103 protein-coding genes, 1 tRNA gene and 2 pseudogenes (1 of these 106 running past the window's edge) are annotated in these 115,343 nt (G+C 55.6%); 66 read left to right on the top strand and 40 right to left on the bottom strand.

Features of this window, described 5'->3' with window-relative positions:
* A protein-coding gene (gene hrpB / locus MHM85_RS14645) for an ATP-dependent helicase HrpB (RefSeq protein WP_239286349.1) crosses the window boundary here: on the top strand, positions 1 to 67 show its 3' portion. Its footprint begins 2,378 nt before the window's first position; the window shows 67 of its 2,445 coding nt (coding positions 2,379-2,445); its start codon lies beyond the left edge, outside the window; its stop codon occupies positions 65 to 67.
* A 14-nt stretch (positions 68 to 81) separates the two neighbouring features.
* Here the strand turns inward: hrpB and MHM85_RS14640 are convergent, their stop codons facing one another.
* Entirely contained in the window at positions 82 to 306 is a 225-nt protein-coding gene (locus MHM85_RS14640; RefSeq protein ID WP_239286348.1) for a hypothetical protein, read from the bottom strand.
* A gap of 239 nt (positions 307 to 545) precedes the next feature.
* Here MHM85_RS14640 and MHM85_RS14635 point away from each other — a divergent pair, with 239 nt between their 5' ends.
* The 5 genes from MHM85_RS14635 to MHM85_RS14615 all read left to right on the top strand — a co-directional run bounded on the left by MHM85_RS14635 (position 546) and on the right by MHM85_RS14615 (position 5,140).
* Entirely contained in the window at positions 546 to 719 is a 174-nt protein-coding gene (locus tag MHM85_RS14635) for a DUF2970 domain-containing protein (RefSeq protein WP_219863625.1), read from the top strand.
* 125 nt (positions 720 to 844) lie between these two features.
* Complete coding sequence (gene coxB, locus MHM85_RS14630) at positions 845 to 1,960, top strand: cytochrome c oxidase subunit II (protein WP_139528538.1); 1,116 nt, start codon at positions 845 to 847, stop codon at positions 1,958 to 1,960.
* A gap of 54 nt (positions 1,961 to 2,014) precedes the next feature.
* A complete protein-coding gene (gene ctaD / locus MHM85_RS14625; RefSeq protein ID WP_218013995.1) occupies positions 2,015 to 3,664 on the top strand; it encodes a cytochrome c oxidase subunit I in 1,650 nt (549 codons plus the stop codon).
* 34 nt (positions 3,665 to 3,698) lie between these two features.
* Complete coding sequence (locus MHM85_RS14620; RefSeq protein ID WP_219863628.1) at positions 3,699 to 4,283, top strand: cytochrome c oxidase assembly protein; 585 nt, start codon at positions 3,699 to 3,701, stop codon at positions 4,281 to 4,283.
* Positions 4,280 to 5,140: a cytochrome c oxidase subunit 3 gene (locus tag MHM85_RS14615; protein ID WP_139528536.1), complete on the top strand. Its 861-nt coding sequence runs from the start codon at positions 4,280 to 4,282 to the stop codon at positions 5,138 to 5,140. Before MHM85_RS14620 ends, MHM85_RS14615 begins: the two co-directional genes overlap by 4 nt.
* A 4-nt stretch (positions 5,141 to 5,144) precedes the next feature.
* On the opposite strand, the gene MHM85_RS14610 is transcribed toward MHM85_RS14615, so the two are convergent.
* Entirely contained in the window at positions 5,145 to 5,336 is a 192-nt protein-coding gene (locus MHM85_RS14610; RefSeq protein WP_219863631.1) for a DUF2909 family protein, read from the bottom strand.
* On the opposite strand from MHM85_RS14610, the gene MHM85_RS14605 reads away from it, so the two are divergent.
* From MHM85_RS14605 to MHM85_RS14550, 12 genes are all read left to right on the top strand, one after another.
* Positions 5,335 to 6,042 carry an SURF1 family protein gene (locus MHM85_RS14605; RefSeq protein ID WP_219863633.1) on the top strand — a complete coding sequence of 236 codons (708 nt, stop codon included), beginning with the start codon at positions 5,335 to 5,337 and terminating at the stop codon, positions 6,040 to 6,042. The genes MHM85_RS14610 and MHM85_RS14605 overlap by 2 nt on opposite strands.
* 1 nt (position 6,043) lies before the next feature.
* Entirely contained in the window at positions 6,044 to 6,550 is a 507-nt protein-coding gene (locus MHM85_RS14600; protein WP_239286347.1) for a hypothetical protein, read from the top strand.
* Between the two features lie 36 nt (positions 6,551 to 6,586).
* Positions 6,587 to 7,639 carry a COX15/CtaA family protein gene (locus MHM85_RS14595; protein ID WP_219863635.1) on the top strand — a complete coding sequence of 351 codons (1,053 nt, stop codon included), beginning with the start codon at positions 6,587 to 6,589 and terminating at the stop codon, positions 7,637 to 7,639.
* Positions 7,640 to 7,748: 109 nt separating this feature from the next.
* Entirely contained in the window at positions 7,749 to 8,216 is a 468-nt protein-coding gene (locus MHM85_RS14590; protein ID WP_153844012.1) for a DUF2489 domain-containing protein, read from the top strand.
* A 245-nt stretch (positions 8,217 to 8,461) separates the two neighbouring features.
* Entirely contained in the window at positions 8,462 to 9,331 is an 870-nt protein-coding gene (locus tag MHM85_RS14585) for an OmpA family protein (protein ID WP_139528532.1), read from the top strand.
* Positions 9,332 to 9,544: 213 nt separating this feature from the next.
* Complete coding sequence (gene thrS / locus MHM85_RS14580) at positions 9,545 to 11,467, top strand: threonine--tRNA ligase (RefSeq protein WP_239286346.1); 1,923 nt, start codon at positions 9,545 to 9,547, stop codon at positions 11,465 to 11,467.
* Positions 11,468 to 11,479: 12 nt separating this feature from the next.
* Positions 11,480 to 12,019, top strand: a complete 540-nt coding sequence (gene infC / locus MHM85_RS14575; protein WP_139528530.1) for a translation initiation factor IF-3 — start codon at positions 11,480 to 11,482, stop codon at positions 12,017 to 12,019.
* A gap of 81 nt (positions 12,020 to 12,100) precedes the next feature.
* Complete coding sequence (rpmI, locus tag MHM85_RS14570) at positions 12,101 to 12,295, top strand: 50S ribosomal protein L35 (RefSeq protein WP_009724291.1); 195 nt, start codon at positions 12,101 to 12,103, stop codon at positions 12,293 to 12,295.
* Positions 12,296 to 12,352: 57 nt separating this feature from the next.
* Positions 12,353 to 12,706 carry a 50S ribosomal protein L20 gene (rplT, locus tag MHM85_RS14565; protein ID WP_239286344.1) on the top strand — a complete coding sequence of 118 codons (354 nt, stop codon included), beginning with the start codon at positions 12,353 to 12,355 and terminating at the stop codon, positions 12,704 to 12,706.
* Positions 12,707 to 12,862: 156 nt separating this feature from the next.
* Positions 12,863 to 13,882, top strand: coding sequence for a phenylalanine--tRNA ligase subunit alpha (gene pheS, locus MHM85_RS14560; RefSeq protein WP_219863637.1), 1,020 nt, complete (start codon positions 12,863 to 12,865; stop codon positions 13,880 to 13,882).
* Between the two features lie 27 nt (positions 13,883 to 13,909).
* Positions 13,910 to 16,291 carry a phenylalanine--tRNA ligase subunit beta gene (pheT, locus tag MHM85_RS14555; RefSeq protein WP_219863639.1) on the top strand — a complete coding sequence of 794 codons (2,382 nt, stop codon included), beginning with the start codon at positions 13,910 to 13,912 and terminating at the stop codon, positions 16,289 to 16,291.
* Between the two features lie 67 nt (positions 16,292 to 16,358).
* Positions 16,359 to 16,658: an integration host factor subunit alpha gene (locus tag MHM85_RS14550; protein ID WP_139528527.1), complete on the top strand. Its 300-nt coding sequence runs from the start codon at positions 16,359 to 16,361 to the stop codon at positions 16,656 to 16,658.
* Positions 16,659 to 16,766: 108 nt separating this feature from the next.
* Here MHM85_RS14550 and MHM85_RS14545 read toward each other — a convergent pair whose 3' ends face one another.
* Positions 16,767 to 16,973 carry a DUF2788 domain-containing protein gene (locus MHM85_RS14545; RefSeq protein WP_139528526.1) on the bottom strand — a complete coding sequence of 69 codons (207 nt, stop codon included), beginning with the start codon at positions 16,971 to 16,973 and terminating at the stop codon, positions 16,767 to 16,769.
* Positions 16,974 to 17,155: 182 nt separating this feature from the next.
* Between MHM85_RS14545 and MHM85_RS14540 the strand changes: the two genes are divergently transcribed.
* The 8 genes from MHM85_RS14540 to MHM85_RS14505 all read left to right on the top strand — a co-directional run bounded on the left by MHM85_RS14540 (position 17,156) and on the right by MHM85_RS14505 (position 26,549).
* Complete coding sequence (locus tag MHM85_RS14540) at positions 17,156 to 17,617, top strand: flavodoxin (RefSeq protein ID WP_153844015.1); 462 nt, start codon at positions 17,156 to 17,158, stop codon at positions 17,615 to 17,617.
* A gap of 2 nt (positions 17,618 to 17,619) precedes the next feature.
* Positions 17,620 to 17,991, top strand: coding sequence for a hypothetical protein (locus tag MHM85_RS14535; protein ID WP_153844016.1), 372 nt, complete (start codon positions 17,620 to 17,622; stop codon positions 17,989 to 17,991).
* 150 nt (positions 17,992 to 18,141) lie between these two features.
* Positions 18,142 to 19,491, top strand: coding sequence for a trigger factor (gene tig / locus MHM85_RS14530; protein WP_219863642.1), 1,350 nt, complete (start codon positions 18,142 to 18,144; stop codon positions 19,489 to 19,491).
* Positions 19,492 to 19,556: 65 nt separating this feature from the next.
* Entirely contained in the window at positions 19,557 to 20,174 is a 618-nt protein-coding gene (clpP, locus tag MHM85_RS14525) for an ATP-dependent Clp endopeptidase proteolytic subunit ClpP (protein ID WP_139528522.1), read from the top strand.
* Positions 20,175 to 20,248: 74 nt separating this feature from the next.
* Positions 20,249 to 21,529, top strand: coding sequence for an ATP-dependent Clp protease ATP-binding subunit ClpX (gene clpX, locus MHM85_RS14520; protein WP_139528521.1), 1,281 nt, complete (start codon positions 20,249 to 20,251; stop codon positions 21,527 to 21,529).
* Positions 21,530 to 21,728: 199 nt separating this feature from the next.
* The gene (gene lon, locus MHM85_RS14515; protein ID WP_139528520.1) at positions 21,729 to 24,155 is read left to right on the top strand and encodes an endopeptidase La; all 2,427 of its coding nucleotides are present in this window, start codon (positions 21,729 to 21,731) and stop codon (positions 24,153 to 24,155) included.
* 192 nt (positions 24,156 to 24,347) lie between these two features.
* On the top strand, positions 24,348 to 24,620 hold the full coding sequence (locus MHM85_RS14510) for an HU family DNA-binding protein (RefSeq protein ID WP_009724302.1): 273 nt from the start codon (positions 24,348 to 24,350) through the stop codon (positions 24,618 to 24,620).
* Positions 24,621 to 24,731: 111 nt separating this feature from the next.
* On the top strand, positions 24,732 to 26,549 hold the full coding sequence (locus tag MHM85_RS14505) for a SurA N-terminal domain-containing protein (RefSeq protein ID WP_239286342.1): 1,818 nt from the start codon (positions 24,732 to 24,734) through the stop codon (positions 26,547 to 26,549).
* A gap of 110 nt (positions 26,550 to 26,659) precedes the next feature.
* On the opposite strand, the gene MHM85_RS14500 is transcribed toward MHM85_RS14505, so the two are convergent.
* Positions 26,660 to 27,430, bottom strand: a complete 771-nt coding sequence (locus MHM85_RS14500; RefSeq protein WP_139528518.1) for a UDP-2,3-diacylglucosamine diphosphatase — start codon at positions 27,428 to 27,430, stop codon at positions 26,660 to 26,662.
* Positions 27,431 to 27,444: 14 nt separating this feature from the next.
* On the bottom strand, positions 27,445 to 27,945 hold the full coding sequence (locus MHM85_RS14495) for a peptidylprolyl isomerase (RefSeq protein WP_139528517.1): 501 nt from the start codon (positions 27,943 to 27,945) through the stop codon (positions 27,445 to 27,447).
* A gap of 156 nt (positions 27,946 to 28,101) precedes the next feature.
* Between MHM85_RS14495 and MHM85_RS14490 the strand changes: the two genes are divergently transcribed.
* The 10 genes from MHM85_RS14490 to MHM85_RS14445 all read left to right on the top strand — a co-directional run bounded on the left by MHM85_RS14490 (position 28,102) and on the right by MHM85_RS14445 (position 40,618).
* A complete protein-coding gene (locus tag MHM85_RS14490) occupies positions 28,102 to 29,781 on the top strand; it encodes a glutamine--tRNA ligase/YqeY domain fusion protein (RefSeq protein WP_139528516.1) in 1,680 nt (559 codons plus the stop codon).
* A gap of 11 nt (positions 29,782 to 29,792) precedes the next feature.
* On the top strand, positions 29,793 to 31,178 hold the full coding sequence (cysS, locus tag MHM85_RS14485; protein WP_153844020.1) for a cysteine--tRNA ligase: 1,386 nt from the start codon (positions 29,793 to 29,795) through the stop codon (positions 31,176 to 31,178).
* A gap of 105 nt (positions 31,179 to 31,283) precedes the next feature.
* Positions 31,284 to 32,207, top strand: a complete 924-nt coding sequence (locus MHM85_RS14480) for an ABC transporter substrate-binding protein (RefSeq protein ID WP_219863646.1) — start codon at positions 31,284 to 31,286, stop codon at positions 32,205 to 32,207.
* A 3-nt stretch (positions 32,208 to 32,210) separates the two neighbouring features.
* On the top strand, positions 32,211 to 33,410 hold the full coding sequence (locus MHM85_RS14475; protein WP_139528513.1) for an ABC transporter permease: 1,200 nt from the start codon (positions 32,211 to 32,213) through the stop codon (positions 33,408 to 33,410).
* The gene (locus MHM85_RS14470) at positions 33,407 to 34,372 is read left to right on the top strand and encodes an ABC transporter ATP-binding protein (RefSeq protein WP_139528512.1); all 966 of its coding nucleotides are present in this window, start codon (positions 33,407 to 33,409) and stop codon (positions 34,370 to 34,372) included. The genes MHM85_RS14475 and MHM85_RS14470 overlap by 4 nt, the downstream gene beginning before the upstream one ends.
* On the top strand, positions 34,362 to 35,138 hold the full coding sequence (locus MHM85_RS14465) for an ABC transporter permease (RefSeq protein ID WP_269202186.1): 777 nt from the start codon (positions 34,362 to 34,364) through the stop codon (positions 35,136 to 35,138). The genes MHM85_RS14470 and MHM85_RS14465 overlap by 11 nt, the downstream gene beginning before the upstream one ends.
* Positions 35,139 to 35,272: 134 nt before the next feature.
* Positions 35,273 to 36,475, top strand: coding sequence for a thiamine pyrophosphate-dependent dehydrogenase E1 component subunit alpha (locus tag MHM85_RS14460; RefSeq protein ID WP_139528510.1), 1,203 nt, complete (start codon positions 35,273 to 35,275; stop codon positions 36,473 to 36,475).
* A 1-nt stretch (position 36,476) separates the two neighbouring features.
* Positions 36,477 to 37,454: a transketolase C-terminal domain-containing protein gene (locus MHM85_RS14455; protein ID WP_139528509.1), complete on the top strand. Its 978-nt coding sequence runs from the start codon at positions 36,477 to 36,479 to the stop codon at positions 37,452 to 37,454.
* A 17-nt stretch (positions 37,455 to 37,471) separates the two neighbouring features.
* Positions 37,472 to 38,728 (top strand): 2-oxo acid dehydrogenase subunit E2, encoded by a 1,257-nt coding sequence (locus MHM85_RS14450; RefSeq protein ID WP_139528508.1) that lies wholly within the window; start codon positions 37,472 to 37,474, stop codon positions 38,726 to 38,728.
* 18 nt (positions 38,729 to 38,746) lie between these two features.
* Positions 38,747 to 40,618: a protein kinase gene (locus MHM85_RS14445; RefSeq protein WP_139528507.1), complete on the top strand. Its 1,872-nt coding sequence runs from the start codon at positions 38,747 to 38,749 to the stop codon at positions 40,616 to 40,618.
* An 11-nt stretch (positions 40,619 to 40,629) separates the two neighbouring features.
* On the opposite strand, the gene MHM85_RS14440 is transcribed toward MHM85_RS14445, so the two are convergent.
* From MHM85_RS14440 to MHM85_RS14410, 7 genes are all read right to left on the bottom strand, one after another.
* Entirely contained in the window at positions 40,630 to 41,226 is a 597-nt protein-coding gene (locus tag MHM85_RS14440) for an ABC-type transport auxiliary lipoprotein family protein (RefSeq protein ID WP_153844032.1), read from the bottom strand.
* Positions 41,227 to 41,228: 2 nt separating this feature from the next.
* A complete protein-coding gene (locus MHM85_RS14435; RefSeq protein WP_153844024.1) occupies positions 41,229 to 42,170 on the bottom strand; it encodes an MlaD family protein in 942 nt (313 codons plus the stop codon).
* Between the two features lie 5 nt (positions 42,171 to 42,175).
* Positions 42,176 to 43,000, bottom strand: coding sequence for an ATP-binding cassette domain-containing protein (locus tag MHM85_RS14430; RefSeq protein WP_219863648.1), 825 nt, complete (start codon positions 42,998 to 43,000; stop codon positions 42,176 to 42,178).
* The gene (locus MHM85_RS14425) at positions 42,997 to 44,100 is read right to left on the bottom strand and encodes an ABC transporter permease (protein WP_219863650.1); all 1,104 of its coding nucleotides are present in this window, start codon (positions 44,098 to 44,100) and stop codon (positions 42,997 to 42,999) included. The genes MHM85_RS14430 and MHM85_RS14425 overlap by 4 nt, the downstream gene beginning before the upstream one ends.
* 82 nt (positions 44,101 to 44,182) lie before the next feature.
* Positions 44,183 to 45,004 (bottom strand): IclR family transcriptional regulator, encoded by an 822-nt coding sequence (locus tag MHM85_RS14420; protein ID WP_219863653.1) that lies wholly within the window; start codon positions 45,002 to 45,004, stop codon positions 44,183 to 44,185.
* Positions 45,005 to 45,146: 142 nt separating this feature from the next.
* The gene (locus MHM85_RS14415; protein WP_239377746.1) at positions 45,147 to 46,355 is read right to left on the bottom strand and encodes a 3-oxoadipyl-CoA thiolase; all 1,209 of its coding nucleotides are present in this window, start codon (positions 46,353 to 46,355) and stop codon (positions 45,147 to 45,149) included.
* 45 nt (positions 46,356 to 46,400) lie between these two features.
* Positions 46,401 to 47,933: a 3-hydroxyacyl-CoA dehydrogenase gene (locus MHM85_RS14410; protein WP_219863657.1), complete on the bottom strand. Its 1,533-nt coding sequence runs from the start codon at positions 47,931 to 47,933 to the stop codon at positions 46,401 to 46,403.
* Between the two features lie 193 nt (positions 47,934 to 48,126).
* Here MHM85_RS14410 and MHM85_RS14405 point away from each other — a divergent pair, with 193 nt between their 5' ends.
* From MHM85_RS14405 to MHM85_RS14375, 7 genes are all read left to right on the top strand, one after another.
* Complete coding sequence (locus MHM85_RS14405) at positions 48,127 to 49,278, top strand: acyl-CoA dehydrogenase family protein (protein WP_153844029.1); 1,152 nt, start codon at positions 48,127 to 48,129, stop codon at positions 49,276 to 49,278.
* Entirely contained in the window at positions 49,278 to 50,879 is a 1,602-nt protein-coding gene (locus tag MHM85_RS14400) for a class I adenylate-forming enzyme family protein (RefSeq protein WP_219863659.1), read from the top strand. The genes MHM85_RS14405 and MHM85_RS14400 overlap by 1 nt, the downstream gene beginning before the upstream one ends.
* The gene (locus MHM85_RS14395) at positions 50,876 to 51,346 is read left to right on the top strand and encodes a PaaI family thioesterase (RefSeq protein WP_139528498.1); all 471 of its coding nucleotides are present in this window, start codon (positions 50,876 to 50,878) and stop codon (positions 51,344 to 51,346) included. Before MHM85_RS14400 ends, MHM85_RS14395 begins: the two co-directional genes overlap by 4 nt.
* Positions 51,343 to 52,728: a hypothetical protein gene (locus tag MHM85_RS14390; RefSeq protein ID WP_219863661.1), complete on the top strand. Its 1,386-nt coding sequence runs from the start codon at positions 51,343 to 51,345 to the stop codon at positions 52,726 to 52,728. The genes MHM85_RS14395 and MHM85_RS14390 overlap by 4 nt, the downstream gene beginning before the upstream one ends.
* A gap of 131 nt (positions 52,729 to 52,859) precedes the next feature.
* Complete coding sequence (locus MHM85_RS14385; protein WP_219863663.1) at positions 52,860 to 53,609, top strand: electron transfer flavoprotein subunit beta/FixA family protein; 750 nt, start codon at positions 52,860 to 52,862, stop codon at positions 53,607 to 53,609.
* 14 nt (positions 53,610 to 53,623) lie between these two features.
* Positions 53,624 to 54,550: an FAD-binding protein gene (locus tag MHM85_RS14380; protein WP_219863666.1), complete on the top strand. Its 927-nt coding sequence runs from the start codon at positions 53,624 to 53,626 to the stop codon at positions 54,548 to 54,550.
* A 246-nt stretch (positions 54,551 to 54,796) separates the two neighbouring features.
* The gene (locus tag MHM85_RS14375; RefSeq protein ID WP_153843295.1) at positions 54,797 to 55,756 is read left to right on the top strand and encodes a nitronate monooxygenase family protein; all 960 of its coding nucleotides are present in this window, start codon (positions 54,797 to 54,799) and stop codon (positions 55,754 to 55,756) included.
* Here the strand turns inward: MHM85_RS14375 and MHM85_RS14370 are convergent.
* From MHM85_RS14370 to sulP, 8 genes are all read right to left on the bottom strand, one after another.
* Complete coding sequence (locus tag MHM85_RS14370) at positions 55,738 to 56,517, bottom strand: enoyl-CoA hydratase/isomerase family protein (RefSeq protein ID WP_153843296.1); 780 nt, start codon at positions 56,515 to 56,517, stop codon at positions 55,738 to 55,740. The genes MHM85_RS14375 and MHM85_RS14370 overlap by 19 nt on opposite strands.
* 10 nt (positions 56,518 to 56,527) lie before the next feature.
* A complete protein-coding gene (locus tag MHM85_RS14365; protein ID WP_219863668.1) occupies positions 56,528 to 57,646 on the bottom strand; it encodes an acyl-CoA dehydrogenase in 1,119 nt (372 codons plus the stop codon).
* A gap of 9 nt (positions 57,647 to 57,655) precedes the next feature.
* A complete protein-coding gene (locus MHM85_RS14360) occupies positions 57,656 to 58,849 on the bottom strand; it encodes an acyl-CoA dehydrogenase family protein (protein ID WP_153843298.1) in 1,194 nt (397 codons plus the stop codon).
* On the bottom strand, positions 58,846 to 60,294 hold the full coding sequence (locus MHM85_RS14355; RefSeq protein ID WP_219863670.1) for an enoyl-CoA hydratase/isomerase family protein: 1,449 nt from the start codon (positions 60,292 to 60,294) through the stop codon (positions 58,846 to 58,848). The genes MHM85_RS14360 and MHM85_RS14355 overlap by 4 nt, the downstream gene beginning before the upstream one ends.
* Positions 60,295 to 60,482: 188 nt before the next feature.
* Positions 60,483 to 61,628, bottom strand: coding sequence for a TAXI family TRAP transporter solute-binding subunit (locus MHM85_RS14350; protein ID WP_153843300.1), 1,146 nt, complete (start codon positions 61,626 to 61,628; stop codon positions 60,483 to 60,485).
* A gap of 19 nt (positions 61,629 to 61,647) precedes the next feature.
* On the bottom strand, positions 61,648 to 63,654 hold the full coding sequence (locus MHM85_RS14345; RefSeq protein ID WP_219863672.1) for a TRAP transporter fused permease subunit: 2,007 nt from the start codon (positions 63,652 to 63,654) through the stop codon (positions 61,648 to 61,650).
* 49 nt (positions 63,655 to 63,703) lie between these two features.
* Complete coding sequence (locus MHM85_RS14340; protein WP_139527707.1) at positions 63,704 to 64,864, bottom strand: TAXI family TRAP transporter solute-binding subunit; 1,161 nt, start codon at positions 64,862 to 64,864, stop codon at positions 63,704 to 63,706.
* 220 nt (positions 64,865 to 65,084) lie between these two features.
* Positions 65,085 to 66,788 (bottom strand): sulfate permease, encoded by a 1,704-nt coding sequence (gene sulP, locus MHM85_RS14335; protein ID WP_239286340.1) that lies wholly within the window; start codon positions 66,786 to 66,788, stop codon positions 65,085 to 65,087.
* 235 nt (positions 66,789 to 67,023) lie between these two features.
* On the opposite strand from sulP, the gene MHM85_RS14330 reads away from it, so the two are divergent.
* Complete coding sequence (locus MHM85_RS14330) at positions 67,024 to 68,667, top strand: methyl-accepting chemotaxis protein (RefSeq protein ID WP_219863677.1); 1,644 nt, start codon at positions 67,024 to 67,026, stop codon at positions 68,665 to 68,667.
* Here MHM85_RS14330 and rarD read toward each other — a convergent pair.
* On the bottom strand, positions 68,641 to 69,546 hold the full coding sequence (gene rarD, locus MHM85_RS14325; protein ID WP_239286337.1) for an EamA family transporter RarD: 906 nt from the start codon (positions 69,544 to 69,546) through the stop codon (positions 68,641 to 68,643). The two genes, MHM85_RS14330 and rarD, sit on opposite strands and share 27 nt — an antisense overlap.
* A 72-nt stretch (positions 69,547 to 69,618) precedes the next feature.
* Between rarD and MHM85_RS14320 the strand changes: the two genes are divergently transcribed.
* Complete coding sequence (locus MHM85_RS14320) at positions 69,619 to 70,434, top strand: amidohydrolase (protein ID WP_219863679.1); 816 nt, start codon at positions 69,619 to 69,621, stop codon at positions 70,432 to 70,434.
* Positions 70,434 to 71,138: a pseudouridine synthase gene (locus MHM85_RS14315; protein ID WP_219863681.1), complete on the top strand. Its 705-nt coding sequence runs from the start codon at positions 70,434 to 70,436 to the stop codon at positions 71,136 to 71,138. The genes MHM85_RS14320 and MHM85_RS14315 overlap by 1 nt, the downstream gene beginning before the upstream one ends.
* 162 nt (positions 71,139 to 71,300) lie before the next feature.
* On the opposite strand, the gene MHM85_RS14310 is transcribed toward MHM85_RS14315, so the two are convergent.
* The 6 genes from MHM85_RS14310 to gloB all read right to left on the bottom strand — a co-directional run bounded on the left by MHM85_RS14310 (position 71,301) and on the right by gloB (position 79,116).
* Positions 71,301 to 72,893, bottom strand: coding sequence for a dipeptide ABC transporter ATP-binding protein (locus tag MHM85_RS14310; protein ID WP_219863684.1), 1,593 nt, complete (start codon positions 72,891 to 72,893; stop codon positions 71,301 to 71,303).
* Entirely contained in the window at positions 72,886 to 73,959 is a 1,074-nt protein-coding gene (locus MHM85_RS14305; protein ID WP_219863686.1) for an ABC transporter permease, read from the bottom strand. Before MHM85_RS14305 ends, MHM85_RS14310 begins: the two co-directional genes overlap by 8 nt.
* Position 73,960: 1 nt before the next feature.
* Positions 73,961 to 75,034 carry a microcin C ABC transporter permease YejB gene (locus MHM85_RS14300; protein ID WP_139527693.1) on the bottom strand — a complete coding sequence of 358 codons (1,074 nt, stop codon included), beginning with the start codon at positions 75,032 to 75,034 and terminating at the stop codon, positions 73,961 to 73,963.
* A 113-nt stretch (positions 75,035 to 75,147) separates the two neighbouring features.
* Positions 75,148 to 77,025, bottom strand: a complete 1,878-nt coding sequence (locus tag MHM85_RS14295) for an extracellular solute-binding protein (protein WP_219863688.1) — start codon at positions 77,023 to 77,025, stop codon at positions 75,148 to 75,150.
* Between the two features lie 69 nt (positions 77,026 to 77,094).
* Positions 77,095 to 78,318, bottom strand: coding sequence for a transglycosylase SLT domain-containing protein (locus tag MHM85_RS14290; RefSeq protein ID WP_139527689.1), 1,224 nt, complete (start codon positions 78,316 to 78,318; stop codon positions 77,095 to 77,097).
* A gap of 30 nt (positions 78,319 to 78,348) precedes the next feature.
* Positions 78,349 to 79,116 (bottom strand): hydroxyacylglutathione hydrolase, encoded by a 768-nt coding sequence (gene gloB, locus MHM85_RS14285; protein WP_139527686.1) that lies wholly within the window; start codon positions 79,114 to 79,116, stop codon positions 78,349 to 78,351.
* Between the two features lie 113 nt (positions 79,117 to 79,229).
* On the opposite strand from gloB, the gene MHM85_RS14280 reads away from it, so the two are divergent.
* Genes MHM85_RS14280 through nudC form a run of 4 tightly spaced genes read left to right on the top strand, consistent with a single transcriptional unit; the run spans position 79,230 to position 81,993 of the window.
* Positions 79,230 to 80,027: a methyltransferase domain-containing protein gene (locus MHM85_RS14280; protein WP_219863690.1), complete on the top strand. Its 798-nt coding sequence runs from the start codon at positions 79,230 to 79,232 to the stop codon at positions 80,025 to 80,027.
* Positions 80,020 to 80,505 carry a ribonuclease HI gene (gene rnhA / locus MHM85_RS14275; RefSeq protein WP_219863692.1) on the top strand — a complete coding sequence of 162 codons (486 nt, stop codon included), beginning with the start codon at positions 80,020 to 80,022 and terminating at the stop codon, positions 80,503 to 80,505. The genes MHM85_RS14280 and rnhA overlap by 8 nt, the downstream gene beginning before the upstream one ends.
* On the top strand, positions 80,487 to 81,224 hold the full coding sequence (dnaQ, locus tag MHM85_RS14270; protein WP_239286336.1) for a DNA polymerase III subunit epsilon: 738 nt from the start codon (positions 80,487 to 80,489) through the stop codon (positions 81,222 to 81,224). Before rnhA ends, dnaQ begins: the two co-directional genes overlap by 19 nt.
* Positions 81,217 to 81,993 (top strand): NAD(+) diphosphatase, encoded by a 777-nt coding sequence (nudC, locus tag MHM85_RS14265; protein WP_139527680.1) that lies wholly within the window; start codon positions 81,217 to 81,219, stop codon positions 81,991 to 81,993. Before dnaQ ends, nudC begins: the two co-directional genes overlap by 8 nt.
* A 7-nt stretch (positions 81,994 to 82,000) precedes the next feature.
* Here nudC and MHM85_RS14260 read toward each other — a convergent pair whose 3' ends face one another.
* On the bottom strand, positions 82,001 to 82,312 hold the full coding sequence (locus MHM85_RS14260; protein ID WP_139527677.1) for an SCP2 sterol-binding domain-containing protein: 312 nt from the start codon (positions 82,310 to 82,312) through the stop codon (positions 82,001 to 82,003).
* A 160-nt stretch (positions 82,313 to 82,472) separates the two neighbouring features.
* Here MHM85_RS14260 and sohB point away from each other — a divergent pair, with 160 nt between their 5' ends.
* Complete coding sequence (gene sohB / locus MHM85_RS14255) at positions 82,473 to 83,519, top strand: protease SohB (RefSeq protein WP_219863694.1); 1,047 nt, start codon at positions 82,473 to 82,475, stop codon at positions 83,517 to 83,519.
* A 26-nt stretch (positions 83,520 to 83,545) separates the two neighbouring features.
* Here the strand turns inward: sohB and MHM85_RS14250 are convergent, their stop codons facing one another.
* Positions 83,546 to 83,866 (bottom strand): metalloregulator ArsR/SmtB family transcription factor, encoded by a 321-nt coding sequence (locus MHM85_RS14250; protein WP_139527673.1) that lies wholly within the window; start codon positions 83,864 to 83,866, stop codon positions 83,546 to 83,548.
* 296 nt (positions 83,867 to 84,162) lie between these two features.
* On the opposite strand from MHM85_RS14250, the pseudogene MHM85_RS14245 reads away from it, so the two are divergent.
* From MHM85_RS14245 to MHM85_RS14235, 3 genes and pseudogenes are all read left to right on the top strand, one after another.
* A pseudogene (locus tag MHM85_RS14245) lies at positions 84,163 to 86,085 on the top strand (propionyl-CoA synthetase); the annotation flags it as partial.
* Positions 86,086 to 86,265: 180 nt separating this feature from the next.
* Complete coding sequence (locus tag MHM85_RS14240; protein WP_139527669.1) at positions 86,266 to 86,934, top strand: 7-cyano-7-deazaguanine/7-aminomethyl-7-deazaguanine transporter; 669 nt, start codon at positions 86,266 to 86,268, stop codon at positions 86,932 to 86,934.
* A gap of 16 nt (positions 86,935 to 86,950) precedes the next feature.
* Complete coding sequence (locus MHM85_RS14235) at positions 86,951 to 87,754, top strand: alpha/beta fold hydrolase (RefSeq protein ID WP_139527667.1); 804 nt, start codon at positions 86,951 to 86,953, stop codon at positions 87,752 to 87,754.
* Here the strand turns inward: MHM85_RS14235 and MHM85_RS14230 are convergent.
* Together MHM85_RS14230 and MHM85_RS14225 are read right to left on the bottom strand one after the other, a co-directional pair.
* Positions 87,735 to 89,120 (bottom strand): exonuclease domain-containing protein, encoded by a 1,386-nt coding sequence (locus tag MHM85_RS14230; protein ID WP_219863696.1) that lies wholly within the window; start codon positions 89,118 to 89,120, stop codon positions 87,735 to 87,737. The genes MHM85_RS14235 and MHM85_RS14230 overlap by 20 nt on opposite strands.
* 45 nt (positions 89,121 to 89,165) lie before the next feature.
* Positions 89,166 to 90,248: an ABC transporter substrate-binding protein gene (locus MHM85_RS14225; RefSeq protein ID WP_343218260.1), complete on the bottom strand. Its 1,083-nt coding sequence runs from the start codon at positions 90,246 to 90,248 to the stop codon at positions 89,166 to 89,168.
* A gap of 222 nt (positions 90,249 to 90,470) precedes the next feature.
* On the opposite strand from MHM85_RS14225, the gene MHM85_RS14220 reads away from it, so the two are divergent.
* The 4 genes from MHM85_RS14220 to MHM85_RS14205 all read left to right on the top strand — a co-directional run bounded on the left by MHM85_RS14220 (position 90,471) and on the right by MHM85_RS14205 (position 96,340).
* On the top strand, positions 90,471 to 92,177 hold the full coding sequence (locus MHM85_RS14220) for a potassium/proton antiporter (protein ID WP_239286335.1): 1,707 nt from the start codon (positions 90,471 to 90,473) through the stop codon (positions 92,175 to 92,177).
* Positions 92,178 to 92,235: 58 nt separating this feature from the next.
* Positions 92,236 to 92,326, top strand: a tRNA-Ser gene (locus tag MHM85_RS14215).
* A 431-nt stretch (positions 92,327 to 92,757) separates the two neighbouring features.
* Positions 92,758 to 94,560, top strand: a complete 1,803-nt coding sequence (locus MHM85_RS14210; protein ID WP_239286334.1) for an AAA family ATPase — start codon at positions 92,758 to 92,760, stop codon at positions 94,558 to 94,560.
* On the top strand, positions 94,535 to 96,340 hold the full coding sequence (locus tag MHM85_RS14205; RefSeq protein ID WP_239286333.1) for an ATP-dependent helicase: 1,806 nt from the start codon (positions 94,535 to 94,537) through the stop codon (positions 96,338 to 96,340). Before MHM85_RS14210 ends, MHM85_RS14205 begins: the two co-directional genes overlap by 26 nt.
* A 146-nt stretch (positions 96,341 to 96,486) precedes the next feature.
* Here the strand turns inward: MHM85_RS14205 and MHM85_RS14200 are convergent, their stop codons facing one another.
* Positions 96,487 to 99,462 carry an SEC-C metal-binding domain-containing protein gene (locus MHM85_RS14200; RefSeq protein ID WP_239286332.1) on the bottom strand — a complete coding sequence of 992 codons (2,976 nt, stop codon included), beginning with the start codon at positions 99,460 to 99,462 and terminating at the stop codon, positions 96,487 to 96,489.
* Positions 99,463 to 99,683: 221 nt separating this feature from the next.
* On the opposite strand from MHM85_RS14200, the gene MHM85_RS14195 reads away from it, so the two are divergent.
* On the top strand, positions 99,684 to 99,851 hold the full coding sequence (locus MHM85_RS14195; RefSeq protein WP_167520875.1) for a hypothetical protein: 168 nt from the start codon (positions 99,684 to 99,686) through the stop codon (positions 99,849 to 99,851).
* A gap of 183 nt (positions 99,852 to 100,034) precedes the next feature.
* On the opposite strand, the gene radC is transcribed toward MHM85_RS14195, so the two are convergent.
* The 6 genes from radC to MHM85_RS14165 form a co-directional block, all read right to left on the bottom strand.
* Complete coding sequence (radC, locus tag MHM85_RS14190; protein WP_239286331.1) at positions 100,035 to 100,532, bottom strand: DNA repair protein RadC; 498 nt, start codon at positions 100,530 to 100,532, stop codon at positions 100,035 to 100,037.
* An 89-nt stretch (positions 100,533 to 100,621) separates the two neighbouring features.
* Positions 100,622 to 101,233, bottom strand: coding sequence for a lambda exonuclease family protein (locus tag MHM85_RS14185; RefSeq protein WP_239286330.1), 612 nt, complete (start codon positions 101,231 to 101,233; stop codon positions 100,622 to 100,624).
* A 39-nt stretch (positions 101,234 to 101,272) separates the two neighbouring features.
* Entirely contained in the window at positions 101,273 to 102,022 is a 750-nt protein-coding gene (locus MHM85_RS14180; RefSeq protein ID WP_239286328.1) for an ERF family protein, read from the bottom strand.
* Positions 102,023 to 102,051: 29 nt separating this feature from the next.
* Entirely contained in the window at positions 102,052 to 102,222 is a 171-nt protein-coding gene (locus MHM85_RS14175; protein WP_239286326.1) for a hypothetical protein, read from the bottom strand.
* Positions 102,223 to 102,329: 107 nt separating this feature from the next.
* On the bottom strand, positions 102,330 to 103,298 hold the full coding sequence (locus MHM85_RS14170; protein ID WP_239286324.1) for a DUF932 domain-containing protein: 969 nt from the start codon (positions 103,296 to 103,298) through the stop codon (positions 102,330 to 102,332).
* A 98-nt stretch (positions 103,299 to 103,396) separates the two neighbouring features.
* Complete coding sequence (locus MHM85_RS14165) at positions 103,397 to 103,735, bottom strand: hypothetical protein (RefSeq protein ID WP_239286322.1); 339 nt, start codon at positions 103,733 to 103,735, stop codon at positions 103,397 to 103,399.
* A gap of 154 nt (positions 103,736 to 103,889) precedes the next feature.
* Between MHM85_RS14165 and umuD the strand changes: the two genes are divergently transcribed.
* From umuD to MHM85_RS14150, 3 genes and pseudogenes are all read left to right on the top strand, one after another.
* Positions 103,890 to 104,339: a translesion error-prone DNA polymerase V autoproteolytic subunit gene (gene umuD, locus MHM85_RS14160; protein ID WP_239286320.1), complete on the top strand. Its 450-nt coding sequence runs from the start codon at positions 103,890 to 103,892 to the stop codon at positions 104,337 to 104,339.
* Entirely contained in the window at positions 104,336 to 105,613 is a 1,278-nt protein-coding gene (locus MHM85_RS14155) for a Y-family DNA polymerase (protein ID WP_239286318.1), read from the top strand. The genes umuD and MHM85_RS14155 overlap by 4 nt, the downstream gene beginning before the upstream one ends.
* A gap of 479 nt (positions 105,614 to 106,092) precedes the next feature.
* Positions 106,093 to 107,036 (top strand): annotated as a pseudogene (locus MHM85_RS14150) (integrase core domain-containing protein).
* Between the two features lie 249 nt (positions 107,037 to 107,285).
* Here MHM85_RS14150 and MHM85_RS14145 read toward each other — a convergent pair.
* The gene (locus tag MHM85_RS14145) at positions 107,286 to 108,914 is read right to left on the bottom strand and encodes a hypothetical protein (protein ID WP_239286316.1); all 1,629 of its coding nucleotides are present in this window, start codon (positions 108,912 to 108,914) and stop codon (positions 107,286 to 107,288) included.
* Between the two features lie 729 nt (positions 108,915 to 109,643).
* On the opposite strand from MHM85_RS14145, the gene MHM85_RS14140 reads away from it, so the two are divergent.
* Positions 109,644 to 110,348 carry an inovirus-type Gp2 protein gene (locus MHM85_RS14140; protein ID WP_239286314.1) on the top strand — a complete coding sequence of 235 codons (705 nt, stop codon included), beginning with the start codon at positions 109,644 to 109,646 and terminating at the stop codon, positions 110,346 to 110,348.
* 123 nt (positions 110,349 to 110,471) lie between these two features.
* Here the strand turns inward: MHM85_RS14140 and MHM85_RS14135 are convergent, their stop codons facing one another.
* On the bottom strand, positions 110,472 to 111,410 hold the full coding sequence (locus MHM85_RS14135) for a hypothetical protein (RefSeq protein WP_239286312.1): 939 nt from the start codon (positions 111,408 to 111,410) through the stop codon (positions 110,472 to 110,474).
* Positions 111,411 to 111,499: 89 nt separating this feature from the next.
* Here MHM85_RS14135 and MHM85_RS14130 point away from each other — a divergent pair, with 89 nt between their 5' ends.
* The 3 genes from MHM85_RS14130 to MHM85_RS14120 all read left to right on the top strand — a co-directional run bounded on the left by MHM85_RS14130 (position 111,500) and on the right by MHM85_RS14120 (position 115,263).
* Entirely contained in the window at positions 111,500 to 111,781 is a 282-nt protein-coding gene (locus MHM85_RS14130) for an AlpA family transcriptional regulator (RefSeq protein ID WP_343218336.1), read from the top strand.
* A 177-nt stretch (positions 111,782 to 111,958) separates the two neighbouring features.
* On the top strand, positions 111,959 to 113,935 hold the full coding sequence (locus tag MHM85_RS14125) for a class I SAM-dependent DNA methyltransferase (RefSeq protein ID WP_239286310.1): 1,977 nt from the start codon (positions 111,959 to 111,961) through the stop codon (positions 113,933 to 113,935).
* The gene (locus MHM85_RS14120; protein ID WP_239286308.1) at positions 113,932 to 115,263 is read left to right on the top strand and encodes a hypothetical protein; all 1,332 of its coding nucleotides are present in this window, start codon (positions 113,932 to 113,934) and stop codon (positions 115,261 to 115,263) included. The genes MHM85_RS14125 and MHM85_RS14120 overlap by 4 nt, the downstream gene beginning before the upstream one ends.
* The last annotated feature ends 80 nt before the right edge of the window (positions 115,264 to 115,343 follow it).

Below are 115,343 nucleotides of genomic sequence, written 5' to 3'. Positions count from 1 at the left end.
ACACCCGTGGCCAGAAGATCCGCTAACGGCTCAAGCCACGGCGTCTACCAAACGACGGCACGAATGAGGGGCTAGGCAGATTCAGTCGTTATCGTCACTGTCTGCGTTAGGGAGTTCTCCCGGTTTACGATAGCGAACGCCGTCAGCACGAGGCTCTTCGTACTGGCGATTCTCATCTTCAGCGACGACGCCCAATACGGTTTCCTGAGAGCCGTCTGGCCATGTGTAAGTCGTGCATCCAGTGAGCAAGAGAGAGAAAAACATGACGATGCAGACGCGCTGTGCGACGCCACGATGCTTGGGCATAGAAGACTCCATTGACAGTCCATTGCGGTAGCGACAAATTTTCGACAAGTGTGAATGGACCCAGGTTTTGCCGCAAGCTTATTCATAGCAAAGTGCTGCTGTTATTACTGATCATGCGTGGCTGCTTGAATTTCGAGCCGCAGCAAGATGCTCAAAATTGCCTATCATCAACGGTAGGCGGGTGCTCTAACACAGCGGCCGAACGTAACGTGACATGCCTAAGCAATGAGGGAGTAGCTATGTGGTCAGTCATCAAGTCGGTGCTGGCAGCGCTGATCGGCGTTCAGAATGACCGTCAACGGCAGCACGATTTTTCGAATGGCAAGCCTGCTGCGTTCATTCTCACGGCGATCGTCGTCACGTTGTTGTTCGTTCTGGTGCTAGCGAGCATAGCAATGTTTGCCGCGGGGTGAATCGTTGAGAAACATCACGCTTGCAGTGCGTGACGAATGCCATTTGTTTTCTATACTCACAAGACATCACTTCATCCTGACCTAATAAACGGGATGGCGAGAACAACAATAAAAAGGAGGCTGCTATGCACCTACCGTGGCGATGGCTTCTCACCATGACCAGTGTCGCAAGTATCTCCCAGGCCCAGGCCAGCAGCTGGAACATGCCGGTCGGTGTCACCGATATTAGCCGCGATATTTTTGGCCTTCACATGACCATTTTTTGGGTGTGTGTGGTGATTGGCGTGATCGTTTTCGGTGTGATGTTTTACTCCTTGTTTCGCTATCGCCATGCCAAGGGCGCCAAAGCGGCAAGTTTTCATGAACATACCTCCGTAGAGGTGCTATGGACGGCCATCCCTATTTTGATATTGGTGGGTATGGCAGTGCCAGCAACGGCGACACTGAAGAACATGTATGATGCTTCCGAAGCCGACCTTGATATCATGATTACGGGTCAGCAGTGGCGCTGGCGCTACGAATATTTAGGTGAAGATATAGCGTTCACCTCCAACCTTAGTACCAGTCGCGAGCAAATCCGTGGAGAGGCCGAGCGAGACGAGCATTACCTGCTCGATGTAGACGAGCCTCTCGTGCTCCCTATCAATCGTAAAGTCCGCTTTTTGATGACATCCGATGATGTCATCCACTCCTGGTGGGTGCCGGCGCTGGCCGTCAAACAGGATACGATCCCAGGCTTTATCAACGAAAACTGGGTGCAGATCAACGAGCCTGGCATATACCGCGGCCAGTGTGCCGAGCTATGTGGGGTGAATCATGGCTTCATGCCCATCGTGGTTCATGCCATGGAGGAAGCGGAGTACGAGACGTGGCTCGAAGAGCGTAAAGCGGCAGCCGAGCAGGAAGCCATGGGTATCGATCGTGAATGGGCACTCGATGAGTTGATGGCACGTGGCGAAACCGTTTATCAATCGATATGTTCCTCTTGCCATCAAAGCGAAGGTCAAGGGGCGCCTCCTGCCTTCCCGGCGCTGGCGGGCAACGATCAGCTGATCGACGACCTGGACTGGCATTTAGACCGAGTCATTAACGGTGTGTCGGGGGCGGCCATGCCCGCTTTTCGAAGTACGCTCAATCCAGTAGAGATAGCCGCTGTCGTCACGTTCACGCGGAATGCTTGGGGAAATGATACGGGGGATGCTGTTCAGCCTGCGACAGTGGCCGAACGTATTGCGCAATAAGTGAAGCGTTAAACACCATCTTCCAATACAACGATAAAGTACGCGGAGAGACTCATGGCGCCGAAACTTCCTCCACACAACCCCCTGCAACACAGTTCAACAGCCGTCGCGGGTGGTCAGTCGCATGAAGGCCATGCGCATCATACTCCGCCGAAAGGCCTATTAAGGTGGCTGCTGACTACCAATCATAAAGAGATTGGGTCGCTTTATCTGATTTTCTCGCTGACGATGTTTTTCGTGGGTGGCATTTTTGCGCTGGTGGTGAGAGCCGAGCTGTTTCAACCGGGATTGCAGCTGGTCGAGCCTGAGTTTTTCAATCAAATGACCACCATGCACGGTTTGATCATGGTGTTTGCAGCCGTGATGCCCGCTTTTACCGGATTGGCCAACTGGATGATACCGCTACAAATTGGCGCGCCCGACATGGCGCTTCCACGGCTCAATAACTTCAGCTTTTGGCTCTTGCCCGTTGCCTTTGCGCTGCTGCTTTCCACGTTATTGATGCCAGGCGGTGGCCCTAATTTCGGTTGGACGTTTTATGCTCCCTTATCGACGACTTATGCGCCTGCGTCCACGACGTTTTTTATTCTAGCGCTGCATATCGCGGGGATTAGTTCGATTTTAGGTGCGATCAACATCATCGCGACGATTCTCAATATGCGAGCCCCTGGCATGCGCATGATGGACATGCCGCTGTTCGTTTGGACATGGCTGATAACCGCTTTTCTGCTAATTGCGGTGATGCCGGTGTTGGCAGGGGTCATTACCATGATGTTGATGGACATCAATTTCGGTACCAGTTTCTTCGATGCCGCGGGCGGAGGAGACCCCGTACTATTTCAACATTTGTTCTGGTTCTTCGGACACCCCGAAGTCTACATCATGATATTACCAGCGTTTGGTATCGTGTCGGCCATCATTCCAACGTTTGCGCGTAAACCACTGTTTGGGTATGCCTCGATGGTGTACGCCACCGCAGCCATCGCCCTGCTATCTTTTTTAGTATGGGCGCATCATATGTTCATCGTAGGTCTACCGCTGACCGCTGAGCTGTTTTTCATGTACTCCACGATGCTCATTGCCGTGCCTACTGGGGTCAAGGTGTTTAACTGGGTGACCACGTTGTTTCGTGGCTCGATCAGTTTTGAACCACCTATGCTGTTTGCGCTGGCATTCGTCGTCCTGTTCACCATTGGCGGTTTTTCAGGACTGATGCTGGCCATTGCGCCAGCGGATTTTCAGTACCACGACACCTATTTTGTGGTTGCCCATTTTCATTACGTCCTCGTGCCTGGCGCTATTTTTGCCATCATGGCAGGCGTTTATTACTGGTTGCCAAAATGGACGGGCCACTATCCCAATGAGCGGTTGGCGCAATGCCATTTCTGGTGCTCCATCATTGGCGTCAACCTGACGTTTTTCCCCATGCACTTTGCCGGTTTGGCCGGTATGCCCAGACGTATTCCCGATTACGCCTTGCAGTTTGCCGATTTCAACTTGCTATCGAGCATCGGAGCGTTTTTCTTTGGGGCCTCTCAGCTGCTGTTCGTCTTGGTTATCGTGCTGTGCGTTCGAGGAGGGCAAAAAGCACCCGCGAAAGCTTGGGAGGGCGCGGTGGATCTAGAATGGAGCGTGCCAAGTCCTGCTCCGCTGCATACATTTGAAACGCCACCTGTCTTTCACCGTGCTCAAACCCACGAATAAGCGGTGAGCGCTGCATTAGATTCAGGGGATCAACATGGGCATAGATCGAGCTCAAAGAGACGGAGTGAATAAGACGGTCATTCGCAGCGTTGCCGCCCTGCTTGGGATGTTCGCTTTTGCCTTTGCATTAGTGCCCCTTTACGACGTGTTCTGCAAAGTGACGGGATTGAATGGCAAGGTCGATACGACTGCTCAGGCCATTGTTCATGAGGAGGTCGATCAGACGCGTTTCGTCACGGTTCAATTCATTACCCGCGGCAGTGCAGGCTTACCCTGGCAAATGAGTGTCGCAACGCGGCAAATGCGCGTTCATCCCGGGCAAACGGCAGAGGTAGATTTTACTTTCACCAACAACAGTGCCATAGAAAGCTGGGGGCGGGCGGTGCCTAGTGTGTCTCCCTCCAGTGCCACGACGCATTTACGCAAGGTCAGCTGTTTCTGTTTTCAAGAGCAGCAGTTGCAGGGAGAGGAGCGACTCACGATTCCTCTGGTATTTCAGTTAGCGAAAGACTTACCCGAAGAGATCAATACGATCACGTTGGTATACACCCTTTATCCGGTACAGCGGACGCCGCTGCAAACGGCCTATAACAATCACTTGGCGGGGGATAACACATGAGCAGCGGCAGCTACTACGTTCCTGCTACCAGTCGGTGGCCCATTTTAGGTTCATTGGCCCTGGGTGCCTTGATGTTAGGGATCGGCATCCAATTGGTATACGACACGGGAGCGCCTCTGCTTGTCATTGGGTTAGTAGGGGTCGTCAGCGTCATGGGGCTATGGTTTCGGGATGTGATCCATGAGTCGATGGGCGGTCTCTACGATGCGCAAATGGACCGGTCATTTCGATGGGGCATGGGCTGGTTCATCTTCTCAGAAGTCATGTTTTTCGCCGCCTTTTTTGGCGCTTTGTTCTATATCAGAACGTTCACGTTGCCCTGGCTAGGGGGAGAAGGCGCCAAGGGTGTTTCGGCCTTGCTCTGGCCTGATTTCGTACCTCAATGGCCACTTCTCAACCCACCTGATACCTCCGTGTCAGGGCCTACCAGTGTGCTTAGTCCCTGGCAGCTTCCTCTAGTCAATACGCTGATACTCGTTACGTCCAGTATCACGCTGACCGTTGCGCATGAGGCGCTCAAGCTGGGTGAGCGACAAACGTGTCGTAATTGGTTAGCAGGGACAGTATTGCTAGGTCTCTGCTTCATCGTCATTCAAGGGGTCGAGTATTACGAGGCCTACCATCACTATGGGATTACCCTGGAGGCGGGGATTTTTGGCGCTACTTTCTTCATTTTGACCGGGTTTCATGGCCTTCACGTAATCATTGGTACGCTCATCTTGGCCAGCATGCTAATTAGGATCATCAAAGGGCATTTTGCTAATGACCACCACTTTGGCTTCGAAGCATCCTGCTGGTATTGGCACTTCGTCGATGTGGTGTGGGTTGGCCTCTTCATCTTTGTCTATGTGTTTTAGTGCGTTACCCAAGCTCGCCAGACAAAAAGCCAATAAGTAGCAGCACGATGAGTAGGCAGGTGAGAGCGATACGCCATTTTAACGATATGAGTAGACGCCTTGAGGTGCTGTCGTCTCGTAGCAAAAAGCCTGCTCCTGCGGCAAGACTGGCGACGATTCCAATAAACACGACGGCAATGAGTAGTTTTAACCACATGATCAAGCCCTCTCGTTATCCAGTGAGATTCTATGCCTGGTATTTGTTTTGGTCTGTCGTGGTGACGCTTGGCATTTTGTTGGGACTATGGCAGTGGGAGCGGGCCGATGACAAGCGCGATTTACTGGCCAGGAGGGCCGCGGCTCCGTCAATGATCGAGCCCGTCGATACACCATCAGACGGGGCGCAAGTATATCTTCGAGGCAGGTATCTGCCGCAACACACGCTCTATCTGGATAATCGTATGGCCTCTGGACGCTTAGGCGTGGCGGTGCTGACGCCGCTGAGAGACATGAATGGTCAACTGTGGTTGGTTCAACGTGGTTTTTTGGAGACGGGGTTTAGTAGAGACGCGCCTCATGTGTCGACTCCCGAAGGCGTCATCGACGTGTCGGGCGAGTGGCAGAAAGCGCAAGCACAAGGCCCCCTTTATGGGGCTAACCAGGAGGGCGTACGCCTTCAGCAGCTAAGTCTCGCGCCTTGGGAAGGGGCTTTGGGCGAATTCAGCCATCATGGCTGGCTGCATGCAGAGCAAGGGGACGGTGTGTTAACGCCATGGTGGGAGGCAAGCGTTATGCCAGCAAGCCGTCATGTTGGCTATGCTGTTCAGTGGTGGGCCTTGGCATTGACGGCTTTCGTCATCATGCTGTTTGGCGGACATCGCCTAGCGGCTGATCGTCGCGAGCATTATGAAAGAGGACGTTAATATGCAGTCTCACCGTCCAGTACGTTATCCCAGAATCAAGCTGCTATGTTTGTTCGTGATCTTTGCTGCGCCGATCGTCACTGCCTGGGGGATGTTAACGTGGCAAGTCGGTATTCCGCAGGCGCATACGGCTCATGGGCAAGTCATCCTAGATGTTCCCCCATTGCGACAGTGGCCGCTGGCGGTGAGTGCCCCCTCTTCAGAACGGTGGACCCTGGTATTTGACTGCAGTAGCCAATGCGAAGAAAAGCAGGACGCACTTTGGCGCCTACACCGTGCCTTAGGGCGTGAGGCGCCGCGACTGCAGCGGTTGAGGATTGGTGGGGAGGCCACTGCACTGCCAGGCGAGGTGGTGACAAAATGGCAACATTCTCCTTCTTGGGGGGGTGAAAACCGCGTGTGGTTGTTCGATCCGATGGGCAGGCCAGCGCTCTCTTTTAGTGACGAAACGGCTACGGCCGACATACTGGATGACATACGTCACCTGTTTAAAGTCAATCCAATATAGCCTTTGCTCGGCTAGTTTTAGCCGTAAGGAAGCTCGATGCATAGCTACTCACAGCGCCTTGACTGGCTTGTAAGGTTGACGTTAGTAGGTACGTTACTGACTACCTGTGTGATATTGGTAGGTGCGTGGACCCGTTTGGTCGACGCAGGATTAGGCTGCCCTGACTGGCCTGGTTGTTATGGCAAACTCATTGTTCCCGATAGTGATCATGCGGCGCTTCGACATCCTGATGCTCCTTTAGAGCCCTTCAAAGCCTGGGTAGAGATGGCTCACCGCTATGTAGCCAGTTTATTGGGCTTGATTGTGCTCACCATCGTGGCAATGGGGTGGTCACTGCGCAAACGTCCAGAATATCCATGGCGACTTAGCTTGGCGTTACTGATCGTTATTCTCGTTCAGGGCGCGTTTGGTGCGTTTACCGTTACTCTTAAGTTGTGGCCACAGGTTGTCACGCTGCATTTGCTCGGAGGATTGAGTGTTTTGATGCTGTTTTTCTGGCTGCATCTTCGGTTGCGCAGGGCGTGGCGCAACAAAGGTGGTGCAGCCAGGGCTGGCAATCTTCTCTGGTACGTAGCGGGAGCCGCGCTGGTGCTTCAGCTGGCGCTGGGAGGCTGGGTCACTAGTAACTATGCGGGTATTGCTTGCCAAGGGTTTCCGACCTGCAACACGCAGTGGTGGCCAGCCATGGACCTCAGTGAAGGGTTTCATCTAACGCAAACGGTGGGGCCTAGTTACTTGCACGGGCAGCTCCATGCCGATGCGCGCACGGCGATCCATATGGTTCATCGATTGGGCGCTCTTTTATTAGGAGGGCTATTGTTACTGCTTTGGTGGCGTTATCGGGGCCTACAGCCGGTGAGTAATGCCTTGGTGGGTGTGCTCATCGCTTATGGCCTCCAGGTAGGGCTGGGGATTGCGAATGTCTTGTTGTGGCTGCCTTTATGGCTGGCCTTACTACACACCGCTGGCGCCGTAGGACTTGCCTTGAGCCTTGGGTGGGCTTGGTGGTGTTGGCGATATCGTACCGGTGTTCAAGTGGTGACGTCTTCTTTGTCCCAGGCGGACAAGCTGCATTCACGTTTTAGCTAACCGCGACACTGCCCTTACGACGGCGTGCAAACGACGAATTGGGTTGGTCTACTGATGCTAATTGGGTGTACAATTCTCGTTAAGCTATTTTATACGTTTCAGGGGCTTTATGAGTTCAACGGTTGCACTTTTACTGTTCGTTGTCGCTGTGCTAATCATCGCCGGGTTGGTCGTCTACGCCCATAAATTGCGAAGCGAAGTGAAGCGCCGTGAAGCGTTTAGACTGGAAGAAGAGCGGCGTGCTCAGCAAAACAGCCTAGAAAATCTGGACTACGTGGTGAGCGCTCTCGTCCAAGAGCAAGTCGACATCACCGAGGGTTCCTGGCGCTGTAAAGTGCTGCTTGAAATCGTCGATCCAAGTCTTTCTGAACGACCTGAGTTTCAAGCGTTCGCCGAGGTTTATAACCGTACGCGTCATCTCAAGACGCACTCTGCGCGCAAACAGTTGACCCCACGGGAAAGAATGCAAGAGGACAAGGAAAGGCTAGCTGTGGAAGATGAGATGCGCCCTGCGGTGCTCGCAGCCGCCGCAGAGGTAATTAAATGGCGCGCTAAAGGCCCTTCCGCTCTTCATTAAAAATTTTTAATGCCATCGATGTGAGCTTTGCTATGCTGGTAAGGTCGGTATTGGCAAGAAGTTGATATCTCGGCATTGTTGCCTTCTAACGCTGAAACGTTAATGATAGGCACCACGTTCAGTTTCACGGGCAGGGAACCCCGTCCTGGATCAGAACAGCGAAAAATGGATGCTCTCGCCATAAGAAGCATTGGATAGATTTGGTCTCTAGACCATGTCAGCATTGGATCAAGAAGGAGTCTTGCATGAAAAAATCAACGACTGGCTTGCTAATCGGTTCTGCTTTAGTCGTCGGCCTGTCAGGTTGCGCTAGCTCAGCCTCTCAGTCTTCTGGCCAAGCAGGCGCCAACAGCGGCCAAAGCTGGTACCAGCACCCCGCGGTTTGTGGTTTGGCGGGCAGCATCATCGGCGGTAGCATTGGCTATGCCACCAGCAGCAGCTCAGATGAAGACGCGGGTGCCGCAACCGGTGCAGCGGCTGGCGCAGCTATCGGTGGTCTGCTGTGTGCAGATCGTACACCTGAGCCGGTAGCACCTCAGTGCCCGAGCTACGGCGAAGTGCCTGCGGGTGTTGCCGTTGATGCCGAAGGCTGCCCGCTGGATTCCGACGGTGACGGCGTGCCTGATTACCGCGACCAGTGCCCGGGCACCCCGGCTGGTGTAGCAGTCAATGCCAACGGCTGCCCGCTGGATTCTGATAACGACGGCGTGCCGGACTATCGCGACCAGTGCCCGGATACTCCGGCGGGTGTAGAAGTCAACGCGCTGGGTTGCCCGGATAGCGTGGTACTTCGCGAAGTTAACTTTGAGTTTGATTCCGCTCAGTTGACTGCAAATGCACAGAACGTCCTGAACGGCGTAGCTGAGCGTCTGGTCAACAACCCAGACGTTCGTGTGAGCATCGAAGGCCACACCGACTCTCGTGGTTCTGACCAGTACAACAAGGACCTGTCTCAGCGTCGTGCTGAGTCCGTTGCAACCTATCTGAACCAGCGCGGCGTAGAAGCTAACCGTATGCGTGCTGTGGGCTACGGTGAAGAGCGTCCTGTGGCAACCAACGATACCGAAGAGGGTCGTTTCCAGAACCGCCGTGTAGAACTGGACGAGTGGAACTAATCCACATGACATGCTCATGAAAAGGCTGCCTCGACCTGAGCGTCGATGACACCCTTTGACACAGAACGGGAGGCGTATGCCTCCCGTTTTATTTTACGGCGTCACAAAGTCTGATAGGCTTGGCGGCCCTAAAAGCCCCATGAAGACCCTAACCCATTGATAGCGAAATGTGATCCCTGGTATGGATCACCACTGCGCTCAAGGAATACCTGAATGCCCATAGTGACACTGCCTGACGGCAGCCAAAGAACGTTCGAAGCGCCCCTCTCTATCATGCAACTGGCAGAGTCCATTGGCCCTGGTTTGGCCAAGGCCTGTGTGGCGGGCAAAATAGATGGTGTGCTGGTAGATGCTGCCGATATCATCGAGCAGGATGCCGATGTTTCTATCATTACTGCCCGGGATGAAGAAGGTCTAGAGATTATCCGCCACTCCTGTGCTCACTTGATTGGGCACGCGGTTAAGCAGCTTTATCCCGATGCCAAAATGGCCATTGGTCCGGTCATTGATGATGGCTTTTACTACGATGTCGATTTTGGTAAATCGATAACGCCTGATGATATGGACGCTATCGAGAAGCGGATGCAGGCGCTGATCGACCATGAATATGACGTTATTCGTGAGTACGTCGATCGCGATCAAGCGATGACTACGTTCGAAAAACGTAATGAGACTTACAAGCAGGAGATCATTCGCGACATCCCTGAAGGCGCGGCGATTCGGCTGTACCATCATGAAGAGTACACGGACATGTGTCGTGGACCGCACGTGCCCAACACGCGTCATTTGAAGGCCTTCAAATTAACCAAGTTGGCCGGTGCGTACTGGCGCGGTGACTCCTCCAACCCCATGCTGACGCGTATCTATGGGACTGCGTGGGGGGATAAAAAACAGTTAAAGGCGTACCTTAAACGCCTGGAAGAGGCCGAAAAACGCGATCACCGCAAGCTGGCGCGGCGGCTCGATCTTTTCCACATGCAGGAAGAGGCGCCTGGGATGGTGTTCTGGCATCCCAAGGGCTGGGCGCTTTGGCAGCAGGTCGAGCAGTACATGCGCGGCGTTTACAAAGAGGGTGGCTATCAAGAGATTCGCTGTCCGCAAGTGATGGATGTGTCGCTGTGGAAAAAGTCAGGCCACTGGGACAACTATGCCGATGGGATGTTCTTTACCGAGTCGGAAAAGCGCGAATACGCGCTCAAGCCGATGAACTGCCCGGGGCACGTGCAGGTATTCAACTCAGGACTGCGTAGCTACCGTGAGCTACCAGTTCGCTTTGGTGAGTTTGGTGGCTGCCATCGTAACGAGCCTTCAGGCGCCTTGCACGGCATCATGCGCGTACGTGCTTTTACTCAAGACGACGGCCATGTCTTCTGTACCGAAGAGCAGGTCGAGCCGGAAGTAACGAGCTTTCATCGCCAAGCACTAAAGGTGTATCAAGACTTCGGTTTTGAAGATATCGCAATCAAAATCGCGCTGCGTCCGGAAAAGCGTATTGGTAGTGACGAAGTGTGGGATCGCGCTGAAGACGCCCTTCGCGGTGCGCTAAAAGCCTGCGGCGTTGATTGGCAGGAACTTCCCGGCGAAGGCGCGTTCTATGGCCCGAAGATCGAGTATCACATGAAGGATTGCTTGGGTCGCGAATGGCAGGTCGGCACCATGCAGGTGGACTTTATGATGCCCGAGCGCCTTGGCGCACAATATGTAACCGAAGAGGGCGAGCGCAAGGCGCCGGTCATGCTTCACCGGGCGATCGTCGGCTCCATGGAGCGCTTCATCGGCATCCTGATTGAACATTATGCAGGTGCTATGCCATTATGGTTGGCACCAGAGCAAGTGGTCATCATGAATATTACCGATTTACAGCGCGAATATGCGCTGAAATTGGAGAAACGCTTGCAAAAAAGCGGTCTTCGCGTCAAAGCAGACTTGAGGAACGAGAAGATCGGCTTTAAAATCCGTGAGCATACGTTACAGAAAATTCCCTATCTCCTTGTGGTCGGAGATAAGGAAGTCGAAGCTGACTCAGTGGCCGTGCGAACTCGCAGCGGCGAAAACCTCGGAACTTTGACCGTCGATGACTTCATCGAACGTATCAATGCCGAGCGAGCAGCCCTGGCGACATCGTCAATTGCCTAAGGAGACAGAGCAATCAAGCGAAGCAACCAGCGCGGGCGTCCACAAGATAAACGCCCACCAATGAACGAGCGAATTACCGAAGAAGAAGTACGTTTAATCGATGCCGAAGGCGAGCAGTTGGGCGTTGTGCCCACCACTGAGGCTCTTGAACGTGCGGAAGCTGCCGGTTTAGATCTCGTGCAAATTTCGAATGCCGATCCGATCGTTTGCAAGATCATGGATTATGGCAAATTCGTTTTTGAGACCAAAAAGCAAAAAGCGGCTCAAAAGAAGAAGCAAAAGCAAATCCAGGTCAAGGAAGTCAAATTCCGTCCTGGCACCGACGAAGGCGATTATCAGGTGAAGCTCAAAAACCTGACCCGTTTCTTGGAAGGTGGTGACAAGGGTAAGGTCACATTGCGCTTCCGCGGTCGTGAAATGGCGCACCAAGACATCGGTCGTAAGCTGATGGAACGGATTGCGTCAGACCTGGAAGAGATCGGAGCGGTGGAGTCTTTCCCGAAAATGGAAGGCCGCCAAATGATCATGATCCTTGCCCCGAAAAAGAAGTGATCCAACGGCGAAGTCAACGGGCTAGCGCTTAGGCGCTAGTCGGCCCTGGGTTTTCTAAAAAATATCGAGCGGAGTTTTCTCATGCCGAAAATCAAAAGCAACAGCGGCGCTGCCAAGCGCTTCAAAAAGACTGCGAATGGCTTCAAACACAAACAGTCTTTCCGTAGCCACATCTTGACCAAGAAGTCGACCAAGCGTAAGCGTCAGCTGCGTGGCATGAAGCAGATTCATGCTTCCGACAAAGCGTTGATTCAGCGCATGCTGCCGAACCTGTAAGGTCGAGTTTTCTTATCTGAGTGCCTCTAGCCTCAGTCATAAAGTCAGGAGTGTGTTATGACCCGTGTTAAGCGTGGCGTAGTTGCCCGTCGTCGCCATAAAAAAGTTCTGAAGCAGGCCAAAGGTTACTATGGTGCACGTTCGCGTGTTTTCCGTGTAGCCAAACAGGCTGTTATCAAAGCCGGCCAGTATGCGTACCGTGACCGCCGCAACCGCAAGCGCCAATTCCGCGCGCTGTGGATTCAGCGTATCAACGCTGGTGCGCGCATTAACGACATGTCTTACAGCCGCTTCGTTGGCGGTCTGAAGAAAGCCGGTATTGAAATCGACCGTAAAGTATTGGCCGACCTGGCAGTACACGAAAAAGCAGCTTTTGCTGCTATCGTGGAAAAAGCCAAGGCTGCCCAATAAGGCTATTTGCATTGGGTTAATGCCCGTGTGAAATGCCCAAGGTCATTTCAGTGTGACCCATGCAGGGGAAGAGCAGCCGCTCTTCCCCTGTTTTTTGTCACCTTCAACATGCCAGCCATCCTCGGGGATGGGACCGCTTAATTCGGAGTAAATTGGATGGATCATCTTCCTACTCTGGTGTCAGAGGCCCGCGATGCTATTCAAGCTGCGCAGAGCGTCTCAGTGCTAGATGAGTTGCGCGTACGTTACTTAGGTAAAAAAGGCGAAGTCACCGCCTTGCTAAAAGGCTTGGGCAAGCTGTCACCAGAAGAGCGCCCTGCGGCTGGCGAGCAAATCAACCAGGCCAAGCAAGCGTTGTCGAGTGAAATTGACGCTAAGCGTGAGCAGCTGGAGAGCGAGGCACTCAATGCTCGCCTAGTGGCTGAGCGCATCGACGTCACGTTGCCTGGGAGAGGGCAGGAGAGTGGTGGACTGCACCCAGTAACACGTACGTTGGAGCGTATCGAGGGGCTATTCACTCGCATTGGTTTTGATGTGGCCGTGGGGCCAGAAATCGAAGACGACTACCACAATTTCGAAGCGCTCAATATTCCGGCTCACCACCCGGCTAGGGGGATGGCGGATACCTTTTATTTCGACGCGACGCGTTTGCTACGCACCCACACGTCTCCCGTACAGGTTCGTACGATGAAGAGCAGTGAGCCGCCTATTCGCATCGTGTGTCCAGGTCGCGTGTATCGTAGCGATTCGGATTTGACGCATACGCCCATGTTTCACCAAGTCGAAGGACTATTGGTAGATGAGGGCATCAGTTTCGCTGACTTGAAAGGAACGATCGAAGACTTCTTGCAAGCATTCTTCGAGCGCGACGACCTTTCGGTTCGTTTCCGGCCTTCATACTTTCCATTCACTGAGCCCTCTGCCGAGGTGGATATTCAGTGCGTGATGTGTAGTGGTAACGGTTGTCGCGTTTGCTCTCATAGTGGCTGGTTAGAGGTGATGGGGTGCGGCATGGTGCATCCGGAGGTGTTTAGACACTCTGGTATCGACGCCGAGCGCTATACGGGCTTTGCCTTTGGGATGGGTGCCGAGCGTTTGGCCATGCTGCGCTATGGCGTCAATGATTTGCGCTTGTTTTTCGAAAACGATCTGCGCTTCCTTCGTCAATTCACCTAAAGACTGCTGCCAGCGACGGGAATCAACATGAAATTTTCAGAACAGTGGTTGCGTGATTGGGTAACTCCGCAGCTGGATACACAGGCCATCGCCGACCAGATCACCATGGCAGGCCTTGAAGTGGATGCCGTTGAGCCAGTGGCCGCTTCATTTAGCGGCGTTGTCGTGGCGGAAGTACTCACCAAAGAGAAGCACCCCGACGCCGATAAGCTCAATGTTTGTACGGTGAATGATGGGTCGGCAGCACCGGTGCAGGTCGTTTGTGGAGCGCCGAACGTCGATGTAGGTCAGAAAATTCCCTTCGCTCAGGTAGGAGGCGTGCTGCCGGGAGACTTCAAGATCAAAAAAGCCAAACTGCGAGGCGTTGAGTCTCGTGGCATGATCTGTTCGGCGTCCGAGCTAGGGCTTGAGGAGGAGACTTCTCCGGGTATCCTGGTATTGCCAGCGTCGGCGCCGGTAGGCACAAGCTTTCGTGACTACATGCAGCTCGATGATATGACGATCGAGGTGGATTTGACGCCAAATCGGGGCGACTGCCTGAGTATCAAAGGGCTAGCCAGGGAAGTGGGAGTGCTCAACCGCTTGCCGGTGAGCGGCCCAAGCATTGCGGCTGTGGCGCCAACGATCGATACAACGTTTCCTGTGAAGGTCGAGGCTCCTGGACAGTGTCCGCGCTATGTAGGGCGTGTGATCGAAGGCGTGGCTACGAATGCAGAAACGCCGCTATGGATGGTAGAGCGACTGCGTCGCAGCGGTGTACGCTCCATCGACCCTGTGGTGGATATCACCAACTACGTCATGCTGGAGCTTGGCCAGCCGTTGCACGCATTCGATCGCGATCATTTGCAGGGCAGTATTACCGTGCGTTTGGCCAAAGACGCAGAGCGCTTGACGCTGTTGGATGGCCAAGAAGTCACCCTACGCCCAGAAACGCTCGTCATTGCCGATGAGCGCGGCCCTCTGGCCATGGCTGGCATCATGGGGGGCGAAAACTCTGGGGTCAGCGAAAATACCCAGGCCATTTTTCTAGAGTCGGCGTTCTTCGCGCCACTTGCGATTGCCGGACAGGCGCGCTCTTACGGCCTGCATACCGATGCATCGCACCGTTTTGAGCGTGGCGTCGACCCTGAGCTTCCTCTCGTAGCGGTCGAGCGTGCTTCACAGCTTCTGTTGGAGATTTGTGGCGGTCAGGCAGGCCCGGTGGTGGAAACCGTTAGCGAAGAGCACTTGCCCGCGCCGCGCGCCATTACGCTGCGTGAAGCCCGTCTAGAAAGCGCGCTTTCCAAGCGGCTATCGGCGGACGATGTTACCGATATACTCCAGCGTCTTGGTCTTGATGTCGATAAGCATGCGGAGGGTTGGTCGGTGGTCGCGCCTAGCTGGCGGTTTGACGTTGCCATCGAGGAAGACCTCATCGAGGAAGTGGCGCGTATTCATGGCTACAACAATCTACCGGTGCGACGTCCAGCTGCTCGATTGGCACTGCGTTCTGCGAATGAATCGACATTGACACCATCGCAACTGCGTCACCAAATGGTTGCGCGTGGTTTTCAAGAAGCTGTCACTTACAGTTTCGTTGCTCCTGATCTACAGGCAGCGCTGTTACCGGACGCAGTGTCGCCGGTATTGGCCAATCCGATCTCGTCAGACCTCTCTGTGATGCGCGCCAGCCTATTTCCTGGGCTAGTCAGAGCACTGGAGCACAACCTGAATCGCCAGCAGACGCGAGTGCGCATTTTTGAGACGGGGTTGGTGTTCAATGGCTCTCTGGACCACCTAACCCAAGTCCCGATGATGGGGGCGCTGGTATGTGGTGGGCGAGAAGCTGAAGGCTGGGATGGTGCTAAAGCGCAGGTAGACTTCTACGATTTGAAGGGGGATCTGGAGAGTCTTTTGGCCATGGGGGGTGGCCTAGCAGCCTGGCGCTTCGAGCCTGGAGTGCATCCTTCGCTGCATCCCGGTCAAACGGCGCAGCTCTTCCATGAAGGGAAACCTGCTGGCTGGATTGGTACGCTTCATCCCCAGGTCCGTGCAACGTTAGGGCTCAAAGTGGATGCCGTGCTGTTCGAGGTCCGATTGGATGCGTTGAGCCAAGGTTCGATTCCCGCCTTCGAGCCGCTTTCGCGTTATCCGGAAGTTCGTCGCGATTTGGCCTTCTTGATCAAGGCAGAGACACCGGTACAAGCGTTGCTGGATTGTGCAAAAGCCAAGGCTGGTGATTACCTCAAAGACATAAAGCTATTTGATGTCTATGCTGGTAAAGGCGTGGCCGAGGGATATAAGAGCATTGCATTGGGCTTGACCTGGCAGCACGCTTCACGCACGCTAAATGATGAGGAAATCAATCAGTTGGTCGACTCGATCATTACAAACGTGCGAGCCGAATTAGATGCCGAACTTCGCGGCTAACTAAGCTATGCCATGACACGACGCTTATCACGTTCTTGGCAATGCGTATGCTACATGGAGGAGCCCTATGGGTGCGTTGACCAAAGCAGAGCTGGCTGAGCATTTACATACAGAGCTTGCGCTGTCAAAGCGAGAAGCAAAAGCGATGGTAGAGGCGTTCTTTGAAGAAATCCGCGCCTGTTTGCGCGAAAACGAACAGGTAAAACTGTCGGGCTTTGGCAACTTTGACCTACGTGATAAGCGTGAGCGGCCTGGGCGTAACCCGAAAACCGGTGAGGAAATTCCCATTTCCGCTCGGCGCGTGGTGACGTTTCGCCCAGGCCAGAAGCTCAAGCAGCAAGTGGAGCGCTATTCGAGCAGCCAATAGTTTCTTTTTTGCTGTTCGCTTACTCAAAAGGAGTGCCTAGGCACTCCTTTTAGTGTTTGGAGCTCGCTCTTTGATGCGAGCTCTACGGGCGACTAGCTTGGTAAGTGGCTAAATGCCTCGTCCTTCGATGAGCCAAGTGATGACGACTTTAATGACGTAACCGAGCATCCCCGCGCCCAGTACGATAAACAGCATGATCGTGCCAAATTTGCCTGCGTTCGACTTTTTGGCCAGGTCCCAAATGATAAAGCACATGAAAATGATCAGGCCGCCAATCATTATGGGCGTGATCCATGTCTCGAAGGCCTGCTGCATAAGCGCTCCTATTGGACGATTGATTGAGCCCATCGTGGGCGTGCGTCGTTTTTGCTGATCGTGGTAATATTTGAGCAAATTCATCAGGTATTTGTCGACTGACTTTACGAGCCAAGCGCTGATGAGCGAACGTTGAATGCGCAAGGGCACTCAGTACGACATCTTCGTCGAGGAGTAGAGCAATGCCGACGTTAACCATTGTAGTGGGTACCATGTATGGTGGTGCATTGGATGTGGCTGAACAGGTGAAGCCGCTATTCGAACAGGCAGGTTATACGGTCGAAATTTCAGAGCAGCCAACGGTGGAAGATGTAACCCAGGGTAGTGACTTGAGCTTGTTTTGCGTTTCGACCACAGGTAGCGGTGATTTTCCCGGTAATTTCGTACCCTTTGTACGCAGCTTGAAAGATCAAAGCCCCTCGCTAACAAAGTTACGTTACGGTCTCATCGCATTAGGCGATAGCTCTTACGGTGATACGTTTTGTGGCGCGGGAAGAGCGCTGGATGAGCTGCTACAGGATCTCGGCGCTCGCCGCCTAGGAGAGCGCCTTGAAATTGATGCCATGGAAACCTTTATGGCAGATGATGCGGCGCTGCCTTGGGTAGAAGAATGGATCGACGATCAACAGCTGAAGGTCGCCTGAACATGCAGCGATCAGCCTATTCCTCTGAGCGTGTCAGTGTGGCGATTGGCCTATGTGTGGTGATGCTTGCAGCGCTACCGCGTTATATGGCGGGTGGCCACGAGACGCGCCAAACGCTGCTGGTGATGGCTCTGGTTCTAGTGGCTGGAGCAGCTATTTTTCAGTGGAAGATGCTGTCTCAAAGCGCAAGGCAAACGCTTCCGGGGCTCATCAAGCGCTTGATCGTGATGTTGGTGGCAGGCGCTATAGTGATGGGCGCTTGGCACGCCATATTTACCGACTGGATCAGTTGGCAGGTATTTATCTCGCATGCGGCAACGTGCGGACTTTTACTGCACGCCGTATCGTTATGGTGGACAGCACGGGAAATGTGAGTTTTTGTTCTGCTAACCCCTTGTAATCGATGGTCACGCCCCCATCTTGCGAGCATGGCGCTTGCCACCATGCGTCAGGGTTCTTAAAATTGATCCCCTTGAATACATTTTACGCAATCAACACAACGCCTATCCGCTAGAGGACAATTCATGCAAGTTTCCGTCGAGACGACCTCCCAGATCGAACGCCGTATCACTATTCAAGTGCCGGCAGCAGACATCGACGAGGCCGTCAGCGCTCGCTTGAAAGACACCGCGAAAAACGTTCGCTTGAACGGTTTCCGCCAAGGCCGAGTGCCCATGGCCGTCGTGCGTCAGCGCTATGGCGACAGCGTGCGCAATGAAGTGGTGGGCGAAGTGATGCGTGAGCGCTACGTACGCGCCATCACTGAAGAAGGTCTCAATCCCGCTGGTTTTCCGCAGATTGAACCGAAGGTAAACCAAGCGGGTAAAGATCTTGAGTTCGTTGCCACCATGGAGGTCTACCCGCAGGTCGAGCTGGCGTCTATCGAAGGCACGGACGTAGAGCGTCCGGTGGTTTCTGTCAGCGAGGCCGATGTCGATGAAATGATCGATACGCTTCGCAAGCAAAATGCTGAGTGGGAAGAGGTCGATACGGCCGCAGCGGATGGCGACCAGGTTACCATCGACTTTCAAGGCTTCTTGGGTGACGAGCCGTTCGAGGGTGGCAGCGCTGAAGGTCATGCCTTGGTCATCGGTTCCAACAGCTTTATTCCGGGCTTCGAAGAGCAACTGATTGGTGCGAAAGCGGGCGAAGAGAAAACTATTTCTGTTACGTTCCCGGCAGATTACCAAGCCGAGCACCTTGCTGGTCAAGACGCGACTTTCAAAGTCACCGTTCACAAAGTGAGTACTCAAAAGCTGCCGGAAGTGGATACGGCGTTCATTGAGCGTTTTGGTGTCGAAGGTGGTGATGAAGCCAAATTTCGGGCTGAAATCAAGAAAAACATGACGCGTGAGGCTTCTCAGGCGGTCGATAACCGTGTCAAGCAACAGGTGCTGGATGCCCTCAAGAAGGCAAACGACATTCCCGTTCCCAGCGCGCTAGTTCAGCAAGAAACTGACGGTATGAAGCGTCAGGCCGCTCAGCAGTTCGGTTTGGGTGAGGATTTTGATGTTACCCAACTGCCGAACGAGTTGTTCGAGGAGCAAGCTAAAGGACGTGTTCAAGTCGGTCTGCTGTTGGCCGAAGTGATCAAAGCTCACGAGTTGGATGCTGACGACGCTGAAATCAAAGCCAAAGTCGAAGAGCTGGCAGAGCAGTACCAAGATCCCACCGAAGTGGTGGAGTACTACATGGGTAACGAGCAGCTGAAAACCCAAGTGAAATCTGCCATTCTTGAAGAGAAGGCGGTCGATAAACTGCTTGAGCAAACGAACGTCAAAGACGTGGAAATGTCTTACCAGCAAGCGCTGGCTGCTGCTCAGCAACAGGCTGAGCAAGATGAGAATGAAGAGGGCGAACAGGCAAGCGCCTGATCTCATCGCGTGGCGCACCCTGCTTGGGTGCGCTTTTCCCTTACCGGACGCAAGGAATCACCCGAATGAGTGAGTTTGATATTCAAAACGCCGGCGGTCTAGTGCCCATGGTGGTTGAGCAGAGCGCCAAAGGGGAAAGAGCCTACGATATCTATTCGCGTCTGCTGAAAGAGCGCGTGATTTTCCTGGTGGGCCCTGTAGAAGACTACATGGCCAACCTTGTCGTGGCGCAACTACTGTTTCTTGAGTCTGAAAATCCCGACAAAGACATTCACTTATATATCAACTCGCCCGGCGGCTCTGTGACGGCAGGGATGTCTATCTATGACACCATGCAGTTCATCAAGCCGGACGTTTCCACCGTGTGTATCGGTCAAGCCGCCAGCATGGGCGCGCTACTGCTTACCGCAGGTGCTGCAGGCAAGCGTTACTGCTTACCGAACTCACGTGTGATGATTCATCAGCCGCTGGGCGGTTACCAGGGGCAAGCATCGGATATTGAGATTCACACCCGTGAAATTCTTGGTATCCGGGAGAAGTTGAATCAAATCTTGGCCCACCATACTGGCCAAGACATTGATAAAGTGGCCCAAGATACCGACCGTGACAATTTCATGAGCGCCAATAAAGCCAAAGAGTATGGCTTGATTGACGCAGTGCTGGATAAGCGGCCTACATCCTGATAGCGTGATAGGATTCTGCTTTTCTAACGAGCTTTTAAGGCGGCGTCAGCCGCCGCAGTGACAGAGGTACGCGAATGGCCGACGGCAAAGGCAAGGACGAAGGTGGCAAACTGCTCTACTGCTCGTTTTGTGGCAAAAATCAAAACGAAGTACGTAAGCTGATTGCTGGCCCGTCCGTGTATATCTGCGATGAGTGTGTCGACTTGTGTAATGACATCATTCGCGAAGAAGTTCTCGAAGCCGATGCCGAGAGCGATGAGGAGCGTCTACCTACGCCCCGCGAAATACGTCATACGCTGGACGACTACGTCATCGGACAAGACCGCGCCAAAATGGTGCTGTCCGTAGCGGTGTATAACCACTACAAGCGTCTGAAGTCAGAAGTGCGTGAAGGCGATGTGGAGCTAGGTAAATCCAACATCCTCCTGATTGGTCCGACGGGAAGCGGTAAGACGCTGCTGGCCGAGACCATGGCGCGGCTACTGAATGTACCTTTTACCATTGCTGATGCAACGACGCTGACCGAAGCAGGGTATGTGGGTGAAGATGTCGAAAACATCATCCAGAAACTACTGCAAAAGTGCGACTACGATGTCGAGAAGGCCGAGCGCGGTATTGTTTATATCGATGAAATCGATAAGATTTCGCGTAAATCGGACAACCCTTCGATTACCCGTGATGTCTCGGGCGAAGGGGTGCAGCAGGCGCTGTTGAAACTGATCGAGGGCACTACGGCGTCCGTACCTCCTCAAGGCGGTCGCAAGCATCCCCAGCAGGAGTTCGTGCAGGTAAACACGGCCAATATCCTGTTTATCGTGGGCGGTGCGTTTGCCGGACTGGACAAGGTGATTCGTGATCGCGCTGAAAAAGGTGGCATTGGCTTCAATGCCAGCGTGAAAAGCAAAGAGTCTTCTCGTGGTGTAGGGGAGCTTCTTGCAGATGTCGAGCCTGAAGATCTCGTCAAGTTCGGTTTGATACCCGAGTTCGTCGGCCGTTTACCAGTGATCGCCACATTGACAGAACTCACCGAAGAGGCCTTGGTGCAAATCTTGACCGAGCCAAAGAATTCGTTGATCAAACAGTATGGCAAACTCTTCGAAATGGAAGACGTCACTCTGGAGTTCAGAGACGATGCCCTGAGAGCCGTGGCGGCAAAAGCCATGGAGAGAAAAACCGGCGCACGTGGACTTCGCTCCATTTTAGAGTCGGTTCTGCTCGATACGATGTATGAAATTCCATCCTTGGAAGGGGTGAGCAAAGTCGTCATCGATGGTTCCGTCATCGCTGGCGAAAGTGAACCGCTGTTGATCTACTCGCAGCAGCAAGAGACTCGTGTCGATGGTACCGACGGTTAATCATAAGGTGCCCGCCACGGCCTAGCTCTCCACCGCTTGTGCCAAACCAAGGGGTCGCCTAGGCGGCCCCTTGCTGTTAATACGCGACTTGAAATGGCTGACCAGCACGCAGTGAGCGTGTCCTGCCATGCCCTTTCCACTGTGTGGTACTTGACTAAGTACCCATCAAGTACTCATCCGAATTTGAGGAACGTCTGCGATGCAGCAGAACGCCGAACAGACACAATGTCTACCCCTGTTGCCGTTGCGGGATGTCGTCGTCTACCCGCAAATGGTTATTCCGCTTTTTGTTGGTCGTGAGAAATCCATACAGGCGCTGGAAGCCGCGATGGAAGCCGACAAGCGTGTACTGCTGGTGGCTCAACGCGAGGCCTCTCAAGACGACCCTGATAACGCGGACCTCTATGCGATGGGGACCGTTGCTGACATCATGCAACTGCTCAAGCTGCCCGATGGTACCGTCAAGGTATTGATCGAAGGCAGTTTCCGGGCGGATGTCATCGATATCGAGGAAAGCGAAGCGGGCTACACTCAGGCGTATTTGACGCCACGGGAAAGCGAACCACTCACTAACCGTGAGCAAGAGGCGCTCGTACGGGTACTGCTCAATCAGTTCGAACAGTACGTGAAGCTTTCCAAGAAAGTGCCTAACGAGGTGCTGAATTCGCTGTCCGGCATCGAAGACCCGAGTCGGCTGGTCGACACCATTTGTGCGCATTTGTCACTAAAAATTGGCGACAAGCAAGAGTTGCTCGAAATGGATCGCGTCCGGGATCGTATCGAGCACTTGATGGCGTTGATCGAGTCAGAAATCGATCTGCTTCAGGTCGAGAAGCGCATTCGCTCGCGTGTCAAAGAGCAGATGGAGAAGACTCAGCGAGAGTACTATCTCAACGAGCAGATGAAAGCCATCCAAAAAGAGATGGGTGAGCTGGATAACGTGCCCAATGAGGCAGAGAAGTACGAGCAAGCGATCAAAGCGTCCGGTATGCCCAAAGAGGCATCAGAAAAGGCAACGCAAGAGCTCAACAAGCTCAAAATGATGGCTTCCAACTCTGCCGAAGCAACCGTGGTGCGATCGTATCTGGACTGGCTTATTGCAGTGCCTTGGAAAAAGCGCACCCGGGTAAAACACGATCTGGTCAAAGCGCAAGAAGTGCTGGATGCGGATCACTACGGGTTGGAAGAGGTCAAGGCACGCATTCTTGAATATCTTGCCGTACAAAAACGCGTGCGCAAGTTGAAAGGCCCAGTGCTTTGTTTGGTTGGTCCGCCCGGGGTGGGTAAAACGTCGCTTGGTCAATCCATTGCTCGCGCGACTAACCGTAAGTATGTACGTCTTGCCTTGGGTGGCGTCCGTGATGAGTCGGAGATTCGCGGCCATCGTCGCACCTACATTGGATCGCTGCCAGGTAAGCTGATGCAACGTATGAGTCGAGCCGGTGTTAAAAACCCGCTTTTCCTCCTGGATGAGGTGGACAAGCTGGGCATGGATCATCGGGGCGATCCTGCATCGGCACTGCTAGAAGTGCTGGACCCAGAGCAGAACGGTAGCTTTAGCGACCATTACCTCGAGCTGGATTATGACCTTTCCGAGACGCTGTTCATTTGTACGGCGAACTCGATGAACATTCCCGGACCGCTGTTGGATCGTATGGAGATCATTCGTCTTCCGGGCTACACCGAAGATGAAAAACTTGCTATCGCCAAGCGCTATTTGTTGCCTAAGCAGCTTGAAGCGAACGGTCTGGAAACCCATGAGCTGGCACTGGGTGATGATGCTCTGCTGGAGCTCGTGCGCTACTACACACGCGAAGCCGGGGTGCGTGAACTCGAGCGCCAGATCGCGAAAGTGTGTCGTAAGGTACTGCGTGAGCGTCTAGAAGCAGAGCGTAAATCAACAGATAAAGCGGGCAGCAAGCTGCAGGCGCAGCAAATACTGACGGCCGAGCAGATCGAAACCTATGCCGGTGTGCGCCGCTACAGCTATGGATTGGCGGAACAGGAGGATCAGGTCGGTCGTGTCACGGGCTTGGCCTGGACCTCGGTGGGTGGCGAGCTGCTCAATATCGAATCGGTGGTTACGCCAGGTAAAGGGCGCATCCATAAAACCGGCTCTTTAGGGGATGTCATGAAAGAGTCGGTGAGCGCTGCCCAGACGGTGGTCAAGGCGCGAGCCGAGCGTTACGGGATCGATCCTCAGCGTTTCGAGAACGAAGACCTGCATATCCACGTGCCCGAGGGTGCCACGCCTAAAGACGGCCCTAGCGCGGGTATTGCCATGGTGACAGCCATTGTCTCCGCGTATACGCAGCGCCCGGTGCGTTGTGAGGTCGCTATGACGGGTGAGGTCAATCTGCGCGGCGAAGTACTGCCGATTGGGGGGCTAAAGGAGAAATTGCTGGCGGCTCGGCGGGGTGGTATAAAGACCGTCCTAATTCCTGAGGAAAATCGTCGAGATCTCAAGGAAGTACCGGAAAATATCAAAGATGCACTTGATATTCGTCCCGTACGGTGGATAGATGACGTGCTGGCGGTCGCGTTGACGGGTAACGTTGCCGAAGGTGCCACGTTGAAAGGCGCAGACACGTCGTTCAATACGAATGCTGCTGCAAGTACCCATTAAGCGTTAAAGCAACGCCTGCTTTAATTTTACTTAATAAATTTGCCCAATGCCTTGAGCGGCGGGCATTTCACGGTCAGGTCGCTTGACAGGTGTTTCAAGGCATTGCTATAAAACGCAGCTATGCTTTGAGGTTGATGCACTCGGTGACCGTACCGTTCAGAGCCATTTTTTGAAACAGTTAAGGGGTGAAGTGTGAATAAGTCCGAGCTGATTGAAGCTATTGCCGCGTCTGCAGATATTCCGAAAGCAGCGGCAACCCGCGCATTGGATGCCATGGTGGAGTCTGTCACCGATAGCCTCAAAAAAGGCGAGAGTGTTTCTCTGGTCGGTTTTGGTACATTTGCGATCAAAGAGCGTGCTGCGCGTACTGGCCGTAACCCGCAGACGGGTCAGCCCATCGAAATCAGCGCCGCCAAAGTACCTAGCTTTAAAGCCGGTAAAGCGCTGAAAGACGCCGTCAACTAATTGGGTCGCGTTGGCTGTAAATTAATGGGCGCATCGCATCCGCGATGCGCCCATGTTATTTTCTGGCCCGCTATTTCGGGCAATAGATGGCTTTGATGATCTGAGGCTAGCATGCTGCAAAGTATACGAGATGGCTCCAGAAGCTGGGGTGCCAAGATAATTATCGGTCTCATGGTGGCAGCCATGGCACTGTTTGGCGTGGAGTCGCTGTTTAGCGTGTTCGGCAGCGATCCCAACGAGGTCGCCAGCGTCAATGGTGAGCCCATTATGCGTCAAGAAGTCGAGCTGAACGTTCAACGTGCGTTGCGCTCTGGACAGGTGCCGCCAGAGCAAGAGCGCGCCTTGCGCAACGATATGCTCGATCAGCTGATTACCCAATCCTTACTGACCCAGTACGCGGAAGAGGGCGGTTTTTACGTCTCCGATGCTCAATTGGATCAAATGATCGTTAGCTTGCCCGAGTTCCATGATCAAGATGGACGATTCTCAGCAGACATTTTCCGTAACCGTCTCGCCGGTGCAGGTTACACGCCTCTCTCGTTTCGTGAAGAGCTACGAGTAGACATCAAGCGACAGCATTTACAGCAAGGGCTTGCCTTTAGCGATTTCACCCTGGCTAGTGAAGAAGAGCGTTTGGCTGACTTACAGCGGCAGCAGCGAGATTTTCGTTACGTCATGCTGAGCGCCGAAGACGCCAATATCGACGTCAACGTTACCAACGAGCAGATGCAGGCTTACTACGATGCCAATCAGTCGCGTTTCGAGCGTCCTGAGCAGGTGCGCGTAGAGTATGTGTTGATCGATCGCCAAGCTATGGCGGAGGACGTCGATGTCGACGAACAGGCGCTTCGCGACGCGTGGCGAGCGCAGAGCCAAAGCGCTGATCGTCGCGTATCGCACATTATGATCACTTTCGGTGACGAGCGTAGCCGTGAAGAAGCTCAGGCGCGGGCTAGCGAAGCGCTTGCGTCCCTCAACGAAGGCGAAAGCTTTGCTGATACGGCCGCGCGCTATTCCGATGACACGGCTAGTGCCGAAGATGGCGGTGATTTAGGTGTCATCAGTCGCGGTTTTTTTGGTGATGCTTTTGACGAGGCGGCGTTTTCCCTGGGTGTGGGCGAAACCTCTCAGCTGGTAGAAATGGATGGTGCTTTCCACATTCTCCGCGTGACCGAGCTGGCAGGCCCCACCTTCGAAGAGCAGCGTGATGCACTGGCTCAAGACGTGGCACTTCGGGAAGTGAATGACGCGTTCAACGAACGGGTTCAGCGCTTGATCGATGAGAGTTTTGCCGCGGATGACCTTCAAAGCGTCGCCGATGATCTCGGCCTGACACTCGAGCAAACGCAGTGGATTGCCCGTGATGAAGGGGAAGGCGTACTTTCCGAGCCTGGCGTGCTAGATGAAGCCTTCAGTGCAGACGTGCTGGAAGAGGGCTATAACAGCGAAGTCATCGAACTCGATAACGACCGTCGTTTGGTGCTACGGGTGGCCGAGCATCGTGACGCGACGGTTCTGCCTTTGGAAGACGTGCGCGATGAGGTCGAACAGGCCGTCGCAGCTCAGCAGCGTCAAGAGGCCCTTCAGGCTCAGGCGGGAGAGTTGATTGCTTCCTTGCGGAACGGTGAAAATGTCGAGCTGGAGTGGCTGGAAGCCCATGACGTGTCGCGTCAGTCGGATAGCGCACTGCCTCAATCGCTTGTGGGCGAAGTGTTCCGTATGCCGCGTCCCAGCGAGGGCGAAAGCGTTTATCGTGCGGTGACTATGCCGCAAGGTGTGGCTGTCGTTGCGCTAGATCGCGTTTTTGTAGGCGAAGTGGACGAGCAGATGACCGCGTTCGTTGCGCAAATGGCCGAGCAGCTTCGTGCCCAGTCGGTTATCCAGGGGTTGATCGACGATCTACGTAACGATGCGGAGATCGAGCGCTAAGTCCTTGAAATACCCCATTGGAATAAATGCAAGTGCCCGCGTGGGCGCTTGCAATGAGCCGAGAAAAAGCCGATCGAGTGATCGGCTTTTTTTGTCGCTCGTATCGCAAGTCAAGGCAGAGCGTCGAGCGAAAACTGACGCAGAACGGGTTCGGCATGACGCTCATTAGCAGGCTCTACCACCACATCCCAGCCGTGTTGGTTGTCCCAGTCGCCCAGTACGAAGCGCTTGGCAGGAACGTCTTCGACCGTGAGGTCGTGCACCTTGGGCCGATGGGTGTGCCCATGAATCATGGTCGTTACACCGTAACGTTCCATGAGTGCCACAACCTCATCTTGGGTGACGTCCATGATGTCGTCGGCTTTGCCCGCATTGGCATCACCCGACTGCATGCGCAGGCTTTTGGCAAGCTCCAACCGCTGCTCCAGGGGCAGCGAAAGAATTTGCTGCTGCCACTGTTCGCTGCGCGACTGAGCGCGAAAAGCCATATACGCCTCGTCTTTGGTGCAGAGGCTATCGCCGTGGAGAATGACGGCGGGAACGCCTTGCAGCTCTACTTGTTCGCTTTCCGGTAGCAGGGTGGCGCCACAGGCGTGAATAAAACGTTCACCCAGTAAAAAGTCTCGGTTGCCATGGATGAAATAGACGGCAGTGCCAGCTTCGCTGAGTGCGTGCAGTCGTCGAATGACGTCATGGGCCACGGTGCTCAGTGGGTGAGGGGTGTCCAGCAGGTCGTCACCCATCCAGGCATCGAAAAGATCTCCCAGGATGTAGAGCGCCTGTGCCCCACTGGCCGTCTGTTCTAAGTAGCGATAAAACCCCTGATTGATCTCAGGTGTCTCGTGACTTAGATGCATATCAGCGATTAGCAGCGTACGCATAAAGCTCCCAACGATTATTCCGCTTCCTTCACGTAGGCGCGTTCGATGATGACATCTTCCGCAGGCACATCGGCGTGCATGCCGCGACGTGTGGTGCTGACGCCTTTGATCGCGTTCACCACATCCATGCCTTCAACGACTTCTCCGAACACCGCATAGCCCCAGCCTTGCAAGCTTTTGCCACTATGGTTAAGGAAGCTGTTGTTACCGACATTGATGAAAAACTGTGCCGTAGCAGAGTGGGGGTCTTGGGTGCGCGCCATGGCCAGCGTGCCGATGGTGTTTTGCAAGCCGTTATCGGCTTCGTTCTCGATAGGGTCACGGGTCGGTTTTTGGTTGAAGTCCTGGTCGAAACCGCCACCTTGAATCATGAAGCCATCAATGACCCGGTGAAACAGCGTGCCGTCGTAAAAACCGTCGCGCACGTACTGCTCGAAATTGGCTGCCGTAACCGGGGCTTTTTCATGATTGAGCGCGATGGTGATGTCACCGTGGTTCGTCTGTAATACGATCATGGATAAATTCCTGTTCAATAAAAGCGTTCGCCTTGGCGCTGTGCATCGGCGTCACGTTATAATAGCGGTTTTGCTCGGCACCGCGAAGCGCTAACCCTGATTGCCTTTGCATCGTTTGCCCAGCACGCCATCCACCATGAGGTTATCAACACCACCATGACCAACGAGACCACCCCAGCGCCGAACTTCATTCGCAACCAAGTACGCGACGAGATAGCGGGCGGCCAGGTCACCAAAATCGTGACGCGCTTTCCCCCGGAGCCCAACGGCTTTTTGCATATCGGCCACGCCAAGTCGATCTGTTTGAATTTCGGGTTGGCAGAGCAGTTGGGTGGTGAGTGTCATCTGCGCTTTGACGACACCAACCCTGCCAAAGAAGAGCAGGCGTACATCGATGCCATCAAAGAGGACGTCAGCTGGCTGGGCTTCGAGTGGGCCGGACCGGTGCGCTTTGCCTCTGATTATTTCGATCAGCTCTACGCCTGGGCGCAGCATCTGATTCGTGAAGACAAAGCCTATGTGGATGACCTCTCCCCGGATGAGATTCGCGAGTATCGAGGCACGCTGACCGAGCCCGGCAAGCCTAGCCCCTACCGTGAGCGCAGCGCCGAAGAGAGCTTGGACCTTCTAGAACGGATGCGTAACGGTGAGTTTGGTGAAGGCGAAAAAGTGCTGCGCGCCAAAATCGATATGGCGTCGCCCAACATCAATTTGCGCGATCCGATCTTGTACCGCATTCGTCATGCGCATCATCACCAAACAGGTGACAAGTGGAAAATCTACCCCTCGTACGATTTTACCCACGGTCAGTCGGATGCCATCGAGGGTATTACTCACTCCATCTGTACGCTGGAGTTCGAAGACCACCGCCCGCTATACGAGTGGTTCTTGAACAATCTGCCGGTGCCCGCCAAGCCGCGCCAGATTGAATTTGCCAGACTGAACCTCGACTACACGCTGACCTCCAAACGTAAGCTGAAGCTGTTGGTGGATGAGCAGATCGTCGATGGTTGGGATGACCCGCGAATGCCGACCATTTCCGGTATGCGTCGCCGCGGCTATACGCCCGCTTCGATTCGTAAATTCTGTGAAATGATCGGCGTGACCCGTTCCGACGGTGGTTTGGTGGATATCGCCATGCTGACCCACGCCATTCGTTCGGACCTGGAAGATAACGCACCCCGCGCCATGTGCGTGCTCAAGCCGCTGAAAGTAGTGCTGACGAACGTGCCGGAAGATCACGAGGAAGTGTACGAGGTGCCGGGCCACCCAGCGCGTGACGATATGCCGATGCGCAAGGTGCCGTTTGGTCGTGAACTCTACATCGACCAAGACGACTTCATGGAAGACGCACCGAAAAAATTCTTCCGCTTAGCGCCCGGTAAAGAAGTCCGTCTGCGTAATAGCTATGTGATCCGTTGTGATGAGGTTATCAAAGATGACGCAGGCGAGATCGTCGAGCTGCGCTGCTCCGTCGATTTCGACACCCTGGGTAAAAACCCCGAAGGCCGCAAGGTGAAAGGGGTGATTCACTGGGTCAGCGCGGCCCACGGCGTGCCGATGGAAGTGCGCCTCTACGATAACCTGTTCATGGTCGAGCAGCCCGATCGTGACAAGGACGTCGACTTCCTCGAGCATTTGAACCCCGAGTCGCTGGTGGTATGCAACGCCATTGGCGAGCCAAGCCTGGCCAGCGCCGCGCCGGAAGATCGCTTCCAATTCGAGCGAGTCGGTTATTTCTGTGCTGATCGCCATGTCTCCACTAACGACCACCTGGTGTTCAACCGTACCGTTGGGTTGAAAGATAGCTGGGCGAAAATCAAACAGAAGGGCTAAGGAAACGTCATATGCATATTTACAATACGCTGACTCGCCGCAAAGACCCTTTTCGCCCGCTGGTGGCCGGCAAGGTCAGCATGTACGTTTGCGGTATGACGGTGTATGACTACTGTCACCTTGGCCACGCCCGGGTGATGGTGGCCTTTGACGTGATTACCCGCTACCTGCGCCATCGCGGTTATGACGTGACCTATGTCCGCAACATCACCGATATCGACGATAAAATCCTCAAGCGGGCCGAGGAGAACGGCGAGCCCATCGACGCGCTCACCGAGCGCATGATTGCCGCGATGCATGAGGACGAAGCTCGCCTCAACGTGCTGCCACCCAGTCAGGAGCCCCGGGCAACGGGGCACATCGACGATATCATCGCGATGATCGAAACGCTCATCGACAAAGGCTTTGCCTATGCCGCGGCCAATGGTGATGTCTACTACCGAGTGCGCAAGTTCACCGACTACGGCAAATTGAACAACCGTCAGTTGGATGACATGCGCTCGGGAGCGCGCGTGGATGTGGATGTACACAAAGAGGATCCGCTGGATTTCGTGCTTTGGAAAGCGGCCAAACCCGGTGAAGCCCACTGGCACTCTCCTTGGGGAGAGGGTCGCCCCGGCTGGCACATCGAGTGCTCTGCAATGTCGACCTGCTGCTTGGGTGATACCTTCGATATCCATGGCGGCGGGCCGGATTTGACCTTTCCTCATCATGAGAACGAGATCGCCCAATCGGAAGCAGCGACAGGGAAAACCTACGTCAATACCTGGATGCATGCCGGCGCCGTGCGTGTGAATCAGGAAAAGATGTCCAAGTCCTTGGGCAATTTCTTCACCATCCGTGACGTACTTGCCGAGCATGATCCGGAAGTCGTTCGCTATCTGTTGGTCGCCAGCCACTACCGCAGCGCCATCAACTACTCGTTGGATTCGCTGGTCGAAGCACGCAAGTCGCTGACGCGACTATATACGGCGTTGGAAGGCGTGGACGCTGACGAGCAGGCAGTCGCCAGCGAGGCGGCCGAGCGCTTTACCGCGGCCATGGACGACGACTTCAACACCCCTGTCGCTTTGGCCGCGCTGTTCGACTTGGCCCGCGATCTCAACCGCGCGAAAAGCGACCAGCCAGCGGAAGCGCCGCGCTTGGCAGGCGAATTAAAGCGCTTGGCCGGGGTGCTGGGGTTATTACAGCAAGTGCCGGAAACCTTCCTCAAAGGCGCTCAGCAGCAGGTAGCGCTTAGCGAGGAGGAGATCGAAGCCAAAATCGCCGAACGTCATGATGCAAAAACCAGTAAGGATTTTGCCCGCGCGGACGCCATTCGTGACGAGCTGGCAGCGCTCGGCATCGTTCTCAAGGACTCCCGGGAAGGGACGACCTGGGTCATCGAAGCGCCTTGATCGTGGTGATATGTCGGACGCCGTGAAAACGGCGTCTGACTTCAACGCAGTAGGCTCTTATACTGATCCGGTACGCCACAGACGCACACTGAAAAGGACGACCCCATGCGCTCATTGTTCACACCTTCGCTGGCTGCCTGTCTATCGACGGTAGCCTTCTCTGTAGTCACTCTTTCCACGGCCAGCGCCAACGACCCCGTCGTGGTGTCTTCGAAAATCGATACGGAAGGCTCGGTGCTGGGCGAGCTGATCATCCAAACGCTGGAGCGCCATGGCATTCCCACCGAAGATCGCCTGCAGTTAGGGGGCACCAGCGTCGTGCGTAGCGCGCTGCAAGCGGGAGAGATCGACCTTTACCCTGAGTACACGGGGAACGGCGCCTTCTTCTTCGACATGACCGATAGCCCCGTCTGGAACAGCGCCGACGACGCTTATCAAACCGTCAGCGAACGCGATGCCGAGCAGGGGTTGATTTGGCTACAGCCCGCCAGTGCCAACAACACTTGGGCCATGAGCATTCGCCAAGACGTGGCCGACGCCAATGATTTGACCACGCTGGATGATTTGGCTGCATATCTGGCCGATGGCGGAACGTTCAAATTTGCCGCCAGCGCTGAATTCGTCGAATCCGCCCAGGCGCTACCGGCTTTCCAGGACGCCTATGGTTTCGAGTTGAGCGATGATCAGCTGCTCGTCCTTTCGGGTGGCAACACGGCTGCTACGATGCGTGCGGCCGCGCAGCAAACCAGCGGTGTCAATGGCGCCATGACCTACGGTACCGACGGTGGTCTGAGCGCCCTGGGCCTCGTCGTGCTCGAAGACTCCAAAGGCGTACAGCCGGTGTATCAACCCGCTCCCGTGGTGCGTGAAGAAGTGCTTGACGCTTACCCTGACATGGAAGCGTTGCTGAATGAGGTGTTTGCCACGCTAGAACTCGTGACGCTGCAAGAGCTCAATGCGAATGTCGCGGTGAATGGTGTCTCGCCGGATCAAGTAGCGAGTGACTACCTCGACAGCCTGGATGACTGATGAATGTCGTTGATCGACGCCCTACCATCGCCATCCTTTAAACGACGCCCTTGGCAGCCTAATGTCGTACTGTGCTGTCTCAGCGGGAGCATGTTAGCCGCTGCATGGCTACTGAACGTGGTGAGTGTCGCCCCTAATCGTATCGTTTCCGGTACCGCCTTTGGCATGGTCGATGCCATTGGTTGGCCAGGGGCAGCCCTGGTGTCATTGCTCTCTCTCGCTATGGCGACGTTGGCATTGATGCCTAACGTCCGGCACTATCGAGCGGTGCTGGCCATCGTTACGCTAACCTTACTACTCATGCCGTTTGGTTTGATGGTGGCTGGCCACTGGTTGGTCGACCCTTCCTTACCTCAGGCGCGTCTTGGTATTGGTCCGGCCTACTGGACCGTACTGTTCGTTTTATTGCTCTGCTTGGTAGAGCTTCGTCTGCGTCTTGGGTTATCTCGATGGTGGACGGCGCTACTGTTATTCGGTGTAAGCGTTGTCTGGTGGGGCTGTGCCGCGCTCTGGCTGGATCGCCTTGCCCTGGTACAGGAGTTCCAAGCTCGGCAGGGGCAGTTTTATCAGGCACTGATGCAGCACATGGTGCTGGTGAGCACGGCTGTAGGCGTCAGCGTGGTGCTGGGGTCGCTGCTGGCCATGCTCATGCGTCGCTATGAGCGGCTACAAAAAGTAGCGTTTACGCTGCTGAATTTTTTACAAACCATCCCCAGCTTGGCGCTGTTTGGGCTTCTGCTAGCGCCCCTTGCCTGGCTGGCAGCGAATGTCCCAACGCTGGCGGCGCTAGGGGTGAGTGGCATTGGCAACGCGCCGGCGCTGATCGCGCTCATCGCCTACAGCCTGCTGCCAATGGTGCGCAATACCTACATCGCCCTCGAAGAAGTGAGCGAGGAGACATTGCAGGCCGCCAAAGCCATGGGAATGCGAACGACACAACGTTTTTGGCAAGTGCGGTTTCCGTTGGCACTTCCCGTGCTGTTGGAAGGCGTGCGTATTACCGCCGTTCAAGCCGTGGGACTTACCGCGGTAGCGGCATTGATTGGGGCGGGCGGCTTAGGCACATTTATTTTTCAAGGGCTGGGTCAGGCTGCCATGGATATGGTGCTGTTGGGTGCGTTACCCATTTTGATCTTGGCGCTCATGGTGGATGCAGGGCTTGGTGCGTTAGCGGACGCGCTGCGTCCCGGAGGACGGCAATGATCGAGCTTTCCCATGTTTCAAAGACGTTCGGCGACGCCACCGCGGTGGATGACATTACCCTGCGGGTTGCAAAAGGCAAGCTCTGTGCGTTGGTAGGTACTTCCGGCTGCGGTAAATCCACCACGCTGCGCATGATCAATCGACTCATCGATCACAGCAGTGGCGACATCATCTTGGATGGCCAGGCGATTGAGCAGTACGATCCAGTGAAGCTTCGCCGTCGCATTGGTTACGTGATTCAGAGCACCGGACTATTTCCTCACTGGAGCGTTGCACGCAACATTGGATTGGTGCCTCGGCTATTGAAGTGGTCGGCTACCGATACTACCGCTCGAGTCGAGGAGTTGATGGGGTTGCTAGGGCTGCCTGTGGAGGAGTTCGCCCATAAATATCCTCACCAACTCTCCGGCGGGCAGGCGCAACGGGTAGGTGTGGCTCGCGCGCTTGCCGGCGATCCCGATATCTTGCTCATGGATGAGCCCTTTGGGGCGCTAGACCCCATCACCCGGGAAAAGCTCCAGGAGGAGCTTGCCAAAATACAGTCTCGGCTGCACAAAACCATCGTGTTCGTGACCCACGATATGGATGAAGCACTGAGGTTGGCCGACCACCTTGTCGTCATGCGCGACGGTCGCATCGTTCAACAGGGCACGCCACTAGCGCTTTTACAGCATCCCCACGATCCGTTTGTCGAGTCGTTACTCGGCGGCCTGGAGCGGGGATTGAAGCAAGCAGCGCTCACACGGGTGAAAGACCACATGACATCGCTGGGGCCTACCTTGCCGGCGCAGTCGCGCATTCCCGCTGATTTTTCGCTGCGCCAAGCGCTCTCCATGATGTTGCGTGATCACTGTGATCGCTTGACGGTCGTCGATCAAAACGATGTGCCGATTGGTGAGCTGTCGCTTCGCCGTATCGTCAAAGAAGCACAGTGGGATAGGACGAGTCAGCGTGAATCGTAAGTCCGGTAACAACGATTTGTCGAATGTCGCTAACGTCCAGTGGCTTCTTCCACTGGCATGGGCTGCACTGTTGGCGGCGGGCATCATTGGTATGCCTCTGCTAGAGAGCTTGTTTCGTTGGATAGAGCCTGACGCTAGACAGGTCGTTTATGCTCGCGCGGCATTTTACGAGTTGCTCGGCCGTCATGTCCTGGTCGTTGGCGTGGCGGCGGTGGTGACGATCATCGCGGGCGTGGCGGCGGGGGTGGCCGTCACGCGTGAGAGAGGGCGTGATTTTTTGCCGCTGATCGGGCAACTGGCATCGCTGGGGCAGACGTTTCCACCGGTCGCCGTATTGGCGTTAGCCGTTCCGGTGCTCGGCTTTGGCACGCTGCCCATCATCGTTGCCCTCATGCTCTACGGACTGCTGCCCATCGTGCGTAATACCCTGGCGGGTATCAATGATGTCGACCCAACGATCAAACAGTCGGCCCTGGCCATGGGTATGACGCCCTGGCAAGTGTTGCGACAAGTCGAACTTCCGCTGGCGGCGCCGGTCATTTTGGCGGGCGTGCGCACCTCGGTGACGATCAATATCGCCACGGCTGCGCTGGGCGCGACAGTGGGTGCGAGTAACCTGGGCGACCCGATCATTGCGGGCATCGTCAACGGTAATGTGGCCTACGTACTGCAAGGTGCTCTTTTGATCGCGCTTCTGGCGCTCTGCGTCGATAGCGCTTTCAATGTCTATCAGCAGACGCTGCGTCAGCGTCTCTCTGCATCTTAAGTCGAATCCCTAAACCGCTTCCACTGAGTTACTGTCCCAGTGTTGCGTTGACCCGTGTCAGATAAATCCACTGGCACAAACGGTCATCACCGACAACACTGCCCTCAAAAGGGGTAAAAACAAGGACAATAATGATGACTCAGTACGTACACCAGCCGGCCTTCATGACCGGCGACGAGTTTGCCATCGAGACGTTCGCCCTGCTGAACCCCGATGGCGAGCTTTACGAAGGCGCTCGAGCACCCGAGATCACGCAAGAGCACGCCCGCCGACTGTATCAGGCCATGCTGGCCACCCGCATTCTCGATGAGCGCATGATGGCCGCTCAACGCCAAGGGCGTCTCAGCTTTTACATGCAGTGCACCGGCGAAGAGGCCGCGGTCGTCGGCGCGACGGCCGCACTGGACGATGCGGACATGATCATGGCCCAGTACCGTGAGCAGGGCGCCTTGATGTATCGCGGCTTCTCCATCGACGAGTTCATGAATCAGCTATTTGGCAACGAGCTCGATTACGGCAAAGGCCGACAAATGCCGATTCACTACGGCTCCCGTAAACTGCACTATATGACCATCTCATCGCCGCTGGCGACGCAGATTCCTCAAGCCACCGGGTATGCCTACGGTCAAAAGCTGGCGGGTGAAGGCCACTGCACGCTGACCTTCTTTGGCGAGGGTGCCGCATCCGAGGGAGATTTCCACGCTGCCCTCAACATGGCGTCGGTGCACCAAGTGCCGGTCATCTTCTTCTGCCGTAACAATGGTTACGCCATCTCGACGCCAGCCACCGAGCAGTTTGCTGCCGACGGTATTGCTCCCCGTGCGTTTGGCTACCACATGCACGTGATTCGTGTGGATGGCAACGATGCATTGGCGGTCTTCGAAGCGACGCGTCAGGCAAGACGCATTGCGGTAGAAAAAAATCAGCCGGTACTCATCGAGGCCATGTCATATCGCTTGGCGGCCCACTCCTCTTCGGATGACCCCTCGGGCTATCGTGCGAAAAGCGAAGAGGAGGCGTGGCGCGTCAAAGATCCCTTGCTGCGCATGCAGCGCTGGATGGCGAAGAAAGGGTGGTGGAGCGATGAAGAAGAGGCCAGCCAACAAGAGACCTTGCGACGTGAGGTGCTGGACACCATGAAGCGGGCCGAAAAGCGCCCGCCGCCGCCGCTCGAATCGCTGATCAGCGATGTCTATGCGGATGTTACGCCCGCGTTGCAGCGTCAACTGGATCAGCTCAAGCGGCATATTCGTCGTTATCCCGATGCTTACCCGCGTGGCGCTCAGTCGCTCGATCCTTCCCTCTCGTCAGCCGCCGATCATCAGGGGGATGCGTAAGATGACGACCATGAACATGCTTCAGGCGATCAACAATGCGCTCGATATCGCCATGGAAGAAGACGAAAAAGTGATCTGCTTCGGCGAAGACGTTGGGGTGTTCGGCGGGGTGTTTCGGGCCACCAGCCATTTACAGGAGAAGTACGGCAAATCGCGCTGTTTCAATACCCCGCTGGTAGAGCAAGGCATCATCGGTTTCGCCAACGGGCTGGCTGCGCAAGGATCGGTACCTGTCGCGGAGATTCAGTTTGCCGACTACATTTTCCCTGCCTTCGATCAAATCGTCAACGAAACCGCCAAGTTCCGCTACCGCTCCGGGGATCTCTTCAATGTAGGTGGCCTCACCATCCGAACGCCTTACGGTGGCGGTATTTCGGGGGGGCTTTATCACTCCCAATCACCCGAGGCCTACTTCACTCATACGCCCGGTCTGAAAGTTGTCGTGCCACGTAATCCCTATCAAGCCAAGGGACTGCTGCTCGCGGCCATCCGTGATCCTGACCCGGTGCTTTTTTTAGAGCCCAAGCGGCTCTACCGAGCGGCCGTGGGCGATGTGCCGGACGACGATTATCAGTTGCCCATCGGCGAAGCGGAGATCGTCAAAGAGGGCAGTGATCTTACCTTGGTCGGCTGGGGCGCACAGATGGAGGTAATCGGCAAAGCCGCCGAGCTAGCTGAAGAGCAGGGTATCTCTTGCGAGGTCATCGACCTGCGCTCGCTGTTGCCTTGGGATGTCGATACCGTGGCGGAATCCGTCTTCAAAACGGGCCGCATGATCGTCAGTCACGAAGCTCCTTTGACCGGTGGTTTTGCCGGAGAAGTCGCTGCGACGATACAGGAGCGCTGTTTTCTTTACTTGGAATCGCCGATTACTCGGGTCACCGGGTTGGATACCCCTTTCCCGCTGGTGCTGGAAAAAGAGTATCTGCCCGACCACCTGAAAATTTTTGAAGCGATCCGCGAAAGCGTGAACTTCTAGCGCTAGGGAGAACAGTCATGAGTGATTTTTTATTGCCGGACATCGGCGAAGGGATCGTCGAGTGTGAAGTGGTGGAGTGGCGCGTTGCCGAAGGCGACACCATCGAAGAGGACCAGCCCATCGTCGAGGTGATGACCGACAAGGCCCTGGTCGAAATTACGGCGCCCGAAGCAGGCACCGTCACCAAGCTTTATGTGCCCCAGGGGCAAATCGCCAAGGTCCACGCGCCCCTCTACGCGTACCAAACGGCAGGTTCATCTTCCAGCGAGCCTACGGCAGACGCCTCCACCGATCAGTCGACCGCTAACCCTCGAGAGTCCACGCCGCAACGTGACGACATCGAGCCGTCGACGCGCGCTCCCGCCGAGCCGAGTGCTTTAGCCCATAAAGTCCCCGCTAGCCCCGCCGTTAGGCGTTTAGTCAGGGAGCACGATCTGGTACTGGCGGACATCACCGGCAGTGGTAAAGAGGGGCGCGTGTTGAAAGAAGACGTGCTGGCCCACCTCAATGCGCCGTCGGTCGCTGATAACGAGGCATGCGTATCCCCACCGACATCATCGGGTTCGGCGCCCGCCAGGGTGGAGCCCCTGCGCGGCGTGCGCGCGGTGATGGCCAAGCGCATGGTCGAATCCGCCAGTTCCATTCCCCATTTTCATTACGGCGAAGAGATCGACGTCACCGAGCTGCTGGCGCTGCGCGAGCGTCTCAAGCCCCAGGTGGAGGCGCAGGGAGAGCGACTCACGCTGATGCCGTTCTTCATGAAGGCGATGGCGCTGGCTGTTGCAGAAACGCCGATCATCAATGCCCAGTTAAACGACGCTGCCGACGAGCTGAGCTACTACGACCACTGCAATATCGGTATGGCCGTGGATAGCAAGGCCGGCTTATTGGTGCCCAACGTGAAAGGCGTCGAGCGCTTGACCCTGTTCGAGATCGCCAAGGAGGTCGGCAGGCTGACCCAGGCTGCGCGAGACGGGCGAGTCGATCAGGCCGACCTGAAAGGCGGCACCATCAGCATTTCCAACATTGGTGCTTTGGGGGGTACCTACGCCGCGCCGATCATCAACGCCCCGGAAGCCGCCATCGTGGCGATTGGCAAAACCCAATGGCTGCCGCGTTTCGATGAGCATGGCGCCGTGCAGCGCCGGGCGATTTTGACGGTGACGTGGGCGGGAGATCACCGCTTTATCGATGGCGGCACCATTGCTCGCTTCTGCAACGCCTGGAAAGGATTCCTAGAAGCGCCGGAAAGCATGCTCCTTCACTTGGCATGACCGTGTAGGCATGTTGCGATGAGTCAGGCGCCGCTGCAGCAGTTTTACATACCCGAAGAGCAGTCGGTTTACCTACTGAGCCATCATGATGCGCGTAAGCTCAAGGACTGGGTAGCGCTGTGTCAGTCACAGTTGGCCCAGTTGGGATACGCCGATATCGAGTTGGTGGGAAAAGGCGCTTACGGTTTCGTCTTTGCAGGGTGCGCTTGGCATCAAGGGGCTAGGGCCGACTATGTGTTCAAGTTTTCACGCATTACGCTGCCCACCCATCTGCAAGAGCGCCTCGAGGAGGAGGCGTTCATGCTCGATCAAGTGTCACACCCGCGGATTCCAAAGCTCATTACCTATCAACGTGCCCGTGGTCAGTCGATTTTGGTCATGGAACGCGCGCCTGGCTGGAACCTAGAGCAAGTCTCACTCAAGCAGGGCAAGCTCTCGCCCCGCTTGATCATGCGTATCGCCGCGCAACTGGCGGATATTCTCAAGGCACTGCGTCGTGAGGCCGGGCCGCACGCCCGGCCAGTGGTGCATGGTGATATCAAACCCTCCAATCTCGTTTTCGATTCGGTCAGTGAATCCATCGCGTTGATCGACTGGGGCTCATCGGTGTTCGCACAATTGGATGCCTCGCTGCAGTTCGTGGGTGCCAATGTAATGGAACTAATGTCGGACAATCTCCAGCAAACCAATGCCCGACTGGGGGACGTGTATTTCATTGGTGAAGAGCAGCTCAATGGCGCGCTCTCATCGCCGCGCTTCGACGAGCAGGGGGTGGCGGGGACGCTCTATGCGCTCGCGTCGGCGCAATCATGTCGTTTTGGCCATCGCGCCATACCGGCAAGCTCGCTCGGACTTCCCATGGAGTTCGCTCGCACGCTGGATGGCATGCTCGATCCCAACCCTCAGGTGCGCTATCAGGCGGGTAATTACTTCATCCGAGAAATGCCGCGCATGGCTAAATTGGTCATGCTCGATCTGCCTGGTGTGCTGCAAACACCGCTGGTGCCGGTGTGGGGTAAAGGCCGTCACCACGTGGCTACCGCCGAGATAGACACCGTGGTTTATAGCTCTCGTAAAGCCTTCTTGCGAGAGGCCCATTCCGAGGAGACGCTCAACGATGTGAACGATGTCCAGCTTGACCGCTACTACAAGCAGTTCATGCAGGGCATGGGCGAGACCGAAAAAGCCTTTTTGGCCTCGGTGAGCCGATTGGGCAAATATCCGGTGGTGGGTGGTTTGGCCGTACGCTGGGAGCGCGAGGGCGTGTATATCGATTCGTCGCTCAATTTGCATGACCCAGCGCTCAAGCCCGCCTTCATCGAGGCGGTGAACAACATGGTTCACTTGGCACGCGCCATTCATCGCCAGGGGGTATTCAAAAGCTGTTTGTTCAATGCCCGCCAAACCCTGCACTTAGAGCGCGCAACCCCCGAGGAAGCGTTTCATTGTGATCCCGATACGGCGATTGCTTACGAGGTGAGCGCCGTACCCGAAATGGAGGATCGCACCCGTCAGCATAGCTATTTCGAGGATGGCCCGGACCCTGAGGAGCTGTTGGTGTTGCCGGATACCATCATGCGAACGCTCAAGCGGCTCAACGAGATCCATCACACAGGCATGATCATTTTCGAAGCGCTACCCAAGCATCTCAAGATCCACAGCTACTATCGGCTACTCGATCCCCGGCGGGAGCAGGAGTTTCGGGATTTGCTCAGTCGTATGCTCGCTGCCGTCAGTCAAATAGAGGGACTGGGCGTGTCGGGGTTCATGAAGATGCCGTACAAGGACACTCGTTTTTTTACCCATTTAGAGCGACAGCCGGAATACTTCTACCCCAAAGATCCAAAAGAGTATCTTAAGCGGTACTCGCACTCCTCACCGCCATACTAGAAACGGCCTTTTCATCTAGGTGCATTGGCCGCGAGCCAGCGTGCCAACTGCTCGGTCAAGCGGTCGGTGGCGCTGCCAAAGGCGTTGACCACGTCAGGTATTTCCGCGCTCTTGGCACGTTCGCGAATCGCGAAACTGGTAGAGGCCGTTGGTTGTTGATCTGCGCCGACTAATTGAACGTCTAACTGTAAATTGACGCTGGGCGGGCTCACGTCGTATTCGCTTTGGAAGTGACGGAGCTCGCTCAGTAGCAGCAGGTCATAAGGAAGCCGATCGCTGCTCACATCGGCGAATAGAGCGTGCTGTTGCAAGCCAGCAATGAGCTTGGCCTGCAGCAGTTGGGGGGCATCTTCATGCCATCGCGCGCCTTCATACACATTTACCACGTTGCCTTCGGGAAACACTACGATACGGTTGCTGCTTAGCAAGTGGCCCGCTTCTGGCGTTGCGATGCCAAGTCGACCCGGTAGGCGAGTGGCATCAGGGGTAGCCTGCGTTGCCATTGCAGGCAGTCGATACAGCGTCGATGGCGCCTTTTCGGGTAATACTGAGCAGGCCGAAAGAAGGGACAGCGCGCTCATCATGACGACGATGCGAAAAATAGGCATGTTCACGGGCGAAACTCCTCTACGTGGTCGCGGCCAAGGAAAAAGTCCGTTGGACTCTCTTCGAGCTCTCGCGTAATGCGATCAAGGGTGGCGAGTGTCGAGCGGAGCGCCGCGAGCGCTGGGGCGATGTCGCGAGTGCTTTGTAAGGTGCCTTCCACGGCCCCTGCGTTATCGTTTACCAATTGCTCTATCCGCTGAGCAGCACTAGCAACGTCGCGGCTGGCGTTCTCGGCACTGCGCATGACTTGTTGGCCCTCTTGGTTCAGCAGTCGATTCGCCTCCTGGCTAAGTGTCTCGATGCTCTCGAGCGTGGTGGTGGCTTGGCGTGACACATCGCCAAAAAGCGCCATGTTTTCATCCAAAGCAGCCTGCTGAGAGGCAATCATTTCCGTGATTTGGGCAATGTTGGTCAATATGTTGCCCGCCTGCTGTCGATTGTCGTCATTGAAGAGTTCGTTCACGCTCTGAAGGATCGCGTTGAGGTTCTCGATCATCTCCTCGCCCTCATCGAACAGCGTGGCAATGGGCGACGGGTCGGCTGGGATGAAGGGGGCCGTGTCGTTACTTTGCGATGATAAGCGTGGGCTAGCCGGCGTTCCGCCATATAGCTGCACCGACATGCTACCGGTAATGCTGGCAAACGCTAATTTTGCCCGTGTATCGACTTTGATGGGCGTGTCTTGATACACGCGAATCCGAGTAATCACTTGGCGGGGGTCGTCAGGGTTCAAGGACAGCTCGGTGACATCGCCGACTTCGATGCCGTTGTACTGTACCTTGCTGCCCTCCGAGAGGCCGCTGACGTTGCGTTCGAACAGAATACGGTAAGGTAGGTAATCCCGTTGGCCAGCGTCATAGCTCATCCATATCGCAAACAGCAGGGCGGCCGCAGCCGTTAACACGGTAAACAATCCAATCAATACATGGTGTGCGCGAGTTTCCATGTGCGTCACTCCTTAGACGATGGTGTGTCAGCAGCACGCTGTGCAGCGCGTCCACGCGGACCGTTAAAGTAATCTTGTACCCACTCGTCGTCCGTTTCGGCGACTCGCTCCAGCGTATCGGCGACCAAAACGCGCTTTTGTGACAGCACGGCAACGCGATCACAGGCTGCGTAGAGGGTATCCAGGTCGTGAGTGACCAAAAAAACGCTGAAGCCAAGTGCATCGCGAAGGGTCACGAGCAACTGGTCAAACGCAGCGGCACCAATGGGGTCGAGCCCGGCTGTCGGTTCATCGAGGAATAAAATGTCCGGGTCCAAGGCGAGCGCTCTGGCAAGGGCTGCACGTTTTATCATGCCCCCTGAGAGTGATGCTGGAAACTGCCGTGCCGCTTGCGGTGCCAAGCCCACTAAAGAAAGTTTGATGCGCGCCAGATATTCAGCCTCTTCCCGAGGCAGCCCAGCGTGCTCAATGAGCGGTAGCGCGACGTTCTCTTGCAGATTGAGCGAACTAAACAAGGCCCCGCGCTGGAAAAGCACCCCAAAGCGCCGTTCGATTTGGCTGCGCTGGGAGCCGCTTAGCGCATTCAACCGCTGGCCCAGCACCTCGACGGTGCCATCATTAGGATGCTTGAGCCCTACGATACTGCGTAGCAGGACCGATTTACCCGTGCCAGAACCGCCAACGACGCCGAGAATTTCTCGACGATAGAGGGTCAAATCTACTCCTTCGTGAACGACATTATCGCCAAATCGATTTACCAGCCCTTGCACACAAATGACGGCTTCCTTGCTTTGACATTTTTGCGATGTCGGAGAAGATCTGTCGTTCACCAGCCCATCTCCATGAAAAATAACGCCGCTAATGCATCGATGAGAATCACCATGAAGATGGCTTGCACCACACTGGACGTCGTGTGGGCACCCACCGATTGGGCGCTTCCGCTGACGTTGAATCCTTCCAGACAGCCAATGACCGCAATTACGAAGGCAAAGACCGGTGCTTTGCTCAATCCCACTAGGAAATGCGTTACCGACACATCTTTTTGCAGCGTTGCCATAAACTGGCTAGTAGAAATATCCAGCGACAGCGACGCCACTACCGCACCGCCCAAGAGGCCGCTTAGCATGCCGACAAACGCCAGGAGCGGCAGGCTAATCAACAGCGCCATCACCCGAGGAAGCACGAGCAGCTCGATAGGATCTAGCCCAAGTGTCTTCAGGGCATCGATCTCTTCATTGGATTTCATCGCACCGAGCTGGGCAGTAAAGGCGCTGGCGGTGCGACCTGCCAAAAGAATGGCGGCTAGCAGCACGCCGAACTCACGCAGAAAGGAGAACGCCACCAGGTCAATGGTATACACCGTTGCGCCGAAATCTTCCAACACGGTCGCCCCAAGAAAGGCCACCACGGCCCCCACCATGAAGGTAAGTAGCGCAACGATAGGCACTGCATTCAAACCACTTTGCTGAACATGAGCAACGGTGGCGGTCATACGCCAATGGCGGGGGCGAAACAGCAGCGAAGCAAACGTCGCCAAGACCAAGCCGATAAACGCCAATAGCTGCCGCTGTTGCGCTGTCATGGCCACCATTTGGCGGCCCACCGATGCCAACGCATCGGTGATCCGATGGGAATGAGTGCGCGTGCTCTCGACAGGAGCCTCCATGGCTTCGGCAATCCGAATCAGTAACATCTGCTGCGCGTGGGGTAGGTCGTTGGCAGCCTGTTTGGTTTTGTCGATCCCTAAGAGCTCGACGATCAGCGCCGCACCGGCAGTATCGAGTGCTTCGAAGCCAGGCAGTGATAGCGATGCCGAACCTAGTTCTTCGCGCCGCTTTAGAACGTGCTTTAGCTCGGTATAGTGGCGTAGCGTCCACTCGCCACCCAGTGTAACGACCTCACCCTGTTGAGTGATCCACTCGTTTGGCATCCCTGCTCCTCAGTGCGTTCACATGACAGTGAAGACCATGATGCAATCAAACGAGCGTTAGTGAAAGGAAAGACGACGTTTCTTAACGTGACGCACGATACTTGGGCGCCAGCTCCTGCTTGATTTTGGCAGCTACCTCTTTGAGTCGAGGTCCAAGGTTATGGACCAGTCGGTCATGATCCAACCGCAGGCTAGAGCCGCCGCAGTTGATGGCCATCACTTCGGCACCATCCTCTAAAATGAGCGGCATGGCAACGGCGCTGATATCCCGCTGCCAATCCTGCTCGGAGAGGCAAAAGCCGTACTCGGCATAATCGCGCAGACTCTGCTCGATACCAGCCTGCAGGCGGGGCCAATCGCTGCCGTGAAAGGCAGCCAGCTCTTGCATCACCTGCTGGCGGCGCTCACCCGATAACCCGCACAGCCAAGCGCGGCCAATCGCTGACGTGGCAATCGGTAGGCGTGAGCCAACATCTAGCCGAATGATCAGCGGCCCGTGGCCGTGACAGGTTTCCAGATACACCATGTCGCTGCGGTCGGCACCGCCCAGGCTGACATTACAATCGGTGGCGTCGGCAAAGTGCTGTAAGTGGGGACGGGCAATTTCGCGAATGCCCATATTGGCCAGAAAGCGGTAGCCCAATGCCAGCACACCCGGCCCAAGGCGGTACTTCTCCAAATGGCGGTTATGTTGCAGGTAGCCTAATTGGGTCAGCGTATAGGTCAACCGAGACACCGTGGGGCGGGGGATTTGGGTACGATTCGAGAGCTCTGCATTGCCCAGGTACTCCTCACCCGTCCCAAAGGCACGGAGTAGTTCTAGCCCACGCGCGAGCGCGGTGACAAAGTTGCGATCTTTTTCCGGTGATTGCGGCTCATCGGCAGCGGCGTCGGTGGGTTCCATCAAGCGTCTCGGCTAATCAATCATTGAGTGGTAAGTATCGCATACCTGCGCTGGGGCGTTGCAAAGCGTGAAAAGGAAGCTTAGTCAACGCTTGGCCTGCGACGCTGTTTGGCAGCGCCGCTATGTTGGGCGGCTATCGCGGTTAGCGGTCCACACGCTCGATGATGGTCGCAATGCCCTGGCCAACGCCAATGCACATGGTGACTAACGCATAGCGGCCGCCGGTGGCTTCTAGCTGGCGCAGGGCGGTGAGGGCCAAGCGCGCCCCAGAGGCACCCAGCGGATGGCCAATGGCAATCGCGCCGCCGTTGGCATTCAAGCGCGGGTCGTCGGTGGAGAGCCCCAACTGTTGAACGCAGCCCAACACCTGGACGGCAAAGGCTTCGTTGATTTCAATCACGTCCATCTGGTCAAGCGAAAGGCCAGCCCGAGCCAGCGCTTTTTGCGAAGCGGGTACCGGCCCCAAGCCCATGACGCGTGGGGCAACGCCCGCCACGGCGCTGGCAACGATACGCGCTCGCGGCGCAAGCCCAGCCCGCTCGCCTGCCGCACGCGTGCCTACGATCAGCGCGACAGCCCCATCGTTCAAACCAGAGGCGTTGCCTGCGGTCACGACACCGCCTTCGAATAGAGCACCGAGTTTGGCCAGTTTCTCTTCGGTGCTTTCAGCTCGCGGGTGTTCATCTTTATCTACCAACCGCGGCGGCTGTTTGCGCCCTTGGGGTACTTCGACGCCAAACATTTCGCCGTCATAGAAGCCGTTTGCCAGCGCCTGGGCATAGCGCGCCTGCGAACGGGCGGCAAAGGCATCGCTGGCTTCGCGGCCAATGTTCAGGTCGTGGGCGATGTTGTCGGCAGTTTCCGGCATGCTGTGGCTGCCGTACTCTTTGGCGATCCAGGGGTTAGGGAAGCGCGATCCGATCACGGTATCGAACATCGGTTGATTGCGCGCGTAGGGGGAGTCGGCCTTGCCCAGCACGTAAGGCGCGCGGGACATGGACTCCACGCCGCCAGCCAAAAATAGCTCGCCCTCGCCTAAGCGAGCGGCGCGGGCGGCATCCATCATGGCGGCTAGGCCGCTGCCGCACAGGCGGTTGACGGTTTGGCCTGCCCCCTCAATCGGCAGGCCCGCCAGCAGCGCCCCGTGACGCGCCACGTTACGGGAGTCTTCCCCCGCTTGGTTCGTACAGCCTGCCAACACTTCTTCATAGCTCTCTAAGGCAAACGGATTACGCGCTACCAGTGCTTTTAGCGTTAGCCCCAGTAGTTCATCCGGGCGAATGGGCGCCAGGCTGCCGCCATGGCGACCAAAAGGGGTGCGTAATCCGTCGTAAATATAGGCGTCTTGCATGGTTATTCTCCTGGTTCGGTAAGCCGTATTTGACACTGAGATGTGTCAGCCTCTTGGCCCGTCGGTCAGCGGCATACCCAGCGCGGCGCGGCGGCGCAGCCACGGGCTGGGGCGGTAGCGGGGGTCGCCGGTGGCCTCCAATAGGTTGTTCAAAATGGTCAGGATGCGCGAAGCGCCGTAGTGGTCGCCCATGTGCAGCGGTCCAAACGGGTAGCCCAAGCCAAGCTCCACCGCGCGATCGATGGTGGCGGGGGCTGCGACGCCTTGCTGAGCGATATCGGCGCCCACATTGACGATGCATGCCACCACCCGCTGCAGCACAAAGCCGGTGCTGTCTTGAAGCGTGCTGACCGGGGTGCCATCAGCATTTAATAGGCTGGCAGCGGCATCGATCAGATCGGGGCGGGTAATGGGGGAGGCCATCAGGCTGCGGCGTTTATCCAGCCCCGCCAGCATATCCACCGCGACGCACTGCTCGGCATTCAAGCCTTGGCGCAGCGCGCACTGAGTGGTGTCTTCGCCCAGCGGTGTCAGCAGGCACAGCGCCTCTGAAGAGGGCTGAGCCGCACTTTCTAGTGGCCAGCCCGCTGTGGTAACCAATTCGGCAAGCTGCGTGGCGCTACCCGGGTCGTCTTGGCTGATCCACACGGGGCAAGGTGGGGTCGACGCAATGGCGGGTTCTTCCGGCATCTGTTGCTGGCCATTCACGTAGCGATAAAAGCCTTCACCGGTTTTGCGTCCCAGCAAGCCTGCTGAGAGCCGCTGGCGGGTGAGGGGTGACGGGCGAAAGCGCGGCTCTTCGTAATATTGGTGGTACACCGACTCCATCACTGCATGGGAAACATCCAGGCCTGTCAGGTCCAGCAGGGTAAACGGCCCCATTCGAAAACCACCTTGATCCACCATGATGCGGTCGATGGTAGCGGGGTCGGCTACGCTCTCACTCAAAATGCGCAACGCTTCAGTACCGAAGGCGCGCCCGGCGTGATTGACCAGAAACCCGGGCGTGTCAGTGGCCTGGGCCGTGAAGTGGCCCATCGCAGTACCCAAGGCATCGACCCGCTGGGTGACATCGTAAGCGGTACGTAACCCCGGAATCACTTCGACGATTTTCATCAGCGGAACGGGATTGAAAAAGTGGAAGCCAATCACGCGCTCTGGGTGCTGGCAGGCCGCTGCAATGGCAGTAACGGAGAGTGAAGAGGTGTTGGTGGCCAGTACGGCATCCTGGCGAACGATGCTCTCTAAATCGTTAAACAGTCCCTGTTTGGCCTCCAGCTTCTCGATAATGGCTTCAACGACGATATCGCAGGGGGCGAGGGCCGCGAGGTCGCGTGCTTCGATCAATCGCTCCCCGTACTGCTCGGCTTGGGCTTGAGTAATACGCTGCTTGTCGGCGCTGCGCTGCCATAACCCATAAATAAAGGCAGTCGCTTCCGCCACCGCGCCGTCTTTGACATCGAATAGCATGACGTCGAGGCCTGCCTGCGCGGCGAGCTGGGCAATGCCTCTCCCCATGGCTCCCGTGCCGACGATACCAAGCGTTTTGAATGAATGGGCGACTGCGTCATAAGCCATAGGTCAACATCCTCGCTGCTAGTATTTTTATTCTGCATTGCAAAATAGCATTTCGTTTATTGACTGCCATCCTAGGCTATGCAAAAGTGCCTGACAAGAGAATGAACGCTAGTTTCGCCATGCAGAACTATGGCAGGCCTCACTGCCCGCGCGAACGCCAACCATAAAAATATCGTTGCCACCAGGAGCCGTTATGATCCGTGATCCCGAACTGTTGAATCAGTTGGTTGATACCATTGCCCGCTTCGTCCGGGAGCGTTTAATTCCCAATGAGGCGCGGCTGGCCGAAGAGGATGCAGTGCCCGCCGAAATTTTGTCGGAAATGAAGGAGATGGGGTTGTTTGGGCTATCCATTCCTGAAGAGTACGGCGGGTTAGGACTCACCATGGAAGAAGAGGCGTTGGTGGCCATGGAGATCGGCAAAACGTCTCCCGCGTTCCGCTCGGTATTCGGTACCAACAATGGCATCGGCGCTCAGGGGATTTTGATCGATGGCACTGACGAGCAGAAAGCCAAATACGTGCCGCGCTTGGCCACCGGCGAGATTCTCAGCTCGTTCTGCTTGACCGAACCGGACTCTGGCTCCGATGCGGCTAGCTTGCGCACCACCGCCGTGCGCGATGGCGACTACTACGTGTTGAATGGCACTAAGCGCTATATCACCAACGGCCCAGAAGCCGACCTGTTCACCGTGATGGCGCGTACCGACCCAGACAACAAAGGCGCGGGCGGTATCTCTGCTTTTATCGTCGAAGGCAGCACGCCGGGGCTGATCCGCGGCCCGGCGGATAACAAAATGGGCCAAAAGGGCGCACATACCTGCGACATCATCTTCGATAACTGTCGCGTACCGGCTGACAACATCATTGGCGGCAAAGAGGGACAAGGCTTTAAAACCGCCATGAAGGTGCTGGATCGTGGCCGCCTGCATATCTCTGCGGTGTGTGTGGGCGTGGCCGAGCGCTTGGTCGACGAGTCGCTGCGCTACACCATGGAGCGTAAGCAGTTCGGTGCGCCGCTGGCGGAGCATCAGCTGGTGCAGGCCATGCTGGCCGATAGCAAAACCGAAGCCTACGCAGGCAAAACCATGGTGATGGACGCCGCACGGCGCAAGGATGATGGCGAAAACGTCTCAACACTGGCCTCCTGCTGCAAGCTGTTCTGCGCCGAAATGGTCGGCCGCGTCGCGGATCGCGCCGTGCAGGTGCACGGCGGTGCGGGCTACATGTCAGAATACGCCGTCGAGCGCTTCTACCGGGACGTGCGTTTGTTCCGTATTTACGAAGGAACCACACAAATTCAGCAGCTGGTGATTGCCCGGAACATGGTGCGGGAGGCGTCCTAATGGCTCTGTCGGTCCCTTACCAAGCGCCAGACGAGATGATTTTTGGCCGTCAGGCCAGCGAGCTGTTAGCAGAACTCCCCGAGCGCTTGAGCACCCGCGTGCTGGAAAATGCGAAACGTTTAGCGGATCATCCCGCGCTGGTGGATGGCAGTATTCGCTGGAGCTACGCCGAACTGGGGCAAGAGGTCTACGCTGCCTGCGATTGGTTAGCCAATCTCGGCGTACGGCCCGGCGATCGTATCATGACGGTCAGTGAAAACTGTCGTGCCCTGGTGGTACTGCTGTTGGCCGCTAGTGAAATGGACGTTTGGGTCGCGATTGTCAATTCGCGACTCTCCGCTCAGGAAGTGGATTTGATCCAGGGCAACTGCCTACCGCGCCGGGTGTTTTACACCTGCGAAGCCTCTCAAGAGGCGAGCCAGCACTCCGAGCGCCATGCGGCCGATCGCTACCAGCATCCGCAGCTCGGCGGCCTAGCGATTTCACCGCTTTTCGAGAGCGAACCTGAGCCCGTTCACGCCAGTGGTGCCGAGCAGGTCGCCGCGATGATCTACACCTCAGGCACCACCGGCACACCGAAAGGCGTGATGCTCACCCATCGCGGCATTCTCTATATCGCTTCTATTTCTGGTGGCATGCGCCATCTGAGTGAAGGGCAGCGGGTGTACGGCGTGCTGCCCATGTCCCATGTGTTCGGCCTCTCATCGGTGTGTATGGGCTCGCTGTATAACGGCGCGTGCCTTTACACCGTGCCTCGCTTCGATGCGGCACAGCTGATGGCAACGCTCAAAGAGGAGCGCATTACCGTTCTTCAGGGCGTGCCCGCCATGTACGCTCGCGCCCTGGAGTATTTGAAGCGTGAGCAGCGTGCATTAGAAGCGCCCGCGCTTATCTATATGTCGGCAGGCGGCTCGCCGCTGGATAGCGATACCAAAACTCGCGTGGAAGCCGTCTTTGGGTTAACGCTTCATAATGGCTACGGCCTCACCGAAGCCAGCCCCACGATTAGCCAAACCCGCATCGATGATCGTCATCAGAGCAGCACCGTGGGCCGCGTGCTGCCGCTGTTGGAGTATCGGTTAGAGCCCTTAGGCAGCAGCGGCACGTCAGAAAAGGCAGGCGATGAGGTGGGCGAGCTATGGGTGCGTGGCCCCAATATTATGAAGGGCTACTTCCGCCAGCCGGACGCCACCCGCGCCACGTTAACGGAAGATGGCTGGCTCAATACCGGCGATATTGCCAAGCTGGATCACGATGATCAGCTCTATATCGTGGGTCGCAGTAAGGAGCTGATTATTCGCTCGGGTTTTAATATCTATCCGCCGGATGTGGAAGCGGTGATCAACGAGCACCCGGCGGTGACCTTAACCGCCGTGGTGGGGCGGCAGGTGGCAGGCAATGAGGAGGTGGTGGCGTTCGTACAGTGTGAGCCGGGCATCGACGTCGAGTTGGCAGAGCTCAAAGCCTTCATTGCCGAACGGCTGGCACCCTATAAGCGGCCTACCCAGATCGTCTTCATGGATGCGCTGCCTTCCACCGCCAGTGGTAAGATTCTCAAGGGTCGACTGCGCGACCTGGCCCAAGGGGAGAGCGCTTTATGAGCGGCGTAGACAGCAACGGTGGCTCAACCACACCCCAGGCGCTGATGGGCTATCACGAATTGCTGGGCATGCACGTCGTGGAGTGGGAAGAGGGGCGCGCGGTGGTGGAGCTCACCATCGAGCCCAAGCACCTGAACCGCAGCGGCAATGTACACGGCGGTGTGCTGGCCTCGATGCTGGATAGCGCCCTAAGCTTGGCGGGCCTGCACTGCGATGTGCCGGGGAATATTCGTCGCGGGATGACGCTATCACTAACGACCACCTTCGTGGGCCCTGCTCGGCAAGGCGTGTTGCGGGCGACGGGCACGCTGCGCGGCGGCGGGCAAAAAACCTTCATGACCAGCGGTGAGATCGTGGATGAACGGGGCAACCTTGTCGCTATGGGAGAAGGCTCTTTTCGTCGCCGTAGCGGCAGCGAATCCTCGCAAGGTACCCCCGACCCGCAGTTGAGGGAGCCTAGCGAGTGAGTCCAGCCCGTCTGCGGGTTTCCTGTTTGTTACTGGTAACGCTTGCCACGCTGATTCATTTGGTCGGTGGCAGCGTTGCGTGGCAAGCCGTAGGCGTTGTGGCGCTGCTGCTCTATTTGGCCACCCTAAAAGGTCAACTCACCCGTATGGCCAAGGGGCTGCTGTGTGCTGCCGGCGTTCTCACGCTGCTCGCGCTATGGCGCTCGCCAACCTCCGGCCAGCTGCTATTCGAGGCGAGTGGGCGTTTTGCCTTTTTTGCCACCTTCGTGGTGGCGCTCAGCATGCTGCGTTTACCTGCCTACCGCTCCCGCCTAGTGCGCCGCTGTGGGCAGAGCATGCTGTTGCAGCCCCCCAGCCGCCGTTATCCGATCCTATCGCTGGGCTCGGCGCTGTTCGGCATCATTCTGAACATTGGTGTGCTCAACCTGTTTGCCGCCATGATCGAAAAGAGCAATACCCTGAGCGCCGCCCAGGGCCGCACCTGGGTACAGCAGGCCCGCCAGCGACGTATGATGCTGGCGCTACTGCGTGGATTTTCGCTGGCACCACTGATCTCGCCCATGGGCATCGGGGTGGCTGTGGTGCTGTCCAGCCTTCCCCAGGTCACTTGGCCACAGTTGGCACCCTATATTCTAGGGGCCGCCGCACTGATTTTTATGGCGGGCTGGATGGTGGACTATGTCACCGGCCCGCATCCACCCGCCAATAAAACCTATGTCACTCCTTCGTTGCGCCCATTGGCGCAGTTTGGCTTTTTGCTAATCGGTATTGTCGCGCTGGTGTTTTCCATTGCGTGGCTGCTGGATGTACGACTACCCATTGCCGCGCTGCTTGGCGCGCCTAGCGGGGCGCTTTTATGGCTGGCTTGGCAGCGTCGCAGGCTAGGCTATGGTGGATTGCCTGCCGCCATAACGACGGTCCATCGTCAGCTCCCTTGGTTGCTGTCTCCCAGTGCCAATGAAATCGTGGTGCTGGGAGCGGCAGGCTATTTGGGGCATGTATGCGTAGGCTTGGTGGATACTCATCAACTGGCGCCGCTACTGGCAGTGCTTGGCCCGCTAGGCGCATTCAACGCGGTGTTGGCGATGCTGATGGTGGTGGGGCTCGCGCAAATAGGTGTCAATCCGATTGTCACGGTGACGTTGTTGGTTGGCCTGTTACCCACGCTGGGCATCGAGGGGCTGTCGCCTGCGCTGATCGGGGCATCGTTGATGGTGGGCTGGGCGCTGGCGCTGATGTCGTCGCCCATGACCGCGTCGATGCTAATTCTTTCGCGCTTTACCCGCGTGCCCGCCACCCGCATTGGCTACCGTTGGAATGGCCGCTTTTTGGTCACGGTGATCCCGCTGTTAGCGTTATGGTTTGGTTGGTCGCCATTCTAAGGCGGTAGGTAGCATGAAACGCTTGACCTTTAGCAGGCGTTTTTTTATTGTGATTTTATAAAGTGAAATATAGTTTTACTATGCGGAATATAAACTGAGAAGCTGATGGTTCAATCGCTGGAGCATGCCTTATGAAAATCCTCGTCGCGGTGAAACGCGTCATCGACTACAACGTCAAAATCCGCGTCAAAGCGGACCATTCCGATGTGGACCTTACCAACGTCAAAATGGCCATGAACCCCTTCTGCGAAATTGCCGTGGAAGAGGCGGTGCGCCTGAAAGAGAAGGGCGTGGCCACCGACGTCGTGGCCGTCACGGTCGGCCCCAAGGCCGCCCAAGAGCAGCTGCGCACCGCGCTGGCGCTAGGGGCCGACCGCGCCATCCACATTGAAACCGACGAGCGCGCCGAATCGCTGGCGGTGGCCAAGCTGCTGGCCAAGGTGGTGGACGACGAGCAGCCCGGTTTGGTGATTCTCGGTAAGCAAGCCATCGACACCGACAACAACCAGACCGGCCAGATGCTCGCCGCGCTGACCAACCTGCCGCAAGGCACGTTCGCGTCGGAAGTGGCCGTAGACGGCGACAAGGTCAACGTGACCCGTGAAATCGACGGCGGCTTGCAAACCGTTGCCCTCACGCTGCCCGCCATCGTCACCACCGACCTACGCCTCAACGAGCCGCGCTACGCCAAACTGCCGGACATCATGAAGGCCAAGAAAAAGCCGCTGGATGTCAAAACCCCCGCCGACTACGGCGTCGAGGTGGCCTCCAAGGTCACGCTGCTCAAAGTGGAATCCCCCGCCGAGCGCAAAGGCGGCATCAAAGTCGCCTCGGTGGACGAGCTGATCGACAAACTGAAAAACGAAGCCAAAGTGCTTTAAAAGGAGCTGATCTCATGAGCATTCTGGTACTTGCCGACCTGCATGAAGGTCAGTTAGCGGGCGCCACCGCCCACGTCGTCGCAGCGGCCCAAGCCATTGGGGGCGACATCGACGTGCTGGTGGCCGGTGAAGGCGTCCAGGCCGCCGCCGACGCGGCCGCCCAGCTCGACGGTGTGAGCAAAGTGCGCGTGGCGGACAACGCCGTGTACGCCCACCAGCTCGCCGAGCCCATGGGCGCGCTGCTGGTGGAGCTGGCGGGCGACTATACCCACGTACTGGCCAGCGCCTCCACCACGGGTAAGAACGTCCTGCCGCGCCTAGCGGCGCTGAAAGACGTCAGCCAGCTATCGGACGTGATTGGTGTCGACAGCGCTGATACCTTCCTGCGTCCGATCTACGCCGGTAACGCCATCGCGACGGTGAAAAGCGACGACGCGCTGAAAGTCATCACCGTGCGCACGACAGCGTTCGATGCGGTGGGCAGCGGCGGTAGCGCCACGGTAGAAGCGGTGGACGTGGTCGTCGACAACACCCAATCGCGCTTCGTCAAGCAAGAGCTGGCGCAGAGCGACCGCCCCGAACTCAGCGGCGCCAAGATCGTCATCTCCGGCGGCCGCGGCATGGGCAACGGCGAGAACTTCAAGCTGCTCGACGGCATTGCCGACAAGCTGGGGGCAGCCATTGGCGCTTCTCGTGCGGCGGTGGATGCCGGCTTCGTGCCCAACGACATGCAGGTCGGCCAGACCGGTAAGATCGTTGCGCCGGAGCTGTACATTGCGGTGGGTATTTCAGGCGCGATTCAACACTTGGCGGGCATGAAAGACTCCAAGGTGATCGTGGCGATCAACAAGGACGACGAAGCGCCGATCTTCCAGGTGGCCGATTACGGCCTGGTAGGGGATCTGTTCGAGATTCTGCCGGAGCTGGAAAGCAAGCTGTAAGTTTAGGAGGCTGTCCGGAATAGCCCTAGGCGGGGGCGCTGTCAACCCGTCCTTGGGCGCTACTTTCGCTTCTGACCGCCATGGATGGCGGGAATGCTGCTAACGTCAGGAACGTGTTACCTGCCCTGGCGAAAGACCCCCGCTATGGGCTGTTCCGGCCATGCCAACTATTTTGGCCATGCTTTAAAACCCCTTTTTTGGGGTTTTCACGCTGATGGGCTTCCAAACAATGATAATGAGCCACGTATGCTAACCCAACTGACTGCCTCCATGACGCTGCCGGTGATCGGCTCTCCCATGTTTATCGTTTCTGGCCCTGAGCTGGTGATTGCCCAGTGTCAGTCGGGCATCATTGGCGCGTTTCCTGCGCTGAACGCCAGGCCTGCGGAAGTGCTTCGGGAGTGGCTGCAGCAGATCACCGAGACGCTGGACGACTATAACGCTCAGCACCCGCAACAACCCGCCGCACCGTTTGCGGTGAACCAGATCGTGCACCCCACCAATGATCGCCTGGAGCACGATATAGCGCTATGCGCTGAGTTCAAGGTGCCTCTGATCATTACCAGCCTGCATGCGCCCAACCGAGTGGTCAAGCAAGTGCACGCTTATGGCGGCCTGGTGTTTCATGACGTGACCACGATCAGGCACGCCAAAAAAGCCATCGAGGCCGGGGTGGATGGGCTGATTTTGGTCTGCCATGGCGCAGGCGGCCATGCGGGGCGGCTCAACCCCTTCGCCTTTGTGGCGGAGGTTAGGCAGTTCTACGATGGCCCGCTGGTGCTGGCCGGGGCGATTACCAAAGGCGAGCAGATCGCCGCCGCTCAGGCGCTGGGCGTGGACATGGTGTATATGGGCACACGTTTCATTGCCACCCAGGAAGCCAATGCCCAACCGGCTTACAAGCAGATGGTACTGGAAGCCGCCGCGGGGGATATCGTCTACACCAATCTATTTACCGGCGTGCACGGTAACTACCTGCGCCAAAGCATCGAGCTGGCCGGGCTGGACCCAGAGGCACTGCCTGAGGGTGACAAAAACGCCATGCGCTATGGATCAGGCGGCAGCAGCAAAGCCAAAGCGTGGCGGGATATTTGGGGTGCCGGGCAAGGGGTGGGGGTTATTATCACACTGAACAGCGTGGCCGATGAGGTCGCCACGCTGCGAGCGGATTATCAGCAGGCACTAGATCACTTGCGGCGGCGTTGACGAAAGGCGGCCACGCGGGTGTGAAAATCCTCGGTGGCCTTACACGCATCCTGCAGCTCACCTTCGAGCGTGATGGTCTCGTCGAGCGTTAGATTCCCCGCTTGTCGCATGGCCCGCTTCGTTGCCCCCAGCGCTTGGGGGGATTGCGTCACCAACGCCTGTGCCAGCGCGCGGGCTTCGGCTAGCACCTGATCATCTTCCACCGCTCGGTTAGCCAGGCCCAGCGCCACGCAGCGCTCGGCATCTATTGGGGTAGCTAGCGCCGCCATCTCGAAGGCCTGGGCGTGGCCTAGTTTGCGCACTAAGTGCCAGCACGCACCGCCATCGGGAATCAAGCCAATATTGATAAAGGCCAGTTTCAGGTAAGCCGAGCGGCCCATGACTACCATGTCACTGGCCAACACGTAGGAAACACCAATCCCCGCAGCGGCACCGCTGACCGCCGCAATCACGGGTTTTTCCATCGTCATCATGCTGCGCAGTGCTGGAAGAAAAAGGGTGGCTAACCGTTCGCTGGCGGGCGCAGTAGTGGCCTTCTCGAATTCCGCTACATCGGCACCGGCACAAAAGGCGCTGCCTTCACCGCTGAGAATCACACAGCGCACCTTCGGGTCAGCTGCTACGTTGGCTAATCCCTCATTCAGCGCCAGGGCCGTAGGCTCGTTGAGGGCATTGCGCACCGCTGGGCGCGCAATGAATAGTTCGGCAATACCGCCTTCGGAGACGTTAACCCGCACTAAAGGCGTTGCTTCGCTGGTCATGCGCTGCTCCTTAAGCGGCGTCGAGCTGTTCGCTCACCGTCTCGAGGTGATAGTCGCTGTCGCCCAGGTAGTGATCGAACATCACCAGATGTTTGGCGTAGTGGGCCACGAAGCACTCGTCGGTCATGCCCATTCCACCATGCAGCTGGATGGCCTGTTCGGCGATAAAGCGCGCGGACTCGCCGCAGTACGCCTTGGCCGCGGCGATTTTATAGTCCCGCTCGTTAGCAGGCAGCGTGAGGCTGGTGGCGGCGAGAATCGCCATGGAGCGCGACTGCTCTAGGTGCAGGTGCATATCCACCATGCGATGCTGTAGGGACTGAAATGTGGCCAGCGGCAGGCCAAACTGCTTGCGCTCTTTCAAGTAGGCCAACGTTTGGTCGCAGGCGGTTTCCATGGCACCGATGGCCTGGGCACACAGCGCGGCGCGGCCTAGCGCCAGCACCGCTGCCAGCGTGTCACCTGCGTCTTCGCTTAGGCAGTTCTCTAGCGGCAGCGTCACGTTATTCAACGTCAGGTCACCGGCGCGCTGATCATCCATAGTGCGATAGCTGCGTACCGTGGTGCCTCGGGTATCGGTAGGCACGATGAACAGCCCGATCTTGCCGCTGGCCAGTTGGGCGGTCACCAGCGTCGCGGCGGCACTGTCTAGGTTGATGACCACGTCTTTACGCCCGTTAAGCTGCCACTGGCCCTCTTGCTGGCTCGCTTGGGTCGATATATCGAAGGCATCATAGCGGGCGTTTTGCTCTTGCCAAGCAAAAGCGAGCTGGTGTTCACCTTCCAACAGCGGAGCAAGCCAGCGCTCCTGCTGCGTGGGGTTGGCACATAGGGCGAGTAACTGACCGGGCATAATGAGGCCAAACAGGTAAGCTTCAGGAACCAAGCCGCGTCCTAGCGCCTGCATAATAATCATCAGATCGGTGCCGTCGCCGCCTAGCCCGCCCACGTCTTCGCTAAACGGCATGTGCAGCAGGCCCAGCTCGGCAAAGGTGCGCCACAGCGGGCTGGCGCCTTTGGCGGGCGCTTCCAGCATGGCACGGCGCTGCTCGGGGGTGACCTGGTCGGCCACCAAGCGTGTCAGTGTTTCTTCGAGCATTCGCTGCTCGTCGGTAAGTGCAAAATCCATGGTGACCCCCTACATTCTTAAAATGGTTTTAGCGACGATGCTTTTCTGAATTTCGTTAGCACCGCCATAAATCGATAGCTTGCGACGGTTAAAGTACTGGGCACTGGCGGCAGCACTTTGGGCGTCGTTGTCATCTAGCGACTCGTCGCCATGGAGAAACTCAGGGAAGAACGGCAGGGCGGCAGGGCCAAGTGCGCGGCGAGTAAGTTCGCTGATCTCCTGGCGCAGTTCCGAGCCGCGCACTTTCAACAGCGAGCTTTCCGCCCCAGGAACGCCGCCATCCCGTGCGGCGGCAATCACGCGCAGGTTAGTCACTTCCAGCGCCATCAGCTCAAGCTCGGCTTTCACCACCCGCTGGCGAAAGCTGGGTAGCGATAGAAGCGGTTTACCGCGATGCTGCACACGGGTGGCGAGCGACTTCAAATGACGCAGCGCCTGCTTGGCGTGACCAAGCCCGGCAATGCCGGTGCGCTCGTGGGTGAGCAAGAACTTGGCGCAGGTCCAGCCCTGACCCTCTTCACCGACGCGGTTTTCTAACGGCACGCGGACATTGTCGAGAAACACCTCGTTGACTTCGTGGGCGCCGTCGAGGGTGATAATGGGGCGCACGGTGATGCCGGGGCTCTGCATATCGATCAGCAAAAAGCTGATGCCCGCCTGTTTTTTGGCGTGGGGGTCGGTGCGTACCAGGCAGAACATCATGTTGGCGTGCTGGCCCAGGGTGGTCCAGGTTTTCTGGCCATTGACGATGTAGTGGTCGCCATCACGCACGGCGCGGGTGGATAAACCGGCCAGATCCGAGCCGGCGCCGGGTTCGGAGTAGCCCTGGCACCACCAATCCTGGTTATTAAGAATTCGCGGCAGGTAGTGCCGTTGCTGCTCGACGCTGCCGAATTTCATGATCACCGGCGCGACCATATTGACGCCAAAGGGTACCACGGTAGGGGCGTGGGCGGCCGCGCACTCCTCGTCGAAGATATGCCGCTGCACCGGGCCCCAGCCTGGGCCGCCATGTTCGACGGGCCAGTTGGCCGCAAGCCACCCTTGCTCGCTGAGAATGTTCTGCCAGCGGATATGGTCATCGGCGCGCAGATGGCGGCCTAAACGCACGCGCTCACGAATGTCGCTGGGCAGTGCATCGGCTAGAAATCGGCGGACTTTCTCGCGGAATGCCTGCTCTTCGGGGCTAAACGTCAGGTTCATGAGTGTGCATCCTCGGAAGGCGTCTTTTTGTGAGTCGATGAAGGGGATGGCAGTGTGGCTTGGCGGTGCGGCCCACCCAAATGGCGTGGGTAGCCCAACGCTTCCACCGCCAGCAGATCGATGTCGCTCTCGCGGTAGCAGGCCCCCTGCTGCGCCAGCGTCAGGCTCGCCTGCTCCATGGCGGACTGAGCATCGTTGTCGGGCGTTTGTCTTGCGGCGTGATAAAGCGTGCTCAGCACGCTGTGACACTGAGTCACCACCACGTTGGCTCGTAGCGCTTTGAGCGTTAAGGCCACCCGCTGCTGATCGGCTGCGTTGGCACCGTGATTGACCAGCTCATGGAAAGGGCCGCGTTCGGAAAGCACTAAGCTGATAGGCGATGTTGAGGCATTTGCGGTAAGTAACTGCAGCGCTACGGTGACCGCTTGAGAAGGGCAGGCACTGGCATCTTCGCCAGGGGCGAGCAGGCATAGTTCGGTGCTGGCGTCTGGTGTGTGGGTCAGCGTGAGCTCAGAGCGCTGGGCCGCTTTCAGGAGCGTGTCGAATAGCGGATGCTCACCGACGAGGGCGATATGCGCAAAGGGCTGAGCACTGTCGACGCCGGGCACCACATGGGGATTTCTGGCGGCAAAAAACAGGTGAATCAGCCCTGCGCGCTGCGGAGAATCCATGCAAGCCAGAAATAGCTCACGCTCGCGACGCAAACCCTCTTCCAGCGACGCGGCTTTGGTGCAGGCGTCAACGGCTTCCACGATGCGAAACGGTGAAAACAGCGCCGATGCATGGGTTTCGAGCTCTGTCTGCATGGCGGCAATGGCTTGGGGGTTGGCTTCTGGTGCCGATAACTGTCCGGTAATGCGCGCCTGCCGTTGTCCTGTGAGGATCGCTTGGGCCGCTGCCAAACCTGCCTCCAGCGGCGTTTGGACATCGCTGATGGCATCGATGATGCCGATATCCCAGGCTTCAGCGGCTTCCACAAACCGCCCGCTGGTGATGATTTCCAAGGCGTTTTCTACACCTACCAAACGGGGCAGCCGCTGGGTACCGCCCGCGCCAGGCAGCAAGCCCAGCTTCACTTCCGGTAAACCCACGCGGGTGCCAGCCAGCGCAACACGGTAGTGGCAGCCCAGTGCCACTTCCAAGCCGCCACCCAGCGCGGTGCCGTGTAACGATGCGACGAGCGGTTTGGGGCAGGCTTCTAATTGCGTAATGACATCCGGTAACAGCGGTGCTTGTGGCGGCTTTCCAAATTCTCGTATATCGGCCCCGGCAATAAAGGTGCGCCCCTCTGCCATCACCATCAGTGCTTTGGCCTGTTGGTCTGCGATGCCCTCTTTCAATGCGCTAAGCAATCCGCTTCGCACTGCTTGGCCCAAAGCGTTGACCGGCGGGTTCGCGATACTAATGACGCCGACCTGGCCGTGTCGCTGATAGTGAACACTCATAGAGGCTCCGTGTTTCGCTATGTGAAATATAAGATCGTTATTTGGAATTCAGTGATCATGGCGAAAGAGACCGTTGGAGTCAATAATTCAAAACATGATTCTGCATTGCGAAATAAAAAAGCTAAAGAAAAGGCCGCACTGAGGCGGCCGAACGTGTTGCACTGCTGGCGGATAGCGATGCAGCCTCATTAAAAAACGGGGTTTAATCCGGCGTCTTCAAGGGCCGTGCGGCGTGCTTCCATCCAGCCGTCAATGAACGCCGTTTCCTCTTCTGGCGCATTGGCTTGGTAGGTATCCCAGGTATCCATCAGAAGCTGCTGACGCGCCACCAGGGCGTTTTGGTGGGCGTCCATGTCATCGGTCCATACGCCGCTTTCTCGGTAATACTCGACCACGGCGTCGTGGAAAGGCACTACCCAGGTCATATTTTGGTTCTCCAGCGCATAGCCGCTGGCCCCCGGGGCGTTATCCTTGTAGTCGTCGAACGATTCCACCAGCGTGGTAATCAGGCCGGTGACGGTTTCTGGCGCTAAATCAGCGTTGCCCACCATGATCGGATAGGGATAGCTGGCGCTGGCAAGCGGCTGGTCAGCGTTAATACCTGCGCCTGAAGTGACGTCGTGGGGTTGGAAGTAGGGCGCCACCTCTAGCATCTGAGCCCAACCTGCTTCGTCTTCTGTGGGTAGCTCCGGCCACTGCAATCCACGCGGACTTGCCGCTAAGCGTTGGGCGGCAGGCGTCACCGTCGTAGTAATAGCGGCATCGGCACGACCGCTGATAATACCGTCGAAGGCGGCGTTGTAGCCGGGGAAATCGACACGTTCAACGTCATCCCAGGTCAGTCCGGCAAACGCCAGATAGGCCTCGGCGGCTTTGTTCAGCGCGTCGTCGCCACGAAGATAAGCTAATCGTTTACCTTCAAGATCGGCGATGGATGACATCGCTACGTCGCCTGCTACCGCCATGCCTAACCCAAAGCTGGCCATGGAGGTTGAAATCACGCGGATCGGCTGCGGGCCCCAGTCCGGCCCCGCGAACATCATCACGCCTTCGGAGCCGTAGTAGCTGGCAATGCCGCAGGCGCACAGATCCACACGACCGGTTTTCAGTGGGGTCATGCGCATGGTGTCGTTTTCACCGGGAATGACCCGGGACTGAGTGCCATGCTCCTCCTGAAGCAGCTGGCTGATCGCCATGATCTGCGCATGGCCGCTGGTGCCGGTGCCGTAAGCTGTCCAGTTCAAGGTGCTAGGCATGGCGCTAACGCTCCCTGCCGCCAGCAACCCCGCCGTTAAACTACCGAGTACAAGAGTGAGGGTTGTTTTTGTGCTCATAAGACTCCTCGGAGTGACATTAAGCGTTAGCAGTGAGCGAACGCTGGTGATGGCGTTGGCTTAGACGCGCAAGCGCAATGCCCGGTAGCAGCGCCGCTGCGGCCAAGCCGATTAATTCCCACTGGCTGAGGGGCACCATGCCACCACCGGGTAGTGCCAGTAGCAGGCCCGCTATGACTACGAGCGCGCGGATGACCATTTCTTGTAGGGCGCCGTAGCCCAGCCGACCCACGCCCATTAGGTAACCTTGCATGGCAGAGGCAAACAGAACGATGCCGATCACCGCTTGGATGAACACGGCAACGATCATTAGTGGTTCGCCCTGCATGATCAGCGCAGGGTTGAGTACGAATAGGAAAGGAATAAAGTAAATCACGCTGCCTAGACGCATGGCCTGCAGCCCGGTTTCCATCGGGCGGGCGCCTGCCACGGTGGCTGCTGCAAAGGCACCCAGCGCGACGGGAGGGGTAATAAAGCTGAGCATGCCCCAGTAGAGAATGAACATGTGAACCGCCATGGGATCCAGGCCGCCGCCCTGAATCAGTGCAGGAGCCAGCGCCACCGCCAGGAAGATGTAAGCCGCGGTGACGGTCATGCCAATGCCCAGCACGAAGCTGGTGACCGCGCCCATGATCAACAGCAGTGGCACGCTACCACCGGCGATATTGATGAAGTCGTTGGCAATGGTGCCCGACAAGCCGGTCATGGAGAGCGCACCGACCAACATGCCAACGCCCGCTAGAATGGCGATCAGTTCGGCAAACAGTTTGGCCGCGGATGACAATGTCTCCGTGACATCCTTCCAGCCCCAGCGGTTGTGCTTGGAGAGCTGATTGAGCACCAACAGCAGGGCGGTGGCGTAGAAGGGGGCCACGGCCTCGCGCTGCATGACCAGCAGCATCCATACCAGCAGGCCGAAAACGAAAATAAAGTACCAGCCCTCTTTTAGCGTTTGTTTGATCGAGGGTAGCTCAATGGCGGGTAGGCCTTTGATGTCGTTGCGCGCGGCATAGGCATCGATTTGAATGAACAGACCTAGAAAATAGAGAATGGACGGGATCACCGCCGCCAGGGCGACGGCGGCGTAAGGAATGTCCAGAAACATTGCCATCACGAACGCGGTGGCCCCCATGACAGGCGGCATCAACACGCCACCCGTCGAGGCGCAGGCTTCCACGCCGCCGGCAAACGAGCGGCTCATGCCAATCCGGCGCATGGCGGGAATTGAGAGCACCCCGGTGGTCAACACGTTACTGATCACACTGCCGCTCATGGAGCCCATCAAACCGCTGGAGAAAATCGATACCTTGGCCGGGCCACCGCGCACATGGCCAAGCAGTGCAAATGCCAGATTAATGAAAAACTTGCCGCCGCCGCTTTTTTGCAGCACCACGCCAAAGACCAGAAAGCCGATCACCAAGCCTGCGAAGGCCTGTAGCGGTACCCCCATGATGCTTTCGGTGCTCATGGTGTGGTACATCGCCGTTTCAGAGAGGCTGGAAGGGAACGCTTGGATAGGTCCAGGGACGATATCGGCGACCAACGGGTAAAGAGAAAACAGTCCAGCAATGATCGCAATGGGCAGGCCGCCCGCCCGTCGAGCGGCTTCGATGATCAGTAACCAGTAGGCATAGCTGAAATAAATGGCGATATCAGGAGCGGCAAACGCCCAGCCGCGCTCGAGAATAGGGACGGCGTTGTAAACAAAGTAGCCGCCTACGATCAGCGTTGCGGCGCTCAACAGGTAGTCATACCAGGGAATGGGTTGCTCCTGCTGGCTGCTGCGCATGGGCCATAGCAGAAACACCAGCGGCAGAAGCAGTGCCACCACTGCGTAGTAAAACTGCGTTTCTAGCCCGGTGACGAACGTGAGCCAGCCCCAGTTAAACAGGTAGTCCAGCGTCATCATCATGAGGAGCACGGTGACGGTGGCCGGTACCCAACGAAGGGCCAGGGGCAGCTCGCGAATTTGGCTGATCTTTTCTTTGACCTGCGCCGTGTTGGCAGGTGGTGTTTCAGTGCTCATAGGGCGTTCCATCCATCGGCAGGGGCGGCGAGCGCCGCCCCATGGCGAGTTACTCGAAGATCGGCTCGAATCCAGCCTCGGCGAGGGCTGAAGCGCGAGCGGCCATCCAATCGGTGGTAAACGTATCGGCATCGCTGGGGGCATCCTGCATGAACTGCTCCCAGGCCTGCATCAATACGTTTTGCCGCTCGACGAGCTGGTCTTGGTGGGCCTGCATCTCATCGGTCCACACGTCGATCTCTTTGTAGTACTCCACTACGGCGTCGTGGAAAGGAATCACCCACTGTAAATCCTGGTACTCGAGTGCGTAGCCCACCGCCCCCGGCGCGTTATCTTTATAGTCGTCGTAGTTCTCTTGCATCGCTTTGATCAAGCCGTAAGCGACGCTGTCATCGAGATCCTGGTTGGCGACCACAATCGGATACGGGTAGCTGGCGCTAGGCACCGGATTATCGGCGCTGATACCACCAGCCCCAGCGGTGACTTCATGGGGGCGGAAGTAGGGCGCGACGGCAGCCATGCGCTCCCAGCCTGCCTCATCGTTAGGATCCAGTACTGGCCAGCTGACGCCGCGTGGGCTACTGGCAAGCTGCTGAGCGGGCGGTGTCACGGTGGTGGTAAAAGAGGCGTCTACATCACCCGCAATAATGCCATCAAAGGAACGAGCGTAGCCCGGATAGTCTACGCGTTCGACGTCATCCCAGGTCAAGCCTCCAAAGGCGAGATACGCCTCAGTGCCTTTGTTGAGCGCGTCGTCACCACGAATGTAGGCAATGCGCTTGCCCGCTAGGTCGGCTGGGGTCTCGACACCGAGATCTCCTGCGACCGCCAACGATAGTCCAAACGATGCAGTAGAGGTCGTGATCACGCGCAGCGGCTGCGGGCCCCAGTCGCGGTCGGCAAACATCATGACCCCTTCCGCGCCATAGTAGCTGGCAATGCCGCAGGCACACAGATCAACACGACCCTGCTTGAGGGGCGTCATACGGGAGACATCGTTATCGCCGGGCAGAATGCGTACCGATGAGTCGTACTTATTCTGCAGCATGTTGCCGATGGCGACAGCTTGAGCGTAGCCGCTGGAGTTGGTGCCGTAAGCGGTCCAGGCCATGGTGCTGGGGAGGTCTACTTCGCTAGCGTGGCTGACCGCCACCCCTAACAGTGAGAGCGGAAGGGCGGCGATTAACAGGCGGTGAGCAAACGGATGCATTGAAATGCTCCTTTATTGTGGTTGTGACTGTTAGATGTGTTACGTTCGATTACATTTTGTTTTGCTATGCGGTATTTGGTTTTGCTTAGTGGTCGAGTGATAGTAGGTAAGGCCGGAGAGGCTGTCAACGCTGTTCTCATAGGCGACTACAAATAGTCTTTAGTGCAATGTAAAAAGCCAGGCGGTTGCCTGGCTTTTCAGAAAGTTATGAGGCTAAAAGCTAAGAAAATTCCCGCCATGCGGCGTAGGTGCTTAAGAACACTCGCCCGGTTAACGCTTCCAGAAAGTCGCTTTTTTTCAACTGGTCCATCACGGGTCCTTTTACCTCGGACAGGTGTAGTTTGACGTCGGAGTCCTTCAAGCGCGCATTGATGGCATCCAGGCTCTCTAAGGCAGAGGCATCGATCAAGTTGATCGCTGAACAGATCAGCACGACATGCTCGAGCTCTGGGCGGCTAGCCACCAAGTTGTAGACGGTATCTTCCAAATAGCGAGCATTGGCAAAGTAGAGGCTTTCATCGATGCGCAGTAGGGCTGCGTTGCTGACGGTTTCCACATCGTGCCGCTCCACGTTACGAAAATGCTCGGTATCGGGCACTCGGCCCACAAGCGCGCTATGAGGGCGGCTGGTGCGGTATAAAAAAAGTGCAATAGAGAGCGTCACCCCGCCAATGATCCCCGCTTCGATCCCTTCCACCAGCGTCAACAGAATAGTGACCGCCATGGCGGCAAAATCGCTGCGGGAGTAGCGCCAGGTTTGGCGCAGCATGGGCAAATCCACCAGCGTCAAAATAGAGACCGTGATAGTGGCTGCCAGAGTGGCGATGGGCAGATAGTAGAGCCAGCCAGTAAAAGCCATGGTCACTAGTGCAATACCGAGCGCGGCAAAGGCTCCGGCAGCCGGCGTTTGTGCCCCTGCATCGTAGTTGATGACAGTGCGCGATAGCCCGCCCGTGACGGGCATGCCGCTGGTGAATCCAGCCGCTAAGTTGGCGGCTCCCAATCCAATCAACTCTTGATTGGGAGAAATACGCTGGCGCCGCTTAGCGGCCAGCATTTGACCCATCGAGACCGATTCCACGAAGCCCACTAAACTGATCAACATGGCGGGGATGATGAGGGTCCGCCAGAGTGACACATCGCCCCAGGGAAAACTCAAGGCGGGCAGGCCACTGGGTATGGTGCCGACGACCGCCACGTCTTCGCGGTAAGCGAGCTGCCAATACCACGTGACCAGCGTGGTGACGATCACGGCGAATACCGGGCCAGCTTTGGTGATCAAATCGGCGAGCGTGACGGGCACGCCCAATGTCATCAGACTTCGTTTGCCGTAACGGCGCATCAGTACCAGAAACAGCAGCGTCCCTCCGCCAATGGCCATGGTAAAGGGGTTATAGGTGGAGAGGTTGGGAAGCAGCGTCATCAGGCGTTCTACCAAGGTAAAGCCGCTGCTGGAGATGCCCAGTAGGCTGCCTAGCTGGCTAACGGCAATCAATATGCCTGAAGCGGTCAAGAAGCCAGATATGACCGGGTGGCTCAAAAAGTTGCTAAAAAAGCCCATTTTCAGCGCACCCATGGCCATCAGCATAGCGCCTGATAGCAGTGATAGTACCAGGGCTGCTTGAACATACTCCGCTGACCCTGGTGCCGCCACAGATGAGAGGGCAGCGCCTGTCATGAGCGCTATGATCGCCACAGGCCCCACCGCCAGCGTGCGGCTAGTGCCCAAGAGGGTATAAAGCAACTGGGGCAGAATGCTCGCATATAGCCCCACGACCGCTGGCAGACCTGCCAGCAGTGCATACGCCAACGACTGAGGAATGACCATGACGGTCACGATCAAGCCTGCCAGAAGGTCTGCCCCGAGCAAACGCTGATGGTAATGAGGTAGCCAGTTGAAGATGGGCAAATAGCGTTTGAACATAAGCTCCTGAGCATCTGCTGAATAGGTACCGACAAAGTAACGTTAAAAGGACTGATAGTTTAGCGCGTTACGCGCTGAATGACGGCATTGGCCACGCTATCTCATCGTTATGTTGGCCTTCCCCCAAAGTGCTACTTATTTCATTAGCATAACCCGTTAAGCTCACTGAGAGAGCAGCCTCTCCCTATCGCATCGTTCAAAACTCAACAACGTCAATTAAAAAAGAGTGACTCATATGCGACTATTTCGTTGGCTTGTACCATTGCTACTGATCATTGTGGCGACGTTGCTAGTGTCGCTTTCCGGGCCATGGGCCTATGCGGCACTGGTATGCGCAACGCTAGCCGGCGTGACGGCGGTGGCCAGCGCCCTTTATGCGATTTATAACGCGGGTCACCAACCTTCGAGTCAGCGCGAACTACTGAAGCCGCTGCGTGATTACGGTTCCTTGCGGGCCATGTCGTACCGATTGATGAAACGGGCTAGCAGTACCGCCATCGCCTCGGCAGAAGTGTCTCACTATGCCGACCTAATGGCTCAGCGCTTGGGCAAACAGGAGGGTATGGCAAGCGAGGCATCCTCGAGCATGAGCGCGATCAACACCGCTATCGTGCAGGTGAGCGCCAGTGCGTCTCATGTGGCCGCATTGGCTGAGAGCGCACGGCAGGCGAGCCATCACAATCACGATGAGCTGACGGCGATCATTCACGACATGACTGAGGTGGCCGATCGCTCTAGCCAAGCGCTTGAGATGTTAACGGCGCTCAACGATAAAATCGAACGCGTTCGAAATGTGACCTCCATGATCGAAGATATCGCAGAGCAAACGCATCTTCTCTCACTGAATGCGTCTATTGAGGCGGCCCGCGCTGGTGAGCATGGGCGGGGGTTTGCCGTCGTCGCAGGAGAGGTGCGTAATCTGGCGATGAAAACGTCTACCGCTACGCAGAGCGTCGACGAGTTGGTTAAAGATATGCACCAAAGTGGCCATAGCGTGGTGGTCACGATGGGCGATTTGATGACCCGGGTACGCGAGCGTTCTCAAGGTATGCAGCGGGTGGGTAGCAGTTTAGCGACGATGACCGAAGAGTTCGATCAAGTTCAGCAAGAGATCACAAGCGTTGCAGAGGCAATGAGCAGCACCAGAGCGCACAGCCAAACCGTCGCCGACAGCCTGCGTCAATTGGAGAAGGATGTCGACGAAGGCAATCGCAACATGCATGAACTCGCCTTACAAGCGCGAGCGCTGATGGACGCTGCCGAAGGGGTCGACGGCGAGCTAGCGCAACAGCGGCTGCTAGGGCGGCATCAAACGGTCTTTCTAGCCGCTCGGCGCACTGCCGATCATATCGGAAAGCTGTTCGAGGCGGCTATTGCCCGAGGAGAGCTGTCCGAAGCCATGCTATTCCAGCCCGACTATGCACCCATAGACGGTACACGGCCACCGCTCTACCACACGGGATATGACCACTTCACTGATCAGCAACTGCCTACGCTCCAAGAGCCGCTACTCGGTGAATATAGCCTAAGCTATGCCATTGCCTGTGATCGAAATGGTTACGTACCCACCCATAACGCGGCGGTGAGTCGTGAGCCGACTGGCGACTATGAGCACGATCTCAAATACTGCCGCAGCAAGCGTATTTTTGACGACCCAACCGGGAGTCGCTGTGGTACGCACGAAAAGCCACTGTTACTGCAGACCTACAAACGCGATACGGGAGAGATCATGCATGACCTCTCCGTGCCTATTTATATCAACGGCAAACATTGGGGCGGTTTCCGGGTAGGGTATCAGCCCGAAAAAGAAACCGCCGAAGGTTTGAGCGATCAACAGGCAGTGCTGGCGAACTCAAGCCATCGCCTGGCGCGGGCGTGACTGCCAAGATGACCAAGAGTAGAGCGCCAAGCCCGTCCAGATCATCATGAACGTGGCGAGTTGAATCAGGCCTAGCGGCTCGCCGAATACCGTCAGCGCAATCAAAAACTGGATGCTGGGGTTGATGTACATCAGAAATCCCAGCGTTGCTAATCGTAGGCGGCGGGCCGCACCAGCAAACGCCATAAGAGGGAGGGCAGTCAAAACGCCACTTACGACGAGAAGCGCAGACATAGGGGCATCATGCAAAAAGTGCGACGCTCCCTGCCAGCTCATCCACGTGAGCGCGAGCAACGCTAAAGGAAACAGCAGCAGTGTTTCTACGAAAAGTCCCGATAATCCATCCAGCGGCACCTGCTTACGAAACAATCCATAGCTACCAAAGCTCAATGCTAGCAGTAAGCTAATCCACGGTAACTCGCCTAGCATGACGAACTGAATGGTAATCGCCAGGCTGGCAAGGCCCAAGGCCACTAGCTGTAATTTGGCCATCACTTCACGCAGCACTAGCATACCCAGTGCCACGTTCACCAAAGGGGTGAGAAAGTAGCCTAAACTGGCCTGAAGCACTTGTTGGGTTTCGACGGCATAAATGTAAATGCCCCAGTTAAAGGCAATGAGCAGCGCACAGGCCAGTACACGCCCTAGACGTCTGGGCTCGATCAGCGAAGCCATTACCGGCGGCCAGCGCCGCAGTATGCTGATCAATCCCACCAGAAATAGGCACGACCATAAAATTCGATGTATCAAAATCTCGAGAGCCGGGACCCCATCGAATAGAGCAAAAAAGAGCGGGAAGCACCCCCACATAGTGTAGGCCGTCAAGCCGAACATAACGCCCTTTACCGCCTCAGGGTCTCGCGTAGCGGATGGAAGCATAGCAGCCTCATTAAGTAAAAATGCTAATCTAGCACACTATCAACGAACACACCGACGCAAAGGAGACGTGGCATGAGCCAATTGAAAACTAGCTTGGTGCAGTGCGATTTACGTTGGGAAGACCCGCAAGCCAATCATGAACATTTAGAGGCGCTGCTCGGTGATTTGGATGGTAGAGATACGGATCTGATCGTGTTACCCGAGATGTTCGCCACAGGCTTTACCATGAACTCTCGTGAGATGGCGCAGCCCATGGCCGAGAGTCAGAGCGTGGCGTGGCTACAGAGCCAGGCGCAGGCGAGAAACTGTGTTCTGACGGGGAGTGTGGCCATTGTAGATGATGGCCAATTCTACAATCGCATGGTTTGGGCGACGCCTGACGGTGAATTGCACTACTACGATAAGCGTCACCTGTTCCGCATGGCTGGCGAGCACGAGCGCTACGGGATGGGGGCAACGCGCCATATCGTCGAACTCAAGGGGTTCAAGCTTCAATTGAGCGTATGCTACGACCTACGCTTTCCCGTTTGGATGCGCCAACAGCCAGCAGAGGATGAACATTTCGAGTATGATGCCATCCTGTGCGTCGCCAACTGGCCCGCTCCCCGTCGACATCCCTGGCGTACGCTGTTACAAGCACGCGCGGTAGAGAACCTCGCCTATGTGGTAGGGGTAAATCGTGTGGGTGAAGATGCCAAGGGGCTGGCCTATAGCGGCGACTCCATGCTGGTCGATTTTAAAGGCGAACCGCTGATCGACCAGCCCGCCCATACTCCGTTCATTGAAACGGGGGTGTTAGATAAAACGGAACTCGATGCTTTTCGTGACAAATTTCCTGCTTGGCAAGATGCCGATCGCTTTACGTTACTGCCAGGAGTCGGGCAATAATGCGGCTTGATCGTTTTTTAAGTGAAACCACACCGCTGACTCGCAGTTTGGCAAAACGTGCGCTTAAAAACGGAGAAGTGACCCTCAATGGCGAGCCTATCAAACAGGCGGCCACCCAGATCGATACCGGCAACGATGAGGTACTGCTCAACGGCGAACGGCTTACCTTGGTGGGCCTTCGTTACCTGATGATGCATAAACCCGCAGGCGTGGAGTGCACGGCGCGCCGGGGGCTCTATCCGCGGGTGATTGACATTATCGACGTGCCCAAGGTCGAACGATTACAGCCAGTCGGGCGTTTAGACGTGGACACCACCGGACTGTTACTGCTGACTGATGATGGCCAATGGTCTCATCGGGTGACTTCGCCACGCCATCGCTGTGCTAAAGTCTACGTGGCCGAGCTTGCCGACCCTATGGAAGACGAGACCGCCGAATGGGCAGTAGAGCAAGTCGCTCAGGGGATTCTTCTTGAGGATGAAGAAACACCGACGCACCCGGCCATCCTTCGATTCGTGACTCCCAAGAAAGCGGAGCTAACCATTACGGAAGGGCGTTACCACCAGGTAAAACGCATGTTCGCCGCTTTAGGCAATCATGTTACTGCGTTGCACCGCCACTCGGTAGGTGACGTAGTGCTGCCGGATGACCTTGCCCCATGCGAGTGGCGTGAGCTTACACCTGAAGAGATCGCTAGTTTCTAGCCAGTATTTCGCTGTTGAACGCTGCCCGCAGCATACTGCTGAAGGCAGCGTTTTAGTGCGTGCTTTTTTATACCGTTATCTTAATTGTTGACGCTTCTCAAAGCCAACGTCACCTTTTAAAAATGACAGACTAAACGGTTAACCAACGACAAAAGGGACGTATTAGTAGAGGTGTGCCGCTTCGATAAGGGCCTTGGTATAGGGGTGGCGAGGGGCGGCCAGGACCTCTAGGCAGTTCCCTTGTTCGATCACTTCGCCATCTTTTAGCACCATGATTCGGTGAGCCATGGCGCGCACCACGGCGAGATCATGGCTGATGAACAAATAGCTGAGCTGGCGGCGTGCTTGAAGGTCGCGTAGTAGCACCACGAGCTGCTTTTGCACGGTACGGTCGAGCGCAGAAGTGGGTTCGTCCAGCACAAGAAGCTCCGGCTCTAAAATGATCGCTCGAGCGACGGCAATGCGTTGTCGTTGGCCACCGGAAAACTCATGAGGGTAGCGGTCGGCGCAGCTCTTTGGCAAGCCGACCTCACTGAGAGTGCGGTGAACTCGCTCGGTCACTTCCATCTCACTCAGCGTTGGGAAGTGAAAGCGTAACCCTTCACTGATGATATCGAACACGGGCATACGGGGAGATAGGGCGCCATATGGGTCCTGAAACACCATTTGAAAACGGTAGCGCTGACGGCGTAACGCTTCCCCAGTGAACTGGCTCAGCGTCGTGTCGCCCAGCTTGACGTCGCCTTGGCTCGCTACCAAGCGCATGATGGCGGAGGCAAGGGTCGTCTTTCCAGATCCCGACTCGCCGACGATGCCTAGTGTTTCACCTGGTGTAAGGGTGAGGTCAGTGGCTTTTAGCGCTTCGAATGCGGGCGGCTGACGCTGGAATAGGCGTGTTTTAGGGCGCGCGAAACTGACCCGGAGTTGTCGAGTGGTCAGCAAAGAGTGAGTGTTCGAAGGTTCGGCTGGGCGGCCCTCAGGCTCAGCGGCAATCAACGTTTTAGTGTAATCGCTTTGCGGTCGGCGAAACACGTCCTCTACTCGACCGCTTTCCTGCAACTTGCCTTGGTACATGACGCAAACGCGATCGGCATGACGACGGACCAGATTCAGATCGTGGCTAATCAGCAATACGCCCATGTCGTGACGGTCACGTAGCTCTTTGAGTAGCGCGAGGATGTCCTGTTGCACGGTCACATCCAGCGCGGTCGTCGGTTCGTCTGCAATCAATAGTGCAGGGTCGTTAGCAATCGCCATGGCGATCATCACCCGCTGGCGCTGGCCACCGGAGAGCTGGTGGGGCCAAGCGTCCAGAAGTTCTTCTGGCCGAGGCAGCTTGACCTGCTCGAGAAGCGCTTTGGCTCTCTGCCGGGCCGCTTGGCCATTTAGGCCTTGGTGTAGTCGGAGGGTTTCGCCAATTTGCTTGCCGATGCGATGCAGAGGGTTGAGTGACGTCATCGGCTCCTGAAAAATGAACCCCACGCGGTTGCCGCGAATGCCGTTCCAGTCACGTTTGCTTAGCTGTGTTAGATCGGTGCCTTCTAGCCAACGTCGACCGCGCACTTCTGCATTGCTGGGCAATAGGTCAATGGCACCCAGCGCAGAGACCGACTTTCCTGACCCAGACTCGCCAACGATCGCGAGCGTTTCACCCGGGTTTACCGAAAGTGAAAGGTCATCTACAACGACCTTGCCATCAAAGGCCACCGTGAGTCCATCGAGTGTCAGCAGCGGTTGTGGGGTTGGCTCAGACATGAGTCGTTTCCTGGACAGTAGAGGGACGCTGCTTAACGTGGCGCGGGTCGAACGCATCGCGCAAGCCTTCCCCGATAAACACCAACAGAGACAGCATGATGGCTAGGGTCATGAAGGCGGTGATGCCAAGCCACGGCGCATGCAGATTGTTCTTGCCCTGTGCGGCGAGTTCCCCGAGCGACGGGGCCCCGGGTGGCAATCCAAAACCTAGAAAATCCAGTGCCGTTAGGGTCCCAATGGCGCCGGTAAAAATGAACGGAATGAACGTTAGGGTAGCGACCATTGCATTGGGCAGCACGTGGCGCCACATGATCAGGCGAGAGGGCAACCCCATGGCTTTTGCGGCGCGGACGTACTCCAGGTTGCGGGCGCGCAGAAATTCGGCGCGCACGATGTCGACCAGCCCCAGCCAGGAAAAGAGCAGCATGATACCTAGCAGCCACCAAAAGCCTGGCTGTACGAAGCTTGCCAGTATGATCAGCAAAAACAGCACCGGCAGTCCCGACCAGATTTCGGTGATCCGTTGACCGATCAAGTCGACTTTGCCACCAAAATAGCCCTGCACGCCGCCTGCGATAACACCGATCACCAGCGAGCCCGCCGTCAATACCAGCGCGAACGCCACAGAGAGCCTGAAGCCGTAAATAACGCGGGCCAAGACATCGCGGCCTTGGTCATCGGTGCCTAGCCAGTGGCGGCGGTCCGGCGGTGCAGGGGACGGGCGCGTCATCTGCATATCCAGCGTTTGGTAAGAGAACGGAATGAGGGGCCAGAGCGCCCAACCGTGGTTGCTAATCTGTTGCTGAATGAAGGGGTCTAGATAATCCGTGCGGGTCGGTAAAAAGCCACCAAACTCGGTTTCTGGATAATCGACCAATAGCGGCACGTACCACTGACCGTCGTACTGCATGACGATGGGTTTGTCGTTGGCGATGAGCTCGGCGAATAAGCTGATGATAAACAGAACGGCGAACAGCCACAGCGAAACCCGCGCGCGGCGATTATCGCGAAACGCGGCGAGTCGCCGAAGCGTGATGGGCGATAGGCGAGAGGTGATTGCGCACATATCAAGACTCCCTCGACGCGAAATCGATGCGCGGGTCGACCCACACGTAGGTAAGATCCGATACCAGTTTGAGCAGCAGGCCAATCACGGTATAGAGAAAGAGCGTGCCAAAGATGACCGGATAGTCGCGCTGCATGACGGCCTCGAAACCAAGCAGACCAAGGCCATCCAGTGAGAAAATCACTTCGATGAGCAGCGCACCGGTAAAGAAAATACCAATCATGGCTGATGGCAGCCCAGCGATGATGATCAGCATGGCGTTACGAAACACGTGCCCGTAGAGCACGCGTTGCTCATCGGCACCTTTGGCGCGTGCGGTGAGCACGTACTGCTTATGTATTTCATCCAAAAAGCTGTTTTTGGTCAGCATGGTCAGGGTGGCAAAACTGCCGATTGAGGCCGCGATAACGGGCAGCGTGATATGCCAGAAGTAGTCTTTTATCTTGCCCCATGCCGACAGGTCGTCAAAGTCTGGCGAGGTTAGCCCGCGTAGCGGAAACCAATCTAGATAGGTTCCCCCAGCAAACAGAACAATGAGTAGAATGGCGAATAGAAAGCCGGGAATGGCGTAGCCAACGATCACCAGCCCCGATGTCCAAACGTCGAAACGCGAGCCATGGCGTAGCGCTTTGCGAATGCCCAGAGGAATGGAAATCAGGTAGACCAGCAAGGTGGTCCATAGGCCGAGTGACACCGACACGGGGAGCCGCTCTATCATTAAATCGATCACCGGACGATCACGAAAGAAACTGGTGCCAAAATCAAAGGTTAGGTAGTCCGTCATCATGCTGATGAAGCGTTCATGGGCAGGTTTGTCGAAACCAAACTGCTGTTCGAGCTGCTCGATGAAGCGCGGGTCGATGCCCCGTGCGCCACGGGAATCATCATTGATCTGAACATCCGCACCGCCCATGTCCAAGCGTGTACTGGCCATGGCATTGGCACCTTCGAAGCGAGCCAGCATTTGATCGATCGGCCCGCCTGGCGCGGCTTGTACGATCATGAAGTTGAGCAGCATGATACCGAACAGCGTCGGAATCATTAGTAGCAGTCGGCGTAAGGTATAGCGAGCCACAGTGCACTCCATGAATGGACGACAACAAGGAGGGTTGTCGGCAAGCGTTATCGGCGCTGGTTATCAGCGATGGTTGGCAGCATTCGTTCAAACTCACCCCGGGGCAGGCTTGCCTATCGGCGGCGATTGCGTCGCTGAAGCGCCGCTTCACGTTCGGTATCTACCCACCAAGCATCGAGATCCATGGCGTAATCAGGAAAAGGTTCTGGGTAGCCAAACTTATCCCACACGGCGATGCGTGTCTCGCCAGAGTGGTAATGCGGAATCACATAAAAGCCCCAACGTAGCACACGGTCAAGGGCGCGGGTGGCCGTATCCAGTGATTCCCTGTCATCGGCTCGAATGATCTCTTCCACCAATGCGTCGACGGCTGGATGGGCCAGCGCCATACGGTTGCGGCTCTGTGGCGCTTCGGCGGCAGCGCTGGTCCAGTAATCGCGTTGTTCGTTCCCAGGGTTATTGGATTGAGGAAAGTGGCTAATGACCATGTCGTAGTCGTAATCCCGCACCCGGTTAAGGTACTGGTTAATATCGACAATGCGCATGGACGTCTGGATGCCTAGGCGTGCCATGTTGCGTAACATCGGTTGTACCACGCGCTCCAGCCCTGAATCATATAGGAGCACTTCGAGGGAGAGGGGGCGCTCCTGATCATCTACCAGTACCCCCTCCTCAACGCGGTAGCCTGCCTCACGAAGCAGGCTTAACGCCAACCGCAGCCGCTCGCGTAGTTCAACCGGGTGATCGATGGGTAAGGGCGCCGTAAACAGCCTGTCTGATCGATGTGACGCCAAAAGCTCATCACGGTATGGCTGTAGTAGCGCCAGTTCCTCATCGGAAGGCATGCCGACCGCCTCCATTTCGGAGTTTTGAAAGAAGCTCTCGGTTCGGGCGTAAGTGTTGTAAAAAATATTGGTATTGAGCCAGGGGAAGTCGAACGTCAGGCTCAAGGCTTCTCGTACACGTGGGTCCTGAAACTTTTCTTTACGCAGGTTGAAAACGAACGCCTGCATCATCGATGGGTTAACGTCGGGTACGGTAATCCTCTCGATTAGCCCGTCACGGTAAGCAGGAAAATCGTAGCCGATGGCCCAGGTGGCGGCACGCGCATCGATACGAAAATCAGTGAGGCCCGCTTTGAACGCTTCCCAGGCAATGTCCCGATCCCGGTAGTACTCGTAGATGACCCGATCGATGTTATAGCGCCCGATATTGACGGGCAGGTCTTTACCCCAATAGTTTTCGTCGCGCTGATAAACGATGCGACGCCCAGGGTCTACCTCACTAATACGGTATGGTCCTGAGCCAGGGTGAGCGGCAAGCGTCGGAGCGCTAAAATCACGAGGCTCCCAATAATGTCGGGGTAGGATGGGAAGCTGCGCCACGATCAGGGGCAGCTCTCGAGAGTCGGTGTCATTGAATTCAAAGCGAACCTGATGCTCGTTCAACGCGATGACTTGCTCGACGCCTGCGTAATAGCTGGCATAAAAAGGGTTGCCCTGTTCGCGAAGAAGGTCGAAAGAGAAAACGACGTCGTAAGCGGTTAGGGGCTCTCCATCCTGAAAGCGGGCTTGTTCGCGCAGGTCAAACTCGATCCAGCGACGCTCCGGATCCAAACGCACGCCTTCTGCTAACAGGCCGTAAAGGCTAAAAGGCTCGTTGGGGTTACTCGCCATCAATGTGTCATAGATTTGCGAGATGCCGGTGGCTGGCGTACCGCGAATGATGAAGGGATTGGTCGAGTCGAAGCTGCCGCCGACCGCAGTGTGAGTGATGGAGCCACCTTTGGGCGCTTGAGGGTTGACGTGGGGGAAGTAGGCGAAATCTTCGGGTAGCGCCGGGCTATCGTAAAGCGATAGCCCATGTACCGTCTCGACCGGGACGGTACTGGGCGCGCTGCCAAGCATCTCTTCCGAGGCCCATAACGAACAGCTCAGCAGCAGTGTGCTGATCAATAATCCCGTCTTTTTGAGCATGACGCTGCGTGCCATCGGTAAACTTCCTGTTGTAACCTTGCCTCAACGTTATAATGCCCGTGTATGACTGTGCTATCGGCTCTGCTACTGATCCGAGAGTGACAGTAGCTGCCCAGGCTGAAGGGCTTCGGGGCGCTCGATAGCATTCCAGCGGATTAAGTCTTGCTGATCAACGTTATATCGGGCAGCAATCGTTGACAGATTATCCCCTCGCTCGACGCGATGCACCTCTGGGGTAGCGGTCGAGGCCAGCGTCGTGTCGTTGGCTTGCGAAAGCTGAGCTAATACCTGCGTATCTACCTCTTCTGGCACCAGGAGCGTCTGCGCGCTACGTGGGTCGAGGCTGCCATTGAGCAGACCAGGGTTTAGCTCGGCTAGCGCTGATTGGCTGACATCCAATAGTTGGGATGCTTGTGCCAAGCTGACGGGCTGCTCCAGCTGCACTTTGGCAAAGGCAGGATCTGGATGGATGTCCGGCAGTTTGACGCCATACTTGTCAGGTTCGTTGATGATGGTGGCAATGGCTTTTAACTTGGGTACGTACTGCATGGTTTCATGGGGCAGTGATAGGTCCCAATATTTGCCAGCTAGCCCTTGACTCTGTGCTTGGCGCTGGGCACGGTTAACAGTGCCTGCGCCCGCATTATAAGCGGCTAGCGAGAGCATCAGATCTCCCTCGTACCACTCATCGGCCTGCATTTCCAGATAATCCAGCGCTGCTTCCGTCGAAGTGACCACATCCAATCGGCCGTCATAGTTGCCATTACGTACTAGCCCCAATGCGTCACCCGTACCGGGCATGAACTGCCATAAGCCGGCTGCACCGAGATGGCTTCGTGCGCTAGGGTCAAAGGAGCTCTCGACAAATGGAATCAGAGCGATTTCACCGGGTAAGCCGCGGTCGCTCACTTGTTGAGCAATCCAAGCGAGCCACGGTGTGGCACGTTCGGTAATGGCCGCGATGTTTTCCGGGCTAGAGCGATAGTACTCGATCCATTCATCGACTCTGGATTGAGCATCGGCGGGAAGGTTCTTATCCTGCCACTGGAAGCTCGAGCGTAGCGAGCTCCACGCATCCTGGGGCTCCAGTACCAGCGACTCCCAGAAGTGGTGATGCAGCGCAGTGGGCTGGAAGCGTGCGGTGCGTTCGTTCCCATTATTCGCCACGGCATCATTGACGGTGGTATAGGTCAGATTTGGATCGGTGGCAGATGCTTGTGAGCTGGCTGCAGCGGCCAAAAAAAGGCCCATTACTACGGTACTCCCAGCGCTTAACAATAAGCGCTGGCGAATCGTTCGATAGGTCATAGTCGAGTTCGTTTCTAGTCGATAGCGTTCTTAAAAACGGTTCTTCCACTCCCGAAGAGTGGTGAACGTAGCGAGATTGTCATCGTTAGACCCCTGGCATCCCGCCGCTTGGCGCACGCTGTCGGTGCCCACGCGCAAGTAGGGGTTGATCGTCAGCTCGCGTCCTATCGTGCTGGGTAACGTCGGCCGGTCCAATGCCCGTGCCTTCTCACACTCCTGCAGTGCGTATGTCACAGCATCATTGTCAGGGTCGGCAGCACGTGCAAACGTCAGGTTCGCTTGCGTATATTCATGCGCTGCAAAGACCAGTGTATCCTCGGGGAGTTCCGCTAAACGATTCAATGAGCTGAACATTTGCTCGGGTGTGCCTTCGAACAGGCGCCCGCAGCCTGCGCAAAACAGCGTATCGCCGCAGAAAAGCAAGGCGGGAATGCCGGGAGCGAAATAACTAATGTGGTCAAGAGTGTGTCCCGGTGTCGCCATGACATCGAACAGGCGACCCATGATGCGCACCTGATCACCGTCCCTCACGCGAACGTCGATTCCTTGGATGTCAGGGTTGTCGGGGCCAATGACGCGAGGAGAGTAGCGTTTGATGAGCGCATCCAAACCGCCAACGTGATCCTGGTGATGGTGAGTGATCAGTATGGTGTCTAGGGTGAGCGCCTCACGTTCGAGGATGTCAATGACAGGCGCTGCTTCACCGGGGTCCACCACGCAAACGCTTTGACTGGTATCTTGTCTTATGAGCCAAATATAGTTGTCGCTTAGGGCGGGTATCGGTGTCACGCTCATCATGGGCGAGATCCTTTGAATGCTAAAAATGCGTAAAGTCAAACCATGCGCTGTCGCGCGCAAAACTGATACAAATAGACGTTAAAAAGCCGTTACTGTGGAGGGAAGCGCCGTTTATGTCAAATTCGCCAAAAGCCGACAGCTTGGCGCAGCGCTTGACCTGCGCGCAGGCTTACTGGCAATCCGATGCAGGCCGAGCGCTTTGGGAAACCCAACGTGCCTGCCTGGGCCCTGTGGTAGAAGGCCGCAAAGGCGGCCACAGTCTCGAAATGGGCATGGGGCCAGCAATGATGGGTATGTCATTGATTACACACCCGATTCGCTGGGCTCCCAGCCGCGCCTTGGCAGAGAGCGATGCCTCGTTGGTGTGCCCGCCGGATCAATGGGCACTGCCTGACCGTTGCCTGGATACGGTGGTCATTCACCACTGGCTGGAACACCTTCATGAGGCTCACCATACCCTTCGGGAGGCGGCTCGCGTAACGGCGGATAATGGCGTTCTGGTTCTGTTTGGATTCAACCCGCTCGGTTTGAATGGCTTAACACAGCGCTGGCGCAAGCAACAAACGGCCTTTCCCTGGAACGGCCACAGGCGTTCGGCGAACCGTTTAAAGGATTGGTTGGCATTTGTCGACTTTGAGGTTGAGCGCGTAGACTACTGCTGTTTTCGTGGCCCACTCAGTACAGCTTGCGGTGTGCGCTGGGAGGCTTGGGGGAGGCGGCATAATTTGCCGCTGGGCGAAAGTTATATGATTCAAGCCCAACGACGCCAGCGTCATGCCCCCGTTCAGCGCGTCAAATTTGGTCTAAGTGCTCCGATCGCGCCCTCTTCGTTGGGCGCTACGCGGACGGGCGCTCCCTGGAGCCACTCGAAGAGCCAGCGTCGTTTAAAAAAGGATAGTGAACGTGAGTAAGCAAGCAGCCGAGGGGCTGCCCCAGGTAACGGTGTATACCGATGGGGCCTGTCGAGGAAATCCGGGCCCAGGCGGCTGGGGAGTCGTGTTGGAAAGCGGACCCCATCAAAAGACATTGAAAGGCTATGAGGCCGAGACCACCAACAACCGCATGGAGTTGACAGCAGCGATCATGGCACTGCGTGCTTTGAACAAGCCTTGCAGCGTTGCGTTATGGACAGACTCGCAATACGTCCGCCAGGGCATTACCCAGTGGATTCATAACTGGGTCAAACGCGGCTGGAAAACGGCGGCCAAGCAGCCTGTCAAAAATGCCGAACTGTGGAAAACGCTTCATGAAGAGACGCATCGCCATCGCGTAGTGTGGCACTGGGTGAAAGGGCACAGCGGCCATCCAGGCAACGAGCGTGCCGATGAGCTGGCCAACGAAGCCATCGATGAACATCAAAGGAGAGCGGCATGCGTCAAGTCATCCTAGATACGGAAACGACGGGTATCGATCCCAAAGATGGGCACCGTTTAGTGGAGATTGGTGCCGTCGAGATGGTCAATCGTCGTTTTACCGGACGGACTTACCATCAGTACATCAATCCCGAGCGCCATATCGACGCTGAGGTGGTCGCGGTCCACGGCATCGATGATGCTAAAGTAGCGAACGGGCCTGTATTTGCTGAGATCGCCGATGCGTTTTGGGCGTTCATCGAAGGGGCCGAGTTGGTCATTCACAATGCCCCCTTCGATGTTGGGTTCATCGATCACGAGCTTGGCATGCTCAACAAACGCCGTCGGGCACCCGCGCTCGGACCGGTGCGAGACCATTGCCGAATCCTCGATACGTTGGTCATGGCGCGTGAAATGCACCCGGGGCAACGTAATAATCTCGACGCATTGTGCAAACGTTATGATATCGACAATGGACACCGCGTACTTCACGGCGCTTTGCTAGACGCCGAAATACTGGCCGATGTGTATCTGGCTATGACCGGCGGCCAAACGGCGCTGACCTTGGATGCCGATAGCGGCAGTGACAAGCGTCAGCAGAATGAAGCGAACGAAGGTCTTTCGGTGCGTCGCTTATCACTGTCGCCTGGGCAACTGCGTGTCATTCGCCCCACCCAAGAGGAGCGGGCAGCTCATCAGGCCAAATGTGAGGCGCATCAGTTGCGCTGGCTAGACGGATCCGCTGCCGATGCTTAAGCGCCAAATCCCCCATCATGTCAAAGAGGGGCGTGTGATACGTGTCTCTCGCAGTTACATTGCGCCTGCGCCTATCAAGAGTGAGCTATCGCCGCTGCAGCCTCTCCAACCATGGACTGAGCAGATGCAGCCACTGTGCTATTGGTACGATGAACCGGTGGCACTGCTGGTGGAAACCCAACCCGGCGACGACTGGATAGAGGGGCGACAGTGGCTGGGACAGTTGCCCGAATCTTGGTTTAGCTTGCTGTCGACGGCACTACAAGTGGGTGCTTGGCTGGAGAATCACCGTTATTGCGGACGTTGCGGAGAAAGAGCCACCAAGCTCGAAGCCGAGTTTGCTATGCACTGTCACGCCTGTGGGCACCGTAACTATCCGCGCATTTCGCCCTGTATCATTACGCTGGTCACCAGCGGTGAGGCGATGCTGCTAGCGCGCAGTCCGCGCTTTCCTCCCGGGCGCTACTCCACGTTGGCCGGTTTTATCGAACCGGGAGAGTCTGCGGAGGAGGCCGTGCATCGAGAAATTTTCGAAGAGGTAGGGGTGCACGTGGATCGGTTACGATATCACCATAGTCAGGCGTGGCCCTTTCCGCACTCGCTCATGCTGGGTTTTTTTGCCGAGGCCACGACAAAGCGCATTCGGATCGATGGTGTAGAGATTAGCGATGCTGCATGGTTCTCGCCGCGGCAGCTTCCGTCGCTGCCGCCGCCTTACTCCATTTCTCGCGACTTGATTGAAACGCATTTAGCAAGGTGGCGCGAGTAGGACGTGTTTATTGGCTGGGGAACAGGCTGGTCAGCTTGGTGGCGAGCATGACGTTACCGGTGGCCTTCAATTTACCGGTCATGAACGCCGTCATGCCATTGATCTCACCGTTCATGATGCCCTTCAGCGTGTCCGTACTCATGCTCAGGCTGACCGACGGATCGTCGTGCTCGCCCTCATGCACGCCGAGCGTACCATCCTGGATATCCAAGTAGTGACTGCCCGCATCGGCGAAGTGAAACTGAAAGACTTCGTGCATCCCTTTGGCCGCCTCGGGGTTAAAGCGAGATTGCAACTTATCAAGTGTGGTGGATGACATAGGACCGTTCCTAAGTGTGAGTGGTGTCATTAACGTACCATGTTTGGATGAGATTATTTCAAACAATTGTTTTAATCAAGCCTGCGGTAACTAACGCCAAAAGCAGGCTTGATTGATAACAAAAAAGCAAACGTTTCAAACACAGCAGAGGAGAGTGACGATGGCTGAGTGGGTCGTGGAAATGGGCACATTCTTACTGCAAACCACGCTGATCATGGGGGCCGTCGCGCTATTGCTGATCATCGTTATGCGCAGCAAAGAGACTGGCGAACATGGCCTGAAGCTGCATGTCGAGTCGCTCAATGATCAGCGTCGGGCACGCCAGCGCCGTCTGCGTGTGACGACGACCGTCCAAGGGGCGCGTAAAAAGCTCATCAAAGCGTTTCGTCAGGAGGAGAAGGCCAGGCAAAAAGCAGCCAAACAAGGTCATAGTGGCAGTTCATCGCAACAAAACGTTTGGGTCTTGGACTTTCATGGCGATATCAAAGCGTCTCAGGCGGAACGGTTTGCCCAGGAAGTGTCTGCGGTGATCGACGTAGCCAGTGGCGATGATGAAGTCATCGTCAGGCTCGAATCAGCGGGCGGTCTGGTACATGCCTATGGCCTAGCAGCCGCCCAGCTCGATCGGCTCAGAGAAGCGGGTCTGACGACGACGGTGTGCATTGACAAAGTGGCTGCTAGTGGAGGCTATATGATGGCCTGCACGGCCAGTCACATCAAAGCCGCACCATTTGCAGTGATCGGCTCGATTGGTGTAGTGGCGCAAGTGCCGAATATCCACCGCTTGCTCAAACGTAACGATATCGATGTCGAGCTGCTGACTGCCGGTAAATACAAGCGTACGTTGACGGTTCTGGGAGAGAACACCGAAGAGGGGCGCGAGAAGTTCATCGATGATTTGGAAAACACGCACCGTTTGTTCAAAGAGTATGTCTCCCGACATCGTCCAGAGATGGATATCGACACGCTCGCGACAGGCGAAATTTGGTATGGCAGTGAAGCGTTGGAGCAAAAACTGGTGGATAGTATCGGTACCAGTGAGGCTTACCTAGTGGAGCGGATCGCCAACGCACAGGTGTACCGCGTCAAGCTAGAGCCGCCGAAAACACTTAGCCGTAAGGTGGGGTTGGCGGTGTCGGCGGGGGTAGAGCATGCCATTGTGAAGGCGCTAGGCGTGGTCGATGCCGCAGGGTGGCAGCGCCGCTAACATCGGTGGCTGGCGGCGATGGTGCGCTACGCCGCATAGTGTTGCGCCAGGGTGGCGATGATCGCCTTGGCGCTTTCACTGCTCAGAGAGTAGTAAATGGTTTGTGACTCCCTGCGGGTATTGACCAACTGGTCACGACGTAAGATGGCTAGATGCTGTGACAAGGCCGATTGGCTCAACGAGAGCTGCTGATTGATTTGTGTCACTGACAATTCTTTCTCAGCCAGTAGGCACAGAATCTGCAAGCGTTTTTCGTTGGCTAGTGCTTTAAGCAATTGCGTGCCCGCCTCGATGGCGTGACCATTATGTTCCAGAAGTCGTGTAGCGGCGCTCGTAGAAGCAGACATGAAAATCTCCTTGCCTACACTGTTATGACAGCGTTGTTATAGGTTATGTAGCCATCGTCGCGTCGCGAGGATTGGGTTATTTAATGATCAGTAATTTAGGGGTTTTTGTCCAAATATGGGTTTAACGCTCTATCAATGATAATAGGTCGTGCGTTGTCGACAATACTGGCGTTTGGATGCGTCTTTGGTCGCGTTTACACCCATAGTATGAGGGTGGGTTGGTGAATTACTTTATAAAGTGTCGACAATCCATCTTTGCTTTAAAGATGCTCTTTCATTGACACAATAATCACAAGGTCACCATGAGCCTCTACCAGCGTACCTACCAACACGCCATCGAACATCCAGACATGTTTTGGGCCGAGCAAGCCAAGCGAGTGCCCTGGTACACACCACCTAGCACCATTCTCCATTACGATGAGCAGCAGCATGCGCGCTGGTTTCACGATGGAGAGCTGAATATCTGCTACGCCGCCATCGACTACCATGTCGAGCAAGGTCGCGGCGATCAGCCTGCGCTTTACTGGGACTCCCCGGTCACCAACTCAAAACAAACGCTGAGTTACCAAGCGCTGCGCGATCGAGTGGCGCATGTTGCGGGCGGGCTCGCCAAGCTGGGCGTGAACAAAGGTGATCGCGTGATCATCTATATGCCCATGGTGCCCGAAGCGATGATTGCCATGTATGCCTGCGCCCGCTTGGGCGCGGTTCATTCGGTGGTATTTGGTGGTTTTGCCCCCCATGAGCTGGCGGTTCGTATCGAAGATGCCGAACCCAAAGTGGTCATCGCTGCCTCCTGCGGTGTCGAAGTCGATAAAGTGCTGCCCTACAAGCCGATCGTCGACAAAGCTATCTCTCTAAGCAGCTTCAAGCCCGATGCTTGTGTGATCTACCAGCGCGATGTGCACCGCGTCGAGCTGCAGCCTGGCGATGTGGATTGGCAGACGCTGGAGGCAGAAGCGCTTTATGTTGAGTGTGTCCCCGTCAAAGCCACCGACCCGCTTTACATACTGTATACCTCTGGCACCACTGGGAAGCCGAAAGGGGTGGTGCGTGACACCGGCGGTTACGCCGTCGCCTTGGCCTACTCCATGGAAGCCATCTATGGGTTGAATCCCGGCGACGTCATGTTCACCGCCTCCGATGTGGGGTGGGTGGTGGGGCACTCCTATATCGTCTATGCACCGCTACTGCGCGGCTGCACGACCATCGTCTACGAAGGCAAGCCCGTTAAGACCCCGGATTCAGGGGCGTTCTGGCGCTTGATTGATGAGTACAAAGTGAAAAGCTTCTTCACGGCGCCCACGGCGTTTCGAGCTATCAAAAAAGAAGACCCCGAAGCCAAGCAGTTAGAGCAGTACGATATCAGTAGCTTGCAGCACTTATACGTGGCAGGCGAGCGTCTAGACCCGCCTACGTTCCACTGGTTAGACGACCTGCTCGATGTGCCGGTGATCGACCACTGGTGGCAAACCGAGACCGGCTGGCCGATTGCTGCCAACCTGCCAGGCATCGAAGCGGCGCCCACCAAAGCGGGTTCTGCGACATACCCCGTGCCTGGGTTCGACGTGCAAATAGTAGATCGCGATGGCGAACAGGCACCCGCCATGCAGCAGGGCAGTGTCGTCATCAAGCAGCCGCTCCCCCCGGGGTGTCTGGTAGGCATTTGGCGAGACCCACAGCGCTTTCATAGCGCTTATATGGCGGCTTACCCAGGTTTTTATTTGACCGGTGACGGCGGCTACTTCGATGAAGAGGGCTATCTTTTTATCATGGGGCGTACGGATGACGTGATCAATGTCGCCGGACATCGTCTCTCTACCGGTGAAATGGAAGAAGTGGTGGGGGCGCATCCTGCCGTGGCTGAGTGCGCCGTAATCGGTATTCACGATGAGTTGAAAGGTCAGGTGCCGGTCGGGTTGGTGATCCCCAAAGATGGCTTTAATGGCGATGAGGCAACGCTTGAAGCCGAGCTCATCGAGCGGGTTCGCGATCACATAGGCCCCATTGCGTGTTTCAAGCAAGTGCTGGTGGTCAACCGGTTACCCAAAACTCGCTCTGGTAAGATATTGCGCAAACTGCTGCGTAATATCGCCGATGGTAAATCCTTCGGGATACCCTCTACCATCGATGATCCGACCAGCCTGGACGATGTGCATACCGCGATGCGCGAACGCAATGTGGGTGCCGCTGATCAGGCTACTCCCACCGATCACTAATGCTGTGCTGCACGCGCCACCGCCCTGTAAGAGCCTAGCTGCCGGGGCGGTGGGGCGGCTAGATACGTTCCACTGCCTTTCATTACTGCTGGTAACGCGTATAATGCGCGCCCCAGTAGCGCTTATGGCGCTTTTTTGAGGGTTCCCTAACCCCTCTCCATTAAAAAAAGGTCAATTCGCATGTTCGCTTTAACCGACGCTCAGCATCGCCGTTGCCTCATGGTGATGGTCGCTTTCCATATCACCATCATCGCCGCCAGTAACTACCTGGTGCAGCTACCCTTCACGCTATTTGGTTTTCACACTACCTGGGGCGCCTTTAGTTTCCCATTTATCTTTCTGGCGACTGATTTGACGGTTCGCCTGTTCGGTAAAGGACCTGCGCGTAGTATTATTTTGCGCGTGATGTTTCCCGCGCTGCTGGTCTCCTACGTCGTATCCGTGATTTTTCCGCGAGGCAGCTTCGCTGGCATCGAAGCGCTTGGCGAGTGGAATCTTTTCGTGGCCCGCATTGCAGTGGCAAGTTTTCTGGCATACGTGCTCGGCCAGCTGCTGGATGTGCAGGTGTTCGACCGCTTGCGCCAGTGGGCTTGGTGGGTCGCGCCCGTTTGTTCGACGATCCTGGGCAACCTAGCGGATACGTTTGCCTTCTTCGCCACCGCCTTCTATAACAGTCCTGATCCTTTCATGGCGCAGCACTGGGTAGAAATTGCTGCCGTCGATTACGCTATTAAGCTGAGCATTAGCCTACTGTTCTTCCTGCCGCTTTATGGGCTGCTGCTGGCGTGGCTCACGCGTCGCTTGGTGGTATGGACGGGACAACACGACGCCTCACCGCGAACCGCTTAACCGATAAGGACGTAGCATGACCGACCGTGCCCCCGTGGATCTTTACGTGATGGACCTGCCCGCCGAGGCCGATGAGACAAGCCAGCCGCTGGTAGTGATTCATGGCTTGCTCGGTAGCGCCGACAATTGGCGCTCTCACTTGAAAGTGTGGCAGCGAAAGCGTCGGGTGGTCGCGGTGGACCTACGAAACCACGGACGTTCTCCCCACGCCGAAGGCATGAGCTATCGGGCCATGAGCCAGGACGTGTTAGCCGCGCTGGATAAGTTGGGCATCGAGCAAGCCCACGTGTTAGGGCACTCCATGGGCGGCAAGGTGGCCATTACGCTGGCCCGCCAAGCCCCACAGCGCTGTCTCTCACTGATGGTGGCCGACATCGCCCCAGTGGCCTATCAGCACGGCCATGACGACGTCTTCGCCGCGCTTGAGCAGGTGCGCGAAGGTCAGCCTACCAATCGGCGTGAAGCGGATGCCTTGCTGGCGGAGCATGTCGATTCACGGCCCACACGACTCTTTCTCGCCACCAACCTGGTGCGAGACGAGCAGGGCGTGATGGGCGTGCGGGTGGGGCTAGACGAGATCAAGCGCGGCTACGAGGATATCATCGGCAAGCCCGATGGGAATGTCCCGTTCGAGGGGGCAACGTTAGTTCTGCGCGGCGCCGACTCTCACTACGTCAGTGACGACATGCTGCCCGCGCTGCGTGAGGTGCTGCCGCGAGCCCGGCTCGTCACCCTCAAAAACGCCGGGCACTGGCTACACGCCGACCAGCCCGAGGCGTTTCAGCAAGCCATCGATGCTTTCATAGCGGCGCAATCGTAAGGCCGTGCTGGTCGGGCGCGCTCAAAAAGCGGTTGAGGATGCGATAGGTATCCATGTCGAATTGTGGCGTGTCCTCCGTCAGCGCTTGAGCGCAGCGGTGGGTCGTGGCGCTCCCCAAGTAGCACCAATGGTCGACCACATGATACGCAATGGGGCCGCCTCGGCGGCTCTGCTCACGGATGACGATACGGCCTGGCCACGGCCATGCGCTCACCTGCAGTTTGGCCAGTGCTCGCTGCGCGCGCAGGCTATGCGCTTCCAGCGGTTCCTGCTGACAGCACGCGCCACGGCATTTGCCTAGCTGTTGCGCAAAGCAACGCCCTTTGCCTTTCTCCAGGCCCAATACGCGAGGGCAAAGGCCGTGCTCTTCGGCCACGCTGCGTAGCGCTTCTTTGGCCTCTTTGGCACTCCTAAATAGACCGAACAGCTTGCCCGGCTGAGGCTGGCTGATGGCCTTGCCGCTCACCAGTGTGGGGCAAAGGGCATCGCTCGGCCAGTACCACGCTTTCAGACTCCCTTGGCGGCGTAGCTGGCGGTTCATGATGGGCATCAACGTCTTGACGAGCTGCGCTTCGCGTAGCTGAGCGCTCATATCTCCCGCGGTTTCTTCCCACTCGATATGCTGGATCTGTTGAGCAAGACGCATTTCTTTATCGTCTTGATGGTCGCGCTGAAAATGACCCAGCACTCGACTGCGCAGATTGACACTTTTACCCACGTAGAGCGGCAAACGGTTATGCCCGTAAAAAAGATACACGCCGGGGGCACTAGGCAAATCGGCGAGCTGATCGCTGGAGAGCTGCGCTGGCAGACTGCGATGGCGCTGTTCGTCGGTAAGGGCCGCCTGAAAACGCTCCGTTTCACATTCGCGTCGCCAGGTTAGCCATAGCTCCCATAGCGCGTTGGCATCGTCTTCGGCGCGGTGCTGACGTGCCCGAGGAATATCGAAATGGGCCAGCAGGGCGGTCAAGTTATGCGTGGGCAGCGTCGGGTGTAAGCGTCTTGCAAGGCGCAGCGTGCATATCACCGAAGGTTGGTAGCGATGGCCAGCGCGTTTGAACTCGTTACGTAAGAAACTAGCGTCGAATCGCGCGTTATGCGCGACTAGGCAGGCACTGCCGAGCCATGCCAGCAGCTTCTCGGCGATGTCAGAAAACGTAGGGGCGTTGGCCAGCATGTCATCATAGATGCCGGTGAGCTGACTGATATGGGCGGGCACACTGGTCTGAGGATGAGTCAAGCAGACAAACCGGTCGACGACGTCACCGTCCACTACCTTCAGTGCCGCGATTTCGGTGATCCGGTCACGGGTGGCCCGAGTGCCGGTGGTTTCGATATCGATAAACACTAGTGGGGTATCGTGCATAGAGCTCCAGCGCGTTATGGATGTGGCAGGTAGCTAAAGCGTGGGTCAACGCGTCATGAGAAGGTGTGGATTCACCGCGAGGCGCGCTACAGGAAGCTCGTCAGAGATCGCACCAGCGTTTTGTAAATAGCGCTCGAACGCTGCATAGCGCCGCTCATCCAGCGCCGCCGGGCTTAGCGCGACGCGGCGAAGCAGATCATCCCATGTGGTTTGATGAATGGGATTATCCAGCACGGGGTGAGTCGTAACCAATAGCGACCACGCCTCGTCCGGGTGCTCGATCATCCAATTGCTGGCTTCTTCCACCGCCAACAGTACCCGCGACCACGTTGTGGCTCGACGAGCCACGGAATCGCTGTTAGCTACGAGAATGAGTCCGTCGTGGCGGGGGATATCTAGCTCGCTGTAGCGAACGGTGTGGGTGACGATGCCATCGGCCGCCAGTTGCGCGGGCAAGCTGTGGTAAAAACCATCCGCCACGGCATCGACTCTGCTCGAACGGAGGGCATCAGCGGCATCGAAATGCACGCTTTCGGGCGCAACGAAGTCATCCACTTGGCGCACCGAGCGTGGCAGTAGTCGCTCTACCAGCACGTCACGCCCTTCGCGGGTAGAAAAGCCGTAGTGCAGGTCGGCCAGGGTGTCCTCGACGTTGGCAGGTGCGGGCGCTTCGCCCGCCACGATCACGGCGTTGAGCGGTGTCTCGATCAACGTGGCGATACGGACGATGGGCGCCCCTTCATGGGCATGTAGATGCAGAAGCGGCTGGCGAGTCAGGGCTAAATCGACCTCGCCGGCTGACAAAAGCTTGATGGCAATGGATGGGTCAGCTGGGGTCGATAGGGCGATATCCAAGCCTTGGGCGGCGAACAGTCCGCGCTCTTTTGCCACGATAAGCGCCGCATGCTGTGGGCTCAAATACCAATCTAGCATCAGCGTAAGTTGTTTGAGCGGTGGCGGATCAAGGGGCGGGGGCGGTACCACTGCCATGCTGGGAGCTTCTTCGAGTGCCTCTATTGCCCGGTCGTCATCGGCAGGCCACAGCCCCTCGGGTAGTCTTACGGTGCTATCCAAAGAGAGCGGCGGCTCAGTGATCTCTGCTTCACGCTCTTCGTTTGCGTAAGTCACTGAAAATGAAAATAATAAAATAAGGACCCATGACAGAGCTATTAATGAACGTTCACGCCAAAAAGCGTTCAACATAACCTCAACTCCCGATGGTAGGACGGCGGAGTTTAGCTGTCAGGCAAAGCATCTGGCTAGTCCCTTGCATAAACCTAGCGAACACGCTCAGTAAATTCAGCAACGACATGCAATAATAGAACGGCATTAATGTAGAGATGGAGAGACATGGACGCAATTTATACGTTCTTCCTGGTGGGTGGTTCCCTAATGGCGCTCAGCATCCTCGCGAGTCGTCTCTCTTCCATGGTGGGCGTACCGATACTGCTGATTTTCTTGGGCCTAGGGATGTTGGCCGGAGAGGAAGGACTGCTAGGCGTCGAGTTCGATGACTATTCCATGGCCTTTACGATCGGCCATCTAGCGCTCGCCATGATTCTGCTCGACGGTGGGTTGCGCACGCGTCTTAAAACGTTCCGAGTCGGGTTTCGTCCTGCGCTCTCTCTGGCGACGTTCGGTGTCTTCATTACCAGCGCCATCGTTGGCGTCATCGCCATGTGGGTATTTGATCTCTCCTTGGTGCAAGGGCTGCTGGTAGGTGCCATCGTCGGATCTACCGATGCTGCGGCGGTCTTCTCCATGTTGAGCGGGCGGGGAGTGAACCTTAACGAACGGGTAGGGGCGACGCTGGAAATCGAATCGGGTACCAACGACCCGATGGCGATCTTTCTAACACTGATGCTGGTAGAGCTGCTGGTCGGTGACATCGGCGGTGTCGGCGAAACGTTGCTGTTCTTCATTTCTCAGTTTGGTATTGGGTTGGCAGTCGGCATTGGGGGCGGATGGCTTAGCGCCAAACTGCTCCGCTGGCTGGACTTGGCACCTGGTCTTTATGCCATGCTGGCGTTGGCACTTGGCTTTAGCGTGTTCGGGTTGACCAGCGTGCTGGGAGGCAGCGGCTTTTTAGCGATTTATCTAGCGGGCCTGATGATTGGTAATCAGCCAGGCCGCCACCTCAATTTCATCCTGCCCGTACACGATGGTTTGGCCTGGTTGAGCCAAATCGGCTTGTTCTTGGTGCTGGGATTGCTGGTGACGCCCAGCCAGCTTTGGGACGTGGCCCTGCCCGCTGGCTTCGTTGCGTTGGCGTTGATCTTCGTCGCTCGCCCGCTGGCCGTCTTGATTAGCATTAAACCCTTTTTCAAATTCCGTTGGCGCGAAACCCTCTTCATTGCCTGGGTCGGCCTGCGCGGAGCCGTTCCGATCGTGCTCGCCATTTTTCCAGTGATTGGCGGAGTCGAAAACGCGTCGCTCTACTTTAATGTCGCCTTTGCGGTGGTGCTGATGTCGCTGCTGATTCAAGGCGGCTCTCTCACCCTCATGGCCCGCTGGCTGAAAGTAGAAGTACCCGCGGGTACCACGCCCAACCGTCGCGGTCCACTGGGCATCCTCCCGGATAACGACTTTGAGATGTTCGTTTATGTCGTCGAAAACGAAGACCTTGAAGACGTTCCAATCCGATTGCTGCGCTTCCCCTCGGGTGCGCTGATTTCGGCGCTGTTCCGCAATCACGTCATGCTGCATCCCAAGGGCAGCACCCGGTTGAAACTTGGCGATGTAATCTGTGTGATTGGTCGTACGGAAGACCTGGTCGCGCTCAACCGACTGTTCAATGGCGATGCCAAGCTCAAACAAGAACGCGCCTTCTTTGGCACCTTTACCTTGGACGGCAACGCCCAAATGCAGGATATCGCCCAAGCCTATGGCTTGACACTGAGCCCCGGCGAGCAGGAGATGACGCTCGCAGAGTTCGTCTCTCTCAGAGTCGGCGGTCACCCTGTGGTCGGTGACGACGTAGATTGGCATGGTATCCACTGGGTCGTCAGCGAAATGGAGGTTGGCATGATTACCCGCGTCGGTTTAAGGCTCTACTAATTTATTCAAAAGGCGTTGACTTACAAGGAGAAGCTGTTAGTATACGCACCCATAAGCCGGAGGGATGGCAGAGCGGTTGAATGCACCGGTCTTGAAAACCGGCATAGGTTAATAGCCTATCCAGGGTTCGAATCCCTGTCCCTCCGCCAAGTATCACGAATAAGCCGCTGATTTCAGCGGCTTTTTTGTGTCTGTAATTTAACCAGCCCATACCCCAGCCCATACTTTGGTTTTGGCTCTCATTGGGCAAAACTGAACTGTTTTGGACGCTGACTCCCTTACTGCTGATTCTTTGTTACTTACCCTCGAACCATAATTCAGTAAAAGCTGCATGCGTGCACGCTCGTGAGAGGTGACACCCTCTTTTCATTAAGATACTGTCTTCTTAAGAATTATGAGAAAACTCGATTGTCCGATATCGACCCAAAGCGGACATGCCAGCAAAGACGGCAGGCACGTTCATCTGAGATTACGCAGTACGGGTCTAATACCTGCTGGTCGTCAAAGCTTCGAACTACGGCTATCGAACTGAAGCGATGGGTCATACCTATCTCGAACACTAGGAAAGATTGGGCGCGCAATGTATTTGTCACGAATAAAAATTGAAAACTTCAGGAATTTCTCGGATCTAGATGTCGCGCTTGACGGCAATATTGTTGTGGTCGGTGAAAACCGTGTCGGCAAAAGCAACCTTCTATATGCGATCCGCCTCATATTCGATCCCACACTCCCTGACAGCGCCCGCCAACTCGGACTAGAGGACTTCTGGGACGGGTTAGGAGAACCGGACGAAGATGACAAGATCGTTGTGGCCGTCGAAATCAAGGACTTCGACGACGACTTAGATATCCTGGCGGAAATGACGGATTTCCGCCTTGATGACGACCCGGAGACGGTACGCCTCACTTACGAGTTCCGGCCCAGAGGCGATCTGGAAGGCTCGCCGGCGTCAGAGGATGACTATGAGTTCGTCTGCTACGGGGGAGAGAGCGACACGAAGACGTTCGGGCACGCGCAGCGACGACGGATTACCATGGAGGTGCTTCCCGCGCTCAGAGACGCGGAGGGCGATCTTGCAACCTGGCGCCGGTCGCCGTTGCGGCCGCTAATCGAAAGCGCGTTCCGTGGCGTCGAGCGCAACGAGCTTGAGGAGATAAAGGACGCGGTTCAAGCAGCGACAGCCCGACTTGGCGATTTTGAGGCTGTGAAGGAGCTGGAGGAGAAGCTCGGCACGCGCTTCGCCGAGATGAGCGGCCCAAAACAGGACATCAAACCCCGGCTAGGGTTTGGCGCTACAGAGGCCACGCGGCTCTACCGCAACATAAGATTACTGATTGATGACGGTCAGAGAGCGATCAACGATGCCAGCCTTGGTTCTGCAAATATTGTTTTCCTCACCCTCAAGAGCCTCGAACTCCAACGCCAGATGAATGAGAACTTGCGGGATCACACACTCCTGGCGATCGAGGAGCCGGAAGCTCATTTGCACCCGCATTTGCAACGGTCTGTCTACCGGGATCTCTTCGAAGATATTGGTGGCGATGACGAGAGTGCCCCTCTCTCGATCCTGCTGACTACGCACTCGCCGCATATTGCCAGCGTTGCGCCGCTACGCTCTCTAGTGCTGCTTAAAGAGACAGCCAACGAAGGGGCTGTCGGGCATTCCACGGCAAGCATCTCCCTTTCTGAAACCGATGAAGAGGATCTTGCCCGCTACCTTGATGTCACAAGAGCGGAGATGATGTTCGCCCGCGGCATCATCCTGGTCGAAGGCGACGCCGAAAAATTCCTGCTGCCAGTGCTTGCTGAAACAATTGGTCATCCGCTTGATCACGCCGGCATTACGGTTTGCTCTGTCGCCGGCACGAACTTTAAGCCCTACGCGAAGTTTCTGTCCGCACTTGATATCCCCTTCTCGATTGTCACTGACTGGGATCCCGTTGAAGGTAAAAAGCCTCTTGCCATGAACCGTGCTTTGAAACTCATCGCGGCTATGGAGCATGAGAGGACCGGCGAGGTGCCCGTCGAGGTGGTGAATGAGCACAAAGAACTCGCTAAGAACGCGGATGATTTCAGCGACAGATGCGAGAACTTTGGCGTCTTCACAAACACGCATACCCTTGAAGTTGATCTTTTCATAGATGAGGACTTTACAGCCGAAATTATTGCGGTATTGAGGGAACAGAAATGGAGTCAGGAACGACGAAACTGGATCGACGGGTGGGAAGTTGATCGGGATACTCTGGATGTCGAGAACTATCTCAAGCTGATCGAATCCGTTGGCAAGGGTCGCTTTGCGCAGCGCCTTGCCTCCCGCATAGAGGGCATCGAACCGCCCGCCTATATAAAGCGCGCCATTGAGTTCGTTGCAGACCGTGTCTGAGCGAGCGCTTTATCTACAGGCAGCAGAATCACTGCGCCGTAATCCTGGCCAGTGGGCGGCCTACGATTCCCACGGCCATTGCGTTGTCCTTGCAGGACCGGGCAGCGGCAAGACAAAGACGCTGACGGTAAAGCTCGCGCGCCTCCTAGCTGAGGATGTCCAGGAACCGCGCGGCGTCGCGTGCATCACCTACAACAATGAGTGCGCGAGAGAACTTGAAAGCCGGTTGGCGGCCCTCGGTATCGAACCTGGAGGCCGTGTCTTCATCGGCACAGTCCATTCGTTCTCGCTGACTCAGATCGTATTGCCATACGCAAAGGTGGCGGGGCTCGGCCTTCCTGACGATTTCAGCGTCGCGACGCAAAGTGAGCGGGCCCGCGCGCTTGAACGCGCCTACAGAAGCGTCATCGACGGCCCTGATAACCCGCAGACGTGGGACTTCAGAATGGGTAATTACCGCCGAGCGATCCTGAACCGAAATAGTCCCCAGTGGCGTGAGCGCGACCCTGTATTGGCGGCCCTTGTTGAGGCCTTTGAGGACGAGTTGCGGGCCATGGGGCGCATCGATTTTGACGACATGCCCCTGCTGGCCTTGCGGGCGCTGCGCGCCAATGAGTGGCTTCAACGCGCGCTTCTTGCGAAGTATCCGGTTTTGGTCGTCGACGAGTATCAAGACTTGGGGCGTGCGTTGCACCGCATGGTTTTGGGGCTCTGCTTTAGTGCTGGGATGCGCCTGTTCGCCGTTGGTGACCCGGATCAGTCGATCTACGGGTTCAATGGGGCACGCCCGGACCTGCTTCAGCAACTTTCACGACGCGACGATGTTGAGACTGTCCACCTACGTTTGAACTATCGTTGCGGGTCCCGGATCGTGACCGGCTCGCGTTACGCTCTCGGCGAGGATCGCGACTATGAAGCTGCTGAAGGGGCGAATGAAGGAACGATACACTTCCATCCCCGAACAGGGAACCGCGACCAACAGGCAGACGACCTCTTTTCGTCGCTGCTTCCCGATATTAGGGAGCGCCTGCCCGATTTGCGGCTCGCGGATATCGCAATTCTTTACCCGTCGGCACCTATAGGCGATGCAGTGGCGAGCGCCGCGCAGAACTACGGTCTGCCGACGATAAGAACTGATAAGAATTCTCTTTACCCTCGCTCTAGTCGCCTGATGCGCTGGCTGGAACAATGTGCCGAGTGGTGTTGCGGAGGTTGGCGTACCGGCACGCCGCGGTTCAGGACCCTGATGAATGATGGGCAGCGCATTTTTTCAGAATCCTTGACTGCGGAAGGTGATGTCCTTTTATTTCAGCGGCGGCTGCTAAAGACGCTATGGGAACGACGGGACAGTACCGTTCTACTACATTGGTGGCTTAACGAAATACGACGGGAAGCGATCGCGGAACTGATCGAGGGGGGCTGCACGTTGCAGGACGAGGGTGAGACCCTCGGTGCTTTTATCGACCGTGCCGCTCCCGATGGCGATTGCGCAGAAATGACCTTGGGGCAGTTTGCAGGAAGGAGCGAGGGCAAGAACTGTATTAGCCTTTCAACTCTCCATAGTGCGAAGGGCCGTGAATTCGTGGTTGTTATCATGTTCGGTATGAACGATGGAACCATCCCATGGCATAACGAAAGTAACCAGCGTCTCGTCGAGTGGCGGCGACTATTCTATGTAGGTTTTACGCGCGCTAAACAGGAACTACATATGATGTACGCGGCGAATATGCCATCGCCATTTGTCAAGGAAGTCGAAGAGCGACTGAACGCTGATGGATAGTTTAGAGGCCAGGGTAGCTACGAGGGTCCGATCTAGTATCCGAGCATGGTACCTGAACGACCCATTGCAGACCTTCGCGTGGCAGCGGTTGGCCAGAGAGTGGCCGGTCAACTAAATTCAGTACCGTGCTCTGTCCCCAAATCCTGCTATGAAGACACGTCGCTATAGCTCGGACCAAACGCTCCGTGACACTTTTTAAATTTCAGCCCAGATCCACAAGGGCACCGTTCATTCCGAGCCACACCCCCCATCGTTTGCCTATCCATCACACGCCTGGCTTCGCTGATGATGCTGGCAATTAAAGCAGTTTGACCCTCGAACTCGAGCCTCTGGTCCTCCTCCAATCCCTCCAGATAAGGATCCAAGCGTCTAAGTTCGGTAATAGCCCCCCGGTGGTCACCGCACCAAGCCAAGATCACCGCATACTGACTCCTGACTTGAACCATTCGGGCCATAAGGCCTGCTTGGGCAACGACCGGCAGAATATGCTGCTCCATGACTTCTTTGGCACCCTCGAAATCCTTGATGTCCACAAACACATCCGCCAAATCTTGACCCACGCGGACAACTGACTCGTAGCCCTCAACCATTTGAAAGAATTTCATGGCGTGGATTCGTTGAAAGGGCGCAGGCAGCCCCTGATCCTCGCGGGCCTTGGCATACACCTCTAGAGCATCGGCAAGATGCTTGATGTGCTCATGGACGTCAGGTGGTCGCTTGACTACCTTCCAGAGGACATCTGGATTCTTGCCCATGACTTCCTGAGGTGTCAGCCCCAGAATTTCAAAGTATTCATCAGCTACTTTCTTGCACAGTGCTTCAGCTTGCTTGTGGCGCTTCAACTTCCACAGAGCGATCGCGTGGTTGTAATCAAATACACGTTGGTGATCAGCGTCAGGGATTTTGGGCGTGGCGTACGCTACTGCCTGCCGCACTTCGTCCTCACGGCCTTGGTCTGAGGCAAACAGTATTTTTCTCATCGCCCATGTGACCTGCTCACGAAACTCAAATCCGTGCTCATTGAGAAGCTGCTCCATTGCGAGCAAGGAATTAGCCACTTCAGCGAAGCGCCCTTCGCGCATGTAGGAAAACACAAGCCCATCAAGCGCCCAGAAAGCCTGGTGGGGATTCAGATCACCAGCCTCAAGCGCGCGCTTCAAGCTTGAGGTGATATCCACGGATATCCCCATCTCGTAGAACAGTTCCTCGCCTGCCAGCCCAATGAGGGTCATCACGTCGTTGAGCCTGATGAATACCCGGGTAAGAAGTGAAAATCGCGAGGTGTTACGGTTTTTCTCCAGGCTCTCGATCAGCAGCTCCTTCAACGTCACCAGTGCAGTACTGATCACGGGCTCACCCATGAGCTCCAAGTGACGTAGGCCTAGAGCACGGACGGCATCATGGACTTTGAGTGTTTTGGCACCAAAAACTTCAACTGTCCCTGTGGCTTGGATCTTCTTGATGGCTGCAGCTGCGCCGCCCTGTGACAGTTTGAGCGTGGCCGATAGCAGACGAACCACTTCTTCATGCGTGAGCCCTGTATCAGCAAGGCTGACGATAGCTAGGGCGTTTTGGGTAACTTGGTCATAACCATCGTAAACACGAGCCAGGATGACCTCTTGAGCCGTTTCCACTACGTTCGATTGCTGGCCGAGATCGGCGCAGAGCGCCTCGATGTCTCCGCCGTATTCCGACATGGCAACCGTAATGGCGCTGTCGACGTATAGGGGGAGCCCGCCTGAGTAAATCCGAAGCTGTTCGAATGTCTGAGCACTACCGAACGCGCCTGCACCACTAGCCACCCGAGCCACGGTATCGAGATCCCACCCGAGCAGTGTCTCGCGTCGCAACGTCATGACCGCCTCGAGCTCCCGGACATTCTCATGAGGCTGACATAGAAGAATGAAACAGATGTGGCGAGTCGCGTTCAGGAGATCTCGCAGATTCGCGACGGGAATGCGATGGGCATTGTCGACAACCACCACTAATGGAGCCTCAGCTTGCTCCATAAATCGATCGAACGCCCGAATTACCTCGTAGCCGCTAGCACCGGGCAAGAGAATTTTTCGGATACCTTCCGGGTCTCGCTTGGAATACTTCGAAGCAAGCTCCCGCACGATGGAGCTTGCAATAGCGGGCCCAGGTAGGTCACCCACATCGTAGTAGGCACATGGTTCAGGGCTATGCAGTGCAGCATGAGCAGCCCATGTAGTTTTCCCTGCGCCAGACAATCCACAAATGATGCGAACCCGCTCTTCCGAAGCGAGTTTAGGCTCGTTCTGTTGCGGCCTATATGAGGCTGGCGGTGTGGGAAAGTCTTGCAACTGCACAATCAATTGCTCAAAAAGGCCCGGCAACTCTGAAGTGCGGAACACGTGCCTAGAATTGCCATTACCGGCAGCGGACGCCAGCATCACCAATCCCGCCATTTTCCAGGTCAGAGCGGAAGGTGACAGGAGTGAAAAATTCAGCTTCTCAGCTTGTGCCACACACCACTGGGCCGCCTCTTCTACAGTCGCCCACGCAGGCGGAAGGCAACCTGGGCGCGAAGCTTTTGACTCAGGATGGAGGTAGATCAAGTCCGAAGCAGTCTTGTTCTCGTCTACCTCAGTCTGAAGCGTTTCCCCGAGCGGCTGATTAGCAACAATAATGAACTGAGGCTTTCCAGCACGCCGCCCTGGTCCATGCTCCTGCCGGATCAGCTCGAAGCGCCCCAATGCGCCTGCAGTGTCGCCCGGCATAAGGGGGCGGGAGCGGGTCTTAACCTGAACGTAGATCCGACCGGAATCAGTGCTGAGCTCTACGTCTTCATCCCGCTCGACCAGCACCTCGTTCACCCCAGAGGACTGAGCTAAGAACAGACAGCCCACAGCGTAAAGATGCTGATAGAGAAACCCCTTGTGTACAGATTCGATCCGTTTAAGTTGCGCGGGATCTAGCACAGCATCTGGATGTTTGTGGTCATTTGATTGCATGGGTGTCCATTCCAGGATTCGGCAGAAAATCTTAGTAGGCCTAGTATCGCTACAATAATAGCGCAGTGTCCCAGCCTTCTTAGCGACTTTGAACGTCTGCTCCTGGCCGATAGTGGCCAAGCCAACTTTGGTGATGCAGAGTTGCATATCCGAGAATCATGGCACTGAATGCATCTGGTGCCAGGGGGAGAATTGCTTAGCCTGTGCTGTTTAGGTGTGTTGTTATTATCTGTATCAACCTGATGGTCGAGAGGAAATTGAACTGACGCCTGATAGCGCCATCGAAGGAAATATCAGATAAAGGTCGGCTTTTGCTGACAAGCTATTACTACCCGTTCTTGCAGGATGGGGTCTTCGCGGAGAACTTTATGGATTATGAACATGCAATTGTGAAATTCGAAGACGGGATTGGCACCCTGTTCTGCAACGGCTGCGGCATTATCATCGCTGAGGGTACCCAGCATGAGGATAGAGAACACTACTGTACCATGTGCATGAGCGGCAATTGCAAAGCAAAATTCAAGGACGGAAACTGATATTCCCAGCCCGCCACGCTCCGCGTTTTAGGGAAGGGGGCATGGAATAGATGTTGTGAACATCATTAATCTGAAAACTCTTTAACATCCGCTCTTGGCTGTTTGCTGAAGTAACGAAAAAATAAAGTCAGTTTGACGGATGGAGCTGCCATGATGGCAGCTTCATTTTATATCAGCATCCACTTACAAACACCCCATCTCAGCAAACGACTTACACCCATCACTACCCACCACCACATGATCAATCACCCGAATATCCATCAGTCCAAGCGCTTCCTTCAGTCGCTCGGTAATACGTCGATCCGCATCACTAGGCTCAGGATCGCCACTAGGGTGGTTATGAACGAGGATCACAGCGGCAGCGTTGTAAGCGAGCGCTGCTTTCAGCACTTCCCGTGGATACACGCTGGCTGAATCAATAGTGCCGCGAAACAGCTCTTCAAAGCGGATGACGCGGTGCTGGCTGTCGAGGAACAGCACGCTGAACACCTCATACTCATAGTCCTGAAGCAACAGCTGCAGATGCTCAAACGCTTGCGAAGGCTGAGTAATCTTGCGGCCTTTGGCGAGCTTGCGGCGTGCGAAGCGCTTGGCCATGGTGATGATGTCAGTTTCCGTGACCGGTGACGTGACTAAGTAGGTGCCTGCCACTTCACCGGCTTTGAGTTTGCTATGGGGCATGATGACCTCCAAAAAATAAAGATGCCGGGGTGGTGGCCCCGGCATCTATGTCGTTAATAGTGGATGTGTATTGTGGTTCAGCGGGCAAGTCACGCCGCCATCACTTGGCTGATGCGTCGCTCCATTTCCTCATGAAAGGCATCAACCCGCTCGGCAATCGTGCGGATCAGAGCCTCGTCTCGGTAAGCGCGTTTCACAAACAGCGGCATTCCGGGCCAGTAGCTCACAAAGTCGATCCATTCTCGTTCGCTGACCCAGAGCCCTCCTTGGCATTGGGGCATGTGCTCGTCGGGAATTTCCCCGCTGAGCAGCACCTCAATTTGGAACTTGGGCAGCTTGGTCTTAATCTCCAGCAATCCGTTTTTGCCAATCAGACTATCCGGTGAGTAGCCCACGTTGTGATTGAGGATCAGGCCCACTTCTCTAGGCTTCGGTGCGCCGGTCATATCGCGATACAGCGAGCGGGCGACGCTCTCTAGTTCCTGCCCCCGCTTGGTGTGGGCATTGCCTTGAAACGGCTCGGCTAACTCGCCGGTCATACGCTCGCCGATCAACTGGTGCATGTAGGTAATGGCTCCGGTACCCAACCCACCAGGCCCTTTACCATTCACCAGCAATGCCTTGAGTTCTGACATGGTGACGCGCCCAAGACGCGCCGCCAGCCACTCGGGCGAGCCTTGTGGCATGGTGAGTATCTGCATACACGCCTCCTGTAGGCGATGAGTGGTCGGTCTGAGCCGCTATTTCACGACTCGCTTGGTGAGGGATGCGCGGAGCTTGTCGAAGTCCGCCTGAGGCACCTGAACCGCAGCACCGTATTTGCCGCTGAACCACTCTTGGGTAGTAGCTGGGCATTGGCTGATCAAACGCTGAATCTGCCCCGCCTGGAAGGCCGTGACCCTCTTCACGGCTGCACGTGTGCTGGTCTGACCGTTATCGTCTTGCCCGCGTGTGGTGATGTTAAGCAATGCGCACAGTACGTAGCGCTTGCCGTAGCTGGTGGACGAACCAAATGCCTGAACGGCATTCTTGTTACCGCTCATATCCGCAGGCAATAGCATGCTGGTCTCTTCCCGATGGCCGTCCTTGTGCATCAGCACGCCCGTTACTTGGATACCGCGTTCCTGGGTCTGAATACGAAAGCTCACTGCGAAGCCGTGTTTTTGCAGGATGGGCCGCACGGTATCGACAATGTCTTCCAGCGTGGCATAGCAACCGTTGTTGGTTTGGCCACGCTCTTCAATGCTGGGCAACTCGGTCTGCATCGCTGCCATGGCCGCGCTGTAGGCCATCATGGCCTGACGGTCCATCACCCGTTCCTGCATTTGCAACAGGCGCTCCATCTTGTCGATATCGACGTCAGGGTTAAGCGCCGCGCGCTCGATCACCTGGATAATGGCGGTACTTTCAGTGGTTGATGAAGAAGAAGTAGGCGGCACCGCCTGGAGAGACGATGCCTCTTGAGTGACCATCTGTGTCTTGTTCGCCATGACGGCTCTCCTTAAAAACGGTATGGGAGTTAAATATCGGTGGGCAGATCATCGGGAGATACCGGCACAAGCCGAAGCTCCGCGCGGTAAAACTGGCCTTTCGCCATGACATAGGTAGTTGCCTGGGTTTGGTCTTGGGTCAGAAGGCGTTCTGTGAGCTGGGTAAGAGCTAAGTCGAGGTCGTGGTGTAGCAGTGCCATATAGGCCTCCAAACAAAAAAACGCCCAGCCGGTTAAGAGCTGGGCGTCTATGGGGTGACGTTAGTGAGGTAGATCAGCAAGTAACGTGGTGGCGACGCCGTTAAGAGTTAGCTGACCAAGGCCAGCGCCGCGTTGAGCGCTTCCTGCTTCAGCTGTGCGCCTTGTCCGAACCAGGCAGAGTCCATGCGGGTATCGTTACTGCGTGCGCGTTTTTCATGATCGACGTATTCGGTCACGGCATTGAGCAAGCCCCAGGCCGTGTTCTTTGCGGTCACCAAGTGAGCGCCACGCCCTTCGCCTTGGTAGAGCTTCTGTACCTTGTTGAGCGCTCGGTAGTTGGGCAGTTTGGAAGGATCGTCTAACGGCGTCTCCACGCCGCACATCACCGCTTGGAAGTAGTGTTGCGCTTCACGGTGATCAATTTTCCGCTCGGCTAAGGCTTTCATGCGGTACATGAAGTCATTCCATTGCGACACCGAGATACCCAGCTGGCGTTTGACAGCGCGGGGATCAAACTCTGAACGGTGGGGCACCTTCACCGCTTGCGACGTGCCATCGACGGCAATTTGCAGCGTGTTGTTGCACACCACCCGCACCGTGGTGGGCGTGGCCATGGTGGCGAGAGAGCCATCGCAGGAAGTGGCCAACAGCAGGTAGTCATTGACCTCATCCTGACCTTTTAGCGACGTGCTTAAGCCGCTGCGGGCCAACGCCCAGAACTTACGTCCGCCTTTGAGCACGCCAGCGGTTTCTAGCTCATACCCGGCGTACTCGGTCAGGTCACGGTAAAACTCCAAAATCTCTTCGGGCTGCACCACCTTATAGCGCTGTGACACCACCGACAGCGGTGCTTTGGTATCTGAGCGGTAGAGCACTTTTTGCTCAGGGAAGGAGTGAATGCTGCCCAGGTGGCTAGCCCCTTCGGCAATAAAGCGTACCGGTGCTTCTTCAATATGCCAGTTCATACCGGCCTGTTGCTGCCAAACTTCCAGCGGTTGATGACGAGACAGCTGTTGCCCCAAACCATGCCAAGGGGTATCGCCAACGTAGGCCATGTGTTCAACGAGATGTGCCATGAGTCATTCTCCAGACATAAAAAAAGCGCCGATCAGATGCCAGCGCGAGAAAGTGAATAAGCGGATCATTCGCCCCACACAGGGCGAATAACGATGGATTAAGCGTTAGGTGCTAAAGGCGGGTAGGCGTCGCGGTAGGTGCAGCCGCACGAAAAGCATAACCACGGTGTCCCGCTGCCAACTGGCAGCCACTGCTCAAACAGCGAGGTGGCCATGCGTGAGCCGGTTTGACCTCCGGCCACGGCACCCATCATGGCGGCAGGCAGTTTTGCTAATGGAAAGCGAGTCACAGTTAGCGGCAGTGGGCCGGGGATGGCTGTCGCTCGCCATGCGCCAATAGCACCGCCGATCAATGTGCTGCCTACCACGCTCACGCGTTGGGCAGTCTCCAGGTTCAGCGTGCGTGTTGATGCACAGTGTTTACAGGGTGGGGGCATATTGAAGCTCCTATGCAGCGGAAAAGGTTCCAGTGGGGTGGATGCATAGGAGTGATATAGGTCTGAAATTGGTTGGGATACGCCGATGAGGTATTGCGTTAATTGAGCACTTTACAGATACTGTTTTTATATACAGCTATCAATGGAGGTGCCCATGACGTTATCAGTGACATTACTGGGACAAGCAGACGCTTTGACGACGTCGCAGTCCTTACCGCTCTATACCTGTGCCGTTCGCGCAGGCTTTCCTTCGCCCGCAGATGACCACTTGGATACCGATCTTGATCTACACCGTTATGTGGTGAAACGGCCTGCAGCAACGTATTTCGTACGTTCTGAAGGAGACTCCATGATTGGTGACGGGATTCACCATGGGGATTTGCTGGTGGTGGATCGCAGCCTCGAAGCCTTACCAGGGCGCATTATCGTCATTTGTGTTGATGGTGAGCTCACAGTAAAGCGCCTTGAGCGAGTAGGGCAGCGGACTTATCTCCGGGCAAGTAATCCTGCTTACCCTCCCATTCCCCTAGATGCTCGTGAGTCGCATGTCTGGGGCGTAGTGACTCATGTGCTTCACAGCTTTCCAGGGGCAACGCTGCAATGATGGCCCTGATCGACTGCAACAATTTCTATGTCTCTTGCGAACGGGTCTTCAACCCATCACTGGAAGGTCGTCCTGTAGGGGTACTATCTAATAATGATGGTTGCGTCGTCGCGCGCTCTAACGAATTAAAAGCGCTGGGTGTTGAAATGGGGGCTGCCATGCATCTGTTAACACCCGAAGTGCGCCGCCAAACTGTCCTGCTATCCAGCAACTATGCGTTGTATGGTGATATGTCCCAACGAGTAACCGAGGTGCTGGGCGAGTTTTCACCCCATGTAGAGGTGTACTCCATCGACGAAAGCTTTGTTGGGTTTCAGGGGTTTGAGGTAGATACCTTGGAACATCGAGGCCAAGCGTTGCGGGATACCGTGAAGCAGTGGACAGGTATTCCCGTCTCAGTGGGGTTTGCACCGACACGGGTGTTAGCCAAGGTCGCCAATCATGCCGCTAAAAAACACCCTGCATATAGAGACCAAGGCGTATGCACGTTGCTTACAGAAAGTGCGTCTACTAAAGCGTTGTTGAATCAGTTGCCAGTCACCGACCTATGGGGCGTTGCACGCCGCACCGGTGAGCGATTACGCGTCATGGGCATTGAAACTGCCTGGGATCTGCGAGAGGCAGATCCGAAACATATCCGTCGGCACTTTAGTGTGGTGCAGGAGCGCATTGTCTGGGAGTTGCGGGGGCAGCCCTCCATTCAGCTAGATGACATGAGCCAGCCTAAACAACAGATCATGGTGTCTCGTTCGTTTGGGCGGCTTACCGACGATCCCCATCAGTTAAGGGAGGCGCTACGGCATCATGCTGCCAGGGCGGGCGAAAAGCTTCGCAAGCAGCAAAGCGTTACCAGCGCCGTCATGGTGTTTATCCGCACCAACTCGTTTCGCACGGATTTACCTCAATATCGTCAACGTGTGGTCATTTCTCTGGAACGGCCGACTGATGATAGTCGTGAGATCATCGCCGCTGCGGTGCAGGGTTTGCGTCGTCTCTGGCGAAAAGGATACGCCTACCACAAAGTGGGTCTCATGCTGCTTGATCTATCGCCTAAAGCTAATCGACAGCTCACCCTCACTGACACCCCTCAGACCGACGAAGAAACCAAACGTAGCGAACGATTGATGGCGACGATGGACAAGCTCAACCGTGAGCTGGGCAAGGGGACGGTACAGCTGGGCCTGCCCCGAAAAGGAAACGCCTGGTCGTTGCGTAGTGAGCGTCGTACACCAAGGTATACGACGCAGTGGAATGAATTACTGCAGGTCAGATAAGTTAATCAAGCCAATGAAGCTAGGGCTCACTGGCCACGACGTCACGACGTTGAAAACTTAAATCTATACAAAAGTGACGGTTACGCATGAAATAAACGGGTATGTCGACTGCGGACGTCGTCACATCATTCAAACCGGAGCGAAGTAGCGTCATATCGTTGAGTGCGTGAGTGGCTTTACTTTTTGCCTCTTCGTCGATACTTGTGTGTGATCTTGCTGCCCCAGCGTTCTAATAGGCTACGAATCTGGTCATTGATGGTGATAAAACTGTTCCCGTTCCGAACACCACATGCGCTTGCAGGAGCTACATAAAATCGTCATTCCGTTCGTTCTCTCCTTGCGTCGTTGGGCTAGAAAGCTGGGAGCTACGAACCTAGTTGTAGGATCCCGGATGATCAAATCGCCTATAGAAGTTATCCTCTGCTAGCCGCCAGGGAGCTTCTTCAGCAATTCATCCGGGAACATCCGGGAAGAGGTTCATGAACATCAAGCTGCATAAACAAGCGACGACGACACCGAAGATCCGTGCCGAAATCCAAGCAACGCCTTCCAGTATCACGGATAGCGAACTGGCCGACAGTATGGTGTCGCTACTGCGACCATCCGGCGATGGCGTTACCGAGACGATGTCTATGACCGACCGCATACCCGTCACAACCTCCTGGCCACGCCCACAGCTGAGCAGGAGGAGGTGCTGATCACGGCTCGTGAGTTCCTGAGCCCAGGCTTGTCGCGCTCTGCCTTGCATCGCATGCTCAAGCGGCGTGAGGTGCCGACGTTGGCAGAACTGGCGCGGCAGGATGCCGGTGGCGACGAGAAGCCACGGCACAAGCCCTTCAAGGACTATGAGCCGGGCCTACGTGCATATCGACATTAAGCACCTGACTCAGATGCCCGGCGAGGAGCAGAAGCGCTACTTGTACGTTGCTATCGACCGTGCGACACGCTGGGTCTACCTGGAGGTTCGAGGCAGCCAGTCCGCGAAGGATGCTCGGGCGTTTATGAATCAGGTGGAGACAAAGGCGCTCTTCAAGATTCAGATGGTGCTGACCTACAACCGCAAGTCGTTCACGGATCGCTTCACGCGGGCAGGTGAGCGCAAGCCCGGCGGGCGCCATTCCTTCGATCAGGAGTGCCTGGCCCATGGCATCGATCACCGGCTGATCAAGCCAGGAAGGCCGCAGACGAATGGCATGGTGGAGCGCTTCAACGGCCGTATCAGCGACGTGCTGGCGACCCGGCGTATACTTCAGGCGAAGATCTGGAGCAGACGCTCAAGCGATACTGCTGGCTGTACAATCATCATATCCCGCAGAAAGCGCTGCACCACCAATCGCCGATCACGGTGATGAAGGAGTGGCAGCTCAAGCGACCTGAATTATTTACCAAACGAGTGGTTAATCATCGGGGACCCAACAGTTAGTAGCTATCTGATAAGTTACTACAACCAGATGCGCCCTCACTCGTTTAACGATGGCCTGCCTCTCGTGGTGGCTGAGGAAAACCTTAAATTACTGTCCGGTATTAGTTGACCACTACAGGGGTCTTATCGCCTTAACTAGGGGTATCCCCGCTTGCTCAAGCATCAGGGTAAAGTCTATGCCTCAACCCGCAAAGAGTAAGCCCCAGCGCTTGGCGAAGTTTATCCATTTGCCTATAGGGCAGGCGAGTATTATAACAAATCTTGAATAGCATCCAGGTTGTCTAGGATGCTTGTAGGTTTAGGGCCGATTACCCAATGCCTATAAGAGCCACGTTTTCCGTTACTGTAACAAGTAATTCTCTGCGCTTCTAACAGGGGAGCAATGCGCTTCAATGTAGAACCTAGGCCACGTGGCTCACGAGGCCATTTGCTCTCATTGGCCCATATAGGCTGATGTTCTGCCAAAGTGGCAAACCAAGCTTTTACAGGTTTTTCGGTAGGTTCCTTAATGTCATTTTTGCTAATGTAATCAATGATTGCTTGGGCAACCGGCTCTTCCTCTGTAATTTCACAAAGCCTTTCTTTCCGATACGCATCGTACTGAAACCAAAAAAGAGTATCGCTTTTGGTCAGTGCTATAGAAACAATAACGCCAATTTGACAGAAATCCCGCCATTTAGCAGGTATTTCACGTTCAATTCTTATCTTTCCTGCCTGTGCATGCGCCTTGCCAAGTAGTGTAAGCAATGCATTGAATATGGGGGTTTGGAGCCTTTCTGTCATTATTTGCTGCTTAGGTATTGAAAAAGATGGACTAACTTGTTGAGTATGAGAATTAGGTGGCATTTCCAAACTCAATGTCACGTCAGACAAAGCATCATATGTGATGAGGGGGTCAGAACTGCTTAAAATGCAGGTGCGTGAAACCATTAGGGTGGAAGTGCTCTCATGGCAGCCTACTGGTTTCCAATTAAGAGGTGTTTTACGTAGGTATTCAAATAACCGGCGCTGTACCACACGGCTAAGGCGGTCTTCGATGTCCTCTAAACTGATAACATGGTGTCGCCAAGCATATTCATCAACTTCCTTGATGGTTTTAGGGATGTCACGAATGGCTGTTTCTTTATGAACTGGATCGACTAAGTTTTTAATGAGTTGCTGTAATTTTGATACGTCGCTGTTGCGTTCTCCGGTTATCTCTAATGCTAGCTGTTGTTTATCGGGCATTAGGCACAGTGTTAGATAGGTATAGATCAAAAGTTCTCTATCCTTTGGCAAAGTCATATAGGACTTGATTTTTTTCAAGTCATTGATGTTTCCCTGCATGCATGGTGCATGGAAAGACCGGCTATTGCTTGGGTGCCAATATGGACAGAGGTTCTGTGGCTGAGTCATGATTTCCTGTCCAGTAGGAAACATCATTACCGTGCCATTTAGTTCAATATAGCGCTCAAGGTTTTGACCTAACCAGGTGCGTCCGTGACCGATAAGCTGCGGACTGGCTGGTTCATTGAGAATTACATCCAATGCATCCAGTATGCTTCGTTCAGTGACATCACGCTGACTGTAATCTGCCACGATTTTCTTGATGAGTGGTGCAACTATCTCTGTTTCTGGTATCAAAACAGGCCCACCATCAATGGGCATCAGGAAATGAGCTCCATCAGGAGTCACTACATGCCGATAGTGTGCACTAATAATCCACCTGACTAGGTTTACCTTAGATACTCTGGCTGTTCTACCACTGCTGGATTGAAGTTGTGGAGACACATTTGAAGGGATATTGGAGCCAGTAATGGTAGGGTTTTGGTAGCCGTTTGATAGCTCTTGTCTAGTGCCGTAGACGAAGGGGGATGGATAGGTAATTTGATTACTCATGCGTTACTCCCAAAACTCGATTTAATGAATGCCAAAATATCAATCGGTGTGTTGCTGTTTTTCTATGCCTAAGCTTAACAGTCGTTTGAGGAGTTTGGTTTGATGTTTTTTCATGAAAATTTAAAAGGGTGTTGGACTGTATAAGACATTAATGAACCTTTTTATTTATTAATGTACGTTCAATGAGCATTAAAATTATTCATGTTGAAATTTTGTGAAGAAATTTAGTTGATTGAATTGACGTGGTGTATTAGCTTAAGGGGCTGAGTGAGAGTGGATAGATAATACTGATTGCCTTGATTATTTGAGTTAAATAATAATTAGCAATCTTTGTAAAATTATCAGTATTAAATGGATTTATTTTATATTTTAAAATGGATTTTTATGCTTAGTAAATCCATCGAAAAGCCTGGTAGTGGTCGGGTTTATGGGGTAAGTGATGAGTAGGTTAAGGGCTGGTTTAATGACGGTAATATTATTATACCTTTGTAAAGAGTGGTTATATTGACTATGGAAGGAGGTATTAAAGCCGACGACCTTATGCCTGATCGATAGAGGTATATCCAAGCTATTAGCTTATTTAATATTTATGCCTTAAAGAAATTATTGTTATCAGAGGGGCGATTAGTGACGGGCTCAGACTAAATATTTAATCATCACACCCCTCTGCAAACATAAATATGTCTATCTAGACATACATAATCCTGTGGATAAGGAAGGGAATTCATTATGAATACCGTTATATACAACGTTGGTCAAAAGTTGCGTAAACGTCATCCCGAGAATCCCGCTCTGAAGCTATGGTGGGAAAACTATTACCATGGCATGTGGGTGCAAACACAGAAAGGGCCGCTGATAGAAAATTACCTAGCGAAATTATTGGATGTGATGAGAAATGCCCGCCAGGACTGCAATCGTATTTTGGCAATTCGTATTGATCTTCGTTTTCCAATTAGTATGAATTCTAGCGCAGTAGGGCAGAATAACTCTACTTTGAGCGAATTTCAGATTTTTTTAAGGCGTGAGCTAGACAGAGCCAACACAAAGTATCCGCATAAATTGCGGGTTGTGTGGTGTTGTGAACAAAATACAAGTATCAATCCACATTACCACCTCTTACTATTGTTAAATGGTGATGCATACAACAGTATCGGTTTTGTTGGTAAGTCTCTATGTGGTCGGTATGTATATAATAATATTTTTCATCGCATCGTCAGGTCATGGGCGCTGGCGATCAATCAGCCTCATGAATGTATGGAAGGGCTTGTGCAATTACCACGAAAACCTATAACCAACGAGATGGCTGTATGGTTTTTTCAACGGGAAGATCAAATGACTTTTGGACAGGTGTTTGGAGCGGCTAGTTATTTATGTAAGGCATATTCTAAAAACTTAGGAAATGGTGTGCATTGCTTTGACGGGTCCAGAGGTTGATTATTCTAAGCCCATTGTAAGTTTTTTATACTTTATAAGACTGCCTGTTTTTCAAGGCTTGGGTATTTAAATTTTAATATCTGTCATAGAGCTCTCTTAATTTAAGAGAGCTTGTCAAAGTGCTTAAATATCTTTATGTATCTCAATTTTTGCTGAAAAGGGTATCTGCCTGATTTTGTATGGTTTTTTTAGTTCTTCTTTAGCATTTTTATTGTAGAGGCTTCTTAAGCTGTCTTCTTTGAAGATAGTTTTTTCTAAATTTTCAGCTAATTTTAATTCATCTTTAGTGGTTTTAATGCCATATTCAATCATCAGCGGATGTATCGAGATGGCAATATCCAAAGCAGCAGACTGTAAATCTTTCCAACCTCCAATAGGACGTTTTTTTACCAAAGCCCACTTTGTTAGCGCTCTTAGTAATGCGTCTTTTTCTTCTTTTATTTCTGTGTTGGCTTTTGCAGCTTTTTTAGAGCGAGTCTCAACTGAATTATCACGATAGTCTTTTAGCATCCTCCAGGCAGTGGCATGTTGATGCGCATAGGTAGCAGCTTTTCCTATAGTAGAGTGCGCGTTTAACAGCATACGGTGTCGCCGAACACCCTCATGAATATTTTTCCGTACTTGAGGAATTATGTGTTGGTTGAAGTGTGATACTAATGCTATTTGTCGAAGTGCTATTTTTAAGTGGTTGTCAATGTTTTCTTGAAGCTTTTTTTTGTCTGTAGTCTGTACAAGCCTTATTGATACTTTCCAGTCGTCAAATGGGTCTGGTTTTCCTGCCACCACCTGAGTTAGAGCTTCATGCCATTGCTTTTCATGATCAATAGCATCCATTTCATCTACAGGTTGCTCATGAAGAAGCTCTGTACCTAATTCAGTGCAAATGATATCTAGCTCTGACAAAAGCTCATTCAAGGCTTTAGAATCATTAACTATTTGAAGATACTGCTGTTCTTCAATTTCAATCATACTCATCTCACATCCTTCCTTGATCGCTAGTTTTTTTAAAAAGTCAATACCGCAACCTAAATTCGTTCTGAGTTTAGGTCTTACTGTATCCACATAATGCTCCCAGCGCGAACATAGCAGCGGTCAACGTCTGGTGAAGTCATCAGATGATACCCGTTCATTTGTTGTGATGAGGATGCGCAATGTATAACCAAATCAATGGCTTGAAAAGCTTTAACACTGACTCGCAACTTTCCGCATGTGGCGAGGTAAGGTACCAGCACAAGTCTATGCTCAGGCTGCCAGAGGTCATTAGGCGCACTGGGCTATCCAGATCAACCATTTACAATAAATTAGATAAGAACTCTCCCAATTACGACCCTTCATTCCCCAGGCAGGCCAAACTTGGGGGGAGGGCAGTAGCATGGGACGAAGAGGAGCTTGACTGCTGGATTCGAACCCAGCTGAGTGCGCGGCATCATTAAGTTGTGTCGGATCGTACTGGCGCGGCTAGGCAAATTATACGGTGATGTGTAGCCGCACCGTCGAACGCTCGATAAATACACTCTTTGTCTAAGCGACGATGCCATAAGATACTCAGCTGCGAACCTAGGTGTGTATGATAGTGCCCATCAATTTTTACTGAACATGGGGAAGCATCCGTGAACACGGAAAGTCACTCACAGCTTGCTGCTTTTATCTGGTCGGTCGCTGACCTTCTGCGCGGCGATTTCAAGCAGTCCCAGTATGGCCGCATCATTCTGCCGTTTACCCTGCTGCGCCGCCTAGAATGCGTATTAGAGCCTACCAAGGCCGAGGTGCTGAAAGCCGCTAAGGATCACCAGAATATGCCCGAGGCGGTGCGTGAGAAGCTGTTGCTACGCGCAGCCAACCAGCCGTTTTTCAATGCGTCACCCTTTAGCCTGATTAGCCTGTCTGACACCCAGACCAGCGATGACCTGATGAGCTATGTGCAGTCGTTCAGCCAGAGCGCCCGGGAGATTTTCGAGCACTTTGAGTTTGAAAGTTTTGTACAGCAGCTCAATGCCAACAACCTGCTCTATAAGGTCGTGCAGCAGTTCGCGGCCATTGACCTAAGCCCAGCGCGGGTAAGCAACCACGGCATGGGCGGCATCTTTGAAGAACTGATTCGCAAGTTTGCCGAAAGCTCCAATGAAACCGCCGGTGAGCACTTCACGCCACGCGATATCGTTTACCTCACTACCTCACTAGTGTTGACCGGCCAGGAAGAAAAGCTCAAGCCTAATAGCATCGTCACTGTGTATGACCCAACGGCGGGCACTGGCGGGTTTCTTTCTGAAAGCGACGAGTACATTCAGCAGGTCAGCGAGGGAGTGACGGTCTCGCTGCACGGGCAGGAGCTGAACCCCGAGTCCTACGCCATTTGTAAGGGCGACATGCTGGTCAAGGGTCAGGAGGTCGAACAGATCAAACTGGGCAACACGCTTTCGGATGACCAGCTGGCGGGCGAGCGCTTTGATTACATGCTCTCCAATCCGCCGTTTGGCGTCGAATGGAAGAAGGTACAGAAGCAAGTCACCGACGAGCACAAGCACCGTGGCTATGATGGCCGCTTTGGCCCTGGCTTACCGCGTGTCTCTGATGGCTCGCTGCTTTTTCTGATGCATCTGGTGGCCAAAATGCGCTCCCGCCAAGACGGTGGATCGCGCATAGGGATCATCCTCAACGGCTCGCCGCTGTTTACCGGTGGGGCGGGCGGTGGGGAATCCGAAATACGCCGTTACCTGCTACAACATGACATAGTGGAAGCCATCGTTGGCCTGCCCACGGATATGTTCTACAACACCGGCATTGCTACCTATATATGGGTGCTTTCCAACAACAAGCCCGCCGAGCGTAAAGGCAAAGTACAGCTAATTAACGCCACCGGCCGGGCCAGCAAGATGCGCAAGTCGCTAGGCAGCAAACGCCAATATATTACCGACCGCGATATTGACGATATCGTCCGCTTGTATGGCGCTTATGAGGAAAACGACGAAAGCAAGCTCTTCCCAGTAGAAGCCTTTGGCTATCGGCGGATTACCGTCGAGCGGCCACTGCGCCTGAACTTCGAGGCCAGCGACGAACGCCTTGCCAAGCTGGATAACGAAAAAGCCATTCAGAAGCTGGATGATGACGAACAAACTGCCCTTAAAGCTGCCTGCAAGCAATTAGGTGAGCATCGCTACACCAATCGCAAAGCGTTTACCAAGGCCTTGAATGCAGCGCTCAAGGCTGAAGGCTTAAAAGTGGGCGCGCCAGTGCAAAAGGCCATTCTCAATGCGCTATCCAAGCGTGACCCGGACGCCGATATCTGCCTGGACAAGCAAGGCAACCCCGAGCCAGACAGCAGCCTGCGCGATAACGAAAACGTGCCCTATGGTGAATCGGTATATGACTACTTTGATCGGGAAGTAAAACCCCACGTACCGGATGCCTGGATCGACGACAACAAGCGTGATGAGCTGGATGGCCGCATCGGCATTGTCGGCTTCGAGATACCCTTTAACCGCCACTTCTACCAGTTTACGCCCCCGCGCCCACTGGAAGAGATCGACGCCGACCTGAAGGCCTGCACCGACAAGATCAAGCAGATGATCGAGGAGCTATCGGCATGACAAATTTGTCTGGAGCAAATTTGAACAGGCGCGAAGCGACTGGCCCGAAGGGCGAGGGCAGGGATAGCCCGAGTAATTTTCCGCGGTATCCCGAATACAAGGACTCCGGCATTGAATGGCTGGGGGAGCTGCCGGCGCATTGGCACCTATGTCGTTTTAAGCAAGTGTTCCAAGAACGTATTGGGCGCTCTGAGGATGGCAGCGGCGAATTGTTATCTGTTTCAGCTTATTGGGGAGTTAGGCCTCGCTCAGAGCGGCGAGAGGAAGGTGAGCACTTATCGAGGGCTGACTCGCTAGAAGGCTACAAGTTATGCCAGTCTGGAGACCTTGTGATGAATATTATGCTGGCTTGGAACCGTGGTCTTGGTTTTGCTTGGCAAAGCGGGATAGTAAGCCCTGCTTACAGTGTTTTTTACGTGGTAGATGATTCAGAGCCACGTTTCCTCGATTATCTGGTTCGCTCAGATGAGTATATCCGTTATTACAAAGCCTTTTCTGCAGGTGTGATTGACTCCCGCCTCCGGCTTTATCCGGAAGTATTTGGACGCCTGACATGTGCTCTTCCTACCTACGGAGAGCAGATGCATATAGCCACCTTCCTCGACCACGAAACCGCCCGCATCGACGCCTTGGTGGTAGAGCAGCAGCGCCTGATCGAGCTGCTCAAGGAAAAGCGCCAGGCGGTGATTTCCCATTCCGTCACCAAAGGGCTCGACCCCGCTGTGCCGATGAAAGACTCCGGGGTGGAGTGGCTCGGGGAAGTGCCTGCGCATTGGGTAAGGAAGCGGCTTAAAAATGTGTCGCCATTTATTACTGTTGGTATTGTCGTTAACCCTAGTAGCTACCTGGCTGAAGAAGGGCTTCCTTTCATTTACGGCGGAGAGGTCAGAGAGGGGTATATTGAAGTTGATAAGGCCAGAAAGATCTCGTTAGAAAATAGCCGCCGCAACAGAAAAACTATGCTGGAAACCGGTGATGTTGTGACGATGCGCGTGGGGTATCCAGGCGTAACAGCTGTGGTCCCACCAGAGTGTGAAGGTGGAAATTGCGCCTCCGTTATGCTTACCAAGAAAGGTAGCTATGACTCTAGGTGGCTTTGTGCTGCAATGAACAGTCGTCTCATTCGTCATCAAGTAGAAATAGTTCAGTACGGGGCAGCGCAGAAGCAGTTTAACATTGCCGATGCGGTAGAGTTCTGGCTATTTGAACCGCCGATTGATGAGCAGGCCAAAATTGCAGACTACATAGATCGAGAGTCGTCTCGTTTTGATCAACTGGTTGGCGATGCCTGTCAAGCTTGTTGGAACCTGGAATCAGGCGGCTTCTAATCGCTGATCGCGTTGAACCAGCGGGTCTTCCCGGTCCGGGTTCAGCCAGACCGTCCGGCGCGGTGTCCAGTTCCGAGTGG

Source organism: Halomonas sp. McD50-4 (assembly GCF_022348135.1).
GTDB classification, from domain to species: domain Bacteria; phylum Pseudomonadota; class Gammaproteobacteria; order Pseudomonadales; family Halomonadaceae; genus Vreelandella; species Vreelandella piezotolerans.
This window is presented reverse-complemented; position numbering and strand designations above follow the sequence as displayed.

Excerpts from the sequence above, each read along its gene's own strand:
- rplT (WP_239286344.1), top strand. The coding sequence starts at position 12,353 with ATGACCCGTGTTAAGCGTGGCGTAGTTGCCCGTCGTCGCCATAAAAAA.
- sulP (WP_239286340.1), bottom strand. The coding sequence starts at position 66,788 with ATGTTCAAACGCTATTTGCCCATCTTCAACTGGCTACCTCATTACCAT.
- MHM85_RS14410 (WP_219863657.1), bottom strand. The coding sequence starts at position 47,933 with ATGGCTTATGACGCAGTCGCCCATTCATTCAAAACGCTTGGTATCGTC.
- sohB (WP_219863694.1), top strand. The coding sequence starts at position 82,473 with ATGGCTGAGTGGGTCGTGGAAATGGGCACATTCTTACTGCAAACCACG.
- MHM85_RS14310 (WP_219863684.1), bottom strand. The coding sequence starts at position 72,893 with ATGTCTGAGCCAACCCCACAACCGCTGCTGACACTCGATGGACTCACG.
- umuD (WP_239286320.1), top strand. The coding sequence starts at position 103,890 with ATGACGTTATCAGTGACATTACTGGGACAAGCAGACGCTTTGACGACG.
- MHM85_RS14500 (WP_139528518.1), bottom strand. The coding sequence starts at position 27,430 with ATGCGTACGCTGCTAATCGCTGATATGCATCTAAGTCACGAGACACCT.
- tig (WP_219863642.1), top strand. The coding sequence starts at position 18,142 with ATGCAAGTTTCCGTCGAGACGACCTCCCAGATCGAACGCCGTATCACT.
- MHM85_RS14130 (WP_343218336.1), top strand. The coding sequence starts at position 111,500 with ATGTATAACCAAATCAATGGCTTGAAAAGCTTTAACACTGACTCGCAA.
- MHM85_RS14385 (WP_219863663.1), top strand. The coding sequence starts at position 52,860 with ATGAAAATCCTCGTCGCGGTGAAACGCGTCATCGACTACAACGTCAAA.
- MHM85_RS14175 (WP_239286326.1), bottom strand. The coding sequence starts at position 102,222 with ATGGCACTGCTACACCACGACCTCGACTTAGCTCTTACCCAGCTCACA.
- MHM85_RS14210 (WP_239286334.1), top strand. The coding sequence starts at position 92,758 with ATGTATTTGTCACGAATAAAAATTGAAAACTTCAGGAATTTCTCGGAT.
- MHM85_RS14380 (WP_219863666.1), top strand. The coding sequence starts at position 53,624 with ATGAGCATTCTGGTACTTGCCGACCTGCATGAAGGTCAGTTAGCGGGC.
- MHM85_RS14540 (WP_153844015.1), top strand. The coding sequence starts at position 17,156 with ATGCCGACGTTAACCATTGTAGTGGGTACCATGTATGGTGGTGCATTG.
- MHM85_RS14180 (WP_239286328.1), bottom strand. The coding sequence starts at position 102,022 with ATGGCGAACAAGACACAGATGGTCACTCAAGAGGCATCGTCTCTCCAG.
- MHM85_RS14610 (WP_219863631.1), bottom strand. The coding sequence starts at position 5,336 with ATGTGGTTAAAACTACTCATTGCCGTCGTGTTTATTGGAATCGTCGCC.
- MHM85_RS14490 (WP_139528516.1), top strand. The coding sequence starts at position 28,102 with ATGACCAACGAGACCACCCCAGCGCCGAACTTCATTCGCAACCAAGTA.
- MHM85_RS14590 (WP_153844012.1), top strand. The coding sequence starts at position 7,749 with ATGAGTTCAACGGTTGCACTTTTACTGTTCGTTGTCGCTGTGCTAATC.
- MHM85_RS14360 (WP_153843298.1), bottom strand. The coding sequence starts at position 58,849 with ATGAACCTGACGTTTAGCCCCGAAGAGCAGGCATTCCGCGAGAAAGTC.
- MHM85_RS14600 (WP_239286347.1), top strand. The coding sequence starts at position 6,044 with ATGCAGTCTCACCGTCCAGTACGTTATCCCAGAATCAAGCTGCTATGT.
- thrS (WP_239286346.1), top strand. The coding sequence starts at position 9,545 with ATGCCCATAGTGACACTGCCTGACGGCAGCCAAAGAACGTTCGAAGCG.
- MHM85_RS14290 (WP_139527689.1), bottom strand. The coding sequence starts at position 78,318 with ATGACCTATCGAACGATTCGCCAGCGCTTATTGTTAAGCGCTGGGAGT.
- gloB (WP_139527686.1), bottom strand. The coding sequence starts at position 79,116 with ATGATGAGCGTGACACCGATACCCGCCCTAAGCGACAACTATATTTGG.
- MHM85_RS14495 (WP_139528517.1), bottom strand. The coding sequence starts at position 27,945 with ATGATCGTATTACAGACGAACCACGGTGACATCACCATCGCGCTCAAT.
- MHM85_RS14545 (WP_139528526.1), bottom strand. The coding sequence starts at position 16,973 with ATGCAGCAGGCCTTCGAGACATGGATCACGCCCATAATGATTGGCGGC.
- MHM85_RS14320 (WP_219863679.1), top strand. The coding sequence starts at position 69,619 with ATGAGCCAATTGAAAACTAGCTTGGTGCAGTGCGATTTACGTTGGGAA.
- clpP (WP_139528522.1), top strand. The coding sequence starts at position 19,557 with ATGAGTGAGTTTGATATTCAAAACGCCGGCGGTCTAGTGCCCATGGTG.
- MHM85_RS14395 (WP_139528498.1), top strand. The coding sequence starts at position 50,876 with ATGAGCGGCGTAGACAGCAACGGTGGCTCAACCACACCCCAGGCGCTG.
- MHM85_RS14615 (WP_139528536.1), top strand. The coding sequence starts at position 4,280 with ATGAGCAGCGGCAGCTACTACGTTCCTGCTACCAGTCGGTGGCCCATT.
- MHM85_RS14445 (WP_139528507.1), top strand. The coding sequence starts at position 38,747 with ATGAGTCAGGCGCCGCTGCAGCAGTTTTACATACCCGAAGAGCAGTCG.
- MHM85_RS14370 (WP_153843296.1), bottom strand. The coding sequence starts at position 56,517 with ATGACCAGCGAAGCAACGCCTTTAGTGCGGGTTAACGTCTCCGAAGGC.
- cysS (WP_153844020.1), top strand. The coding sequence starts at position 29,793 with ATGCATATTTACAATACGCTGACTCGCCGCAAAGACCCTTTTCGCCCG.
- MHM85_RS14375 (WP_153843295.1), top strand. The coding sequence starts at position 54,797 with ATGCTAACCCAACTGACTGCCTCCATGACGCTGCCGGTGATCGGCTCT.
- rarD (WP_239286337.1), bottom strand. The coding sequence starts at position 69,546 with ATGCTTCCATCCGCTACGCGAGACCCTGAGGCGGTAAAGGGCGTTATG.
- MHM85_RS14605 (WP_219863633.1), top strand. The coding sequence starts at position 5,335 with ATGATCAAGCCCTCTCGTTATCCAGTGAGATTCTATGCCTGGTATTTG.
- ctaD (WP_218013995.1), top strand. The coding sequence starts at position 2,015 with ATGGCGCCGAAACTTCCTCCACACAACCCCCTGCAACACAGTTCAACA.
- MHM85_RS14145 (WP_239286316.1), bottom strand. The coding sequence starts at position 108,914 with ATGAGTAATCAAATTACCTATCCATCCCCCTTCGTCTACGGCACTAGA.
- MHM85_RS14345 (WP_219863672.1), bottom strand. The coding sequence starts at position 63,654 with ATGAGCACTGAAACACCACCTGCCAACACGGCGCAGGTCAAAGAAAAG.
- MHM85_RS14405 (WP_153844029.1), top strand. The coding sequence starts at position 48,127 with ATGATCCGTGATCCCGAACTGTTGAATCAGTTGGTTGATACCATTGCC.
- MHM85_RS14425 (WP_219863650.1), bottom strand. The coding sequence starts at position 44,100 with ATGCCAAACGAGTGGATCACTCAACAGGGTGAGGTCGTTACACTGGGT.
- MHM85_RS14435 (WP_153844024.1), bottom strand. The coding sequence starts at position 42,170 with ATGGAAACTCGCGCACACCATGTATTGATTGGATTGTTTACCGTGTTA.
- MHM85_RS14355 (WP_219863670.1), bottom strand. The coding sequence starts at position 60,294 with ATGAGTGTTCACTATCAGCGACACGGCCAGGTCGGCGTCATTAGTATC.
- MHM85_RS14415 (WP_239377746.1), bottom strand. The coding sequence starts at position 46,355 with ATGCAAGACGCCTATATTTACGACGGATTACGCACCCCTTTTGGTCGC.
- MHM85_RS14235 (WP_139527667.1), top strand. The coding sequence starts at position 86,951 with ATGACCGACCGTGCCCCCGTGGATCTTTACGTGATGGACCTGCCCGCC.
- rpmI (WP_009724291.1), top strand. The coding sequence starts at position 12,101 with ATGCCGAAAATCAAAAGCAACAGCGGCGCTGCCAAGCGCTTCAAAAAG.
- MHM85_RS14330 (WP_219863677.1), top strand. The coding sequence starts at position 67,024 with ATGCGACTATTTCGTTGGCTTGTACCATTGCTACTGATCATTGTGGCG.
- nudC (WP_139527680.1), top strand. The coding sequence starts at position 81,217 with ATGCTTAAGCGCCAAATCCCCCATCATGTCAAAGAGGGGCGTGTGATA.
- MHM85_RS14155 (WP_239286318.1), top strand. The coding sequence starts at position 104,336 with ATGATGGCCCTGATCGACTGCAACAATTTCTATGTCTCTTGCGAACGG.
- MHM85_RS14200 (WP_239286332.1), bottom strand. The coding sequence starts at position 99,462 with ATGCAACTCTGCATCACCAAAGTTGGCTTGGCCACTATCGGCCAGGAG.
- MHM85_RS14585 (WP_139528532.1), top strand. The coding sequence starts at position 8,462 with ATGAAAAAATCAACGACTGGCTTGCTAATCGGTTCTGCTTTAGTCGTC.
- MHM85_RS14170 (WP_239286324.1), bottom strand. The coding sequence starts at position 103,298 with ATGGCACATCTCGTTGAACACATGGCCTACGTTGGCGATACCCCTTGG.
- MHM85_RS14260 (WP_139527677.1), bottom strand. The coding sequence starts at position 82,312 with ATGTCATCCACCACACTTGATAAGTTGCAATCTCGCTTTAACCCCGAG.
- MHM85_RS14550 (WP_139528527.1), top strand. The coding sequence starts at position 16,359 with ATGGGTGCGTTGACCAAAGCAGAGCTGGCTGAGCATTTACATACAGAG.
- coxB (WP_139528538.1), top strand. The coding sequence starts at position 845 with ATGCACCTACCGTGGCGATGGCTTCTCACCATGACCAGTGTCGCAAGT.
- lon (WP_139528520.1), top strand. The coding sequence starts at position 21,729 with ATGCAGCAGAACGCCGAACAGACACAATGTCTACCCCTGTTGCCGTTG.
- pheS (WP_219863637.1), top strand. The coding sequence starts at position 12,863 with ATGGATCATCTTCCTACTCTGGTGTCAGAGGCCCGCGATGCTATTCAA.
- MHM85_RS14475 (WP_139528513.1), top strand. The coding sequence starts at position 32,211 with ATGTCGTTGATCGACGCCCTACCATCGCCATCCTTTAAACGACGCCCT.
- MHM85_RS14140 (WP_239286314.1), top strand. The coding sequence starts at position 109,644 with ATGAATACCGTTATATACAACGTTGGTCAAAAGTTGCGTAAACGTCAT.
- MHM85_RS14195 (WP_167520875.1), top strand. The coding sequence starts at position 99,684 with ATGGATTATGAACATGCAATTGTGAAATTCGAAGACGGGATTGGCACC.
- MHM85_RS14220 (WP_239286335.1), top strand. The coding sequence starts at position 90,471 with ATGGACGCAATTTATACGTTCTTCCTGGTGGGTGGTTCCCTAATGGCG.
- MHM85_RS14240 (WP_139527669.1), top strand. The coding sequence starts at position 86,266 with ATGTTCGCTTTAACCGACGCTCAGCATCGCCGTTGCCTCATGGTGATG.
- MHM85_RS14420 (WP_219863653.1), bottom strand. The coding sequence starts at position 45,004 with ATGGAACCCACCGACGCCGCTGCCGATGAGCCGCAATCACCGGAAAAA.
- MHM85_RS14640 (WP_239286348.1), bottom strand. The coding sequence starts at position 306 with ATGCCCAAGCATCGTGGCGTCGCACAGCGCGTCTGCATCGTCATGTTT.
- MHM85_RS14450 (WP_139528508.1), top strand. The coding sequence starts at position 37,472 with ATGAGTGATTTTTTATTGCCGGACATCGGCGAAGGGATCGTCGAGTGT.
- MHM85_RS14230 (WP_219863696.1), bottom strand. The coding sequence starts at position 89,120 with ATGCACGATACCCCACTAGTGTTTATCGATATCGAAACCACCGGCACT.
- MHM85_RS14470 (WP_139528512.1), top strand. The coding sequence starts at position 33,407 with ATGATCGAGCTTTCCCATGTTTCAAAGACGTTCGGCGACGCCACCGCG.
- MHM85_RS14535 (WP_153844016.1), top strand. The coding sequence starts at position 17,620 with ATGCAGCGATCAGCCTATTCCTCTGAGCGTGTCAGTGTGGCGATTGGC.
- MHM85_RS14165 (WP_239286322.1), bottom strand. The coding sequence starts at position 103,735 with ATGCCCCCACCCTGTAAACACTGTGCATCAACACGCACGCTGAACCTG.
- MHM85_RS14280 (WP_219863690.1), top strand. The coding sequence starts at position 79,230 with ATGTCAAATTCGCCAAAAGCCGACAGCTTGGCGCAGCGCTTGACCTGC.
- MHM85_RS14305 (WP_219863686.1), bottom strand. The coding sequence starts at position 73,959 with ATGTGCGCAATCACCTCTCGCCTATCGCCCATCACGCTTCGGCGACTC.
- MHM85_RS14460 (WP_139528510.1), top strand. The coding sequence starts at position 35,273 with ATGACTCAGTACGTACACCAGCCGGCCTTCATGACCGGCGACGAGTTT.
- MHM85_RS14365 (WP_219863668.1), bottom strand. The coding sequence starts at position 57,646 with ATGGATTTTGCACTTACCGACGAGCAGCGAATGCTCGAAGAAACACTG.
- MHM85_RS14315 (WP_219863681.1), top strand. The coding sequence starts at position 70,434 with ATGCGGCTTGATCGTTTTTTAAGTGAAACCACACCGCTGACTCGCAGT.
- MHM85_RS14120 (WP_239286308.1), top strand. The coding sequence starts at position 113,932 with ATGACAAATTTGTCTGGAGCAAATTTGAACAGGCGCGAAGCGACTGGC.
- MHM85_RS14185 (WP_239286330.1), bottom strand. The coding sequence starts at position 101,233 with ATGCAGATACTCACCATGCCACAAGGCTCGCCCGAGTGGCTGGCGGCG.
- radC (WP_239286331.1), bottom strand. The coding sequence starts at position 100,532 with ATGCCCCATAGCAAACTCAAAGCCGGTGAAGTGGCAGGCACCTACTTA.
- MHM85_RS14480 (WP_219863646.1), top strand. The coding sequence starts at position 31,284 with ATGCGCTCATTGTTCACACCTTCGCTGGCTGCCTGTCTATCGACGGTA.
- MHM85_RS14440 (WP_153844032.1), bottom strand. The coding sequence starts at position 41,226 with ATGCCTATTTTTCGCATCGTCGTCATGATGAGCGCGCTGTCCCTTCTT.
- MHM85_RS14350 (WP_153843300.1), bottom strand. The coding sequence starts at position 61,628 with ATGAGCACAAAAACAACCCTCACTCTTGTACTCGGTAGTTTAACGGCG.
- clpX (WP_139528521.1), top strand. The coding sequence starts at position 20,249 with ATGGCCGACGGCAAAGGCAAGGACGAAGGTGGCAAACTGCTCTACTGC.
- pheT (WP_219863639.1), top strand. The coding sequence starts at position 13,910 with ATGAAATTTTCAGAACAGTGGTTGCGTGATTGGGTAACTCCGCAGCTG.
- MHM85_RS14295 (WP_219863688.1), bottom strand. The coding sequence starts at position 77,025 with ATGGCACGCAGCGTCATGCTCAAAAAGACGGGATTATTGATCAGCACA.
- MHM85_RS14635 (WP_219863625.1), top strand. The coding sequence starts at position 546 with ATGTGGTCAGTCATCAAGTCGGTGCTGGCAGCGCTGATCGGCGTTCAG.
- dnaQ (WP_239286336.1), top strand. The coding sequence starts at position 80,487 with ATGCGTCAAGTCATCCTAGATACGGAAACGACGGGTATCGATCCCAAA.
- MHM85_RS14400 (WP_219863659.1), top strand. The coding sequence starts at position 49,278 with ATGGCTCTGTCGGTCCCTTACCAAGCGCCAGACGAGATGATTTTTGGC.
- MHM85_RS14455 (WP_139528509.1), top strand. The coding sequence starts at position 36,477 with ATGACGACCATGAACATGCTTCAGGCGATCAACAATGCGCTCGATATC.
- MHM85_RS14620 (WP_219863628.1), top strand. The coding sequence starts at position 3,699 with ATGGGCATAGATCGAGCTCAAAGAGACGGAGTGAATAAGACGGTCATT.
- MHM85_RS14340 (WP_139527707.1), bottom strand. The coding sequence starts at position 64,864 with ATGCATCCGTTTGCTCACCGCCTGTTAATCGCCGCCCTTCCGCTCTCA.
- MHM85_RS14505 (WP_239286342.1), top strand. The coding sequence starts at position 24,732 with ATGCTGCAAAGTATACGAGATGGCTCCAGAAGCTGGGGTGCCAAGATA.
- MHM85_RS14595 (WP_219863635.1), top strand. The coding sequence starts at position 6,587 with ATGCATAGCTACTCACAGCGCCTTGACTGGCTTGTAAGGTTGACGTTA.
- MHM85_RS14250 (WP_139527673.1), bottom strand. The coding sequence starts at position 83,866 with ATGTCTGCTTCTACGAGCGCCGCTACACGACTTCTGGAACATAATGGT.